Raw genomic sequence first — 113,011 nt, forward strand, 5'->3', positions numbered from 1 at the left:
TGACCCTGGGGGCGCGGCTGGCGGCCTCCGAGTACCGCGAGGGGGTCCGGCTGCGGCTGCGGGACCTCGCGGGCGCGGTCACCCTGCTCGAGACCGAGCACGTCATCGCGGCGACCGGCTACCGGGTGGACGTGGCCAGGATCGGGATCCTCCACGAGGACCTGCGGCGCGCGGTGGCGGCGCCCGGCCCGGCGCCGCGGCTCGGTCCCGCGTTCGAGACGTCCGTCGCGGGGCTGCACCTGGTCGGGCTCGCGGCGGCGGCGACGTTCGGACCGGCCATGCGGTTCGTGTGCGGCTGCGACTTCGCCGCCCGCCGCGTGACCAGGGGCCTGGTGGGCCGCCTGCGGGGAGCTCGGGCGTGAATCCGGGCAGAGCTGCTTCTGGGGGAGCGAGAATGGTTCTTCACGCGGTGCTGGCCTGCGTGGTCACGGTGTTCGCCGGCGTCCCGGGGGCCGTCGCCGAGGACGCGCCGTCGTCCTTCACCAACTCGCCGGCGACGGCCTCGGGGCGGACGCCGTCCGGCGTGACGGTGACCGTGCGCAAGACCATGATCGGGGAGACGCGCGTGGCCTCCGCCGAGGTGCTGACCGCGAGCACGTGGGTGCCCGACGACGAATTCCTCGTCCCGGCCAACGCCAAGATGACGGCGGGATTCATGGACCTCTACGAGGACTTCGCGGCCCGGCCCGGCGGCTGGAGCGGCGTGGCCATGCTGACGTTCACCTTCTCCCGGCCGGTACGCGACCCGCACCTGCACGTGTTCGGCACGGGCGGCGTGTCGCGCGACCCGAGGCGCGGCCGCGACGACTACTGGCCCGCCGTCGACCTGGTCGACGGGACCCCGGCCACGCCCGCCTTCTCCGCGGCGGCCGGCTTCCCCGGCTACCGGGTCACGGCGGACTCGATCGAGCCGGAAGCGGTCCGTCCCGTCAAGTCCACCACCTGCGGGGTCGTCTACACCTGCGGCACGGCCAAGGTGAACGGCACCGTCACCGCGTTCACGATCCGGCTGAGCGCCCGTGACGTGCGCTACGCGCTCGGGGGCCCGGGCCCGCAGCTGTGGGCCGCGTTCAAGATCACGCTGGCCGAGGACGACTCCGACGCGCCCGCCTCGTACGGAGCGGCCTCCCACGCGATCACCGACTCCTTCCTGGGGGCCTCCGCGACCGCCGACCATCTGGACAAGGTGAGCACGGCGGCCCGCGAGGTGAGCGCCGACGAGGACGACGCCGTGACCGGCTCCCCGGCGGAGATCACCGTCAAGGACCGGGTCGGCACGCTGACGGTGCCCGTACGGGCCGGGTCGCCCGCGTACCTCACCGGGTGGATCGACGCCGACCACGACGGCCGCTTCGGCACGGACGAGCGGGCCACCGCGCAGGTCGCCAAGGACGCCACCACCGCGGAGCTGCGCTGGAGCCTGCCGCAGACATTCCGTACCGGCCTCACCTGGATGCGGCTGCGCCTGGCCGCCCAGGCGACGGCCCTGCCCACGGGATGGGCCGACAGCGGCGAGGTCGAGGACCACCGGATCGAGCTCGTCCGCCCGGCGGACGACGCGCCGCCGGCGACGGGCTGAGGGGGGTCAGAGCGAGAGCGCGGGCTCCATGACCTCGGAGGGGCACAGCTGGCCGATCACCCTGCGCACCTGGGCGCGCAGGGCGGGATCCGTGAGATGGCCGTCCTTGTCGAAGTGCGGGCAGGCCGGGGAGATCACCAGCTCGGCCCCCATCACGACGGCGCCCGCCGCCTGAAGGTGCTTGTAGAGCTCCGCCTGGGCCCACATCGCGCCGCACGCCCGCGCGCTCGCGCTCATCACCGCCACGTGCTTGCCCGACAGCCCGTTGCGCGCCGACATCCAGTCCAGCGCGTACGTCAGCTCCTCGGGCAGCAGGCTGTGCTCGGGGGCGGTCAGCAGCACCGCGTCGGACGCGGCGACCAGCCCGATGAGCTCGCGCGCCATGACCGGCACCGGCCCGTCCGCGTACGGCGGGATCTCGCCCAGCCCCGGCCACACCGCGAAGTCGACGCCCACGGGCAGCTCGCCACCCGCCGCGTCCAGCAATTTGTTGATAAACGACCCCGCGTGGAGACTGGCGGCGATCCCGATGATTTTCACCCTCTGCTCCCGAGCGGTTCCGAAGTTTCCAGGAACCTGCCCGATGTCTCGGATGTCCAAGACCAGCGCCGGGTCAAGACACGACTGGGGCCCGTTCGCGTCCTATCGCCGCGCCGGGTGATCATCCGAGGCGCGCGGGCGGCGGAAGATCAGCGCCAGGACGCGCAGCACCAGGATGGCGGCGATCACCAGCAGGTTGTAGCCGATGAGCTGGAAGAGCGTGGTGTTCGCCAGCGCCGGCGGGCCGCCGGCCGTCCCGAGGAGGATGACCGCCATCACCCCGGCCGTGGCGCCGAGCACCGTCAGCAGCACCTGGTGGAGCAGGCCCGTCACGTAGCGGCGGTCGCGGTCGTCGGCCAGCAGCCGCACGTTCATGGAGAACCGGCCGTGCTCCGCGGCGCTCGCGATGCGCTCGACGCGGCGCGGCAGGCGGCGCAGCATCGGCAGCAGCGCGACCAGCTCCTGCATGGCGGACTCCTTGATCGTCTCCGGGGTGATCCGCTCGGCGAGATGGCGGCCGGCGAACGACCGGGCCTCGCCGATGAGGTCGAACCCGGGGGAGAGGCGCACGAGCGTGCCCTCCAGCGTGGCCAGCGCGCGGAAGACGGCGGCCACCTCGGGCGGGATCGACAGCCCGTACGCCGAGACGATCCTGAACAGGTCGGTGAACATCTGCGCGCTGTCCATGCCGGCCGTCACGTGCCTGGCCATGAACTGGCCGAGCGCCCGTTCGAGCGCGGCCTCGTCGATGTCCTCCGGCCTGGGCACGACCTCGAGCAGCGCGTCGGTGACGCCCAGCGGGTCCTGGCGGTTCATGGCGAGCAGGAAGCGCCGCAGCGCCGAGCGCACGGAGTCGTCGAGCCGCCCGACCGCGCCGAAGTCGAGCAGCCCCAGCGTGCCGTCGTCGAGCAGCATGAGGTTGCCGGGATGCGGGTCGGCGTGGAAGACGCCCTCGATCAGGATCTGCCTGAGCAGGCAGTCGAGCAGGTCGCGGGCCAGCTGCGGGCCCTGCTCGGGGGCGGCGGCGGTGACCGGCCGGCCGGACAGGCGCCGCATGACGAGCACGCGTTCGGTGCACATGGCGCTGATCGGGGCGGGGTACGTGACACCGCCGCCGGCGGTGACGGCCGCCATGTTGGCCGCCTCCACCCGGAAGTCGAGCTCCTCGCGGATCGCCGTCGCGAACCCGTCGGCCAGGTCGCGCAGCCCGAGCGAGCGGCCCCAGCGGGTCCTGGACTCCAGCGTGGCCGCCAGCCGCCGGACGATGTCGAGATCCTTCGAGACCACCGGCCAGATGCCCGGCCGCAGCACCTTGACCACGACGCTCTCGCCCGAGTGCAGGCGGGCGGCGTGGACCTGCCCGATGGAGGCGGCGGCCAGCGGTGTCCGGTCGAACTCGGCGAACGCCTCGTCCACCGGCCCGCCCAGCTCGGCGGCGAGCACCGGCTCGATCTCCGGCCACGGCGCCGGGGCGACCTGGTCCTGCAGCCGGCCCAGCTCCTCGACGAACTCGGCGGGCAGCAGGTCGCGCCGGGTGGACAGGACCTGGCCGAGCTTGACGAACGTGACGCCGCCCTCGTCGAGGGCCTCGCGCAGCGACCTGGCCAGCCGCACCTTCCCCGGGCGGTCGTCGAGCCGCTCGCCCCGGCCGCGCAGGTACGGGCCGAGGCCGTGCTTGATGGCGATCCTGGTGATCTGCGAGTAGCGCCTGGCCCGGGAGAGGCGGCCGCGTACGGACCTGACGAGCTCCAGCGGTCCCGGCACCGAGCCCGGCGGCACCAGTGCCTCGGCGATCACCAGGATCACCATGGGGATCAGCACCACGCTCATGACGATGAGCAGCAGGATCCCCAGCGCCGGCGCGGCGGGCGGGTTCTCGCGGCCGATGGGGCCGAGCGAGGCCAGGATCGGCTCCAGCATCGGCTGCGCCAGCCCGAAGGCGACCAGCGCGGCCAGGAACGTGCGCAGCCTGCCGAACCTGACGCCCAGCAGGCGCTGCGCCGCCGTGGCCAGGCCGATGATCATCAGGAGCGTGAAGACGCTGAGGAGCAGCTGGGTGGGGAGATCCATAGGGCAGGATCATTCCACGGCGGCGCTCCTCGCCGGATGGCAGCGACGTGCCTCGGGGGCCGGGCGAAGGCGTGTCAGCGGGCGGCGGCGCGCGCCCGGCGCTCCTCGCGGCGCTCGACGAACCTGGCGGCCGTGGTCTCGGTCTTGGCCAGGAACGCGGACAGCTGCTCGCGGGCCTGCTCGCCCTCGGCGTCCAGCCCGGTCTTGTCGAACACCGACCACTGCTTCAGCACCGGCATCAGCACGTCGTCCAGGTGCAGGCGCAGGTCGTAGATGCCCTCGTTCGCGATGATCATGGCCTTGCGGGTGAACCCCTCGATGCCCGAGCCCGGCATCTGGAACGTGGTGACGACGTCGGTCACCGCGCGCATGGTCTGGTTGGGGTCCAGCTCGAAGGCGGCCTTGAGCAGGTTGCGGTAGAAGAGCATGTGCAGGTTCTCGTCGGCGGCGATCCTGGCGAGCAGGCGCTCGCAGCCCTCGTCGCCGGAGGCCTTGCCGGTGTTGCGGTGCGCGATGCGGGTGGCCAGCTCCTGGAAGGAGACGTACGCGAGCTGCTGGAGCATGGTGCCGTACTCGGTGGTGAAGCCGTTCTCCATGTGGTGCATGCGGGCGCGCTCGAGCGCCACGGGATCGACGGCGCGGGTGACCGTGAGGTAGTCGCGGAGCGCGGTGCCGTGGCGGTCCTCCTCGGCCGTCCAGCGGTGCACCCAGGTGCCCCAGGCGCCGTCGCGGCCGAACGTGCTGGCGATCTCGTGGTGGTAGCTGGGGAGGTTGTCCTCGGTCAGGAGATTGACGATGAGCGAGATGCGAGCCGCCTCGGGGATCTTGGAGTCGCCTTCCTGCCACGCCTCGCCCCCGTAGATGCCGTCGAAGTCGCGGCCCTCGCTCCACGGGATGTACTCGTGCGGGAACCACTCCTTCGCCATCGTGTGATGGCGGTCGAGCTCCACGGCCACCACGGGCTCCAGCTCGTGCAGCAGCTCCGTCTGAGTCATCGCCATAAAAGATCTTCTCCTTCAGGTTACGGTACCGTAGGTTAGGCTACCGGAAGGACATACCGGTCAAATAGGGTGTCCCTATGCGACCCAGCGTCCGCGGTGTCCTGCTCGACCACGACGAGCGGCTGGTGATCTTCCGTCGTACGGTTCCGGGACGCGACGTCTATTGGAGCATCCCCGGAGGGCATGTCGAACCGGGGGACGACACGCTGGAGCACACCCTGCACCGGGAGCTGCTCGAGGAGCTGGGCGCGACCGTCTCGGCGGTGACGCCCCTGGTCACGCTGTCATACCCGTGGAAGGGCGAGCTCAAGACGCAGCACGTCTACGGCTGCCGCCTGGTGGCGATGGATCCGGGGCTGCGGCACGGGCCCGAGTTCGAGGACCCGTCGCGGGGGCTGTACGAGGTGGAGCGGGTACGGCTGAACCGTTCGGAGATCACGTCCCGGCACCTGGTCCCCGAGCCGGTGGCGGACTACCTGTCGACCACCATCACGGACCTGCCCCGCCTGATCGGCCAGGGCTCAGGGCCCGATCAGGGCTGAGGGCTCGGTCGGGGCTCACGGCCCCGCTAGGGTTCGCGGCGCAGGCGCTTCAGGTCGGAGCGCTGCTTCTTCGCGGCGATGCGGCGCTCGACGGCGCCGCGGCTGGGCTTGGTCGGGCGGCGGCGCTTCGGCGGCGGGGCGATGGCCTCGCGCAGGCGCTGGGCCAGGCGGTGCGCCGCGGCCTCCCGGTTGCGCAGCTGGGAGCGGTATTCGGAGGCGGCGATCGTGATCGTCGGGGACCCCAGCCGGTCGAGCGCCCTGGCCTTGAGCGCGGGCGGCAGCGCGGTGCTGGCGGCCACGTCGAAGACGAGCTCCACGCGGCTGTCGGTGGTGTTGACGCCCTGGCCACCTGGGCCCGACGAACGTGAGAAACGCCAGACGAGCTCGACGTCGGGAATGACGATCGAGTCGTTGACGATCAGCGGGCCGGGCATGGGCGGGACTCCTGTTCTCTTACCAGCATTAACAGTAAATGGGTGATATATGCCGCGCGCAACGGCATTTTGCCTATCCGCTCGATGGCGGACTGCAAGCGACGTGTGCCACCATCGCGCGTGGAGATCACGGGTGGGGAGGCGCTGTGACCGCGATCGTCGGCGTGCACGGGATCGGCAAGTACAACTACTACCTCGAGGCGGGACGGTCCGCGACCGGGGCGGCCGAGGCCATGCGGGTCAAGTGGGACCGCTACCTGCAGGTGGCGCTCGGGGGCGAGGCGCGGCCGTACTTCAGCGAGGTCGCCTACTTCTCGCACCACCTGCACAGCGGCAAGGGCGGCGAGGAGGAGGCGAGGGCCGCCGCGGCGGCGGAGGGCCAGATCCAGCAGGTGCTCGTCGCCTGGGCGAAGAACCTGGGCGTGGGCGAGCACGTGACGGGGGCGCTCAAGTCGTTCACCGGCTGGTTGCTCGACCGGCTGGACGGCAGGTCGGCGGCGTTCGCCAAGCTGTTCGCGCCGGAGGTGGCGGCGTACCTCACGGACGAGGGCAAGCGCGAGAGGTGCCGGCAGGCCGTGGCCGACGCGATCAGGCGCAACCGGCCCAAGGTGGTGATCGCCCACTCGCTCGGCAGCGTGGTCGCGTACGAGACGCTCTGGGGCGACCCCAGCCTCCGGATCGACCTCCTGATCACCCTGGGCAGCCCGCTCGGCATGCGCAACGTCGTCTTCGAGCGCCTCCTGCCCGCCCCCATCAACGGCCATGGCGAACGCCCCCCGGGCGTCAGGCGCTGGGTGAACATCGCCGACAAGGACGACATCGCCGCCATCCCGCCCAACCTGGCCGTCAGCTTCACCGGCATCGACGCCGAAGAGCTGGTCAACCTGGACTGGATCGACTTTCACACGGTCGAGAAGTACCTAGGTTGCCCGGCGCTCGACCCGCATCTGCGACCATTCCTGGCATGACGTGGATTGTGTTCGACTACGGCGGCGTCCTGTGCCTGCCCCAGCTCGAGTCCGACAACGAGGCCATGGCGCGGGCGGTGGGCGCGGACCCGGACGCGTTCCGGCACGGCTACTGGGAGCACCGCCTGGAGTTCGACCGGGGGAGCCTGGGCCCGCTGGACTACTGGTCGGCCGTGCTGGACCGGCCCGTCACCCGGTCCGAGCTCGCCCGCCTGGTCGCCATGGACGTCGCGAGCTGGGCGTACCCGAACGAGAGCACGGTCACCCTGCTCGGCGAGCTGATCGGGGCCGGCCGTGACGTGGCGCTGCTGTCCAACATGCCCGTCTGCGTCGGCGACGGCCTGGACGAGCTGCCCTGGATCGCCGAGGTCGGCCACCGCTTCTACAGCGGCAGGATGGGCCTGGTCAAACCCGACCGGGAGATCTACGACGCGATGGCCCGCGCGCTGGGCGCCGACCCGTCCGAGGTCGTCTTCATCGACGACCGCGAGGAGAACGTCGAGGGCGCCGAGCGCGCGGGCATGACCGGCGTGCACTTCACGGACGCGGCCACGCTCCGCGGAACGCTGTCTGGCGTTCACGGAGCCATCGGATGAACGCTCAGTGAGGTCATCGGCCGAGGCCGAACCTCGCGAACAGGACGACTGATGCTGTTCACCCGTGCTTGACTCGGCTGTCACGGCCGGGTCAGCGCGGGCGGACATACCTGTGAACGTGGACCGCAGAGCCTTCCTGACAGCGGCGACAGCCGGACTCCTCCTCCCCCAGACCGCCACACCGGCGGCAGCGGCCAGAACCCTCAGATCCGACCCGTTCACGCTGGGCGTGGCCTCCGGCGACCCGTCGGCCGACGGCTTCGTCCTGTGGACCAGGCTGGCGCTCGACCCGCTGGCCGGCGACGGCCGCGGCGGCATGCCCGCCCGTGACGTGGACGTGGACTGGCAGGTCTCGGCCGACGAGCGCTTCTCCAAGATCGCCAGGTCCGGTACGGCCACCGCCAGGTCGCGCGACGCCCACAGCGTCCACGTCGAGCTGGACGGGCTGGAGCCGGGGCGCGAGTACTTCTACCGCTTCAGAAGCGAGGGCAGGCTCTCCCCGGCGGCCCGCACCAGGACGACCCCCTCCGGGGAGACGCCGCTCAACTTCGCGGTGGCGGCGTGCGCGCACTACGAGCACGGCTACTACACGGCCTACCGCCGCCTGGCCGAGCAGGAGCCCGACCTGGTGGTGTTCCTCGGCGACTACATGTACGAGTACGGCCCCAGCGGCTACACGGCGCTGGCCGGCCGCGTACGCACCCACACGCCCGGCAAGTGCGAGACGCTCGCCGACTACCGGCTGCGGCACGCCCAGTACAAGAGCGACCACGACCTGCAGGCCGCGCACGCGGTGGCGCCGTGGCTGGTGGCGTTCGACGACCACGAGGTGGAGAACAACTGGGCCGGCCCCGTCTCCAGCACGAACGCGCCCGGCTTCACCACGCGCAGGACGCACGCGTTCCGGGCGTACTACGAGAACATGCCGCTGCGCCGCGCCAGCCTCCAGGGGGCGGTGCTCAGGGTGAACCGGCGGATCTCCTGGGGGACGCTGGCCCGCTTCCACCTGCTGGACACCCGGCAGTTCCGCGACGACCAGGCGTGCCTGGACGGCGTGCGGGCCGGGTGCGACGACCGGCTGGCGTCGGGGCGGACGCTGCTCGGGTCCGACCAGTGGCGCTGGCTGGAGAGCGGCCTGCGCGGCTCGACCACCCGCTGGAACCTGCTGGGGCAGCAGATCATGATGGCGCAGCGCGACTACAAGGTCGGGCCCGGGCGCGAGGTGAACCTGGACTCCTGGGACGGGTACGCCGCCGAGCGGACCCGGCTGCTGGGGTCGCTGGCGGGCACCGAGAACCCGGTGGTGCTGACGGGGGACGCGCACATGCACCACCTGGCCGAGCTCAAGACCGACTTCGACGACCCGGACTCGCCGGTGGTGGCCAAGGAGCTGATCGCCTCGTCGATCGCGAGCGACGGCGACGGGTACCGGGACCGGACGTGGATCGCGGAGGCGCTGCAGGAGAACCCGCACATCTCCTTCATCGACCAGCGGCGGGGGTACCTGATGGCGCGGCTGACCCGGGATGAGCTTTCCGTCGATTACCGGACATTGGACTACATCTCCCGGCGGGGCGCGCAGGCGAAGACCGCTCACCGGCTCACCATCCCCGCGACCACCGGTCCCGCGGCCGCCGGCCGGGCGGGCGCACCGCGCGTCGGCTGAACGTTTGCTGGGAGCAGCCTGAAAATCCGCTCAACCACGCGCACGCCCGGCGGGCCGGCCGCGCTCCCGGGCGCGTTTGCCGCGCCCACCGGAAGCGCCGGGTGGCGCCGCCGGTGGGCGCGCCGGGCCGGGGCGGCACGCGCCACGTGCGGCCCTGCCCGGGACCCGGCGGGAGAGGAGGTGCCGGGCCGGTCCAGGGGGGTCAGGCGCCGGACCAGGGGGTCAAGCGCCGGTCCAGGGGTTAGGCGCCGGGCCAGCTCGCGTCCGGGAACTCGCCGTTCGTCGCGCCCGACATGACCACTTCGTCGCTCTCCTGCAGCCCTGAGGTCACCTCCACGTACTGGTCGCCGCGGACGCCCGTCCGCACCACCTTCGCCGAGTCCCGTCCGCCCGCCCGAACCGTGACCACCTGGGCGCCGTCCGACCTGCTGCGGACCGCCGAGGCGGGCACGTAGATCGCGTCCGCGGCCGTGTCCGTGGTGACCGTCACCGAGGCGGTCTGCCCGAGCATGAGCCCGGTGGGCGGCTCGTCGAAGGCCAGGGTGACCGAGTAGCGGACGAGCTGGCCGCTCACCGTCGCGGTCGGCGCGATGGCCGTGATCGTCCCCTCGTACTGCCGGCCGTTCCGGGTGGCCAGGGTGATCCGGGCCTTCTGGCCGAGCTTGAGCCGGTTCACGTCCGACTCGGTGACCATGGCCTGGACCTGCAGCTCGTTGAGGTCGCCGAGGCTGACGAAGGTGCCGGTGCCTGCCTGGTCGCCGACCGCGCCCGCCAGCGACAGCACCGTGCCCGCCGCGGGGGCCACGATGCGGGTCGCCCGTACGGCGTCGGCGGCCTGTTCGAGGGCGGCCTGCGCGCGGTCCACGTTCGCGCCGGCCTGCTCCTCGCTGACGCCGCCCTGACCCTGAGCCTGGCCCTGGCTCTGGCTCTGGCTCTGGCCCGCGGAGCCCGTGCCGCGGTTGCAGGAGGACTGCGCGTTCGGCCGGGCGGCGCCGTCGGTCGGCCTGGTGCTCGCTCTCGCCGACGGCTTGCCGCTGCCCGTGGGGCGGCCGGTCGCCGACGGCTTCGCGCTGGTGGACGGCTTGCCGGAGCTCGTGGCGGACGGGGTGGCGTCCGAGGTGGGACGGCTCCCGGACTGGTCGGAGCCCCCGCCCGGGGTGCCGCCTTGGGGAGCGCCGCCGGTCGGGGCGGCGGTGACGGTCGTGGTGACGGTGGCCGTCACAGTGGCCGTCACGGTGACCGTGACCGTGGGCTGCGGCTCGGGCCCGGGGCCGGTGGGGCCGGGGTCCGTGGGCACGGAGGTCGGAGTGCTGGTGGGGCGGGGGGTGGAGCCGGTGGCCGGGCTCCCGTTGTTCAGGGACACGCCCTGGGTGGGCGGCGCCGTCGGCCCGAGCGCGCCGTTCGCCCCATTGCCGCTCGCCCCGTTGCCGCCGACCGCGCCACCGCTCGGCCTGCCCGCGGGCGTGGCCGTACCCGTGGCCGTACCCGTGGCCGCGCCCGTGGGGGTCGCGCCTCTGGTGGGTGTCGCCGAACCAGCAGGTGTCCCGCCGGCGGACGTGGCCGGCGTGGCGCCGTTCCCGGACGGCGTACAGGCCGCGGGGCCGGCGGCGGTGGTCGGGGACGCCGCCTTCTCCTGGGCGTCCTCCAGGGCTTCCTCGGCGGCGGCGAGATCGGCCTTGGCCGCCGTGTACGCCTCCCGCGCCGACCGCCCGTCGACTCTGGCCAGCACCTGCCCCTTCTTCACCTTGGTCCCGACTTTGACGTACACCTTGGTCAGCGTCCCCGAGGAGCCGAACGCCAGGTCCCTGCGCGAGCCGTCCACGGTGTTGCCCGCCGCGCTGACCGTGGCCGTGACCTGGCCGCGCTGCGCGGCGGCGAGCCGTACCTGGACGGTGGGCGGTGCGTCGTCGCGCAGCGCCAGCGCCAGGCCGGACCCGGCCACGAGCACGGCGAGGGCGAGGCCGCCCAGCGCGAAAGTCGGTCTCATGGCGGCCCATCCTGGCGAAGCCGGCTCGTGCCAGGCTGCGAGCAGCCTAAGAGTTACCTGTGTACCTGGAGGGACCCCCAGGTTGTCAGCGAACGTTCAGCTCGCTCGCGGCTCCGGCGCAGCCTGGTGTGCAAGGGTCACCGCCTGTGAAGGTGTCCACAAGGCGCAGAGCGCTGATGACCAACGGAGCGCTGGTGGTGCTCCTGCTGGGCGGTGCCGCGCTCGCGTACGCCCAGCTCGGCACGGGACAGGCGGCGGGCCAGACGGCCGTCAGGACCGTGACCGCGAGCCGCGGCTCCGTGGTGGCCTCGGTGTCCGCGTCGGGCGCGGTCGAGAGCTCCAAATCCAGGGCCCTCTCGTTCGGTACGACGGGGACGGTCGAGAAGGTCTACGTCAAGGCCGGCGACAAGGTGAGCAAGGGCGACCTCCTGGCCAGGATCGACGACGACGCCGCGCAGGAGAGCCTGTCGGCGGCCAAGGCCACGTACGACGAGGCCGTCGACGACGGGACCTCGACGGCCCAGCTCTACGCCGCCTACATCAAGGCCCGCAACGCCTACCGGGAGGCCCAGCGCACGGTCGCGGCCACCGTGCTGAAGGCGCCGTTCAAGGGCACGATCACGGCGGTGAACGGCACGGTCGGCGGCAGCAGCTCGGGATCGGGCTCCGGATCCGGCTCCGGGTCGGGTTCGAGCGCGGCCTCCGGCCAGGGCACGGGCCAGTCCTCGGGCTCCGGCGGCGCTCAGAGCTCCGGCGGCTTCGTCGAGCTGGCCGACACCGGCAAGCTGCAGCTCGTGGGCACCTTCACCGAGTCCGACGTCGGCAAGCTCAAGAACGGCCAGGAGGCCACGGTCACGTTCGACGCCCTGCCGGGGGTGACCGCCACGGGCAAGGTCACCCAGATCCAGCCGGTCGCCTCCACCAGCAACAATGTCGTGCAATATCCGGTCACGGTGACGTTCACAAAGGTCCCGGGCCAGGTGCGGCTGGGCCAGACGGCCACGGTCGAGGTCGTGGTCGGCCAGGCCGACAACGTCGTCACCGTACCCTCGACGGCGGTCTCCACCAGCGGCGGCCAGACCACGGTCACCCTGATCAGGAACGGCACGCAGACCAGGACCCCGGTGGAGGTCGGCGTGCAGGGCACGACGCTGACCGAGATCAAGTCGGGCGTCTCCGAGGGAGACCAGATCGTGCCTCCGGCGACCACGACGAGCACCACGGGCGGCAACCTGCGCTTCGGCGGTGGCGGCGGCTTCCCCGGCGGTGGCGGGGTGCCCGGCGGCGGCGGTCCGGGAGGCGGGCGATGACGGCCCCGGACGTTCCCCCTGTCCTGCGCGTGAAGGACCTGGTCAAGGAGTACGGCGAGGGCGACGCGAAGGTCCGCGCCCTGCGCGGCATCAGCGTGGACGTCGAGCGCGGCGACTACGTCGCCATCATGGGCGCCTCCGGCTCCGGCAAGTCGACCCTCATGAACATCCTCGGCTGCCTCGACATTCCCACCTCCGGCACGTACCTGATCGACGGCGCCGACGTGGGACAGCTGGACGAGCGCCAGCTCGCCATCCTGCGCAACCGCAGGGTCGGGTTCGTGTTCCAGTCGTTCAACCTGATCCCGCGCATGAGCGCGCTGGCCAACGTCGAGCTGCCGCTGGTGTACGGCGGCATCGGCCAGGCCGAGCGGCGCAGGCGGGCCCTGGCGGCGCTGGACCAGGTCGGGCTGACCGACCGCGTGCACCACGAGCCGAACCAGCTCTCCGGCGGCCAGCAGCAGCGCGTGGCCGTGGCCAGAGCCCTGGTCACCGCGCCCGCGCTGCTGCTGGCCGACGAGCCGACCGGAAACCTCGACACCGCCTCCACGCACGACGTCCTGGAGATCCTGGACCGGCTCAGCGAGTCGGGCCGCACGATCGTGCTCATCACCCACGAGAACGACGTGGCCGCGCACGCCAAGCGGGTGATCAGGCTGGTGGACGGCGAGATCGTGGAGGACCGCCGCCAGGGCCCGGTGGACGGCCCGCCGCCCCGGATGGCGGGAGCGGCCCGGTGAACCAGCTCGAGATCCTCCGCTTCGCGCTGCGCGGCCTGCTGGCCAACAAGATGCGCAGCTCGCTGACCACGCTCGGCATCCTCATCGGCGTCGCCGCGGTCATCATGCTGGTCGCCATCGGCGAGGGCTCCTCGCAGAGCATCCAGCGCAACATCCAGCGCCTCGGCGCCAACACCCTGACGATCTCCCCGCAGTTCTCGGGCGGTGGCGGTGGCGGTGGCGGCGGCGGCGGTGGTGGCGGCGTCGTGCGGGCGTCCGGCGGCGGCACGAACACCGGCCCGCGCACCCAGGCCAGGCAGCTCAGCCTGCCCGACGCCAAGGCGCTGACCGACAAGACCCTGGCGCCCTCCGTCAGAAGCGTCTCGCCGGTCGTGACCGCCTCCTCCTCGACGGCCACGTACGGGGCCGCCAGCCACGCGATCTCGCAGTTCGTCGGCACCTACCCCAGCTACTTCGAGGCCGTCAACAAGCCGGTCACGAAGGGCACGTACTTCTTCAACGACGACGTGCTGGCCGCCAGGAAGGTCGTGGTGCTCGGCCAGACCGTCGTGGAGGAGCTGTTCGGCACCGTCGATCCCATCGGCAAGCAGGTCAGCGTGTCCGGCGTGCCGTTCACGGTCGTCGGGGTGCTGAAGGAGGCCGGGTCCACCGGCATGCAGGACGCCGACGACGTGGCCATCGCGCCGTTGCCCGCCGTACAGCAGAGCCTGAGCGGGTTCGGCTCGCTCAACTCGATCGTCGTGCAGGCGTCCGGGGCGGAGACCACGACGGCGGCGCAGGCCGAGGTCACGGCCATCCTCAACCAGCGGCACGGCATCAAGAACGACAACGCCGACTACCGCATCCTCAACCAGGCCACCTTGCAGGAGACCGTCAGCGCGGCGACCGGCACCTTCACCGTGCTGCTGGGCGCCGTGGCGGCGATCTCGCTGCTGGTGGGCGGCATCGGCATCACCAACATCATGCTGGTGACCGTCACGGAGCGCACGCGCGAGATCGGCATCCGCAAGGCGATCGGCGCGCCCAGGAGCGCGATCCTGGGCCAGTTCCTGCTGGAGGCCACGCTGCTGAGCTTGGTCGGCGGGCTGTCCGGGGTGCTGGTGGCGTTCATCGGGACCAGGTTCACGGTGGCCGGCATCGAACCGGTCCTGGTGCCGTCGTCGGTGGCGCTCGCGCTGGGCGTGTCGGTGGGGATCGGGTTGTTCTTCGGCAGTTATCCCGCCAACCGGGCGGCCAAGCTGAGGCCGATCCAGGCCCTGCGCCACGAGTAAGGAGAATGACATGGCCCAGCTCGACGACTCCTCGCCGTACCCCGACGACCTGAAGGAGGAGCTCGCCGTCCAGCCGCGGAAGGGCGCCTCCAAGCTCACGCTGGCGTTGGCCGCCGGCGTCGTGCTGGTGGCCGGTATCCTCATCGGCATTCAGGCCGCCAACCTGTTCGGCTCGCCGGCCGCCTCCGCCGCCGGGGCGCAGCAGCGCCCCATGGGCGGCGGGTACGGCCAGCAGCAGGGCGGTTTCGGCCAGCAGCGTGGCGGATCCGGACAGCCGCCCGGTTACGGTGGAGGCCAGCGGATGGGCGGCGGCGGGGGAGGCACCATCGGCACCGTCGAGAAGGTCGAGGGCGGCAAGGTCTACGTGAAGACCATGGACGGCTCCACCGTCACGGTCGCCACCGACGACCAGACGACCGTCCAGATCTCCAAGCCCGGGAAGGTGACCGACCTCCAGACCGGCACCACGGTGGTCGTCCGCGGCCGGCAGGGCGGCGACGGTTCGGTGACCGCGACGTCGATCACGCAGGGGAACCTGGGAGGAGGCCCGCGATGACGCGCGAGCCCGAAGCCCGGCTGCTGGTGGTCGACGACGAGCCCAACATCAGGGAGCTGTTCTCGGCCAGCCTGCGCATGGCCGGCTTCGAGGTGCTGACCGCGGCCGACGGCATGGAGGCGCTGCGGGTGGCCGAGGAGAGCTCACCTGACCTGGTGATGCTCGACGTCATGCTGCCCGACCTGGACGGCCTGGCGGTCGCGGGCAGGCTGCGGTCCCGCGGCCGCCGGGTCCCGGTGCTGTTCGTGACGGCGAAGGACACCCCCGAGGACCGCATCGCGGGGCTGGGTCTGGGCGAGGACTACGTGACCAAGCCGTTCAGCCTGGAGGAGGTCATCGCCAGGATCCGCGCGGTGCTGCGCCGGACCCGGCGCGGCGTGCCGCCGCCCAACCGGATGCGGGTGGCCGACCTGGAGCTGGACGAGGAGAGCCACGAGGTGTGGCGCGACGGCATCCCGGTGAAGCTGTCGCCGACGGAGTTCAGGCTGCTGCGGTACTTCATGCTCAACGTGGGCCGGGTGCTGTCCAAGACGCAGATCCTCGACCACGTCTGGAACGGCGACTGGCGCACCGACGTCGGCCTCGTCGAGTCGTACGTCTCCTACCTGCGGCGGAAGGTGGACACGGGGGACCGCAAATACCTGCACACGCTGCGCGGGGTGGGCTACATCCTGCGCCCGCCCCGCATATGAGCGGCGCCGTCTCTCCCGCTCAACACCTCCGCGCGAAGGGCGCGGCGGTGCGCAAACACCTGGCCAGGTCCCCGCTGTGGCTGCGGCTGGTGTCGGCGACCCTCCTGCTGGTCACCCTCGCCATCACCGTGACCGGCCTGTTCGCCGTACGCCTGATGCGCGGCTACCTCGTCGAGCGCGTGGACCAGCAGCTGCTCGCGGCCAGCCGGCCGCTGCGCGAGCCGCCCCCGCCGCCCACCGACCAGCCCCGTCCCGGCACCCGCCCGCAGCGTTTCTTCGGCCTGTTCTACGCGGTGATCCTCGACTCCACCGGCGCTCCGATCAGGACGCTCAGCGAGTCCACCGAGGACCACACTCCCGCCCTGCCCAAGCTCGACCTCGCCACGGTCCTGGAGCTCCACGGCCACCCCTTCACCGTCGAGTCGCGCGCCGCCGGTGGCCCGAGCTGGCGCGTCACCGCCGTGCCGGTCCGGGACGGCGAGACCCGGGTGATCGCCGTCAACCTGAACGACGTGGACGCCACGGTCTCGCAGCTCGCCCTGATCGTGGGGGTCGCCGGCGGCGGCACGCTGGTGGTGCTCGGGTTCGCCTGCTACTGGCTGGTACGCCGCAGCCTGCGCCCGCTCCGCGAGATCGCGCGTACGGCCAAGGACATCGCGGGCGGCGACCTGTCCCGCCGCGTGCCCATGTGGGCGGCCACCACCGAGGTCGGCAAGCTCGGCCGCTCCCTCAACGGCATGCTCGCGCAGATCGAGTCGGCGGCGCGCGAGCGCGAGGCGGCCGCAGAGTCGGCCCGCCAGTCCGCCACGGCCGCGCGGCGCTCCGAGGAGCTGATGCGCAGGTTCATGGCCGACGCCTCCCACGAGCTGCGCACGCCGCTGACGTCGATCAGGGGGTTCGCCGAGCTGTACCGGCTGGGGGAGGAGAAGGACCTGGCGGAGGCCGTACGGCTGCTGAGCCGCATCGAGGGGCAGGCGGCCCGCATGGGGCTGCTGGTGGAGGACATGCTCCAGCTGGCCCGCCTCGACCAGCGGCGGGAGCTGGCCCGGCGGCCCGTGGACCTGCTCAGCCTGGCCGCCACCTCCGTCATCGACGCCCAGACGCTGGCGCCGGACCGCAGGATCGAGCTGGTGCGGCTGTTCGGGGGTGAGGGGGACGTGACCGTGACGGGGGACGAGTCGCGGCTCGGGCAGGTGATCAACAACCTCGTCACGAACGCCCTCACCCACACGCCGCCCGGCACGCCCTTCCAGGTGCGGGTCGGGCTGGACGGTGACCAGGCCGTGGTGGAGGTGGCCGACGAGGGGCCCGGCTTCCCGCCGGAGGTGGCCGAACGCGTCTTCGAGCGCTTCTACCGGGCGGATCCGGCGCGGAGCGCGGGCGGGTCGGGGCTGGGGTTGTCGATCGCGGCGACGCTGGTGGAGGCGCACGGGGGGATCGTGATGGCGGAAGGCTCACCCGGCAAGGGCGCCCTCTTCCGCATCATCCTCCCCACCACCGCCACCCCACCCCCCACCTGACCACCCGCCCCCGCCACGGCCGCCCCCGACACCGCCACCCCCGTCACGCTCGGCCCAAACCCCGCCCCTGGCGATCCCCACCCCACGCCGTCCCTCGGAACTCAGCACGTCGGCGGCCTGGGAGCGGCTCAGCCGAAGGTGTACCCGTACAGCCCCGTGCCCTTGCTGAGCCGGCGCACCTTGCCCAGCTTCAGCCCCGCCTTCCGGGACCCGGGAGCGTACATGACCAGCCCCTGGTCCGGCGCCGCCACCACGAGCCCGTACAGCGGCCGCCGCGCCCCCAGCGCCCGATAACGCTCGCTCAGCGGCAATGCGGCCAGGGCGGCCCCGAAGTCCCGCCCCTCGCCCTTGATCAGCAGGTTCCCCACCCGCGTCAGCCCGCCGGACGCCCGCCCGGCCAGCACCTGGACCGCCTTCTCCCCGGGCACGCCGATGGCCAGCTCGTCGTGCCCGTCCCCGTTGAAGTCCCCGGCGGCCAGCGACGCCCCGAACCGGTCGTAGTACCGGGGCACCCCCTTGAGCGTGTTCTGCGACCACGCCTCGCTCTTGCGGGTGGTCAGCCCGCCGCGCGACCCGTACAGGACGTCCACGGTGCCGTCGCCGTAGTCCATGGCCCGCTGGTTCGCGCTGAGCCCCTCACTCGGCACCCCGATGGCCAGGTCGGCCCGCCCGTCCCCGTTGAAGTCGCCCGTGGCCAGCGAGGCCCCGAACGCGTCCCACTTCTCGGAGGCCCCCTTGATGCCGGGGCTGCTCTGGGTGAGCAGCCGCGCCCGCTTCGCCCGTACGTCGGCGACGGTCACCGACCCCTGCCCGTCCAGCGTGACGCTGTCGGCGGGCGCGCCGACGACCAGCTCGTCCTTGCCGTCCCCGTCGAAGTCCCCGGTCGCCAGCGCGGCGCCCCACTGGTCGGTCACGTTCGCCGCCTGCCGCACCCACGACGTCTTCTGAGTGATCTGGTACGGCTTGCGCCCCTTCATCCAGTACACCGTCACCGCCCCGCCCGAGCGCTGGCTGGGCGCGCCGACGACCAGTTCGTCCTTGCCGTCCCCGTCGAGGTCACCGGCGGCCAGCGCCGCCCCGAACCGGTCGCTGGACGGCTTGGCCGGCGCCAGCTCCTTGCCCGGGACCAGCCCGCCGACCGAGCCGTTGAAGATCTGGACGACCCCGTTCCCGTCCCCGCCCGGCACCCGCGCCCCCACGAACTCCTCCGACACCCCGACCGCCAGGTCGGCGCACTTGTCCCCGTTGAAGTCGCCGACGGCCAGCGCCGATCCGAACGAGTCACCGGGTTCGGCGCCGTTCTGGGTGAGCTTCACCTTCTTCCCGGACCCGTACATCACGGTCACCGACCCGGCCCGGGAGTCGTCGTAGGGCGCGGCCACGGCGAGGTCGGGCCGTCCGTCGCCGTCGAAGTCGAGAGGGTGCCCGCCGCACGCCCGTGCCGCGGCGGGAGTCGTGCCGGAGGCGAGAGGGAGAACCAGGCAGGCGGCGAGGAGAAGGTTCATAACGGAAGTAATGTCCACACAGGTCGAACCGTGCCTGAACAGCGCGAGAACGGCCCAGGAGAGCCGGATGCACATCGCTTGGCGATCCACGGCGTGGTGGGAACGTGCCAGGATAGACGCGTGGACATCGATCTCGCGGATCTGGATTTCTGGCGTAAGCCGCCCAAGGAGCGTAACGAGGCGTTCGCCCGGCTCCGGCAGGTGGAGCATCCGGTGTTCTTCCCCGAGAAGAAGGTGCCGTTCCTGCGCTCGGGCAAGGGTTTCTACGCCCTCGTACGGCACACGGACGTGGTCGAGGCCAGCCGCAACGCCAAGATCTTCTCCAGCGAGCCCGCCGTCACCAACCCGGAGCCGCCCGGCTGGGTGAAGCAGGTGTTCGGGGAGTCGATGGTCAACATGGACGACCCGCGCCACGCCCGCCTGCGCCGGATCGTCACCCGTTCGTTCAGCCCGAAGATGCTGGCCGGCCTGCAGAGCGACATCGAGGCCGCCTGTGCCCGCATCGTCGACGACGTCGTCAGGGACGGGCCGCGCGACTTCGTCGCCCAGGTGGCCGCCCGGCTGCCCATCCATGTCATCTGCGACATGCTGGACATCCCGCAGGAGCTGCGCGAGAAGGTCCACCAGCACGTCGACATCTCCACCGCGTACACCGGTGTGCGCCCCAGCCTGGCCCGCAGCGTCCAGATGGCCGGCCAGAACATGCTGGCCCTGCTCGCCCTGCAGCGCATGGTCATCAAGCTCGGCCACGAGCGCGTCGCCGACCCCAAGGGCGACCTGGTGTCCCTGCTGGTCAACGCCAACCCCGACGGGGAGAAGCTGGCCGACAAGGAGCTCGGCTCGTTCTTCTCGCTGCTGCTGGTCGCGGGCAACGAGACGGCCCGCAACACGATGGCGCACGGCATCAAGCTCCTCACCGACAACCCGGCGCAGCGCGAGCTGCTGATGAGCGACTTCGACACGCACATCAACGGCGCGATCGAGGAGATGGTCCGGTACGTGTCGCCGATCATGCAGTTCCGGCGCACGGTCACCGAGGACTACTCGCTGCGCGGGCTGGAGCTGAAGAAGGGCGACAAGGTCGTCCTGTTCTACGGATCGGCCAACCGGGACGAGTCGGTCTTCCCTGACGCCGACACGTTCGACATCACCCGCGAGACCAAGCCGCACGTCGGCTTCGGCGGCCCCGGGCCGCACTTCTGCCTCGGCGCCAACCTGGCCAGGCAGGAAATGCGGACGATGTTCCGCGAGCTGCTGACCAGGCTGCCCGACATCCGCTCGGTCGGCGAGCCCGACCTGCTGCTGTCGAACTTCGACAACAGCGTCCGGGCCCAGCCGTTCACCTTCTGACGCTGTGACGGGGCTCAGTCGGGCTGGTCGTCGTCGACCGCCAGCACGTTCGTCCTGATCGTGAAGAACGTGATCAGCGCCGCCACCACCATCATCCCGGCGCTGACCAGCATCGCCATGTGGAACCCGGCGTTGAACACCGGCGGGTTCCTGAACGCGTCACCCACCAGCCCGACCAGCGGCGGCACGGCCGCCACGGCGAGGAGGCTCCCGGTGCGGGCCACGGCGTTGTTGACGCCGCTGGCGGTGCCGGCGTGCCGCTCCTCGGCGGTGGCCAGCACGGTCGAGGTCAACGGCGCGACCGCCGCCGAAAGCCCCAGCCCGAACAGGGTCGCCGCGGGCAGGACCTGCAGCGCGTAGGAGGCGCCCGGCCCGATCGTGCTCATCGCGAGGAATCCGCCGGCCGCGAGCAGGATCCCGCCCGTCATCGGCCAGCGTGGCCCGCGTCGCTTGGCGATCTCTCCGGCCCGGGGCGACAGGAGCAGCATCAGGATCGTCGTCGGCAGCATCGCCAGCCCCGCCGCGATGGGCCCGAACCCGGACACCACCTGGAGCTGGACCACGAGCAGGAAGAACACCACGCCCATGGCCGCGTACATGATCAGCGTCACCACGTTCACGGCGGTGAAGACCGGGTTACGGAAGATCTCCACCGGCACCAGCGCGTCGGGCGACCTGCGGATCTCGGTCACCACGAAGGCCGCGCCCAGCACCAGCCCCGCGATCAGCGGTATCGGCGCGCCCGTCTCGATCAGCCCGTACGTGATCCCGGCCAGCGCCAGCGCCGCCAGCACCGCCCCCAGCACGTCGAACCGCCCCGCCGCCTCCTCGTCCTTGCTCTCCGGCACGTGCCGCAGGGTCACGAGCACGATCAGCGCCGCGAACGGCAGGTTGATCAGGAACGCCCAGCGCCACCCCACGCTCTGCACCAGCCAGCCGCCCAGCAGCGGCCCGATCGCGCTGGCCACACCGCCCAGCCCGGACCACACCCCGACGGCCCGGGGCCGGTCGTGCCGCACGAACGACGCCTGAATGATCGCCAGTGAACCCGGCGTGAGCAACGCCCCGCCGATGCCCTGCAGGGCCCGGGCCGAGATCAGGAACTCGATGTTCGGCGACAGCCCGCACAGCGCCGAGGCCACGGCGAACCACACGGTGCCGATCAAGAAGATCTTCCGCCGCCCGTACCGGTCGCCCAGCGACCCGCCCAGCAGGATCAGCCCGGCGAGGGTGAGCGTGTACGCGTTGATCGTCCACTGCAGGCCGTCCATGCCCGCGTTGAGCTCTTTGCCCAGGAACGGGAGGGCGACGTTGACCACGGTGCTGTCGAGCAGCGCCAGCCCGGAGCCGAGCACGGTCGCCGCCAGGATCCAGCGGCCGCGGGCGGACCCGAGTTGGACATGGCCGTTCACGGGCGCCGTCCCCGGGCCGTCAGCCGTACCGCTCACGCGAGTCCGCCGATGGCCCGCAGCACGAACTCGGACACCAGCTCCCCGGCCCGGTCCACCGTCACGCTCCCGCTGATCAGCGGAACCCGCTCGGCGCCGACGACGGCGAGGATCATGCGAGCCGTGGCCTGCACGTCGAGCACCCGGAAATCGCCGGACTCGACCCCGCTCTCGAGGATCTCCACCAGAATGCGCTGCATGGGCGCGACATGCTCGGCCAGCTGCTGGTAGGCGTCGGGCCCGAGCGCGGCACTGAGATCAGCGGCACCCGGGTGCGGATGGGCGACCAGCCCGGTCAACTGCAGCCGCACGAACGCCCGCAGCCGATCAGCCGGTGAGGCGCCCCCCGGCAGCTCCTGCTCGTAGCTGTCGATGAAGTACTGGGTCACCCGCTCGGTGAACGCCAGCAACAGCGCCGCCTTGTCGGGGAAGTAGTTGTACAGGACGGTCCTGGTGATCCCGGCCTCGCCGGCCACGTCCGTCATCGAGATCGCGTCGATACCGTGCACCCTGGACAGCCGGGAGACGGCCTGCAGGATCCGGTCCCGCGTCTGCGTTCGATGCTCGCCGATCGTGGCGGCGGAGATCCGAGGCATAGGCCCATCGTAGGCCGGGATCGTCACAAGCCGACGCGCACTCCCCTCATTCACCCTCCCCTCCGAATCCCCCCACCGCCAACGGCCACCGGACCAGCGAGAACGGCCCGTCGGCGGTTGATGGCTTGCCTTGATGATGCGGTGGGGTGCCTGTCGGTGGTTGGTGGGCTGTCTTGATGATGAGGCGAGGTCTTCCATCGGCGGTTGGTGGTCGGTCCTGATGATGTGGTGGGGCGTCTGTCGGCGGTTGGTGGGCTGTCTTGATGATGAGGCGAGGTCTTCCATCGGCGGTTGGTGGTCGGTCCTGATGATGTGGTGGGGTGCCTGTCGGCGGTTGGTGGGCTGTCTTGATGACGTGGCGAGGTTTTCCACCGGTGGTTGGTGGTCGGTCTTGATGATGTGGTGAGATGCACGCCGGTGGTTAATGGGCTGTCCTGACGACGTGATGAGGGCGCCCGCCGGTGTTTGGATGGGCCGCTGTGACGGCGTGGCGGGGTCGGTCGTCGGATGTTGGGTGGCGTCCGTGGCGAGGGGTTGCTGGTGCGTGGATGGCGATTGCGGCGATGGGGGAGGTGCGGCTGCCGGGGGTCAGGTCCCGGTGCCGGCGGCGTGGTGAGGGCGCCCGCCGGTGTTTGGATGGCAGCCGCGGAGGTGTGGCGTCGTCGGTCGTCGGTCGTTAGGTGGCGGCCGTGACGAGGGGCTGCTGGGGGTGGATGGTGCTTGCGACGTCGGGGGAGGCCCGGCTGTCGGGGGTCAGGCCCCGGTTTCGGTGGCGTGGTGAGGGTGCCTGCTGGTGTTTGGACGCTAGCCGCGGAGGCGTGGCGGAGCGGGCCGTCGGTCGTCGGGTGGCGGCCGTGACGAAGGGCCGCTGGTGGCTGGGCGGCGCACGTAAGGGGGCGTCCGTGGCTAATTGGCTGGCAGTTGTGACCGCGTGGTGAGGTCGGCCGCTGGGTGGTGGGTCCTGATGACGGGTGGCTGGTTGCTGGGCAAGGGGCGCGGAGGCACGTTGGTAGGAGGCGACAGCCGTAACAGCGTGGTGAGGCCGGTCGCCGGGTGTTAGGCGGCAGCCGTGACGGCGAGGCCTGCTGGTTAAGCGGCAGTCCTGACAGCGGGTCGCGGCTGTTAGGCCGAGTCGTGACGGCGGGTCGCGGCTGTTAGGCGGCAGTCGTACGGCGTGGTGAGGCTGGTCGCCGGGCGTTGGGCGGTGGTCGCGACGGCGGGGCGCTGGTCGTTAGGCGGCGGTCGCGACCGTGACGGCGGGTCGCTGCTGTTTGGCGGCAGTCGTAACAGCGTGGTGAGGCCGGTCGCCGGGCGTTAGGCGGCAGCCGTGACGGCGAGGCCTGCTGGTTAAGCGGCGGTCCTGACAGCGGGTCGCGGCTGTTAGGCCGAGTCGTGACGGCGGGCCGCTGCTGTTTGGCGGCGGTCGTGACGGCGTGGTGAGGCCGGTTGTCGGGCGTTGGGCGGCGGTCGCGACGGCGGGGCGCTGGTCGTTAGGCGGCGGTCGCGACCGTGACGGCGGGTCGCTGCTGTTTGGCGGCAGTCGTGACGGCGTGGTGAGGCCGGTCGCCGGGCCGTTAGGCGGCAGTCGTGGCGGCGGGGTGCTGCTGGTTAGGCGGCGGTCTTGACGACGTGGAGGAGTTCGGCGAGTACCTCGGTGTTGAGCTGGTACGCCAGCTTCACCTCGCGGATCATGCGCTGACGCTCCCGGTCGTCCAGCTCGAGCTCGTCCAGCCGCGTACGGTACTCGTTCTTGAACCTCGGCAGGCTGCCCAGCCCGTCGAAGATGTAGAAGTCGACGCCCCCGCCAGTGCCGTACCCGTAGATCTTCTGCAGCTCCATGCGGATGAACTGACCACCGGACAGATCGCCCAGGTAGCGCGTGTAGTGGTGGGCGATGTAGCCGCTCGGCCAATCGGCCACCTGGTGGATCCGCGCGACCAGCGTGCGGGTGGCCTTGGACGGCACGATCCGGCTCCGCCAGCTCGGACCGTAGATCGTCGCGAGGTCCCGCTCCAGTGCCCGCTCTCGATACAGCTCAGGAAAGACGAACCGGCCCGCCATCGGATGGTCGGCGAGTTGGCGTGACACGCCGTCAAGCGCGATGTACGCGAAGTAGTGTTGAGCTACCATCTCGCCGTATTCGTGCTCGGTCAGCCGGCCGCCCATGAGCTCCGCGAGATAGCTCTCGCCTTCGGCGGACTCGTGGTCAGCCCAGGTGGCGTTCTTCAGGGTTTCGGAGAACGGGGTGGTCACGGCCTACCTCAACTCGCACGGAAGTTTCATGACAAAGTGTCACAAACATCGGCATCCGGCGTCAAGCTGATGACGACACCATGTCATCAAAATCCGGCTCTTCTGTCTCGTACCCAGGAAACACCACGTCAAGAGGTCACCTCGCCTTCGCGTCCGAGAGCGATGAGGGTCAGGTTACGCAGTGATGGGGTCCCGGGGGCGAAGTAGTCGCTGTGGCCGCCCGAGCCCACCGCGAAGACGCGAGCTCCGAACGAAGGACTCATAGGGTCGGCGCCGAAGCCCACGGGCCCGAGCTTGACCTTCGGCACGAACCTGACCCAGTCGTTGTCGCCCAGCCCCGCCCACACCCGCAGCGGCACCACCGCCGCACCTTTCGCGCCGCCCTGAGCACCCTTTACGCCTGCCGTGCTCCAGGAGTCGGGCAAGTCTGCCGCGTCCCCGGTATCGGGCGGGCTTGGCGTGCCTGTGGCGTCCGGCGAGTCCGCCTCCTGCGCGCCTTTGGGATCCTGTGCTCCGACCGAGCCTGTCGCCCTTCGGATGTCGTATGAGTCTGACGTGTCCTGGTCGTCCTGCGTGCCGGTCGTGCCGAGGGCGTCCTGCGGGTCTGTTGCACCTTGAGCGTCGTGTCCGCCTGTCATGCCATGAGTGGTGTCTGCGGTCGGCGCGCTGATGGCGGCTCGGGTGGTCTCTGCGGCGCGGACCGGAGGGGGCAGGGCGGCGGCTCGGGTGACTTCCGCGGTGTGGGCTGGTTGGGTCAGGGCGGTAGCTCGGGTGGTGTCTGCGGTGTGGGCTGGTTGGGTCAGGGCGGTGGCTCGGGTGGTCTCCGGGGGGCGGGCTGGCTGGGTCAGGGCGGTGGCGGAGGGTGTGTCGAGGCCGGGGCTGCCGAAGACCGCGAGGTCGGTCACGGGTAAGCCGGGGACGGCTTTGGCGCACAGGACCGAGCCGTAGCTGTGGCACAGCAATGCGATCGGAGCCGGGGTGCGCGCGTGGAGCTCCGTGATGGTGCGGCGCAGTGCGTGGGCACCTTTGACCGCCGCGTCGCTGGTGAGCACCCCCAGGCTCAGCGTAGGTGGGGAGTCGTAGCCCAGCCAGGCCACCACCGCCAGTCGCTCGTGCGGGGCGAGCCGCGCGGCCTCCGCCAGCAGGGCCCTCGCCGCGCCTCCGGGTCGCTTTGTGCCGTCGTCGAACGTGGCGACCGTCGTGTCGGCGCCGGGCACGATGACCGCCACCCGGTCGGCCGTGGCCAGGTCGCCGTAGACCCGCACCAGTCGCCCGCCCGGTTGGCCCGGCCACAGCACGAGCGCCCCCACCGTCACGAGCCCTGCGAGGAGAAGGTTTCTGAGCATGCTGGGAACGTTACGGAGAGTGGCCTGTCGTCCGCGTCACCGCAGGGTTTGACCTTTCCCGTAGTACCGGAGGGGGATACGGGACTACGGTGCGTGCCCGGCGGCCTGATGCCCGGCGATCGCCTTGAACGGGGCTCCGCCTCGGCGTACCCGTCCGGGGCCTTCTAACGGCGTGTGGAAGCGCGCGGCGTTCCGGCGGCGCTTCGGATCAGGCTTGGAGGACAGCTCGGCGAGCCGGCCACAGATCGCCGCTTCCTGCGCCGCCTCGCGTCGTCGGAGAACGCCGTGTGGAACGGGTGCCCGTACGCCGTCACCCCGCCCAGCTCAGCCCGCGATCCGACGGGTAATGCCGGGCTCCGTGTACGCGACGGCCTGCGTGCGGACTCGCGAGAAACCGTCCATCCACGACTACAACCTGGCCAGGGCCGAGCGGCGGGTTGTGGAGTTCCGCATCGCCCGCCCGGGTCAGCGGGTGTAACGGTGCTTGGCGCCTGGAGGGAAGTACTCGGGGTCGCCGGACTCCCGTAGCCGGATGAACGGCACCTGCTGCGGGACGGGCACATAGTTGGCGAACTCGCTGTTCAGCCGCCGCAGCTGGGCCAGGACCGACCCGCCCACCGCCTGGGCGATCTCGTCGGTCGGTTTCTCGCCGGGCATCAGCTCCACCGTGATCGTCAGGTGCCGGTCCCGGTCGGCGTCCTCCACCACCTCCACCACGAACTTCCCGGTGACCGAGCCGCTGACCTCCGGCTGCTCCAGGCCGACCGCGATGTTCTCCGGGTAGACGTTCGCGCCGTAGTAGGACATGGTGAAGTGGCTGCGGCCGAAGACGTACACGAACGGCCGCTCCGGCCCTCCGGCCGCCGGCTCGAAGCCGTGGCGCCGGACGAAGCCCAGCATGTCCTCGTACGGCACCACGCCGCCCTCGTCGGCGATGTGGTAGCGGATCAGCGGGATGCCGTTGTCGCCGGAGAAGAGCAGCGTGCCCTCGTGCTCCTCGAAGAAGCGGACCTGCGGGTCGTACTGGATGAGCGTCGGAAGCCTGGACTCGCCGAACAGTTCCCTGGCCGTGTCCGGGCGCGTGGACAGGAAGCGCCGGATCTCGACGGACAGCGGGGTCTCGTTGCCCAGGACGCCCGCGTCGGCGGTGCCGTACAGGGAGGCGATGCCCCGGACGGGGTCCGCGATCCCCGCCCGCCGCGCGACCAGCGTGCGCCATTCCTCGCTGAACACCTCGCCGGCCGTGACGAGTTTGATGTTCCAGTCGGCCCAGGGGAGGTCCTCGGTGTCGATGACGTTCTTGAGGAACGGCGGGTAGCCCAGGAGCACGACCTGGTCGAAGTGGGGCGCCAGCTCGGGGATGACCCGCAGGATCTCCCTCCGGTCGGTGCCGGGGGCGACCACGGTGATCGGGTAACCGCGTTCGGCCAGGTGGCGGCAGCAGTTGACGGTGAACAGGCCGCCGACCCAGGTGCCCAGGGCGAAGCAGACAACGGCGAGGGTACGGTGCTCGCGGGCGTCGAAGGAGTCCCTGAAGACCTCCTCAAAACGGGCAGCGATCACGCGCTCGTCCACCGCCGAGCGTGGCCAGAAGGACGGGACGCCGGTTGAGCCGGAGGACACGGCGATGATGTCCCCGATCGTGCCGTTCCTGCACAGGTCGGGGAGGGGGTGGCGGTGGGTGTAGTTCTCCTTGGACGTCATCGGCAGCCCGGCGAAATCCTGGGATGTCGAGATCTGCTCGGGGTTGATGTGGTTCTCCGCCAGAAAGGCCCTGTAGGCGGGAACGGTCGCCGCCACCTGATGGAAGAGCTCAACCGGGTCCATCAGCCGACTGTACGGCGGCGGCCCGTGCAGGGGAACGGGGGTTGTGTAAGGGAGGGGCGCCATCGGCAAGGCCGGCACGGAGGCGGGTCGGGTGAGGGGACGGGGCCGTGTAGGGGAGGGGCCACCGGGAAGGCCGGCACGGAGGCGGGTCGGGTGAAGGGACGGGGTCGTGTAAGGGAGGGGGCCACCGGGAAGGCCGGCATGGATGCTGGTCGGGAGAGGGGGAACGGGGCCGCAAGGGAGTGGGTGCCACTCCCAGGGTTACTCGCCGGGGCGGACCAGGCCGGTCTCGTAGGCGAAGACGATCGCCTGGGCGCGGTCGCGCAGGCCGAGCTTCATCAGCACCCGCCCGACATGCGTCTTGACCGTCTGCTCCGCCACGAACAGCTTCTCCGCGATCTCCTGGTTGGACAGCGCCTGCGCGACCAGCGTCAGCACCTCCGTCTCGCGCTCGGTCAGCTCGGCCGGCCGCTTGCCCGTCACCGGTCGCGGCGCGCCCAGCTTGGCGAACTCGTGGATGAGCCGCTTGGTGATCGCCGGGGCGATGAGCGCCTCCCCGGCCGCGACCACCCGCACCGCCTCCACGAGCTGGGCGGCGGAGGCGTCCTTGAGCAGGAACCCGCTGGCCCCGGCCCGCAACGCCTCGTAGACGTAGTCGTCGAGGTCGAACGTCGTCAGGATGAGCACCTTCGGCGCCCCGCCGCGCGACAGGAGCTCCCTGGTCGCCTCCAGGCCGTTCATGACCGGCATGCGCACGTCCATGAGCACCACGTCGGGCCGCAGCGCCGAGGCCCGCTCCACGGCCTCCCGCCCGTTGGCCGCCTCGCCCACGACCTCGATGTCCGGCTGCCCGCTCAGGAACACGGTGAACCCCGTGCGCACCATCCCCTGGTCATCGGCGATCAGAACCCGGATCAAGCCCTCTTCCTCTCCATGGTCATCCGACGTCGTCCCCTGTGGCGAGGTGCTCATGGGCCTCCTCATCGGCGTCGGTGACGGGCAGAGTGGCGCGTACCTCGAAGCCTCCACCCGCCACCGGACCGGCGTCGAGCGTGCCCCCGAGCAGCGTCGCCCGTTCGCGCATGCCCACCACCCCCTGACCCGCGCCGGGCCCCGCGCCGGGCGCGACGCTCGGGCCGTTGGCGACGCGCAGCCGCAGCTCACCGCGCCGGTGTGCGACGTCCAGCGCCACCGTCGAGCCGGGCGCGTGCCGCATCGCGTTGCTGAGCGACTCCTGCACGATCCGGTACGCCGACAGCCCCACGGCCGGAGGCAGCCGGTCGAGCGGGCCGGCGCGCTTGACGAGCACGGCCAGCCCGGCGGCGCGGGCGTTGGAGACCAGCTCGTCGAGCCGGTCGAGCCCGGGCTGAGGGGCGGTGTCGACGCGTCCGTCCTGATCGCGCAGCACGCCGAGAACCTGGCGCAGCTCGGCGATCGCCTCCAGCGACAGCCCCCGGATCTCCGCCAGCCCCGCCTCCAACTGGGCGGGATCGCCCCTGGCCTTGAGCGGCACCGCCTCCGCCTGGATCGCGATCACCGACATGTGGTGCGCGACCACGTCGTGCAGCTCCCTGGCGATGCGGGCCCGCTCCGCCAGCACCGCCTGCGCGCTCTCGGCCTGCCGGGTGCGCCGCTCCTCCGTCTTCAGCTTCGCCGTGGCGGAACGGCGGACCCGCACGTTGTAGCCGAACAGCACCGCCACCGACACGACGACCATGGCGACCGGCATCGAGTTGGGGTCGATGATCCAGGTGGCCAGGAACGTGACGACCCAGACGGCCACCGTGATCCGCCGGTCGCAGCGCACGGCCACGGAGTAGAGGACCAGCAGATAGGAGACGATCAGCCACGTCATGTACGGCATCTCGCCGTGAGGGAACCCGATCGTCCTGGTCACCCCGACGGCCACGGGCATCAGCGCGAACGACACCCGCCAGGCCGCCAGCGGCCACCGGTCGCGCAGGGCGATGGGCAGCGCGACCGCCACGGCGGTGAGGTAGACGAAGCCCTCCCAGATCGGCCCTTGTCGGTAAGGGCCGATCTGTGGGCCGAGGTTCCACGACCACACCGTGCTCTGCGTCTGCATGTAGAGCAGCAGCGCCAGTATCAGCTCCGCCACCTGGACGAGGCTGATCACGGTGACCGGGACGAGCAGCCTGAGCCACTGCGGCACCCCGAACGCCAGCCGCCGCACCTTCGGCGGCGGATCGGCGTCCCCCTGGAAGAAGGCGAGCCCGACCGCCCCCGAAACGGCCCACACGGCCCGTCCCGCCGACGCCCCGAGCCGCCCGAGGAACCCCCGTTCCGCCGACGCCCCGAGCCGCTCGAGGAACCCCCGTTCCGCCCACGCCCCGAGCCGCCCGAAGAGCCCCCGTTCGCCGTCGCTCCGTTCGCCGTCGCTCCGTTCGCCGCCGCTCCGTTCGCCGTCCGTGCTGGACGGTGACCGGCCGATCCGCTCGCCCGAACGCTCCCCGCCGCCACGCCGCCGGGCTGCCCCGTCATCGTCGCGCGGCTTGGCCGCCGCCTCGTCGCGACCCCCGCCTGGCACGCCTGCCCGCTCCTCGCCGCTCCCGCCTGGCGCGCCTGCCCGCTCCTCGGCGGCCGCGCCACGACGACGGCGGCGGCTGAGGAAGCGGCGGCGGGGGACGGAGATCACCTGGTCAAGGGTACGGGCGCGCGCCCCGCCAGGCGTCACACCAGGGTTTGATCCCGCACGTCCCCCTCAGGTATCGCTTACACAATTACGATCGCCGTGAGCGAACATCGGCAAGAGAGGGAACAACGAAGGGCTCCAATGAATTGAGTCGGTATAACTCAACCCTTTGGAGTTCGCATGAGTGAGAGCCTGATCCTTCCGGTCCTGCCACTGGACGACGAGGTCGTCCTGCCGGGCATGGTGGTTCCGCTGGACCTGTCCGACTCCGAGGTGCGGGCTGCCATCGACGCGGCTCGTGCATCCGGTGGCAACAAGCCGCGGGTCCTCCTCGTTCCCCGGATCGACGGCCGTTACGGCGCCATCGGCGTGCAGGCCGTTGTGGAGCAGGTCGGGAGGCTGCCCGGCGGCGAGCCCGCCGCCGTGGTCCGAGGCGTCAACCGCGTCCGCGTGGGCACCGGCACGACGGGCCCGGGTGCCGCGCTGTGGGTCGAGGCCGACACGATCGACACCGTCGCCGCCGGTGAGCGCGCTCAGGAGCTGGCCAAGGAGTACAAGGCGCTGGCCACCACGATCCTCCAGAAGCGCGGCGCCTGGCAGGTGGTCGACCAGGTCAACCAGATCGACGATCCCTCGGTGCTGGCCGACAGCTCCGGCTACACCCCCTGGCTGACCACGGCGCAGAAGGTCGAGCTGCTCGAAGCCGCCGACCCCGCCGAACGGCTGGCCAGCCTGATCGAGTGGTCCCGCGAGCACCTCGCCGAGCTCGACGTCGCCGAGACGATCCGCAAGGACGTCCAGGAGGGCATGGAGAAGCAGCAGCGTGAGTTCCTGCTGCGCCAGCAGCTCGCCGCCGTGCGCAAGGAGCTCAAGGAGCTCAACGGCGACACCGAGACCGAGGAAGAGGACTACCGCGCCCGCGTCGAGGCCGCCGACCTGCCGGAGAAGGTGCGCGAGGCCGCGCTCAAGGAGGTCGACAAGCTGGAGCGGACCTCCGACCAGTCGCCTGAGACCGGTTGGATCCGCACCTGGCTGGACACGGTGCTCGACATCCCCTGGAACGACCGTACCGAGGACAACTACGACATCACCGGCGCGCGGGCCGTGCTCGACACCGACCACACGGGCCTGTCCGACGTGAAGGACCGCATCATCGAGCACCTGGCCGTGCGCAAGCGCCGCCAGGACAAGGGCGTCGGCGTGGTGGGCGGCCGCCGCAGCGGCGCCGTGCTCGCCCTCGCCGGCCCTCCCGGAGTCGGCAAGACGTCTCTGGGCGAGTCCGTGGCCCGCGCGATGGGCCGCAAGTTCGTACGCGTCGCGCTCGGCGGCGTGCGCGACGAGGCCGAGATCCGCGGCCACCGGCGCACCTACGTCGGCGCGCTGCCCGGCCGCATCGTCCGCGCCATCCGCGAGGCCGGCTCGATGAACCCGGTCGTCCTGCTCGACGAGGTCGACAAGGTCGGCTCCGACTACCGCGGCGACCCGACGGCGGCCCTGCTGGAGGTGCTCGACCCGGCCCAGAACCACACGTTCCGCGACCACTACCTCGAGGTCGAGCTGGACCTGTCCGACGTGCTGTTCCTGGCTACGGCCAACGTGCTCGAGGCCATCCCCGGGCCGCTGCTCGACCGGATGGAGATCGTCACGCTCGACGGCTACACCGAGGACGAGAAGGTCGCGATCGCCCGCGACCACCTGCTGCCCAGGCAGCTGGAGCTGGCCGGGCTGAGCGCCGAGGAGGTCAAGGTCGAGGACGGCGCGCTGCGCAAGCTGGCCGCCGAGTACACCCGCGAGGCGGGCGTCCGGTCGCTGGAGCGCTCGGTCGCCAGGATCCTGCGCAAGGTGGCGGCCAAGGACGAGCTGCCCGTCACGGTCGGCGAGGGCGACCTCGTGGGCTACCTCGGGCGGCCGCGGTTCGTGCCGGAGTCGTCGCTGCCCGAGTCCACCCAGCGCACCTCGGTGCCGGGCGTGGCCACGGGCCTGGCGGTCACCGGAGCGGGCGGCGACGTCCTGTACGTCGAGGCGTCCATGGCCGACCCGGAGACCGGCGAGACCGGCCTCACGCTGACCGGCCAGCTGGGCGACGTGATGAAGGAGTCGGCCAGGATCGCGCTGTCCTACCTCCGCTCGCACGGGGCGGAGCTGGAGCTGCCGGTCACCGCGCTGAAGGACCGCTCGGTCCACGTCCACTTCCCGGCGGGCGCCGTGCCCAAGGACGGCCCCTCGGCCGGTGTGACGCTGACGACCGCGCTGGCCTCCCTCCTGTCGGGCCGTCTCGTACGCAGCGACGTGGCCATGACCGGCGAGATCTCCCTGACCGGGCGGGTCCTGCCGATCGGCGGCGTCAAGCAGAAGCTCCTGGCCGCGCACCGGGCGGGCATCACGACCGTCCTCATCCCGGCCCGCAACGAGCCGGACCTGGACGACGTGCCCGAGGAGGTTCGCAACGAGCTGACCATCCACGCGGTGAGCGACGTGCGCGAGGTTCTCGACATCGCGCTGACCCCGGCGCAGGTGGCCGCCACGGCAGCCGCCTAATCGGGGCATAAATGGGCGAATCATTCAGTCGTTTGACTGGATGATTCGCCCATGCTGTTATGTGGGCATGTTGTACGAGACCCCGCCGCTGGAGCCCGCGGACAAAGCAGTCCTCGAGGAGATCGAGGAGATGCGGCGCGACCTGAAGTACCGGCTCGCCGAGACCCATCGGTGGGACGGGCAGTTGCGCAGGCAGTTGCAGGCGCGGGCGATCCAGGGCTCCAACTCGATCGAGGGCTACCAGGCCAGCGTCGAGGACATCCAGTCGATCATGGCGGGGGAGGAGCCGCTGGAGACGTCGACGTCGGTGGCTCAGGAGATCGCGGGCTACCAGCAGGCCCTGACGTACATCCAGGTGCTGTCGCGGGCGCCGGTGTTCCGCTACGACGCCGGGATGCTCAACGCGCTCAACTTCATGGTCATCGGTCACCATCGCAACAAGGGGCCGGGCGTCATCCGGCCGGGAGGCATCTTCATCCGTGACTCCGACACGGGGGAGGTCGTCTACGAGGGCCCCGACGTCGAGCTGGTCCCCGGCGCGATGAACGAGCTGGTCACCTGGCTGAACGAGGGCGACCTCGACGTCCCCGGCCATGTCCGGGCCGCCATGGCCCACTTCAACCTCGTCAAGATCCACCCGTGGCGTGACGGCAACGGCCGGATGTCGCGGGCGCTGCAGACGCTCGTCCTCGGCCGGGAGCAGATCCTGCTGCCCGAGTTCTGCTCCATCGAGGAGTGGCTCGGCCAGCAGCGCGTCACCCTCGACTACTACGACGTGCTGGGCGAGGTCGGAGGGCGGCGATGGGGCCCCCACGGGGACACGCTGCCGTGGGTGCGGTTCTGCTTGAAGGCGCACCACATGCAGGCCCAGCGGGTCCGCCAGCGTCTGGCCGAAGCCGGAGAGATCTGGATGCTCCTGGAGGAGCAGGTCGACGCCGACGGGCTCAACAGCCGTACCGTCTCCGCGCTCTACGAGGTCTTCGTGAACAGGCGGCTGCGCAGGAGCCGCTACCAGTCCGACGAGGGCCTCAGCCAGGGGCAGGCCGCGCGTGACCTGCGCGACCTGGCCGCCAAGGGCTGGCTCCGGCCGTACGGCGAGACCAAGGGCCGCTTCTACGCGCCGGGGCCCCGCATGGAGCGGATCAAGGCCGACTTCGCCGAGCGCGTCACCCCGCTGCGCGACCCGTACCGCTAGCGGAGCTGTTCGAGCAGGTCGGCGGCCACCGCCAGGATGCGGCACTCGGCGGGGGTGAGCTTGCCGGCCATGGCCTCGGCCAGCCACAGATCCGTGGTGCCGACCTGCTGGGTGAGCGCCGCCGTGCCGTCCTCCGTGAGGACGATGTGGTGCCTGCGGCGGTCGGTCTCGCCGCGCGAGCGGCGGATCAGGCCCTGCTCCTCCAGCGAGGCGAGCACGCGGGTGACGGACTGGGGCTGGAGGTGCTCGGCGGCGGCAAGCTCTCCCGCCGTCATCGCGCCGCGCCGGTGCAGGTGGCCGAGCAGGGAGAGCGCCAGGCGGCCGAGGCCGTGCGCGGGGCGCTCGTCGCGCAGCCGCCGCGCCAGGCCGATGGTCGCCCGGCGGAGTGCCACGGCGGTGACCCGCAGTTCCTCGTCGTCCATGATTATTACGATAGCACTTACTAATACGACAGCATCAAGCCACGAAAGCGCGCTCACTTACTACGCAATGCTTAGGAAATTGGGGTAGGCTCCCGCGTCGGGAGGTGCCGCGTGCGGATGGAGCTGCGACACATGGTCGCCGCCGGGCTGGGGCTCGGCGGGCCGGTCGCGTGGGGAGTCGCCTCGGGGTGGCCCGCGCCCGGCGCCCTGGCCGCCATCGGGGCCCTCGCCGTGAGCGGCCTCTTCGGAAACGAGGCCCGGCCGGGCCTGGTCCATGGCGCCGCCGCGGTGGCGGGCACGGCTGTGGCCGGGTTCGCCGGGGTCGTGGTCGCGGGGCGCGGGTGGCTCACCGCCGTCGCCGTCGTGCTGATCGCGGGCCTGCTCGCGGTGGCCGGCGGCATCAGCCGCCCCATGGCCGAGCACAGCACTCGCTTCATCGTCTTCATGGTCATCAGCACCGGCGTGGCCAAGGGCGTCGAGCCGGTCGCCGCCGCCACGCTGTTCGCCGGAGGGGCGGCCTGGGGCCTGCTGGTCACCGCGCTCTGCCTCCACGCCCGGAAGGGGCCCGCCGAGCCGGGGGAGCCCCGGCCGGCTCCTCCTCCGGCGAGAGCGCTGCTGCGGCGCTGGTGGCGGACGCTGGGGAGCGCACCCGGGTGGCAGTACGCCATCCGCCTGACCACCTGCCTCGCCGCCGCCGAGGCCGTCGGGCTCCTGTGGCCGCAGCCGGCCGCGTCGTGGATCGCCGTCACCGTGGTGATCGTCGTCCGGCGCCGCCTGGACGGCGCGGCCAGGCGGTCGGTCGAGCGGGCCGCCGGCACCGCCGCCGGAGTCGTCGCCGGATCCGTTGTGTTGTTGTGGGTGCCGCCGTCGTGGCTGTTCGTGCTGCTCGTCGCCGCGCTGGCCGCGGTCAGGCCGATGCTCAAGGAGCGCAACTACACCCTGTACGCGACCGTCATGACCCCGCTCGTCCTGCTGCTCATGGAGAGCGGCGCACGTGTGCCACCCGCCACGATCGGGTACCGGCTGGCGGACACGGCCATCGGCTGCGTACTGGCCCTGGGGCTCGGGTATCTGCCCTGGGTGGTACGCCGGGAAAGGAGCGTTCGTGCCGTCGTGGACTGAACATGCGATCTGGTGGCACGTCTACCCGCTCGGCTTCACCGGAGCCCCCGCCACGGCAGAGCCTGCCGAGGGCACGCGGCACCGGCTGCGGCATCTCGAGTCATGGCTGGACTACGCGGTCGAGCTGGGCTGTTCGGGCCTGCAGCTCGGCCCGATCTTCGCCGCCGAGTCCCACGGCTATGACACCGTCGACCACCTCAGGATCGACCCGCGCCTCGGCGACGATCGCGACTTCGACTCCCTCGTCGCCAAGGCGCGCGACCGCGGGCTGCGGGTCATCCTCGACGGCGTGTTCAACCACGTGGGCCGCTCCTTCGCGGCCGGCGAACGATGGTTCAAGCGCGCCCCCGGCGGCTACGAGGTCTTCGAGGGCCACCACGGGCTCGTCACGCTCGACCACGCCCAACCCGCCGTGCAGCAGTACGTGGCCGGCGTGCTCGACCACTGGCTCCGCCGCGGCGCCTCGGGGTGGCGGCTCGACGCCGCGTACGCCGTGCCGGCGTGGTTCTGGCGGAAGGTCCTGCCGGAGGTACGCCAACGGCACCCCGAGGCGTGGTTCGGCGGCGAGGTGATCCACGGCGATTACGCCGGTTACGTCAGCGAGTCGGGGCTCGACTCGGTCACCCAGTACGAGCTGTGGAAGGCCATCTGGAGCTCGCTCAACGACCGCAACCTCTTCGAGCTCGCCTGGGCCCTCGACCGCCACGACAAGCTGCTCGACACGTTCGTGCCGCTCACGTTCGTCGGGAACCACGACGTCACGAGGCTCGCCACCCGGCTCGACGACCCCCGCCACCTGGGCCACGCGCTGGCCGTGCTGTTCACCGTCGCGGGCCTGCCCAGCGTCTATTACGGGGACGAGCAGGCGTTCCAGGGGCTGAAGGAGGAACGGGCGGGCGGCGACGACGCGATCAGACCGGCGTTCCCCGCGGAGTCGGGCGGCCTGCCGCCGTACGGGACCGAGGTCTACCGGCTCCACCAGCGGCTCATCGGCTTCCGCAGGCGCCACCCGTGGCTGCACCGAGCCCGGACCACCGCCGAACAGCTCACCAACACCACCGTCGCGCTCCGCAGCCGCGGGGGACCCGGCGAGGAGGTCGTGACGCTGCTGAACCTCGGCGACCAGCGGCACCGCTTCCTCATCGGCGACGCGCGGGCCGCCTTCCAGGACGATCGGGGGGATCCGGCCGTGGTCCCAGGCCACGGCTGGCGCATCGTGACTCAGATCACCAAAGAAGTAGGGAATAAGGGGAGTCAAGGGATCCGTTGAATCGGGCGTGAACGAGGCATACGCGTACGACACGAGCGCCCACCGGGACGGCTTGTGTTGTCGTATGGGGCGAATGCCGAGCTGAAGCAGAGATCCGCCCGTTCCTCCTCGAAGGTCACCATGATCGCACCTTGTTTCGTGCTGCGCAGGCTGAGCCACCTGCCCTTCCACCCCGGCACCCGCTGACGCCTGCCCCCTCTTCTTCCTTCATGTGATGTACGTTTCCGCGGCCCGCCGACGGGCCGCTCTCAGTCGTGGGGATATTCCGTGATCCAGGCTTCAGGCCTGCGCAAGCAGTACGGGGACACCGTGGCGCTGGACGGCGTCGACCTGCACGTGCGCGAAGGCGAGATCTACGGCGTGCTCGGCCAGAGCGGCGCCGGCAAGAGCACCCTCCTGCGCTGCGTCAACCTGCTCGAACGCCCCACCGCGGGCACCGTCACCGTCGCGGGGCAGGACCTGACCGCGCTGCGCAGCGCCGAGCTCAACCGCGCCCGCCAGCGCATCGGCATGATCCACCAGCACTTCGCGCTGCTGAACTCGCGCACGGTCGCGGGCAACGTCGCCTTCCCCCTGGAGATCATGGGCGTGCCCGGGGCCGAGCGCGACCGCCGCGTGGCCGAGCTGCTGGAGCTCGTCGGGCTCGCGGGCCGCGGCAAGGACCGCCCGAACCAGCTCTCCGGCGGCCAGAAGCAGCGGGTCGGCATCGCCAGGGCGCTCGCGGGCAACCCGTCCGTGCTGCTGTCGGACGAGGCCACCTCGGCGCTCGACCCGGCCACCACCCAGTCGATCCTCGCCCTGCTCAAGCGGCTCAACGCCGAGCTGGGCCTGACGATCCTGCTCATCACCCACGAGATGAACGTCGTCAAGAGCGTCTGCGACTCGGTCGCCATCATGGCGAACGGGCGCATCGAGGAGTCGGGCGCCATCGCCGACCTCATCCGCACCCCCGGATCCCGCTTGACCAGGGAGATCTTCCCGCTGCCCGAGCCCGCCCCGGCCGGCTCGGTGACGCTGACGTTCACCGGCGACCCGCGGCAGCCGGTGGTGTCGGAGGTGGTCAGGAAGTTCTCCGTGGACCTGAGCATCCTGGGCGGCTCGATCGAGGACCTCGCCGGCGGCTCGGTGGGCCGGCTGCGGGTCGCGCTCGACGGCGCCGAAACCGCCGCCGCGCTGGCGTACCTGCGTGACGCGGGCCTGATCGTGGAGGAAAGCGCATGAACTGGGACGAGATCCTGCCGCTGCTAGGTCCGGCGACGCTGGAGACGGCGCAGATGGTCGGCTGGTCGACGCTGTTCACGGCGCTGCTCGGGCTGCCGCTCGGCGTGGCGCTGGTGGTGTTCGACCGGAACGGGCTGCGGCCGGCGCCGGCGCTCAAGTCGGCCCTCGGGTTCGTGGTCAACATCGGGCGGTCCCTGCCGTTCATCGTGCTGATGATCGCGATCATCCCGTTCACCCGCCTCGTCGTCGGCACGACCATCGGGACGGCCGCGTTCGTGGTGCCGCTCACGGTCGGCGCGGTGCCGTTCTTCGCCCGCCTGGTCGAGACGGCGCTCAGGGAGGTCGGCCCGGACGTGGTGCAGGCCGCGCAGGCCATGGGCGCGAGCCGGGCCACCATCGTGCGCAAGGTCCTGCTGCCCGAGGCGCTGCCCGGGCTGGTCGCGGGCCTGACCGTGACCGTCGTCGCGCTCATCGGCTACAGCGCCATGGCCGGCACGCTCGGCGGCGGCGGGCTGGGCGACCTGGCGGTCCGGTACGGCTACCAGCGGTTCGAGACGCTGCTGATGATCGTGACGGTCGTCCTGCTCCTCATCATCGTGCAACTTCTGCAAAGCCTGGGCGACTGGGTCGCTCGGCGCCTATCTCACAAATAAGGAAAAATCATGAAATTTCGTTATATAGCGGGTGCTGTTGCGCTGGCCTTGTCGCTCGCCGCATGCGGAACGTCGCAGTCCGCGACGACGGCCACTGAGTCGGCCGCCGAGTCGGCCGACACCGTGCTGAAGGTGGGCGCCAGCCCGGTGCCGCACGCGGAGATCCTCAACTTCGTCAAGCAGAACCTGGCCCCGGCCGCCGGGCTCAAGCTCGAGGTCGTGGAGTTCACCGACTACGTGCAGCCGAACGTGCAGCTCGACGAGGGCCAGCTGAGCGCGAACTTCTTCCAGCACAAGCCGTACCTGGACGACTTCAACGCCTCCAAGGGCACCAAGCTGACCTTCGTCACGCCGGTGCACCTGGAGCCGCTGGGCCTCTACTCCAAGAAGATCACCTCCGTGTCCGCGCTGGCCGCCGGCGCGACCGTGGCCGTCCCGAACGACGCCACCAACCTGGGCCGCGCGCTCAAGCTGCTCGCCGACAACGGCCTGGTCAAGCTCAAGGACGGCGTCGGCACCGCCGCCACCGAGCGCGACGTGGTGGACAACCCGAAGAAGCTGCAGTTCAAGCCGCTCGAGGCCGCTCAGCTCCCGCGCTCGCTCGAGGACGTGGACGCCGCCGTCATCAACGGCAACTACGCCATCGAGGCGGGGCTCAAGCCGGCTTCGCAGGCGCTGGTGCTGGAGAAGACCGAGGGCAACCCGTACGTGAACGGCCTCGTCGTCAAGGCCGGCCACGAGAAGGACGCCAACATCGTCACGCTCGGGAAGCTGCTGCAGGACCAGAAGGTCAAGGACTTCATCAAGCAGAAGTACGAGGGCTCCGTCATCCCCGCCGAGTGACCCCACCCGCGCGAAGCCGCGTCGCCCGTCCCGCCGACACGCAAAGGGGATGGGCGGGCGCGCGGCCTGGCGTGGGCGCGGGGCACCGAATAGTGTTCGGTCATGTATCCGGGAGCCATCGCAGCAGTCACCCCAGACAAGCCCGCTGTGATCATGGCGGGCTCCGGACGGATCATCACCTACCGCGAGCTGGACGAGGAGTCGAACCGGCTGGCCCACCTGCTCCGCGCCGCCGGGCTGCGGCCCGGTGATCACATCGCGTTCATGCTCGCCAACCACCCGCTCTTCCTGGCCGTCGCCTGGGCGGCACAGCGCTCGGGGCTGTACTACACGCCGATCAGCTCCCGCCTGCAGACCGACGAGCTGGCCTACATCATCGGCAACTGCGGCGCCCGGGCGTTCATCTCCAGCGCCGACCTGGCCGCCGTCGCCACCTCGGTCACCGACGCCACGCCCGGGGTCGAGCTGCGGCTCATGCTGGACGGCACGGCCGAGGGCTTCGCGTCGTACGAGGAGGCGGTCGCCAAGCAGCCGGCCACCCCGATCGACGACGAGTGCATGGGCGTGGACATGCTCTACTCCTCGGGCACCACGGGACGGCCGAAGGGCGTCAAGATCCCCTCGGCGCACGGCCCGCTCACCGAGCCCGGCATGCTGCTCCAGCTCGTCCAGGCGCTGTTCGCGCCGTCGGCGGACAGCGTCTACCTCTCGCCGGCCCCGCTCTACCACGCCGCCCCGCTGCGCTACAGCCTGACGTTCCAGCGGCTCGGGGCCACGGTGGTGGTGATGGAGCGCTTCGACCCCGAGCAGTTCCTGGCGCTGGTGGAGCGGTACGGGGTGACGCACGCGCAGCTCGTGCCCACGATGTTCATCAAGATGCTCAAACTGCCCGAGGAAACCCGGACAAAGTACGATATTTCCTCGCTCGCGTACGCGATCCACGCCGCCGCCCCCTGCCCCGTCCCCGTCAAGGAGCAGATGATCGACTGGTGGGGCCCGATCATCCACGAGTACTACGCGGGCACCGAGGGCAACGGCTTCCTCTACGTCAACTCCCAGGACTGGCTCCTGCACAAGGGCACGGTCGGCCGTTCCCTGCTCGGCATCGTGCACATCTGCGACGAGGACGGCAACGACCTGCCCCCGGGCGAGCACGGCACGATCTACTTCGAGAAGGGCGGCCGGTTCGAGTACCACGACGACCCGGGCAAGACCCGCTCCGCGGAAGACCCTCAAGGCAGGGGCTGGACCACGCTCGGCGACATCGGCCGCCTGGACGCCGACGGCTTCCTCTACCTCACCGACCGCCGCTCGTACATGATCATCTCCGGCGGCGTGAACATCTACCCGCAGGAGGCCGAGAACGTCCTGTCGGTGCATCCGAAGGTGGCCGACGTGGCGGTGTTCGGGGTGCCGGACGAGGAGATGGGCGAGCAGGTCAAGGCCGTGGTCGAGCCGGTCTCCATGGCCGAGGCCGGCCCGGGGCTGGAGGCGGAGCTGATCGCGTACTGCCGCGAGCGCCTGGCCCACTACAAGTGCCCGAAGTCGGTGGACTTCCGCGAGCAGCTGCCCCGCCACCCGACGGGCAAGCTCTACAAGCGCCTGCTCAGGGACGAGTACTGGCCGGCTTCCGGGTAAATTTTCCGCATTTTCTCCGGACCGTCGCCGGTGGTTTCACCTTGGCGGATAAGGCGGCCGTTCAGACTTCTCATAAAGCTCTGATCAGCGGCTTAACGTGCGCTTACGCGTCTCTTGGCACCCTGGAGTCATCGGTACTCGAGGGAGATGACAGATGAACGCGAACGAGCCTCGCGAGCAGGGGACCGGCGGGTGGAGCCAGTTCGGCAGCAACCCGCCGGCCGCCGGGGGCTTTCCCCGGCGGGACACGCAGATCATGGACCAGCCGGCCCCGCCTTCCTCGCCACCGAAGAAGCTCGGCTTCGCCGCGGGTCGCAAGACCGTCGCCGGGCTCGCCCTGGCGGCCACGGCCATCGGGGGCGGTGTCGTGGGGGCCGTCGTCGCCAACGCGTTCCAGCCGACGCAGCTGGCCAGCAGCGCAACGCCGAGTCCCGTCTTCAAGTCGGCCTCCAACCAGCTCACCATCGCGCAGGTGGCCGCCAAGGTGCAGCCGACCGTCGTGATGATCCAGGGTCAGACCGGTGAGGGCTCCGGCGTCGTGCTGTCGGAGGACGGGCTCATCCTCACCAACAACCACGTGGTCGTGGGCGCCGGCCAGGGCGGCGGGCAGATGACCGTCAAGTTCAACGACGGCAAGACCGCCAAGGCCAGCGTCGTCGGCACCGACCCGGCCACCGACCTGGCCGTCATCAGGGCGGAAGGCGTGTCGGGGCTGAGCAAGGCCACGCTCGGCGACAGCGACATCGTCAAGGTCGGCGACCCCGTACTGGCCATCGGAAGCCCGCTCGGCCTCGACGGATCCGTCACCGCGGGCATCGTCAGCGCGCTCGACCGCACGCTCACCGTCGGCGGCGAGCAGCGGCAGCAGATCCCGCCCGGCTGGGGCTGGGGCCAGCAGCAGGACCAGGGGAGCGGGACCACCACGATCGCCGGCGCCATCCAGACCGACGCCTCGATCAACCCCGGCAACTCCGGCGGCGCGCTGGTGAACGCCGCGGGCGAGCTGATCGGCATCAACACCGCGATCGCCTCGGACGCCGCGGGCGGCGGCGTCGGCTTCGCCATCCCGGTCAACACCGCCAAGCAGGTCTCCGAGCAGCTCATCGGCAGCGGCAAGGTCAGCCACGCGTTCCTCGGCGTGAGCGTCACCGACGCGACCGGCGACGTGCCGGGAGCACTCGTCAGGCAGGTCACCGACGGGAGCCCGGCGGCCAAGGCGGGACTGCGGCAGGGAGATCTGATCACCAAGATCGGTGACAAGGCGGTTGACGGGGGAGATACTGTAGTTGGGCAGGTCAGAGGTTTTAAACCCGGCCAACAGGTCAAGATCACATACATGAGGGACGGCAAGACGGCCGACGTCACCGTGACCCTCGAAGAGAAGAAGTAACAAGGACCCCCTCCCGGACGGGTGTGCCGTTGAGATCGCTGCGGACTCGGCGGCACACCCCCCTTTCAGGAGAAGCGTCTGCCCTCGTCGCGGCGGTAGGCCCAGCCCGCGGCGAGGGCGAGGACGACCGTCCAGACGGCCAGCATGACGACGGCGACCACGTTCGGGGCGCGGTCCGCGGTCACCGCCCAGAGCAGCTCCGCCGCACCCCGGGTCGGCACGTACGGGGAGACGGCCTCGATGAAGCCGGGCAGGACCTGGGGCGGCAGCAGCAGCCCGCCCAGCACCGCCAGCGGGAAGAACAGGATCTGCGACACGGCGATCGCCGCCTTCGAGCTCAGCCGGAAGCCGATGAACAGGGCCAGCAGCATGAACGGGATCCCGCTGACGACCAGCACGGCCAGCCCGAGCAGCAGCTTCACCGGCGTGATGGTGGCCTCCGTGAGGAACGCCGCCACCAGCAGCACGGGGATCACCGAGATCAGCATGACGGCCACCGTCGTCAGGATCCGCCCGGCGAAGCGGGGGAACGGGCCCGCCGGGAGCGTGCGCAGGTACGGGTTCCAGGGCTGCTCGCGGTCCTGGGCGACGGTGATGCTGAGCCCGATCAACGCCCCCGACATGGCCCCGAAGAACATCAGCGACGCCGTCGCCATCGTGGCCTGCTGCGGATCCTGCCCCGCGAACGGCACCACGAAGGCCAGCATCGACACGGCCGGGAAGAACGCGCTGGCCAGGAGGCTGATGGGCACCCGCAGCTGCTCCAGCATGAGGTAGCGGGTGTGCGCGAGGACCAGGCTAGGCATGGGCCGTCTCCTTCGAGGTGATGGTGAGGAAGGCCTCTTCCAAGGTGGTCGGCCTGATCTCGAGGCCGGAGAACGGGGTGCCGCTGCGCACCAGCTCGACGACCAGCCGGTCGGGGTCGGTGGTCACCAGGTGGGTCCGGCCGTCCTCGTGTTCGGTGCCGATCACGCCGGGCAGCTCGGGCAGGTTCTCGGCGACGAGCGAGACGCGCCGCACGCCCACCATGTCGCGCACGGCCCGCACCGTGTCGTCGGCCAGCACGCGGCCGTGGCCCACCACCACGACCCGCTCGGCCAGGGCCTCGATCTCCTCCAGGTAGTGGCTGGTCAGCAGGACCGTGCCGCCGCCCTCGTGGAAGGATCTGACGCCTTCCCACAGCGAGCGCCTGGCCTCGACGTCCAGGCCGGTCGTGGGCTCGTCCAGGAAGACCAGCCGCGGGTCGCCCGCGAAGGCCAGCGCCACGGCCAGCCGCCGCTTCTGGCCGCCGGACAGGCCGCCGACCTGCCGTTTGGCCAGGTCGTCGAGGCCGAAGCGGGCCAGCAGCTCCCCTTTATCCGCCTTTTTGGGGAAATGTGAGGAGACGAAGTCGACGATCTCGCCGACGCGTAACGACTCGGGCAGCCCGGTCTCCTGCGGGGTCACGCCGATCCCGCGCCGCATGACCGGGTCCTGCGGGGAGCCGCCGAGCAGCTCGACCGTGCCGGACGTGGGGCGGCGCAGCCCCACGAACAGGTTGATCAGGGTGGACTTGCCCGCGCCGTTCGGGCCGAGCAGCCCGACGAGCTCGCCCGCCCGGATGTCGAGCGAGACGCCGTCGAGCGCGAGCACGTCGCCGTAGCGACGGGTGACCTCGATCGCCCTGGCGAGCATGGTCATGAGATTCCTCCAGCATTGTCGAGCAAGGCGCGGATCGCCTTGGTGTAGTCCTCGAAGGCAAGCCGTCCGCGCTTGGTGAGTGCCACGAACGTGACGGGGGTGCGTCCCTTGTGCGTCTTGACGATCTGGACGTATCCGGCGTCCTCCAGCTTGGTGAGGTGCACCGACAGGTTTCCCGCCGTCATGCCGAGCAGGTCCTTCAGCGAGGGGAAGGCCATCTCGTTCCCCTCGCCGAGCACGTTGAGCGCGGCGACCACCCGGAGCCTGGCCTGCGCGTGGATCACCGGGTCGAGCTCCGGCGGTGCGTTGTCCGTGCTCACCGGCAGCGCCTGAGCCACAGGCCCGCGACGATGAAGCCGCCTCCCAGCAGCACCGCCGTCAGCAGCGCGTGCCAGCCGGCGCCGAGGAGCACGCCCACGGCGTCGACGCCCGCCACCCACGCCCCGATGAAGAACATCGGCCAGTTGAGCCAGATCGCGCCCCCGGCCATGTGCATGACCGCGACGACCATGAGCGACGCGCCTCCCCAGACGAGGCCGCTCTCGGCGGGTGGCAGGAGGTCGCTCACCCTGGTGGCGATGACGACCACGAGCATCATCCCGGCGAACCACGCGTAGCCGTACATCGTGCCCCTGGCCGTGTGGTCGCCGCGGACGCCCTTGCTCATCCGCACGATCCCGAACGCGGCCACCGCCCCGGCCACGATCTGCGCGCCCATCAGCACCGCCAGCGCCTGCATCTGGGAGATCGGCGCGTACGGGCGGCCGTCGAGGCCGTAGTGGAGGAAGAACGCGGTGAACCCGAGCAGCCAGGCGACGCCCCAGGGGGCGTAGAGCAGGAGCGGGTCGCCGTGCAGCCACCTCCTGGTGGCGGCCCGCTGCTCCTCGATGAGGCGCAGCATCTCCTCAGGGCTGGTCACCTGGTCGTCGTCGCTCGTCATCGCAAACCCCTCGGTCCCTCAAACTGGTTTGTATTTTAAACCAGATTGCCGCGCCAACTCAATCCCTCGTTCGTCAGGGGGTTCAGCGCCTGGTCAGGACCTCGGACTCCCACAGATCGCGGTAGTAGCCGGGCGCCGAGACGAGCTCGTCATGCCGTCCGCGCTGGATGACCCGGCCCTCTTCGAGCACCACGACCTCGTCCACGCTCTCCAGCCCCTTGAGCCGGTGCGTCACGAGGAGCGTGGTGCGGTCGCGGGTGACGTCGAGCAGGTCGCCCATCAGCCGGTCGGCCGTCTCCTCGTCGAGCGCCTCGGCGGGCTCGTCGAGCAGCAGCACCGGCGGGTCGTACAGCAAGGCTCTGGCCAGGGCCAGGCGCTGCAGCTGGCCGCCGGACACGGTCCTGCCGTCCTCGCCCAGCTCGGCGTCCCACCCGGTCCGCTCGACCCAGCCGTCGAGCCTGGCGTCGCGTACGGCCCGCTCCAGCTCCTCCTCGCCGGCCTCCGGGCCCGCGAGGCGCAGGTTGTCCTTCAGGCTGGCGCGGAAGATGTACGGGTCCTGGGTGAGGCCGGCCATGAGCGTCCGCACGTCGTCGCCCGCGAGGTCGCGGACGTCCACGCCGTTGACGCGGATGCTGCCCGACTCCGGCTCGACCAGGCGCATCAGGGCGGCCAGCAGCGTGCTCTTGCCCGCCCCGCTGGGGCCCACGATCGCCACCCGCCTGCCGGGCGTGAGCGTCAGCGACACGCCGTCCAGAGCGGCCCGCGCGGACCCGTGGCGGACCACCAGGTCGTCGATCTCGACGGTCAGCGGGGCCTCGGGCCGGGGCGCGGGGCTGGCGGGCTCCGCGACGGCCGGGGTGGCGGCGCGGACCTCGCGCAGGCGGCGCAGCGCCGCCGTGATCCCGGCCAGGCGCTCGCCCGCCGCCGCAAGCGGCAGCACCGGCTCGAACGCCACCAGGGAGGTCAGCGCGAGCACGGCCGTCGCGACCGAGCCGGCGCCCGCGCCCTGCGCGAGCAGGACGACGGCCGCCACCGTCAGGCCCTGCACGAGAGTGCCCCCGGCCAGGGCGGCGGCGTGGACGCGGGCCTGGCGGCGTTCGAGCGCGGCCAGGGACTCGTCGGCGGCCAGCGCCTTGGCCAGCGCCTCCTCGTCTGCGCCGTAGGCGGCCAGGTCGGCGGAGCCGTGCACCAGGTCGGCCACCCGGCCCGCCAGCGCCGCCCTGGCCGGGGCGATCCTGGCCGACCAGCGCCGGGCCGCGGCGGCCGTACCGGCGGGCAGCGCCACCCCCGCCAGCACGAGACCGGCCACCAGCACGAGCGCCGTCACCGGCAGGACGGCCAGCCCGATGACGACGGCCGCCAGCCCCGCCAGCGCCGCCGCCGCGGCGGGGAGCAGGCAGCGCACGAGCAGGTCCTGCACGGCCTCGGTGTCGTCGACCATGCGACTGAGCAGGTCCGCGCCGCCGTGCCGGGGCTGCTGGGGCGGGATGAGGGCCCGGTAGAGCTGCTCGCGGGTGCCCGCCTGGGCGCGGAGCGCGACGTCGTGTCCGGTGAGGCGTTCGGCGTAGCGGAAGACGCCCTTGCTCGTGGCGAACGCCCTGGTCGCCACGATGGCCACGCTCAGGGCGGCCAGGCCCGGCTGCTGCGCGGCCCTGGTGATCAGCCAGGCGGCGGCGGCGATGAGCCCGAGCCCCGCCAGGTCCGCCGCCGCGCCCGCCAGCACGGCCCAGAGGAGCCGCGTGCCCATGCGCCGGTTCACCGGCCGCTCCCTTCGCCCCGCCGCGCCGCGGGCTCGGCTTTTCGGTGCGCGCGAGTGGTGTCGGAGACGACGCGGCCCTCGTGCACCCGGATGACGCGGTCGGCCAGGTCGATCATGGCCGGGCGGTGCGCGACGATGACGGCCGTACGGCCCTGGGCCAGGTCCGAGGTGGCCGCCACCACGGCGGCCTCGCTGCGCCCGTCCAGGCGGGCCGTGGGCTCGTCGAGCAGCAGCACCGAGGCCGCGGGCCGGCAGAAGGCCCGCGCCAGCGCGATCCGCTGCCGCTGACCGGCGGACAGGTTGGCGCCGCGCTCGCCCACCACCGTGTCGAACCCCTGCGGCAGCGCGTCCACGAAGTCGGCGTGCGCGGCGGTCGCGGCGCTGCGGACCTCCTCCAGGGAGGCCGCGGGAGCCCCGAGCCGGATGTTGCCGGCCACGGAGGTGGCGAACAGGTGGGGCCGCTGCGCCACGAACGCCAGCCGCGCCCGCCAGCTCCCCAGGTCGAGCTCGCGAAGGTCGGTGCCGTCGACGAGCACCCGGCCCTCCGACGGCCGGACGAACCCGAGGACGAGATGGAGCAGGGTGCTCTTGCCGCCGCCGCTCTCGCCGACCAGCGCCACGCGTTCCCCCGGGCCGATCGTGAGCGTGACGTCCTCCAGGGCCGCGACGTCACGGCCGGGGTAGCGCACGGTCACGTTCTCCAGGCGGATCTCCGGCGCCCCCTGCCCGGCCGGATAAACCCGCCCATATGCGGGCTCGGGCTCGTCCGCGCCGTCCAGCACGGCGAAGGCCGCGTCGGCCGCCGCCACCCCCTCCATCGAGGCGTGGAAGCGCGTCCCCATCGCCCGCAGCGGCAGGTACGCCTCCGGCGCCAGCAGCAGCACCAGCAGCGCCGTCGTCAGATCCAGCGACCCCCCGAGCAGCCGCAGCCCGATCGGCACCGCCACCAGCGCCAGCGACAGCGATGCGCACAGCTCCAGCACCAGCGACGACAGGAACGCCACCCGCAACGTCCGCATCGTCGCGTTCCGGTGCGCGTCCGCGACCTGCTGGATGACGCCCGCCTGGTAGCGGGCCCGGCCGAAGGCCCGCAGGGTGGGCAGCCCGCGCACCACGTCGAGGAAGTGGCCGCCGAGCCGCGACAGAGCCAGGAACTGGCGCTCGGTGACGGCCTTGGTGGTCATGCCGACCAGGGCGCCGAAGACGGGGATCAGGGGCAGCGTGATCAGGACGATGAGCGCGCTCGCCAGGTCGGCGGCGAACAGCCGTACCAGCACTGCGAGCGGCACCACCCCGGCCACCGCGATCGACGGCAGGTAGCCGGTCAGGTACGCGTCGAGCCCGTCCAGGCCGCGCCCCGTGAGCGTGACCAGCTCGCCCGAGCGGTGCTGCGTGAGCCGCCCGGGGCCCAGGTCGCGCAGCCGGGCCAGCAGCCGGTGGCGCAGCGCCGACTTCACGCCGGTGGCGGTGCGCCCGGCGAAGACGCCCTGCGTCCAGGCCAGCAGCGCCCGCACGCCCACCACCGCCGCCAGCCCCGCCAGGGCGACGGCGGTGAACCTGCCGGACAGCACCCCGGCCAGCAACTCGGCCTGCACCAGCACGAGCAGCCCGGCCAGCACCGCCGCGACCATGGTCACGGCCAGGTGGCGGCGGACCGACCGCTCGGCCCGCATGAGCCGTAGGAGATCCTTGTGCACGAGCCCTCAGAAGCCCTCAGAAGAACGACGGAAGCGGGACGGCGTCCTTCCCTGGGCGGAAAGTGCGCCACACCCATACTTGCGCGCCCAGGACGATGGGTGCGAACGGCAGCACCATGACACTGAGCACATTCAACGTGGCCGCCGGCGCGCTGTTCGCCAGCAGGTACGGCATCGCGCCCACGAGCACGCCCACCGCCGGGACCGCCGCCACGATCCCCGACACCACCAGGGCCCGCCCCGACCTGGACGCCCCGAAGACCCCGGGCGCCCGCCACGCCAGGAACGTCCACCCGTGGAAGGCGAACAGCAGCGTCACGACCGCCCCCAGCATCACCCCCACCGGGTGCACCACCGGGCCAGCGAACCCCGTGGCCGCCGCGTGGATCGTCATGCCCCACCCGAACGACAGCCCCAGAGACCCGAACGCGATCATCGCGTCCCAGAACCCCCGCCACCTGAACCCGTCCAGCCTGCGCCGGAACCACAGCCCCGCGTCCCGCAGGATCCAGCTCAGCAGCATGGCCACCACCAGCGGGTACAGCTTGAACAGCACCTCGCCCTCGAGCAGCGGATAGACGCCGAACAGCGTCCCGGCGACGGCCACCAGCCACACTTCGTTGGCCAGCACGTACGGCGCCATCGCGGCCACCATGCGGTCGCGGCCCTCGCGGGTCCTGCCCAGCAGCGGCAGCAGCAGCCCCACCCCCAGGTCGAACCCCTCAAGGGCGAAATATCCGGCCAGCAGCACGGCGAAGAGAACGAACCAGATCACTTCCATGTCGGCACCTCACTCAGTAACTCAGCGCGGGGGAGCGGGTCTCACCGGCGGGGACGGCGCCCAGGGCCACGTCGCGCGGCCCGCGCCGGACGATCCTGGCGATGAGCACGTAGTCGACGACCGCCAGCAGCCCCAGCACGCCCGCGAACCCGACGAGCGAGGCCGTGACCATGCCCGAGGTCAGCCCGGGGGACATGGCGTCGGCCACGGTGAGCTTCTCCCAGATCATCCACGGCTGCCGGCCGACCTCCCTGGCCAGCCAGCCCATGATCGCCAGCACGAACGGCAGCGGCGTCATCAGCATGAGCAGCGGATGCGTCCACCGCCAGCGCGGCAGCACGGCGATCATCGGCAGCATCACGAACAGCACGACCAGCGCGAGCAACTGCCCGAACTCGATCATCAACCCGAGCGGGAGCGCCGCGCCCACGTTGTCGCTGAACTTCCCCTCCTGGACCCCGGCGAACTGCGCGTACCCGAACCCGGTCGTCACGAAGATCCCGAGCGCCGCCGCGACCACGCCGGTCCGCAGCGACCTGGTGAAGAACTCCACGTGCTCGGTACGGCGGCGCAACTGGTACGCGCTCGCCCCCACCAGCACCATGGCCCCCGTGAACAGCCCCGCCCCGATGACGTGCGGGAAGGAGAAGATCAGGCTCTTGTTCGTGAGCAGGGCGCCGAAGTCGACCAGCTCCAGGCGGTCGCCGCGGGCGACGGAGCCGACCGGGTTCTGCAGGAACGAGTTGGCGAGCATGATGTAGAAGGCGCTCGCGTACGCGGTCAGCGTCACGAGCCAGATGCAGGCCAGATGCGCCCATTTCGGCAGCCGTCCCCAGCCGAAGATCCACAGGCCCAGGAACGTGGACTCCAGGAAGAAGGCCACCAGGGTCTCCATGGCCAGCGGCGCGCCGAACACGTCACCGGCGTAGTGGGACAGGCCGCTCCAGGAGAGGCCGAACTGGAACTCCATCACCAGCCCGGTCACGATGCCCAGCGCGTAGTTGACGACGTAGATCTGACCCCAGAAGCGGGTCATGGCCTCGTGGAGCGGTTTGCCCGAGATCGCCCAGCGCATGTTCATGATCGCCACCAGTGGCGCCAGGCCCAGGGTGAGCACGACGAACAGGAAGTGGAGGCTTCCCGTCACGGCGAACTGTGTCCGGGCCAGTTCGAGTACATCCATCGCGAACTCCGTTGTTGTGTCTGCCTACATATAGAGAGCCTACATGTAGACTGCCTACATGAGCGCACACGTCCGCACTTCGGCTGATGTCCCCCGGACGGAGGGGCGGGGCGCGGAGCATGCCGGGTCGCCCGTGCGGTGTCTAGGATCGGAATCATGAATCCGGACGCGCTGCGCGGGCACATGGACGCGCTCCTGCTCTCCGTGCTGGAGCGGGAGCCGCTGCACGGCTACGCCATCATCGAGGCGCTGCTGGAGCGCAGCGGCGGCGCGCTGAACGTGCCGACGGGCACCGTCTACCCGGCCCTGCGCAGGCTGGAGCGCATCGGCTACCTGTCCAGCGAGTGGGCCACGGTGGGCGGGCGCAAGCGCCGTACCTACCGGCTGACGGATTCGGGCAGGAAGCAGCTCGAAGGGGAGCGCTCGGCGTGGCAGGAGTTCGCCAGCGTGATCGGCGGCGTGCTCCGCGCGGACGCCGTGGAGGCCGGGGAGGTCAGCGGCGCGCGAAGGGCGGCCGGCTGATGCGCAGGCAGCGCGTCGCGCCGTAGATCTGCAGGCCCCAGCAGGCGGACGTCACCGCGTTGGCCAGCATGGAGGGCAGGACGTCCAGATGGCTCGCCCCGTTCGAGCCCAGGGTCAGCAGCATGCCCAGCGCCACGGTGACGGGCAGCATGCCCCAGACGAGCACGCCCAGCGACCTGGTCACCAGCCGCGGCCGGCGGATCCACCGGGCGCCCCGGCTCAGCGCGAACAGCGCGAGCCCGCCGTAGAGCCCGACGCAGAGCTGCAGGACGTCGAGCAGGCGCGAGACGGGCCGGTACCAGGCGGGCGCGAGGCGCCAGGCCTGGTCGTCGCCGGGATAGATGCGCCAGATCACCGACCACATCAGCGCGGTGATCGGCACGCTGATGAACAGCAGGAAGCCCAGCCGGCGCCCCGCCACGGCGGTCAGCTCGGACTGGTAGCCGGGGGCGACCTCCGCGACCTCCCCGAACTCCGCCACCGCGACCCGCTCGGCCTCCGCCCGTGCGAGCCCCTCGGCCTCCAGCGCGTCGGCGGTGTCGGTCAGGCTGTCGCGCGCCTCGACGACCAGATCGCGCTTCGCCCCCTGCGGGCCGGCCAGGGCGCTGTCGAGCTCCGCCACGTAGTCGTCGATACGCATGGCCCCCAGTCTACGGAGGACGATCTCGGTCTCCCATCGGGGAATTCCCCGATATTTCCGGGGCCGGGTTGATGTGTAGGAAAATTCCTACGTATAGTGTCCCACATGCCGATATCTCAGATCCTCACCATCACCGTGCCCGTCGCCGACCAGGAGCGGGCGCTGGCCTTCTACACCGGCGTCCTCGACTTCGAGGTGCGCACCGACAACCCGTTCCCGATGGGCCGCTGGCTCACCGTCGCCCCCAAGGGGTCCGGGACCGCGCTGCTGCTGGCCTCCTGGTTCCCCGGCATGGCCCCGATCGGCGGCCTGGTGGTGGCCGCGCCCGACCTCGACGTCCTGGCCGCGCGGCTGCGCGAGCACGGCGTCTCGTTCGAGGGGCCGAGCGACGAGCCGTGGGGGCGTCAGCTGCTGTTCCAGGACCCGTTCGGCAACGGGTTCGTGGTCAGCCAGGCATGACGGCCGACCACGTGTTCACCGCCCTGGCCAGCCCGGCCAGGCGGGAGCTGCTGCGCCTGCTGCTCGACGAGGGAGCCCAGCCCGCCGGCCGGCTGGCCGAGCGGTTCGACATGAGCAGGCCCAGTGTGTCGGAGCACCTCAAGGTGCTCAGGGACGCCGGGCTGGTGGCCGAGAGCCGCAAGGGGCGGGAGCGGCACTACCGGCTGGAGGCGGCACCGCTCATGGAGATCCGCGACTGGCTCACCCCGTACGAACGGTTCTGGCGGGAGAAGCTGGCCGACCTCACGACCCTGCTGGACGAGATGGAGGACGACGACCATGCCCCGTGACACGGCGGCCGAGGACCTGCGCGCGATCAGGATCGACCAGTTCATCGCGCATCCCCCGAGGAAGGTGTGGCGGGCGCTCACCGAGCCCGAGCTGGTCGCCCGCTGGCTCATGCCCAACGACTTCAGGCCCGAGGTGGGGCACCGGTTCACGTTCACCACGGAGCCCAAGCCGCAGGTGGGCTTCGACGGGATCGTCTACTGCGAGGTGCTGGAGCTGGAGCCGGAGAAGCTGCTCAAGATCAGCTGGAGCGACCACAAGCGGGCCGACTGGACGGTCACCTGGCGGCTGGAGCCCGAGGGCAAGGGCACCCGGCTGTTCCTCGACCATGAGGGCTTCGACCCGGGCGACGAGTTGCAGCAGCTCTCCCGCCGCATCATGGGCGGCGGCTGGCGCTCGCGCCACTTCCGCGCGATCGCCGCCGTCGTGGAGGAGCTGGACGCCTAAGGGTTCAGGGCCGGGCTCGGCGGCTCCGCCCGGCGTTCGGCGTGCGAGGTGGACGTCCACATGACGGCGGCCGTGGTGATCGCCAGCAGCAGCGCGAACCAGCCCGCCGCCCGCCCCATGCGCATGCCGTACCCGCACAGGAGCCAGGAGACGGACAGCCACCAGCGATGACCGGCCTGGCGCCGCATCTCCATGGCCGCGAACGCGAAGTCGGCCGAGGTGGCGCGGTCGCTGGGCTGCAGCCCGGCGTAGAGGTCGGCCAGCCGGTCGGGTGTGGCGCCGGGGTCGCCCGCCGCCTCCCAGCCGCGCATGGTGTGCTCGTCGGCCAGCGCGCGCCGGCGGGAGAACCAGCGCAGCATCGGCCAGCGCAGGCTCACCCGCAGGCCGCGCGGCGTCAGCGCGAACGTGCAGTCCTTGACCCGCACCGCCGACGGATGGGCCAGCCCGGCGAACCTGCACGCCGACAGGTCCAGCCCGTACAGTGCCAGGTCGCTCGCGTTCACCTGCCGCAGCGAGGTCAGCACGGACCTGCCCCGGCCGGTCACGGTGGCGGGGCCGCGCAGCACCGCGCCCTCCAGGTCGGCCTGGGAGTCGGTCAGCCGCAGCGTCGTCGCGCCCGCCACCTCGACGCCGCGCAGGTCGACGCCGCACCGGGACACCGCCACGTCCAGGAGCCCGTCGGCGCGGGCCCTGGCCGCCGACAGCCTGCCGGTGGCCGAGAGGTACGCGTCGGCGGCGAAGTGCGCGGCCTCGAACCCGGCGTGCCCGCTGACCTTGCGGAAGGACAGGGTACGGCCGAAGCGCGCCCCTCTGAAGGCGGCCCCGTCGCCCAGCCTGGCCCCGTCGAAGGTGGCGTACCCGTCGAACCTGGCCCGCTCGCACGACAGCCCGTGGCCGAAGACGGCCTGGCTGAACAGCGCGTCGCGGGACATCACGGCCCGGTCGAGGGAGACGTGCCCGCGCACGGTGACGCCGTGGAAGGACAGCTCGCGGGTGAACCTGGCGCCGGCCAGCGACACGTTGCCCTCGAAGCGGGCGCCGAAGAACGAGGCCAGCCGCTCGAACCTGGCGCCGTCGAGCGACACGTCGCCCGTGAACGTCACGCCGGACAGCCTTACGTCGCCGGTGAACCTGACCCGGTCGAGCCGGGCCCTGCCGGGCCTGCCGCCGGCGGCTTCGAGCACCCGGGACAGCAGTTCGGCGCTGACGGTGGTGCCGCGCAGGTCGAGCAGGCGGCCGGGGGAGATCTCGTCGAGGGCCTGGGGGAGTTCGTCGGGTGCGAGGTGTGCGAGGCAGAAGCCGGTCGTCCGGCTGGCGATTCCGGTGCAGGCAGCGGAATGCGCGCAGGTGACCCAGTCCATGAAGAGGTCATACCCGCCGGAGACGGTGTCAAGGTTCGATGTTTTAATGTTCTATCCGCTTTTAGGTGGAAATATGCGTTCTAAATAGGCTCTAAAGTGCCGGGCATGCGCGCTTTATCCAGAGCCTCCCTTGTTGCCCTGATTGTGGTGGCTCTCTCCCGCCTCGCCCGCCGTGGCGGCTCCCGCATCCCCTTGTGACACCCCTGCCACCCACCGGATCGCGCAGGTGCCGGGCAGCGGGGAGGCGACCCCGCTGCCCGGCCAGACCGTGCAGGTCGAGGGCGTCGTCACCGGCGACTTCCAGCGGACCGACCAGCTCAGCGGCTTCTTCCCGCAGGACCCGCGGCCGGCTCATCGACGACGGCTCCACCAGGGAGAACCCGGCCACCCTCTCCGACGAGCCGCGCATCCGCGACTACAACACGGAGTACAACCCGCCAGGCCTCTACCGGCCGGACGCGTTCCGCTCCTCCGACCACGACCCGCTGGTCATCGGCCTGACCCTGCCGGGGTGATGAATGTCACAACGCCCGCCCGCCCAGGTCTCGCGCGGGGCAGCGTAAATAGGATGGATCTTCCGAACCCCCTGGGAGAGGGTGAGCGTGCATTGGCGCACGTTGGTCGACCCCGGACGCGCGCCGCGCGTCGGGACCTACGACGGTGGCGATCACTCGGGCACGCGCGAGGTGGTGCGGCTGATCAGGGAGCCGGCCCCGCGGGAGGTCGTCTTCGACGGCACCCGATGCATGACGTCAGGCGCGCGGTCCTGCCCCGACCCCGGCCTTCTGCGGCCGTCCGCATGGACACTGGAATGCCGGTGAGAGGGTAGGGGTTCATAACCATGGACAGTTTTCAGCGAGGGACGAGGAGCCACTTGTGGCGACCATCGAAGTAACAGAGCAGAACTTCAACGACATCGCCGACAAGGGGATCGTGCTGCTCGACTTCTGGGCGGAGTGGTGCCCGCCGTGCAAGAAGTTCGGTCCGATCTTCGAGCAGGCCTCGGGCCTGCACGAGGACATCACGTTCGGCAAGATCGACACCGACGCCGAGCAGGGGCTCGCCCAGGGCTTCGACATCACCTCGATCCCGACGCTCATGGCCATCCGCGACGGCATCGTGGTCTTCGCCCAGGCCGGCGCCATCCCGGCGCCCGCACTGGAGGACCTGATCAGGCAGGTGCGGGCGCTCGACATGGACGCCATCAGGGCCGAGCTCGCCGAGGAGATGAAGCAGAACTGACCCTTCCCAGGGGTCTCAGGGCTTGCGGGCGACCCCGACGTACCCGAATGTGATCCCGTTGCCGGGCGCGTCCGGGTCGTCGGGCCTCCAGCCGTTCGGGTACGTCAGCCCGGGTTCCTCCAGCTCGTACCCCTCGAAGAAGCGCATGATCTCCTCACTCGTCCGCAGGCTCAGCGCGGCCGTGGCCCGCCGGTAGATCTCGATGGCCTGCGGGGTGGTGTCCGGCGTGGTGTCGATGGCATGGCTGATCACCAGCCGGCTCCCGGGCGCGCTCGCCGCCCGCAGCTTGGCCACCATGTCGTACGCGACGTAGTCCGGGATGAAGTGCAGGATCGCCAGCATCAGGAACGCCACCGGCCGATCGAAGTCGATCACGTCGCCCAGCTTGTGCAGCAGCGTGTCGGTCTCGCGTACGTCCGCCTGCAGGAAGTGCACGTCCTCTGTCCTGGCCAGCAGTGCCCTGCCGTGCACGCAGACCACGGGGTCGTTGTCCACGTAGATGACCCGCGCCTCGGGGGCGATCTCGTGCGTGTTCCCCTGGGTCGGCAGGCCCGCGCCGAGGTCGACGATCTGCCGCACCCCCGAATCGACCAGGTGCCGCACGGCGCGGCGCAGGAACGCCCTGTTCGCGCGGGCGCCCTCCTTGGTGTTGGGGAACGTCTGCAGGATCTGCTCGGCGGCTGCCCGGTCGGCCGCGAAGTTGTCCTTGCCGTCGAGGAAGTAGTCGTACATCCGCGCGACGTTGGGGACGTTAGGGTCCACCCCCTCCGGGGCACTGTCCACGATTTCTCCTGAAATATCGCCCTATTTGCGGGCGATCATAGCGGCGGTTTACCCGGTTTCCCCGGAATTTGGTTCTACTCGCGGTACCAGTGAGACGTACATCACGTATCACCATCACCCCCCGCCCCACACCCCTCGCACCCCGTGACACAGCCCTCCGGCGGGCCCCCTGAGACCCACCCGACACCGCACCCCCGACCGCGCCGCCGCGGGTGAGCCGCCGCCATCGGACGGGCGTCGTCGCGGGAGAGGCCCCCGCATTTCACCCGACCGCCGCCGCGCTGCCGGCCGTGCGCTGGACCCTCTGGCGCCGCGGCCGCTCGCGCAGGGGCGGCACGTCGAAGTGAGGCGGGCGGCAAAGGCGGGCGTCGAAGTGGGGCGGGCGCAAAAGGCGGGCGTCGAAGTGGGGCGGGCAGCAGAAAGGGGACGCGGGCCTGGAAGGCGGGCGCGTCCCCTTGAATGCGCGGTGAGGTCAGCCGCGGTAGAGCTCGGCGACGCGGAAGGCGAGGTCGAGGGACTGGCTGCGGTTGAGCCGCGGGTCGCAGGCCGTCTCGTAGCGGGTCGCGAGGTCGTCCTCGGCGATCTCGTGCCCGCCGCCCACGCACTCCGTCACGTCGTCACCGGTGAACTCGATGTGGATCCCGCCGGGATGCGTGCCCAGCGACCGGTGCACCTCGAAGAAGCCCGCCACCTCGTCCAGCACGTCGTCGAGCCGGCGGGTCTTGTGCCCGCTGGGCGCCTCGAAGGTGTTGCCGTGCATCGGGTCGCAGATCCACGCGACCCGCGCCCCCGTGGCCGTGACCTCCTTGACCAGGGCCGGCAGATGCTCGCGGATCTTGGAGGCGCCCATGCGGGTGATGAACGTGAGCCGCCCCGCCTCGTTGCCCGGGTTGAGCTTCTCGATGAGGCCCAGGGCCTCGTCGGGCGACGTGGTGGGCCCGAGCTTGACGCCGATCGGGTTGCGGATGCGGGCGAAGAAGTCGACGTGCGCCCCGTCGAGCTGGCGGGTGCGCTCGCCGATCCAGACCATGTGCGCCGACACGTCGTACGGCAGCCCCGTACGCGAGTCGATGCGCGTGAGCGCGCGGTCGTAGTCGAGGATGAGCGCCTCGTGCGAGGAGTAGAACTCCACGGTGTGGAACTCCTCGGGATCGGCCCCGCAGGCACGCATGAACGCGAGCGCCTGGTCGATCTCCCTGGCCAGCTGCTCGTAGCGGCGCCCGGCGGGCGACTCGGCCACGAAGTCCTGGTTCCACGCGTGCACCTGGCGCAGGTCGGCGTAGCCGCCCTTGGTGAACGCGCGGGCGAGGTTGAGGGTCACGGCCGAGGAGTGGTACGCCTTGAGCAGCCGCCACGGATCGGGCCGGCGAGACTCGGCGGTGAAGTCGAACCCGTTGACCATGTCGCCCCGGTAGGCGGGCAGCTCGATCCCGTCACGGGTCTCGCTGCCCTTGGAACGCGGCTTGGCGAACTGGCCCGCGACCCGGCCGATCTTCACGACCGGCACCTTGCCCGCGTACGTCAGCACGATCGCCATCTGCAGCAGCGTCTTGAGCTTGTTGCGCACGTTGTCGGCGGTCGCGCCGGAGAAGGTCTCCGCGCAGTCGCCGCCCTGCAGGACGAAGGCCTCGCCCCGGGCGACTGCGGCCAGCTGCTCCTTGAGCTGGTCGCACTCGCCGGCGAAGACCAGTGGGGGCAGGCCGCCGAGCTCGGCGACGACCTTGTCGAGCTCGCCGCGGTCGGGCCAGTCAGGTTGCTGCGCCGCGGAGAGGGCTCGCCAGGAATCGAGATCCACGAGATTGCTGCTCACGAGATACGAGGGTAATCCACTGGCCACGGGCCCACGGACCTCGTTGTCCACGTTGTGAGAATGCAGTTATACCCCTGGGGACTCTGAGGCGGTCAAACTTCCTTTACGGACACGTGCTCGGGCCGCACCCCCAGCCCGATGAAACGCCGGGCCACCCGCCTGAGCAGGGGGATCCGCGTGAGGTCGCGGGGCATCCTGGACGGGTCGAGCCTGTTGCTGAGGGCCCGCTTGATCACCAGATTCTGGACCACCCGCTGGGCCGCCTGCGTGACGCGCGTGGGCGGCATCCGCCGCTTCTGCACCAGGCGCAGGGTGGATTCGGGGATCGGCGCGCCGGACCTGAGCGAGCCGGCCAGCAGGTTGGCGGTGGCGACCGCGTCCTGGACGGCCAGATTGATCCCCACCCCGAACACCGGCGACATGGCGTGCGCGGCGTCCCCGATGCACAGGAATCCGGGCCGGTGCCAGCGGTGCAGCCGGTTGAGCGCGACGGTGAGCACGCTGACGTCGTCGTAGCTCCCGATCTGCCCGATCCGGTCGGCCAGCCACGGCAGCAGCTCCGCGACCGGCTCGCGGAGCGCGTCGATCCCGGCGCGCACCAGCTCGTCGAACCCGCCCTTGGGGATCGCGTACGCGAGTTGCCAATAACTTTGCCGGTTGATGGACACCATCATGCGTCCGCCGGAGATCCGCAGGAACGAGTCGTCACGGTCGGACGGGTGCCGGGGCAGCCGGAACCACACCACGTCCATCGGCGCGCCGAGCTCCTCCGGCACGAGCCCGGCGCGCTCGCGCAGGGTCGAGTGCCGCCCGTCGGCGGCGACGGTGAGGTCGGCCCTGATCTCGTGCTCGCCCGACTCGTCCCGATAGCGCAGGCCGCGCACGGTCTGGCCGTCGCGGATCAGGTCGTACGCCTCCGCGTTCATCAGCAGCCGGAAACTCGGATACCGGGTGGCGGCCGACGTGATGAGGTTGAGGAAATCCCATTGCGGTACGAACGCGATGTAGTCGTACTTGCCGGGCAGCCCGCGCAGGCTCGCCAGCCTGGCGTCGCCGCGGTCGGTCACCATGCTGATCCCGTACGCCTTGCGATGGGGGATCTTCAGGAACTCCTCGGCCAGCCCCAGCTCGTCGAGGACCTGCAGCGTGGACGGATGGATCGTGTCGCCCCGGAAGTCACGCAGGAAGTCGCCGTGCTTCTCCAGCAGCGTGACCTCGACTCCTGCCCTGGCCAGGAGCAGCGCCAGCATCGCGCCGGCCGGTCCGCCCCCTGCTACTACACAGCTCATAATTCATCACCCGATGAGATTGTCTCACGCCATGGGAAAAGAGCAAGCCCTCGCAGCCATCCGACATGCCCGAGCCGCCGAAGTACATGCGTGAGCCGCCTCTCACAAAGGGAGTGGATGATGACGGACGAACTCCACACCCTCTCGGGCGCCTACGCCGTGCACGCACTGCCGTACGCCGAGTGGGTGCTGTACGAGGAGCACCTGCTGGCGTGCTCGGCCTGCTGGATGGAGGTCCGGCGGCTGCGGGAGACGGCGGCCAGGCTCGCCGAGGCGGTGGCCGAGCCGCCGCCCGCCACGCTCCGGCAGCGCCTGCTCGATGCCGCCCACGAGCTGCGGCGGCCCGAGGAACGGCCGGAGCGGGGGTCAGGAGCGGTGCCCGACGACAGCCCGACCATCTGGCGGCCCCCGGCGTCACGCACGCCCGCAGCCCCGCCTGTGGCCCCGCACGTACCCTCATCCGCGCCCCCGTCCGCGTCCCCTTCCGAGCCGGAGGACTCGCCGACGCTCAGGATCCCGCCCGAGCCCGAGCAGCACCCCCCGTTCAGGACCGCGCCGGAGCTCCCGGCGGCTCGCGAGGGCGGCCGCGTCGTGCTCCTCAGGCGCCGCCGGGCCAGGGTGACGGCGGGTCTGGCGGCCGTGGCCGCGGCGGCCGCGGTCGCGCTCGGCGCCGTCGCCGTGGACGCCCGCCGCGACCTGAGCGACCTGACCGCCAGGAACGACGAGGTGATCGCCGTGCTGGCCGCGCCCGACGCCGAGACGGTACGTCAGCCCGCCACCTCCGGCGGCACCGGCACGGTCGTGATCTCCCGCGCCAGGGGACGCATGGTGTTCGCCTCGTCCGGCCTGGCCGAACTGCCCCGCTCCAAGGGATACGAATTGTGGCTGATGGGCCCGGACGGCCCCCGCCCCGCCGGGATGCTCGACCGGGCCGAGGGCGGCCTGACCGCACCGCTGCTGATCACGCCGGAGCGGGGGGACGACCGCGTGGCGCTCACGGTCGAGCCGGCGGCCGGTTCCGGCAGGCCCACGACCCAGCCGATCCTGCTGGCCGAGCTCCCTGAGGCCTGACACGCAGTTAGGGACTTGGTCACGCGCGTTTGATCGTAGATAGTGCAGGGCATGCGTATCTTCGCGGCCCTGGCGCTGGCCGCCGCACTGTTACCCGTGTTACCCGTGCCCGCGGCGGCCGCCGAGGCGGGCGCGGCCACCGTGGTGCCCGTCCAGGTCACGGGCTCCCCGGCCAGGCGATTCAACCTGATCATCATGGGGGACGGCTACACCGAGCCGGAACAGGCCAAATTCCGGGCCGACGTGGACCGGCACCTCAACGTGATGTGGTCGATCGAGCCGTTCAAGACGTATCGCAACTACATCAACGTCTACCGCGTGGACATCGTCTCCGGCGAGTCGGGCATCAGCTGCGACCCCGGACTGGACTCGCCGAAGAAGGTCACCCCGCTCGGCATGGGCTTCTGGGGCCGCTGCAACCCCGGCAGCGTCCAGCGCCTGATCACCATGGACAACACCGCCGCCACCCGCTACGCCGACCTGGTCACCGGCACCTCCTCCGGCAACCGGCAGATCCTCGCGCTCGGCAACAGCGGCACGTACGGCGGCGCCGGCGGCTCGTACGCCACCGCCTCGGGCAGCAACAGCATGTCCGCCCTGATCAGCCCGCACGAGCTGGGCCACTCCCTGGGCGGCCTCCAGGACGAGTACGACTACTACCAGCGCGGCGTCCCCGGCGGCGCCTACCCGGGAGCCGAGCCGTCCAGCCCCCACCACACCCTGCTGACCGAGCAGCAGATGAAGGACCAGCAGAAGAAGTGGTGGCGCTGGCTGGGCGAGCCCAGCGAGTCGGGCGGCCCCATCGGCCGCTACGAGGGCGGCCTGTACTACACGACCGGCGTCTGGCGGCCCAGCCGGCACTCGATGATGAAGACCCTCGGCTACGCCTACGACCAGGTCAGCCGCGAGGTCATGGTCCAGCGCATCACCGCCAAGACCATGGTCATCCAGGACGCCACGCCCAACCAGCAGCCCGTCGGCGCCGACCGGGTGCTGTGGGTCGAGCCGATGCGCCCCGTCGGCCACTCGCTGACGACCGCCTGGAACGTGGACGGCAAGGACCTCGCGAGCCACGAGGACGCCCTCGACCTGCGCACCCTCGGCCTGACTCCGGGCACGCACACCGTCACGGCCACCGTCTCGGACCCGACCGAGTTCGTCAGGGACCCGGCGATCAGGGCGGCCATCACCAAGTCCCGCACCTGGACGGTGGACACGTCGCTGACCACCCCGCCGGACGGCGCCGAGCCCGCGTTCGTCTCCTCCACCCCCACCGACCGGCCGCTGGGCCGCGCCGACGTCGTGTACGTGGAGACCACCCATCCGGCCGCGACCGTACCCGAGGTGACGTGGACCGTGGACGGCCGCCCGGCGGGCACCGGCACCGACCTCGACCTGGGCAGGCTGAACCTGCAACCGGGCACGCACGCCCTCACCGCCGCCCTCGGCGGCCAGACCCTCAACTGGCAGATCGACGCGAGCCTGCCCGCCACCCGCTACGAGCTGTCCGAGCCGCTCGCCGCGGTCGGCGACGCCTACGTCTACAACGGCCCCTTCTCCATGCGGCTGGCGGGCGAGGACGACCGCGGCGGCTACGTGGTCTCGGAGTCCCGGGTGGACGGGGACGGCTGGTTCAACTACTTCGGCTGGCCCACCTCCTCGGAGCTGCCGTGGACGTTCAGCGAGGAGGGCACGGTCATCGACTCCCTCGTGTACGGGAAGCTGCCGCGCGGCCGGCACACGATCGAGTACCGCTCGATCGACGCCGCGGGCAACCAGGGCACGCCGAAGAGCTTCACCGTCACCACGATCGCCCCGCCGCCCGCCTGCACCCGCACGGTCACCGGCGTCTACCAGGGCGCCCTCGTCGCCGCCGACGGCGTCACCTGCCTGGACGGCGCCCAGATCAGCGGGCCCATCACGGTGAAGCCCGGAGCCTCGCTCGTGGTCAAGGGCGGCCGGATCGCCGGCACGCTGACCGCGGCGCAGCCCGCCGCCGTGCACCTGCTCAAGGCCTCCCTCACCGGCGCGCTCAACGTCAGCGGCGCCAAGGCGCTGACCATCGTGGGCGCCGACCTGCGCGGCGCCGTCCTGCTGACCGGCAACACCGCGCCGATCCTGTCGGGCAGCACGATCAGCGGCGCGCTGCTGTGCACAGGTGACAAACCCGTCGACCTCGGCGTGCCCAACAAGGGCGCGAGAGCGTGCATCCGGCTAGCCGCGGCCGCCAGGGGAGGCGCCTACGAGGCGGTCGAGCACCGCGGTAAGTGAGCCGAACGAGGCCTCGCGGAGCCTGGCGTACTCCTCCTCCGGATACTGCCGGGGTCCGTTCTCCACCAGCAGGATCAGGTAGAGATAGGCGCGGTAGAGGTCGATGCGGGTGCGCGCCGCCGGGGTGAGCTCCAGCGGCGTCACCTCGCGGTAGCCCGCCAGCAGCGGGTCGTCCTCCGCCAGCTCGCCGAAGATCGTCGGCGTGACGAACTCGGCGAGCGGGTCGCCCCAGAAGGCCCGTTCGTGGTCGATGATGGCCTGGATCCGGGGCGGGCCGCTGACGTCGAGGAAGACGTTGCCCGGCCAGACGTCGAAGTGCACCAGCCGCGGCGTCGTCACCTCGTCCAGCACCGGCGACGCCGCCTCGATCAGCGCCATGATCTCCCCGGGGGAGCGCGGCAGCGGCGTCGGATAGCGCTCGGTGTCGCCGACCAGCGCCCCCACCATCGCCAGGAACGCCTGCCGCCACGTGGCGCCGACGATCCCGGCGTGCGGGTAGCCGAAGACCTCGCCGCTCACCGCGTTGAACCTGGCCAGGTGGCGGCCCAGCTCCCGGCGCAGCGCCTCCTCGCCTTCCGGCTTGACGTCGTTCCACGAGACCCCGTCGAGCGCGTCGAGCAGCAGGTAGTCGCCGCCCAGCACCGGGTCGTCGAACTCGGCGCGCAGCAGCGTCGCCACCGGCACGCCCGCCTGCGCCGCCAGCTCGTACGCGGCGGCCTCCATGCGCAGCAGGTTGCGCTCGTAGCTGAGCTGGTCGAGGTCGGGCGGCGGGGACAGCTTGAGCACCACCTCGCGTCCGTCGTCCAGCTTGAGCCGCCAGACGGCGTTGGCGTAGCCGTCGGTGAGCTCGGTGACGGCGACGACGCCCGTGCCCAGCGCGCGGCGGAGCAGGGCGTCGAGCTCGGCGTCGGATAAGCGGCGCTTGGTTCTACTGTCCACGGGAGCCTTTCACGCTGACTGCCGGCGTACCAGGTGGGTGTCGAGGATCACGACCGGCTGGCGCAGCTCCTCGCCGTTGATCCGGGCCACCAGCAGCTGCGCCATCTGCCGGCCCATCTGCTCGGTCGGCTGGTGGACGGTGGTCAGCGGCGGGTCGGCGTGCAGCGCGGCCTTGGAGTCGTCGAACCCGATCACCGCCACGTCCTCCGGGATCGCCCGCCCCGCCGCCTTGAGCACGCGCATCGCGCCCAGGGCCATCGGGTCGGACGCGGCGAAGACCGCGTCGAGATCGGGATGGCTCGCCAGCAGCTGGGTCATCGCCGCCGAGCCGCTCTCCTCCGAGAAGTCGCCGTACACCACCAGCTCCGGCAGCCCGGCGGGCAACAGCGCGTCGCGATAGCCGGCCAGACGGTCGACGCCCACGCCCATGTCCTGATGACCGGCGATGGTGGCGATGCGCGTGCGGCCGAGGCCCAGCAGGTGTTTGACCGCCTGCCGGGCCCCCGCCCGGTTGTCCATGTCGACGTAGCTGTAGGGGTCGAGCCCGACGGGCCGGCCGCCGAGCACGGTCGGCACGCCCATCTCCTCGAGCCGCCCCGGCAGCGGGTCGGCGCCGTGCAGCGACAGGAGCAGCACGCCGTCGACGTGCTGCCCGGTCAGGTAGTGCTCCAGCCGGTCGTACTCCTCGGTGGTGCGGGCCATCGCCAGGATGAGCTGCAGCCCGGTCTCCGACAGCGCCGAGCCGATGCCGCGGATGGTGCCCGCGAAGAACGGGTCGTCGAACACCCGCAGCTGCGACTCGGACACCACCAGGGCCACCGCGTCGGTGCGGCGCGTCACCAGGGCGCGCGCCGCACGGTTGGGCACGTAGCCCAGCTCGCGGATGGCCAGCTCCACGGCCTCGCGGGCCTTGGCGCTGACGTTCGGCGAGCCGTTGATGACTCTAGACACCGTGCCCCGGCCCACCCCGGCCCGAGCCGCGACTGCCTCAAGAGTCGGTCGGTTCATGGCGCCTATTCTGCCGGATGATCTCCGAGTACCAGAGCGCGCTGTCCTTGATCAGCCGTTCCTGCGTCTCGAAGTCCACGCGCACCAGGCCGAACCGCTTGCCGTAGCCCCAGGCCCACTCGAAGTTGTCCATCAGTGACCAGGCGAAATAGCCCTCCAGGGGCACGCCGGCCTCGATGGCCGCCTTGCAGGCGCCGAGGTGCGCCTCCACGTACGCCTGCCGCTCCCGGTCGTGGATCCGGCCGTCCTCGATCACGTCCTCGAAGGCGGCGCCGTTCTCGGAGACCACCATGGGGATCGGCGGGTACTCCCTCGCGATCCTCGTGAGCACCTCCACCAGGCCGCTCTCGTCGATCTCCCAGCCCATCGCGGTGACCGGGTAGCCGGCGCTGACGAACGACACGTGCTCGCTGCCCACCCACGGCGAGGCCGAGTCCGTGGGGGCCGCCGCCGCCGACTGCCTGCCGCCTGGTGCTCCCGAGACCGTGAAGCGGCTGTAGTAGTTGACGAGCAGCAGGTCGATGGGTGCGTTGATGGTCTTCATGTCGCCGGGTTCGATGAAGTCGATCTCGAGCGGCAGGTCGGCCAGCACGTCCTCCGGATAGCGGCCGGTGAGCAGCGCGTCCAGGAAGAACCTGTTCTGCAGTCCGTCGATGCGCCGGGCGGCCTCCAGGTCCTCCGCGCTGTCGGTCGCGGGGGTGACCGCGTACAGGTTCACGCAGCCGCCGACGCGCCGGGCGTCCATCGCCTGGACGGCCAGCCCGTGCGCCAGGTTGAGGTGGTGCGCGCCCCTGATCGCGTTCTGCGGCTCACGCCTGCCGGGGGCGTGCTCCCCCGAGGCGTAGCCGAGGAACGCGGCGCACCATGGCTCGTTGACGGTGCTGAAGGTGTGGATGTGGTCCTTCAGCGCCTCGTGCACGGCCGCGGCGTAGTCGGCGAAGCGGTAGGCCGTGTCGCGGTTGGGCCAGCCGCCCTTGTCCTCCAGCTCCTGGGGCAGGTCCCAGTGGTAGAGGGTGAGCCAGGGGTCGATGGAGTGCCGGCGGAGCTCGTCGGCGAGCCGCTTGTAGAAGTCCAGACCCTTCTGGTTGGTCCGGCCGGAGCCGGTGGGCTGGATGCGGGGCCAGGAGACCGAGAAGCGGTAGGCCGACAGGCCCAGCTCCGCCATGATCCGGACGTCTTCCCGGTACCGGTGGTAGTGGTCGATGGCCACGTCCGCGTTGTGGCCGTTGAGAATCCGGCCCGGCGTCTTGGTGAAGGTGTCCCAGATGGAGACGCCGCGCCCGTCCTCGTCGACCGCGCCCTCGATCTGGTACGCCGAGGTCGCCGCACCCCACGTGAAGCCCGCAGGGAAGCGCAGCCCGGCACGCGTCTGTTCCTCTTGTGTCGTCACGCCTTGACCGCACCTTCCATGAGGCCGCCGACGATCTGGCGGCCGAATGCGACGAATACTGCGATGAGCGGAATGATGGACAACGCCGTTCCCGCGAAGATCAACGTGTAGTTCGTGGAGAACCTGGCGTTGAGCGAGGTGATCGCGATCTGCACGGTCGGGTTGTCCGGGGTCAGCACGATCAGCGGCCACATGAAGTCGTTCCACATGAGCATGAACGTGTTGATGCCGAGCACCGCCATGCCCGGACGTACGGCGGGCAGGACGACGTTCCACCAGATCCGCAGCGTGGCGGCGCCGTCCACCCGGGCGGCCTCGACCAGCTCCATCGGCACGGCCTGGCGAGTGTACTGCGTCATCAGGAACACGCCGAACCCGTTGAGCAGGTACGGGAGGATGACCGCCTTGAGCGTGCCGGTCCACTCCAGGCTCACCATGAGCCGGTAGAGGGGCACCACGCCCATCTGCTGCAACGGCACCGCCATTGTCAGCAGCACGAGCACCAGCAGCAGGTTCCTGCCCTTGAAGCTCAGGTTCGCGAAGGCGAAGCCGGCCAGCGTGGAGATGATCACCACGGAGACGGTGACGATGCTCGACACGATGAACGAGTTCGTCAGGCCCAGCAGGAACTTGGCGTCCTCGTTGTTGAGCACCGCGACGATGTTCTCGCCCAGGTTCCCGCCCGGCAGGAACGGCGGCGGCATCGCGACGGCGTCGGCGTTCGTACGGGAGGCGATGACGAGCATCCAGTACAGAGGGAACGCCGACAGCAGGACGGCCAGGGCCAGCATGAGCCGGGTGGCGAGGGTCGGGGAGAAGTTGTTCATCGGGTGCCCCCGATCCTGCGCACGAACAGGAAGTTGATCGCCGCTCCTATGAGGATGAGCAGGAACAGCAGCCAGGCGGCCGCCGCGGCGTAGCCGTAGTCGAACTCGCGGAAGCCCTGCTTGACGATGAACATGGCCACCGTCTGGAACTGTCCCTGCGAGCCGCCGTCGACGTTGCCGTTGTAGAACGTGGTCGGCTCGGAGAACAGCGTCAGGCCGCCGATCGTGGAGTTGAGCACCACGAAGATCATCGTCGGGCGCAGCATCGGCAGCGTGATCTGCCAGAACTGCCTGCGCCGCGACGCGCCGTCGATCGCGGCGGCCTCGTACAGGTCGCGGGGGATCGTCTGCATGCCGGCCAGGAAGATGATCGCGTTGTAGCCGGTCCAGCGCCAGTCGACCATGGTGGCGATGGCGATCCACGACGGGATGCGCTCGGCCCGCCAGTTCGTCTTGTCCACGCCGAACCCGCTCAGGATCCAGTTGACCAGGCCCCAGTCGCGGGCGTACAGCTGCGTGAACACCACCGCGACCGCGACCACCGACGTGACCAGCGGCAGCAGCACGCTCATGCGGATGGCCAGGCGGAGCTTCAGGCGCTTGTTCAGCGCGTTGGCCAGGAGCAGCGCGAGGATCATCTGGGGGACGGTGGCGAGGATGAACATGCCCACCGTGTTGACCACGGCGTTCCAGAAGTCCTCGTCCCCGAGCAGGGCGGTGTAGTTGCCCAGCCCGGTCCACTCCACGGTCCCGGCCAGGTCGTAGTCGTAGAGCGAGTAGTACAGGGTGAAGGCCAACGGGAAGAGCCCGAAGGCGGCGAACAGCAGGAAATAAGGGGACACCAGGGCGTACGGCATCGCTTTGACGTCGAATCGTGAACGCCAGCGGTGGCCGGGCGGACGGGCGCGGCGATGGTTGTTCCGCGCCGCCCGCGGAAGGGTGTCGAGGCTCATAACGGAACCTTTCGGCAGCTTGTCGTCGGCAACACGCCCGGCCCGCTGCTCGCGGGCCGGGCGGGGAGACTAGCCCGCGGCCTTCACCGCGTCGTCGACCAGCTGCTGCCAGGCCTTGTCGTACGGGACGGAGCCGTCGTCCATGCCCTGGATGACGGACTCGATGGCGTTCTTGACCTGGGCGTGCTTCACGCCGAGGAAGACCGGCTGCAGGCTCGACGCGGACTTGGCGAAGATCTCACCGATGGGGGCGTCGTTGAAGAACTCGTTCTTCGCCCCCTGCACGGCCGGGTCCTGCTGGGCCTTCGTGTTGCTCGGCATGTTGCCGAAGTCCGTGAAGATGCTCGCCTCGGTCTGCGCGTTGGTCAGGAAGTCGGCGACCATCGCGGCTTCCTTCGGGTGCTTCGACTGCTTGGGCACGGCCAGCCAGGAGCCGCCCCAGTTGCCGCCGCCGCCCGGCACGCTGGCCACGTCCCACTTGCCCTTGCCGCCGTCGCCGGCGTTGCCGCTGACCACGCCGAGCATCCAGGACGGGCAGCCGACCGTGGCGAACGCGCCCTTCTGGGTGCCCGCCGCCCACTCGTCGGTGAAGTTGCGCAGCTTGGCGGTCAGGCCCTGCTGGCTCATCTTCGTGGCGAAGTCGAAGCCCGCCTTCACCGCCGGGTTCTTGTCGACGATGAGGTTGTTGTCCTTGTCGAAGTACGTCACGTTGCCGTTCTTGGCCGCCTCCTGGTAGAGGACGACCTGGTAGAGCGTGTTCGTGCCGTCGGCGAACTTGGTGCCCTTGACCTTCGACTGGAACGTCTTGGCGACGTTCATGAACTCGTCCCAGGTCGGCCAGAGCGCGCTGACCTTGTCACGCTCGGTCGGCAGCCCGGCCTTCTTGAACAGGTCCGTGCGGTAGCAGAGGCTCATGCCGCCGATGTCGGTGCCCAGGCCGAACAGCTTGCCGTCGGCCGTGACGCCGTTCTCCCACTTCCACGCCGGGAAGTCCGCCTTGCGGGACTCCAGGCCGTACTCCTTGAGGTCGGCCCACCATTCGGGGTGCGCCTTGGCCAGGCCCATGCCGCCCTCGTCGATGCCGACCACGTCGCCGGCGCCGTTGCCGGCCTGCAACCACTGGATCATCTGCGGCCAGTACTGCTGCTCGAACTGGTCGGTCAGGTGCTCTTCCTTGATCTGGATGTCCTTGTGCTCGGCGTTCCACTTCGTGATGGCGTTCTTGTAGCCGAAGTTGGTGCCGCCGCCAAAGGTCTGAACGCGGATGGTGACCGGCTCAGCCGCCGCGGAGGAGGCGGGAGCGCTGCTGGACCCCGTCGCGGTGCCGCCGCCGGAGCTGCAGGACGCGACGGTCAGCGCCGCCACGGCCAGGGCAGAGGCCGCGGCTAGACCGCCGCGACGCTTGCTGATCATCATGGGTGGACCCCTTCTCGGGTGAATGTTGGGGGAGTGCACCGCGGCTCGCGCTCCGCCGCGGTGGGAGTCTTTGGGAGCGCTCCCACAAAGGGTGCACTTACGTGGTCTGCACGTCAATCCACCGAAACGCAACCGTTACCAATGAGGCGGTTTGTCACTCTAGAACCGGATTTTCCGCGTTATACCTCGCAAAGGGCGGCTTGGGAGCGCTCCCACCTCAAGAGGCATCTTTTGTGTCGCATCAAGGGCATGTCACCCGCACCCACCACGCTTTCTCCCGGTCACCCCACCAGTGAGAACCCCAGCCGGAAGCCCGGGGCCGCACCCGTGGTTCGGGGCGAACAGCACGGCCTTCCGCAATGAGGGCGCTGCGCGCGACGGAGCTCCAGACAGCGCCTCCCAGGGGGGCTCACGCCCCCCTTCGACCCCCCAACCCCGCTCGCTACGCTCGCCGACCCCGCCCGTCGAACAGGTCCTGGAGGGTGTGGGCGGGTTACCGCGCGGGTGGCCCAGGAACCGGGACCCACCCGTACGGAGTAGTGTGGCCCTCCGTGGTGCAGCGCCAAGCCTGAACGCGGAGGCGCCACCCTGTGGGTCGCCCGTCCTATGTGCGGCAGGCGGTGGCGCGTTCCTGGAGGAGGGTGCGTTCGCGGGCGTTGCGGGTCATGTCCGCCGCTCTCTCGAACTCGGTGCGGGCCTCCTCCTTCCGGCCCAGCTTGAACAGCAGGTCTCCTCGTACGCTCGGCAGCAGGTGATAGCCCTTGAGAGACGGCTCGTCGGCGATCTGGTCGAGGAGTTGGAGGCCGACCGCCGGGCCGTAGGCCATGGAGAGGGCGACGGCCCGGTTGAGCTCGACGATGGGGGAGCGGGACAGCTTGGCCAGCGCCTCGTACAGGCTCGCGATGCGTACCCAGTCGGTGTCCTCCGGGTTGAGAGCGCGCGCGTGACAGGCGGCGATGGCGGCCTGGAGGGTGTACGGGCCGAGCGTGCCGTCCCCCAGCTTCTCGGCCTGGTCCAGGGCGGTGAGGCCGCGGTGGATGAGGAGCCGGTCCCAGCGGGCGCGGTTCTGGTCGAGGAGGAGGATGGGCTCGCCGGACGGGCTCACCCGGGCCGCCGATCTGGACGCCTGGATCTCCATGAGGGCGACCAGGCCGTGCACCTCCGGCTCCTTGGGCATCAGGCCGGCCAGGACCCGGCCCAGCCGGAGCGCGTCCTCGCACAGGGCGGGACGCATCCAGTCGTCGCCGGCCGTCGCCGAATAGCCCTCGTTGAAGATCAGGTAGATGACCTCCAGGACCGATTCCAGGCGCGCCGACAGCTCGGTGGCTTGGGGGACCTCGAAGGGGATCTCCTTGTCGGCCAGGGTCCGTTTGGCGCGGACGATCCGCTGCGCCACCGTGGACTCCGGGACCAGGAACGCCCGGGCGATCTCGTCGGTGGTCAGGCCGCCGAGTACGCGGAGCGTGAGGGCCACCCGGGCCTCCACGGAGAGCGCCGGGTGGCACGCCGTGAACACCAGCCGCAGGAGGTCGTCCTCGATCTCGTCCACCTCGGGCAGGTCCTCGTCCGTGTCGAGCCGGTGGCCGAGCTCGATCAGGTTACGTTCGAGGCGTTCGTTCCTGCGGATCAGGTCGATGGCGCGGCGCTTCGACACCGTCATCAGCCAGGCGCCGGGGTTGCGGGGCACGCCGGACTCCGGCCACTGCTCCAGGGCGGCGACCAGCGCGTCCTGGGCCAGTTCCTCGGCCAGGCCGACGTCGCGCACCAGCCCGGCGAGCCCGGCGATGAGCCGGGCCGCCTCGATCCGCCACACCGCCTCGATGGCCCGATGGGTCTCCGTCCCGCGGCGGGAGGTGGCTTGGGCCAGGTCGTCGGTGTCGGAAGCCATCACCGGCCCATGAGAGCAGCACGAAGGCGCCGATGGCAACCCGCGTCCCGTCCCCTGAGTGCGTGCCTGACAGTGCCGGGGCGGGCGCGTGCGGGTGGGTCAGGGGTTGGGCGTGTCGGCGCCGAGGCGGTCGCGTAGTGCTCGTTCGCGTTCCCGCTCGCTCGCGGGCAGCGAATCGTCCGGTACGTCCGAAGCGTCGAACACCCGCCACACGTCCAGCCCGATCCCGTCGTACCCCGGCGGCACCGGCACGCGCATCGCCCATTCGATCGCCTCTTCCCGGGACTTGACCTGGATCAGCCAGAAGCCGGCGATGAGCTCCTTGGCCTCGGCGAAGGGGCCGTCGATCACGGTCGCCTTGCCGCCGCTGTACGCGATCTGGGCCCCCTGCGAGCTCGGGTAGAGCCCTTCGGCCGCCAGCAGCACGCCCGCCTTGGTCAGCGCCTCGTTGTAGGCGTGCATGTTGTCCACGACCTCCTGGCTGGGCAGCGCCCCGGCCTCGGTCTCCGCGTTGGCCTTGCCGACGATCATGAATTTCATGGGCGTCTCTCTTTCGTCTGGTTCGAGCTCCCGTCGAACGCGTCGAACGGCGACAGGCGGGATCGACACGTACGCGAGAGATTCATCGCGCGAACAGCCGGGCCGCGATGCCGTCCAGAACGTACTCGAGCCCGGTCTCGAACTGCCAGCCCGGCCGGTCCTTGTGCCTGCCCTCGTAGATGTACTGCCGGAAGCCGGGGTGGCGGCCGGTGTCGAGGAGGTACGTGAGCTGCGGGGCCATGCTGAGGTAGACCTGCTGCTCGCTGGACCAGCCCTGACCCGCCATGAGCCGGCGCATCGCGATCTCGGCGCCGGTGACTCCCTGCGTGTAGGAGCCGACGGTGTTGACGACGGTCATCTTGGTGTCGGCGTCCAGGTCAAGGCCGTCGACGGCGCGCAGCGCGCGTTCCGCCACCGCCAGGCGGTTGGGGGTGACGGCGAGCATCGCGCTCGGCGGGAGCTGGGCGAGCCAGAGGTGCTTCAGCATCAGCTCGCGCGTCCTGACGGCGATCTCCCGCAGCGTCTCCCGCCATCCCGCCGTCTCGCCGGGCAGCTCCAGCTCGCCGTAGGCGTGGTCGGCCATCAGCTCCAGCAGCTCATCCTTGCCCGACACGTACCGGTACGCGGCCATCGGGGCGACGCCCAGCTCGGTGGCCAGCCGCCGCATGGTGATGGCGTCGAGGCCCTCCGCGTCCGCGACGCCCACGGCGGCGGTGGCGATGCGGTCCGGGGACAGGGTCCGGCGGGGAGCGGGCGCCGGGCGCTCGAGGCGGACCCACAGCGGGGGCCTGTCATCGGGCTTGCGCGGGGCAGCCATGGATCGCCCTCCTCGCGACGAGTTGGTGTACAACGTATCAGAAGTAGACGACGTACACGCTGATCTACAATGTAAAGGAGCCGAGCTGGTCGAGAAAGGCGCGTGTGGTCGGGGGGCAGTCGTCCGCCGACGGAACGGCCAGAGCCAGCGAACGGGTCATCTTCGGCTCCAGGGGCCGGGTGGCGACGGTGCCCAGGTCGGCGGGGAGGCCGAGGGTCGGGACGATGCTGACGCCCAGCCCCGCGGCCACCATCTCCAGGATGGCGGCGGGCCCGCTGGCCTCGAAGGCGACGTCGAGCCGTACCTGGGCCGTCAGCGCCGCACCCATGATGAGGGGACGGCAGCCGGCGGTGGTCAGGATGAACGGCCTGCCCTCCAGATCGGCGAGAGTGACGGCCGGGCGGGCGGCCAGGGGGTGGTCGGCGGGCAGCACGGCGACCATGTCATGGGTGCTCAGGTGGACGGTGTGCAGGCCGGGCGCGGGGAGGGTGACGACGCCGACCTCGGCGGCGCCGCGGTGCAGCCATTCGCGGATGTCGTCGTCCATGCCCTCGAAGAGGCGTACGCGGACCTGCGGGTAGCGGTCGGTGAACGCGCGCAGCAGCTTGGCGACGAGCGTGCCGGTGGCGCTGGGGAGACTGGCCAGGCGGAGTTCGCCGGTGATCTGGCCGCTGGCGGCGGCCACGTCGGCGCGGATGCGGTCGAAGTGGCGCAGGGTCTCGCGGGCGCGGGCGAGGGCTCGCCGGCCGGCCTCGGTGAGGGCGATGCCGTCGCGGTGGCGGACGAACAGGGCGGCGCCGAGCTCGCGTTCGAGGGCGGCGATGGCGCGGCTGGCCGCGGGCTGGGACATGCCGGTGTGCTCGGCGGCGGCGGTGAAGCCGCCGTGTTCGGCGACCGCGACCAGGACCCTAAGCTGCGCCAATGTCATACCGACATACCTTAATTGGTATTTGACCGGGACGCTTCCAGAACATGATGGTTATGTCCATGTTCGAGCGAATGACGATCGAAGTCGACGGCCGCGTGGCCAGCTATCTGACGGCGGGCGAGCGGGGCCCGGTGGTGTTGCTGTTGCACGGCACGTACTGGAGCCGGGTCTGGGCGCCGGTGATCGACGGGCTGGCGGCGGCGGGGCTGCGTCCTGTGGCGGTGGATCTGCCGGGGCTGGGGCGTTCCGGCGGGGAGCTGACGGCGGAGACGGCGGCGGTTCCGGCGCTGGCGGCGTGGGTGGCCCGGTTCGCGGCCGCGGTCGGCGCGGGGGAGCGGCTCTCGGTGGCGGGGCACGACATCGGCGGTGCGGTCGCCCAGCACCTGCTGGTGGAGGGGAAGCCAGAGGTGCGGCGGCTGGCGCTGGTCAACTCGGTCACATACGACTCCTGGCCGGTGCCCGGCGTGGCCCGTTACCGGGATCCGGCCGTGGTGGCGGCCACGACCGTGGAGGAACTGCTGGCCGCCCGCCGCAAGGCGGTCAGCACCGCGCTCGCCCGGCCGGCCACCGAGGCGGAGCTGGCCGATTACCTTGATCCGTGGAACGACCCGCGGGTGGGCCGGTCGTGGATGGCGCTGGCGGGCGCGGCCGACAGCCGTTACACGCTGGACCTGGTGCCCGCACTCAGGGCCGATGGGACGCCGAAGCTGCTGGTGTGGGGGGAGGACGACACGTTCCAGGAGGTCCGGTACGCCGAGCGCTTCGCCGCCGAGGTGCCGAACACGACGCTGGTGCGCGTTCCCGGGGCGGGGCACATCCCGATGGAGAACGATCCGGCCGGGGTCACCCGGGCGCTGGCGGAGTTCCTTCTCGGCTGAGACCACTGCGGGCGACGAGGGCGACGGTGGTGAGCAGGGCCAGGGCGGCCGCCAGGGCGGGTGCGGGGCCGGTCGTGAGGTGGAGGAGGGCGCCGGTCAGGGCGCCGAGGAACATCGCGGCAATGGAGGCGGATCGACGCAGGGCGGCCCGGCCCGGCGTGTCGGCGGCCAGGCTCGTGAGGGTCGTGGTGAGGACGTTGGTGACCAGGTCGGGTACGCCGAGCGCGCGTACGGACGCGTTCTGCAGGCCCATGCCGCAGGCGAGCAGCACGATGAGGGCCGCCTGGGACCAGGTCGTGCGGTGTCCGGCCGTGAGGGCGATCGCGAGGGTGGCGGCGACGAGGAGCGCGTGTACGGCGGTGGCGGCGGCGAACGCTCGTCGCGGGTTCGCGGTCCGCCTGATCACCCGGCCGGCGCTCCAGGCGCCGGCTCCGAAGGAGACGAGGGCCGCCGGGGAGGCCCATCTGGACATCTGGGCCTCCCCGGCCAGGGCGAAGCTGAGGAAGACGATGTTGCCGGTCATGTTGGCGACGAAGACGCGGCCCAGGCCGAGGAAGCTGACGGCGTCGACGAGGCCGGTGACGAAGGCCAGGAGGATCAGCAGGGCGGGCAGGACGCCGTGCGGGTTGGCGCCGCGCGGGAAGAGCCCGTCGGCGACCCGTCGCAGTCCATTCCGGACCAGCCTTCCGGGGCGTCTGCGCGCGGCTGGCATGGTGGGCGGCTCCTTGGCGAGGTCGCGGGCGGTTCGCCTCGGGTCTTCCCCGGTGACGGGCCGCCGCACTCGCGGGGGTGAAACGCGACGGCCGAACGGCACCGGTCGCCGGGTTCCGCTCGGCACGCCGCCGCACTCGCCGGGGGTGAAACGCGACGAGCGCGCGTCCCGTTGCGGGACGCGCGCTCGTTCGGCGCTGGGGGAAGGCCGGCCAGGAGGTGCCTGGGGGAGTCCGGTCAGTAGGCGCCTGGGGGAAGTCCAGCCTGGAGGGGGACAGTCCGGTCAGGAACGGTACTGGGGGTAGCCGTAGCCGACGACCTGGGACTTGGGACGGACGCGCTCCTCGACCTTGCCGTTGCCGGTGTTGCCCTCGACGGTCGAGATGGTGCCGTCGCCGTTGTCCTTCTCGACGAACCCGACGTGCTTGATGTCGTTGAGGTCCTTGCTGCCGCTCCACGAGAAGTACACGATGGCGCCGGGCTTGGCCTCGGTGCCGAAGCGGTGGTTGGCCTGGAACCACTTGGCGTGGGCGACGGTCCAGGCGTCCCAGCCGATCTGCGAGCGGGCGCCGGTCTGGTCGCCCACCCAGGAGACGAACATCGCGCACCAGGCTGCGTTCAGGTAGTCGGCGCGGCTGCCGCCGTCACGGGCGATGGTCTCCGCGGCGCGCTGCGAGTTGGCGTACCAGCGCTGGAACTTGGTGCCGCCGCCGGCCGCGTTCTCGGTGATGCCGACCTGGGACTTGGCGAGGGCCAAGACCTCGCCGGCGGTGACGCCGGCCTTGGCCTCGCGCGAGCGCTCGGCGTGGTCGGCGACGGTGGCGGTGCCGGCGACGGTGTCGATCGGCTGCTTGTCCGCTGCGGTGGCGCTGGTCATGTGGGCGCCGAACGCGGTCCCGAGGATGGTGGCGCCGAGAAGGGCGCGGGCGATGTTGGTCTTCGCAGCGGAGGTAAAGCGGATGTTGGCCATCGAGGGGGTTTACTCCTTGCTTCCATGCCGCTTACCGGGTTAGCTGACGGGTTCGGACGTGGAAGCTGCCCTACGGCACCGAAGTGCCGATTCACCCCAAAGGACGTGGGTCCCCGGTTCCGCCCGAGGGCGGATTCAGCGGTCACAGGACGTTCCTGTGATGTGTCTTGCGATGGTCGGACAAGTCCGGACAAACCGGACGTATGTCTCAAGAATGCCTCAAACGTAATGCATAAGGCAAGAGCGTTACAAATCGATAAAGGCCCAGCTAGGCGACCTGCCTGCGAGCCTCGGCCAGAAGCCCCATCATGGCAAGGGATTCGTCGAGCGGCATGATCGAACTTTCGGTCCTGCCTTCGGCCGTCGCGGCCCGGACCTCGCGGAGCTCCCCGGCGTACCCGTTGTCCGCCGGATCGAGGATGTACTCCTCCGGCTCCATGGAGGGCCCGGAGAGCAGAATCCGCGGCGTGGCCCAGAACGGTGCCTGGAGGTCCGCCCGCATCTGAGTTCCTACAACACTGGCATGGTTCGGGTAATTCCCGAGCAACGAAGTCTCCACGAGAGCCTTCCTGCCACCGGGGTAGAGCAGCACGCCGCCGGCCTCCGCGTCGACGCCGTTGGGCGCCAGAGTGCCGGTGATCCGCAGGTCGGAGGGCATGCCGAGGATCAGCTGGGCCAGCCCGAACGGGTAGATCCCCAGGTCCAGGAGCGCCCCGCCGCCGAGCTCCGGCGCCCACAGCCGGTGCTCCGGGTCGTAGGACTTGGCGAAGCCGAACGAGGCGTGCACCGAGCGGAGGTCGCCGAAGCGCTCGTCGGCCGCGATCTTCTGGACGAGCGGGTTGAACCGCATCCACATCGCTTCCATCAGGAACACGCCCGCCTCGCGCGCCAGGCGTACCATCTTCTCCGCGTCGTCCACGGTGGCGGCCAGCGGCTTCTCGCACAGCACGGCCTTGCCCGCGGCGATGGCGACCTCGGCCACCTCCAGGTGCTGGGCGTGCGGCGTCGCCACGTAGATCGCGTCCACGGCCGGGTCGGCGCAGAGCCGCTCATAGGAGTCGTACGCGGACTCCGCCCCCAGCGTGGCGGCCAGCGCCTGCGCCCGCCCCAGGTTCCTCGATCCGACGGCGGCCACCCGCATGCCCGGTTCGGCCGCGATGGCCGCCCCGACGGTCCGCGCAATATTCCCTGTCGCCGCTATGCCCCACGCAAAATCCCGCACGCGGGAGATCGTAGACGAGTCAGGTCATGTTGAACGTGTCGGGGTCGGGTCCGATCCGCTGTCCCCTGTTCATCGCGCCGATGGCGGCCATGTCCTCGGCGTCGAGGATGAAGTCGAAGACGCCGATGTTCTCGGCGATGCGCGCCGGGGTGACCGACTTGGGGATCGCGACGTGGCCGAGCTGCAGGTGCCAGCGGAGCACGATCTGCGCGGGCGTCTTGCCGCACTTGTCCGACAGCTTGGCCAGCGCGGGGTCGTTCAGCAGGCCCTGGCCCTGGCCGAGCGGGCTCCACGCCTCGGTGAGGATGCCGTTGGCCTCGTGGAAGGCGCGCAGCTCGCGCTGCTGGAGGTACGGGTGCAGCTCGATCTGGTTGATGGAGGGCACGAGGTCGGTCTCGTTCATGAGGCGGGTGAGGTGGGCGATGCCGAAGTTGGAGGTGCCGATGGCCTTGGCGCGCCCGTCATGGTAGATCTTCTCGATCGCCTTCCACGCCTGCACGTACTTGTCCTGCTGCGGCACCGGCCAGTGGATGAGGAAAAGGTCGATGTAGTCGAGGCCGAGCCGGGCCAGGGACTCGTCGAAGGCCGCCTCCGCGCGGCCGTGGTCGGCGTTCCACAGCTTGGTGGTCACGAACAGCTTCCGGCGCGGCAGCTCACTTTCGCGTACGGCCTGCCCCACGCCTTCTTCGTTGCCGTACGCGGCGGCGGTGTCCACGTGCCGGTAACCGGCCTTGAGCGCGGTCGCGACGGCCTTCGCGGCCTCGTCGGCGGGGACCTGCCAGACGCCGTAGCCGAGCTGCGGGATCTGCACGCCGTCGGTGTTGAGCATGAGCGAGTTCATACTCTCCATTGTTCACGTCGCGTTTCTGGTGGCTTAAGGCGGCGGGGCTAGCTTGAAGCGGTCGTGAACGGGCCATCACCCGGCTGGGAGGACAGGAGTGGTCGAACAGGCGTCGGCCTGGGTGGAGTCACCGCTCCAGATGCTGTGCGCCGTCGAGGCCCATTACGCGGGCGTGCTCGGCCCCGAGACGGTGGTCGTGCCGCGTGCCGGTCTGAGGCCGTTGAAGGCCACGCGTCGGGAGCTGAGGTCTCTGGGGCTGCCCGACGGCCTGGAGCTGGCGGAGCCGCGTGAGCGCATGCCCAGGCGCGTGCAGGCCGTCGGTGACGCCTTCTCCGGCAGGGTGCAGGTGCGCTGGCTCACCTCGCGTCCCGGACGCATCGTCATCGTGGACGACGGGCTGGCCACGCTCCGGCTGCTGGAGCTGCTGGCCGCGGGGCCGTACCGGCCGTTGCTGCGGGCCAGGGCCCAGCCGACCAAGCTGCGCTCCGTGCTGGGCCTGGCGGCCGCGCTGCGGCTGCGCCTGAGCGACGTGTCGGTCTTCACCGCCCTGCCCGTGGACGAGGCCCTGGCGGACGGCGTACGGCAGGCCGGGATCAACCTGGTACGCCACCAGTTCGACTGGCTGCGTGCCCAGCCGCCCAGCGCGGAGGGGCCCGCGGAGCGCACGGTCGTCCTCGGCACCTCGCTCGTCCGCAACGGGCTCGTGCACCGCGACCACTACCTGCGCTGGCTGACGGACCTGGCGGCCCAGGAGCCGCTCGCGTACTACCCGCACCGCCGCGAGGACCCCGTGGACGTGGCCCTCATCAGGGAGCGCCCCGGCATCACCGTGCACGACGTGGGCGCGCCGGCCGAGCTGACGCTGCGCGGCCTGGACGCGGGCCAGCGCGTGCTCAGCCTGCCCTCGACCGCGATCACCTCGCTGCGGGTGCTGCTCAGCCCGCGCGGTGTCGCCGTGGAGCCCGTGGACGTTCCTGACGACTGGTGGACCAGCAGGGCGGCCCCCGCCCTTCGCTCGCATCTGACAGGAGTGTCCGGTTGAAAGTGTTGGCGGTCGCCGACTCCGACTCGTATCTGAAGTGGGCGGCCTGCCTGCTCGGCGACCTTCCCCCCGGTGGCACGGCGGAGCTCGTGGTGGTGCGCACGCCGATCGCGCCCTCGCCGGAGCAGATCGCCGCCGCCGTGGGCGGTCTGGAGCCGCCGCCGGTGGTCTCGGCGCGGTCCGTGCGGCGGCTGGCCGAGCGCATGCGCCCGGACGTGGTGCTGGTGGCCTGCACGGGCCCGGTGGTGGACGTGCTGGTGGCCGACGTGCTCGGTGACCTGCGGCCGCGGCCGGTGTTCGTGAGCGGGCTGCCGGGCATCTCGGTGCCGGCGACGGAGAAGGCGTGGTTGTTCCGCAGCGGGTGCGACCTGTTCGTGGTGCACAGCGAGCGTGAGGTGGCCGAGTTCTCGGAGATCGCCGGCCGGCTCGGCGGGGGAGGGGCGGTGGGGCTGGCCAGGCTGCCGTTCCTGCGCTCCGACGTGGTCGCCGGGGGCGGGAACCGGGTGGTGTTCGCCACCCAGGCCAAGGTGCCGCGGGAGCGCCCGGACCGCGAGCGGATCCTGCTGGCGCTGGCCGAGCTGGCCCGGCTGCGGCCCGAGCTGGACGTGGTGGTCAAGCTGCGGGCCCTTGAGGACGAGCGGCAGACGCACAACGAGCGCCACCACTACCAGCGGCTGTGGCGGGAGATGGGCGAGCCGGGACGGGTGGAGTTCGCGGCGGGGTCGATGCACGACCAGCTCGAACGGGCGGCCGGGTTCGTCACGGTGAGCTCGACGGCGGCGCTGGAGGCGATCGCGCTGGGCGTGCCGTCGCTGGTGCTGGAGGACTTCGGCGTCAGCGCCGAGATGATCAACCTGGTGTTCGAGGGCAGCGGGCTGCTGGGCACGCTCGACGACCTGGCGAAGGGCGGCTTCCGGGCGGCCTCTGCCGAGTGGTGCGAGGCCAACTACTTCCACCCGCCGGCGCACAACGACTGGGCCGGGCGGCTGGCCGGGCTGGTGGCGGGCGGGTCGCGCGTACCGGCTCGATCGCTGCTGGACGGGCCGGAGCACGCGGCGGCGCGGCGGCGGGCCAGGCTGCGGGTGGAGGTGCATCCCTCGATGCTGCGGGCCGGGTACCGGGCCAAGCGCCGCATGCGCCGCTACCTCAAGGCCCTCGGCTGACCGCCGCCCTCCCGACCCGGCGAGCCCACCGCCCCACCTGAGCGGCACGCCCGTCCCTCCGAGGGACCGCTTGAGGTGCGGCTCACACGCGCCCGTTTCCCCGAAGGACCGCCTGAGGCGCGGCCATTCGCGCTCCTTTCCCCCGAAAGGACCGCAACCCCGGACGGCGGGAGAGGGTCCCTCCCGTCGCCCGGGGTTGCGGTCCCCTGGGAAGCGCGGCGGCGAGCCCGGCCGTGGTGCGGTGGCGGGATCGGCCGGCCTTTCGGGGGAGAGCTGTCAGATCGCCGAGCGGATCTTTCGGCGCAGCCGGGTGAGCGCCGTGGGGCGGGCCACCAGGCCGAGGGTCTCCAGGCGCTTGCGCTTGAAGTAGCGGGCGTCGAACTCGATGCTCGCCGGCCGCAGCTCCGGGTACGTCTCGGCCTGCATGCAGTAGCCCACCGCCCGGACGAGCCCGCGCAGGTCCACCGCCGTCGGGTGCTCGATGCCGCCGTCCGGCGACAGCCGGGGCAGCAGCGCGTCCACGATCGTGACGGGGATCCGGTTGCTGTTCTCGTACGGCGCCAGCCGGTCGAGCACCAGCTCCGTGCCGTACGCGGCCACCTGCAGCCCGAAGTAGCGCTGCGCGGTCAGCAGCCCGGTCGAGAAGCAGCCCACGACCAGTTCGGGCCGCAGCGCCGCGAAGCACACCTCGGCGGGCACGCTCTCGGCGGCCACCGACAGCCGCACGCCCAGGGGTTCGGCCGCGGCCCGCAGGAGCTGGGCGTGCCGCCGCCCGGCGGCCGGGTGCGGTTTGAAGACGATGTCGGTGTAGCCGCGCGCGGCCAGGGCCTTGAGCATCGTCTCGTGCAGCGCCGCCTCCTCCTCCGGGGTGACGATCTCCAGGGCCGACAGGTACTGGCCGAGGATCATCGCCTGCCCGGGCAGCATGTCGGGGGCGGTGGCGGTGACCTCGTGCACGACCGACATGAACCGCTCGTCCGGCAGGATCGAGGGTGCGACGTCGTACTCGCTGAGCAGCAGCGGGGTCAGGCCCGGCACGAGGTCCAGGTGGAACAGGCGGCCGATGCGGCGGTAGATCTCCGCCGGCAGCGGGTCGCGGGTGGGGCCGTAGCTCATCAGGCCGTCGGAGTAGACGGTGATCGGGCAGTCGCGCACCAGCCCGGCGATGGTCCGGGCCGGGGGCACCGCGATGGACTCCAGCACCAGCTCCTCGACCCCGTCCAGGCCCCAGACGGAGCGGATGAGGCGCTCCATCATCGGCACCTCGATGACGCGGGCGCGCCAGTCGGAGGGGTGCAGCGGCGCGATGAGGTCGTTCCACGAGTGCACCGCGTCGAAGCGCGAGCGCAGCACGGCGAAGCCGGGCGACCTGTCGAGCGGCGCCGTCACCTCGGGGATGGCCGCGTTGTTCGACACGATCAGGACGCGGCGCCCGTCGCCGAAGCGGCCGTCGTCGATGGCGGCGGCCAGCGACATCGCGCCGAACAGCGTCGAGGCGTAGAAGACCTTCACTATGTCTCCTCCCGGTCGCGGCGGACCCGGACGTGCGGGCTGGGCGGCAGGTCGGGCACCAGGGCCCGCAGCGTGGTCTCGCGTTCGACGGACATGCGCGCCACCGACTCCGACACCAGCTCGGCGGGCAGGGCGCGCACCATGTGGGCGCCGCGCTCCTCGAAGCGGGAGCGCAGCGCCGGGGTGAACCGGTCGGCGATCTCCAGGTGGTGGGCGAGCAGCGCGCAGAAGTTCCGCACCGCCTTGGGCAGGAACTCCGGCTCGAGATCCTTGAACACCAGGTCGAACGCGTCGAAGAAGTGCAGCTGGCGCTCGTCGCCGACCTGGGTCAGCGACCCGGACACCAGGCGGCGGTAGAACACCCCGGCCAGCGACACCACCGCGAACGTGGCGGCCTCCCGGTGCAGGCGCCAGATCCACGGCCGGTCCTCGGCGGTGTGCAGGGAGCCGGGGAAGTGCAGCAGGTCGCGAAGGGAGCGCCGGTAGATCCCGGCCCACGCGTACGGGTAGTCGACCATGGTCCGCACGCCGGCGGGCAGGATCGCCTCCCGTGGGTCGAGCACCACGCCCCTCCGCGCCATGGGGGCGCGGTGCACGACCCGTTTGCGGCCCTCGACCTGCACGTGGTCGGCGCGTACGAAGTCGCAGCCGAGCCCGTCGATCGCCTCGACGAGCCGTGCCAGGTAGCCCGGGGCGAGCCAGTCGTCGGCGTCCATGAACGTGACATACCGGCCGGAGGCGGCCGACAGGCCCGTGTTGCGGGCGTCGGCCAGCCCGACGGGGGCCGCGTTGCGCAGCATGGTCAGCCCGGGCAGGTCGCGGGTGAAGTCGTCGACGATGTCCGCGGTGGCGTCCGTGGACCCGTCGTTGACGACGATGAACTCGAAGTCGTGCCGGGCGTTGCGGCAGAGCGACGACAGTGTGTCGGCGATGTACTTCTCGCCGTTCAGCACCGGCACGACGACCGAGAGAGTGATCAAGAGTGGTTTCTCCAGAGTGCGGACGAGGTCAGACGGTCACCCGGCGCAGGCGGGCCTTGGGAGCCTCCTCGCCGGGGAAGACGCGCTTGACGCCGTCGCCCATGGCCTGCTCGATGATGCGGATGTCACGGACGAGGTGCTCGAGGCCGGCCGGCTCCAGCGAGGCGGCGTGGTCGGAGCCCCACATGGTGCGGTCGAGCGTGATGTGCCGCTCCACGGTGACCGCGCCGAGCGTGACCGCGGCCAGGGAGATCTGCAGGCCGCGCTCGTGGCCGGAGTAGCCGACGGGCACGCCGTAGCGCTCCTTGAGCGTGGTGATCGTGCGCAGGTTCGCCTCTTCCGGCGGCAGCGGGTACGTGGACGTCGCGTGCATCATGATCAGCTTGTCGGTGCCGAGGATCTCGACGGCCGCGTCGATCTCCGACAGCGTGGACATGCCGGTGGACAGGATGATCGGCTTGCCGGTGGCGGCCAGGACCCGCAGCAGCTCGTGGTCGGCGACGCTGGCCGAGGCCACCTTGTGGACGAGGACGTCCATCTCCTCCAGGAACTCCACGGAGGGAACGTCCCACGGCGAGGCGAACCAGTGCAGGCCGCGCTCGTCGCAGTATTTCGCGATCTGCCGGTACTCGTCGTAGCCGAACTCGGTCCGCTCCTTGTACTCCAGGTACGTCATCTCGCCCCACGGCGTCTGCCTGATCTGGCCCTTCTGCTCCTCGGGCACGCAGATCGCGGGGGTGCGCTTCTGGAACTTGACCGCCTGGCAACCGGCCTCGGCCGCCACGTCGATGAGGCGGCGGGCGATGTCGATGTCGCCGTTGTGGTTGATGCCGATCTCGCCGATCACGTACACGGGCTCGCCGTCGCCGACCAGGACGTCGCCGATCGCGACGGGGCCGAGCCTGGGCCGCGTGCGGACCTCGACCGCGGGCGGTTCGGGCCGGGCGGCCACGACGCGGTCGCACAGCTCGCGCACGGCGCCGGACCCGCCGGCCCTGGTCAGCACGACCCTGGCGGCGGCGCGCACGCGCGGGTGGGCGTCGGGGGTGGCGATGGCCCAGCCGACCTCGGCCATCGGGCCCAGGTCGTTGACGTCGTTGCCGACGTAGGCGACGCGGACCGGGTCGAGGCCCTCGATGGTCAGCCAGTCGCGCAGCACGGTCCGCTTCTCGGCCAGGCCCTGCAGCACGGGGACGCCGAGCTTGCGGGCGCGGGCGGCCACCACCGGGTTGTGCTCGGTGGACATGACCAGCACCTTCACCCCGGACCGCTTCAGCAGCGCGATGCCCATCCCGTCGGAGCGGCTGACGAGAACCATCTCGCGGCCGTCGGAGTCGACGTAGGCGCGGTCGTCGGTGTGCACGCCGTCGAAGTCGGTGATGACGGCGTCCACGTCGATCGGCTCGGGCTCGTCGATGAACGGGGCGAGCGCGCGCACCAGCTCCAGGTCATCCGGGTTGTCGATCTCGACCGCGTGCTTGGGCGACACCGGCTGGACGGCGACCTGGCCGAAGAAGCGGTGGCCGTGCTCGCGCAGGCCGGAGGTGCGCATGACGTAGAAGGCGCCGTTCTCGCGGAACTCGGGGTCGCGGTCCTGGCGGCGCTGCCGGACGGCGGGGTCGTGGTTGATACCGCCTCCGGCGGCGGTCCACAGGAACTCGTGCGTCGGCAGCCCCGACACGACCGAGTCGGCCTCCCCGTCCAGCACCTTGCGCACGGCCTCGGACAGGTTCTCCGGGTCGATGAACGCGCTGGTGCACTGCACCAGCACGACGACCTCGGGGTCCTCGCCGAGGGCGTCGAGCGCGTGCAGCACCGCCGACTCGCTGGAGGCGGTCGCGCCGCTCAGCTCCTCGGGCCGCTCCACGACGATCGCCCCCGCCTCACGGGCGGTCTCGGCGATGCCCGCGTGGTCGGTGCTGACCACGACCTGGTCCACGAGCTCGGCCCGCCGGGCGGCCCGTACCGCTCGGGTGACCAGCGGGACGCCGCCGACCAGGGCGAGGTTCTTCAGGGGTACGCCCGCCGAACCTCCGCGGGCGGGAACTACGGCCAGGACTCGCAAGATCTGTCTCCTCAGTGCATCGGACTGCACCAGAAGCTAGAGGCCCGGATTGAACGGCCAGCGTCACCATCATTAACTTTCCATGGGGATCCGGTAGAGGAGTTCTGGCCGGCCGACTCCTCCGTATTGCGGGATGCGGGCGGCCACCCCCCGCTCGACCAGGTATTCCAGGTAGCGGCGGGCCGTCACGCGGGACACCCCGATCGCGTCGGCCACGGCTTGGGCGGCCATGCCCTCGGGGTTGTCGCGCAGCTTCGCGGCGACCGTGTCGAGGGTGTCGCGCGCCATGCCCTTCGGCAGCTCTGAGCTGCCCCGAAGGGTGCCGAGGACCCGGTCCACGTCCCCTTGCCCGACGGCCAGGCCCGCCTCGTCCTTGAACCGGGCGTAACGCGTCAGCTTTTCGGAGAGTGTCGCGTAGGTGAACGGTTTGAGCAGGTACTGGGAGATGCCGAGGGAGACCGCGGAGCGCACCATGGCCAGGTCGCGGGCCGAGGTGACGGCGATCACGTCGCACATGAGCCCGCCCGCGCGGATCGCCCGGCACACCTCCAGCCCGTGCATGTCCGGCAGGTACAGGTCGAGCAGGACGAGGTCCACGGGCTTGCCGCGCAGGAACCGCAGGGCCGCGTTGCCGGTCCTGACCACGCCGGCCACCTCGAAGCCCGGGGTCCGCTCGATGTAGATGCGGTTGGCCTCGGCCGTGATCTCCTCGTCCTCCACGACGAGCACGGATATCTTCGCGCCCGATCCCGGCGCCGAGATGGTCATCGCACCCGCTCCTGCACCGGCAGCCGCACGGTGAACACCGAGCCCTTCACGTCGATGGTGCCGCCCAGCCGCCGCACCGCCTGCCCCACCAGCGCCAGCCCCAGCCCGCGCCCGTCGCCCTTGGTGGTCCAGCCCTTCGCGAACGCCTGCGGGTCGGCCAGCCCGGGGCCGTTGTCGGCGACCCTGATGAGGACCGCACCGCCGCCCGCGCTGAGGTGGACCTCCACCCGGGAGGCCGCCTCGATGGCGTTGTCGATCAGGTTGCCCACGATCGTGACGAGCTCGCGCGGGTCGAGGCCCAGGTCGTCGAGCTCGCTGTCCTGGCTGATCACGAGCTCGGCGCCGCGTTCGGCGGCCTCGGCGCTCTTGCCGAGCAGCAGCGCGGCGAGCACCGGCTCGCGCACCGCGCCGACAACCCGGTCGGTCAGCTCCTGCGCGGCGCGCAGCTCCGCCGTGCCGAGCGCCACGGCCTGTTCGGTACGGCCCAGCTCCACCAGCGTGATGACGGTGTGCAGCCGGTTGGCGGCCTCGTGGGCGGCCGAGCGCAGCGAGTCGGCGAAGTCCCGCTCGGCGTTGAGCTGCCCGGTCAGCGCCTGGAGTTCGGTGTGGTCGCGCACGGTCACGACGGTGCCGAGCCGGCTGGCGGCGCTGTTGACCGCGAGGACGCGGTCGCCGACCAGGTGGACGCGCTCGTCGTCGTCGGCCAGCACCTCCGAGAGGCCGAGTTCGTCCACGTGCCGCCCTTCGGCGTCGGCGGGCAGGCCGAGCAGCATCCTGGCGGCGTCGTTGCAGAGCGTCAGCGTGCCGTCCTTGCCCACCAGCAGCAGGCCCTCCCGGACGGCGTGCAGGACGGCGTCGTGGTGCTCGTGGATGCGGCCCAGCTCCACCGGGCCGAGGCCGTGCGTCTGGCGGCGCAGCCGCGCGGTGACCAGCCAGGTGCCGGCGGCGCCCAGCGAGAGCGCGAGCGCGACGATGAGGCCGCCCCAGGCGAGCTGGTCGCGGACCCTGGCGCTGATCTTGTTGATCGTGATACCCGCGCTGACCAGCGCCCGGACCCGGCCGTCCGACATGACGGGGGTCACCACCCGCCTGGACTCGCCGAGTGTGCCGGTGTAGGTCTCGGTGAACGTCTCGCCCGCCAGCGCCCGCTCGGTGTGGCCGAGGTAGTGCTTGCCGATCTCGGCGGGGTTCGGGTGGGTGTAGCGGGTGCCGTCGGGTTTCATGATGGTGATGAAGTCGACGCCCGTCTGGTGGCGTACCTGCTCGGCGTACGGCTGCAGCCGTACGGACGGGTTCGGGTCGTCGAGGGCGGCCAGCACGCTGGGCGAGGCGGCCACGCTCACCGCGACGGCCCTGGCCTTGCTGCTCGCCTCGTCGGTGAGCAGCTCGTGCGCCTGCACGAGCGCGAGCACCGCGAGGCCCGCCACCGTGACGGCGACCACGAGCAGCTGCAGGACCAGCATCTGGCCCGCCAGGCTCCAGCGCCGCATCTGACATCTCCCCTGTGAACGAAACTTACTCAATGGTGACCTATGTCACTGTGAGGGGCATACTCGGGCGTCTAGAAGGTCATTCCATCACCGCTGGAGAGCCCCCCATGCGTGATCGCACTCGCTACCTCTATCTGGCCGTCATCGGGGCGGTCCTACTCGGCATCCTGGTCGGATTCGTCTGGCCGGATGTGGGCAAGGAGCTCAAACCGCTCGGCACCGGCTTCGTCGCGCTCATCCAGATGGTGATCGGGCCGATCATCTTCTGCACGATCGTGCTGGGCATCGGCTCGGTACGCCAGGCGGCCAAGGTCGGCAAGGTCGGCGGCCTCGCGCTCGGCTACTTCATCGTCATGTCCACGGTAGCCCTGCTCATCGGCCTGCTGGTCGGCAACGTCATCGACCCGGGCTCGGGGCTGCACCTCAGCGACGCCGCCAAGCAGGCCGCGGAGGCGCAGGCGGCCAAGGGCGGCGAGTCCACCACGGTCGACTTCCTGCTCGGCATCATCCCGAAGACGCTGGTGTCCTCGCTCACCGGCGGCTCGGTGCTGCAGGCGCTGCTCGTGGCGCTGCTGGCCGGGTTCGCGATCCAGGCCATGGGCGCCAAGGGCGAGCCGATCCTGCGCACCATCGAGCACTTCCAGCGGCTGACGTTCCGCATCCTCGCCATGATCATGTGGGCCGCGCCCGTCGGGGCGTTCGGCGCGATCGCCGCGGTCGTCGGGGAGACCGGGCTGGAGGCGCTCAAGAGCCTGGCGATCATCATGGTCGCCTTCTACATCACGTGCCTGCTGTTCGTCGGCGTCGTGCTCGGCTCGATCCTGTGGCTGGTCGCCCGGATCAACCTGTGGTCGCTGCTGAAGTACCTGGGCCGCGAGTTCCTGCTCATCCTGTCCACCTCCTCGTCGGAGACGGCCCTGCCCAGGCTCATCGCCAAGATGGAGCACCTGGGCGTGAGCAAGACCGTGGCCGGCATCACCGTGCCGACCGGCTACTCCTTCAACCTCGACGGCACCGCGATCTACCTGACCATGGCCACGCTGTTCATCGCCGAGGCCACCGGGGCGCCGCTGCAGTTCGGCGAGCAGATCGCGCTGCTGCTGTTCATGATGATCGCCTCCAAGGGCGCCGCGGGCGTGACCGGGGCCGGGCTGGCCACGCTGGCCGGCGGGCTGCAGGCGCACCGTCCCGCGCTGGTCGACGGCGTCGGCCTCATCGTGGGCATCGACCGCTTCATGTCCGAGGCCAGGGCGCTGACGAACTTCGCCGGCAACTCCGTCGCCACCGTGCTGGTCGCCGTCTGGACCGGAGACTTCGACCGGGAGCGCGCGAATGAGGTGCTCGCCGGGAACGCGCCGTTCGACGAGGCCACGCTGCTGGACGAGGACGACGACGACAACCGCCCCGGTCCCGACGAGTCGGGCGACCGGGAGCTGTCGAAGGTCTAGGGCTTGCGGGCGATGCCCGCGTAGCCCAGCCGCGACATGTCCGCGTCGAGGAAGATCGGGATGTCGCGATCGATGTACGGCCACCCGAGCTCCGGCCCGATGCCGTTGGCGAGGTGGCCGGGCGGGATGAACTCGAAGTCACCGAAGAAGGCCGCGATCTCCTTGCCGGGTCGCGGCCTGAACGGCATGTTGGCCCGCTGGTAGAACTCGACCACCCGGTCCGTCAGCGCCGAGTGGGAGTCGCTGCCCACGTGCGAGATGGCCAGATAGCTGCCCGGCGCCATCGCCTCGCGGTAGCCGGCCACGAACGTGCTCGGGTCGTCCTCGTCGGGGATCAGATGCAGGATGAACATCATCAGCACGGCCACCGGCCGCTCGAAGTCCAGGAGCGCGCGCACTTCGGGGTTGGCCAGGATCTCCTTCGGCCGGCGCACGTCGCCCAGCACCATGGCCACCCGCTCCGGGTCGGCCAGCAGGGCCCTGCCGTGCGTGGCCACCACCGGGTCGTTGTCCACGTAGACCACGCGGGCATCGGGGGTGTGGCGGAGCGCGACCTCGTGCACGTTCTCCTGCGCCGGCAGGCCGGAGCCGAGGTCAAGGAACTGCGTGATGCCCTGTTCGCACAGGTAACGCACGAACCGGCCAATGAGCGCCCGGTTCTCCCTGGTGCCTTCACGGGTTTCGGGAACCGCGCTCAGGACCAGCTCGGCCAGATCCCTGTCGGCCTGGAAATTGTCCTTGCCACCCAGGAAGTAGTCGTACATGCGCGCCGCGTTAGGGATGTGAGGGTCGACGCCCTGCGGCGCTTGTTCCGTCATGACACCATGATCTATGACTTGAGCACCGGAAATCTACGAAAAGCGGTCAAACGGCCGGAAGTCTCAACACAAATCGCGCCCCGCCCACACGGTCCTCAACGGTGATCTGGCCCCCATGAGCCACCACGACGTCACGCGCGATGGCCAGGCCCAGGCCCGTTCCGCCGGCGTCGCGGCTGCGGGCGGCGTCCAGGCGAGTGAAGCGCTGGAAGATGCGCTCGCGATCCTCCTCGGCGATCTCCACGCCGTCGTTCTCGACCGCCAGCAGCGCCGTGTGCTCGCCCTCCCTGCGGACCTCGACCTGGACCGTGTGCTCGGCGTGGCGCTGGGCGTTGTCCAGCAGGTTCGTCAGCACCCTGGCGAGCTGGAGCCGTACGCCCTCGACCACCACCCCCTCGGTCAGTTCCACGTGCACGGGCACCTTGTCGCAGCGCACGGTCAGCTCCTGGCGCACCAACTCGGCGAGGTCCACCCGCTCCTTGGCCACGTCCACCCGGGAGCCGATCCTGGCCAGCAGCAGCAGGTCGGTGATGATGGCCTCCAGGCGGTCGGTGTCGCGCAGCGCGCTGTCCACCAGCGCCTCGACGTCGGTGTCGTCGGGATAGAGCTGGGCGCTCTCCAGCTGGGCGCGCAGGCCCGCGATGGGGGTGCGCAGCTCGTGCGAGGCGTCGGAGGCGAACTGGCGCTGCTGCTGGGCCGAGCGTTCCAGCCGGGCCAGCGTGCCGTTGACGGACCTGGCGAGCTGGGACACCTCGTCCTGGCCCGGCGGCTGTGTGACGCGCCGGCTCAGGTCGCCCGCGTGTACGGCGTCCAGCTCGGCCCGCAGGGTCGCCACCGGCCTCAGCGCGCGCCCCGTGACCAGCCACGTGGCCCACGACGCCAGCCCGATCAGCACCCCGACCTCGATGAACACCACCACTTCCAGGCCGCGGTTGGCCAGCAGGTCGGGCGTGCTGCGGCCCGCGTAGACCACGGGGGAGTCGGCGAACAGGCTCACCCGGACGGCCGTGACGTGGATGCACTCGGTCGGCAGGCAGTTCATCACGCTGACCACCCGGTTCTCGGGCGTGGGGCGGATGTCGCTGAGCGGCGGCAGGTTCCTGGCCGCGTCGCTGCTGGCCAGGATCTGCCCGTTGGGGCCGACGACCTGGATCAGGTCCACCGGCGGGTTGGGCACCGGGATGGCGGCGCCCATGGGCAGCGCGCCGCCGCGCATCTCGTACGCGATCCGCTCGGCCGTGTCCCGGGTGTCGCGGAAGACGCTGGCCGTCATCAGCGATCTGGCGGTGATCACCCCGGCGACGGCCACGGGGATGAGCACGAGGGCGGCTACAGCCGTCGCGATGAGGGTGACGCGTCCGCGCAGGGATCTGGCCCACCAGGGTGGCACCCTGTGAGGTTACCGAGCGTGATTACCGACATTTGCCGCGTTAAGGGAAAGATTCCCCCAACCCCGGGGCCGGATCCGGTCAGCGCTGGATCCAGACCGCGGTGTCCGGCGGGATGGCCCCGTCCTCGGCCAGCGGGCCGCTGGACAGCAGCACCTCGCCGCCCAGGTCGAGCCGCACCGGCTCCTCGCCCGTGTTGAGCACCACGACCAGCCCCGGGTCGCGCTCGATGGCCAGCACGTCCTTGGGGGAGTCGAGCCACGTCACGGTGCCGCCGCCGAGCGCCGGGTGCTCCCTGCGGAGCTTCAGCGCGGCGCGGTAGAGGTTCAGGGTGGAGGCGGGGTCGTGCTCCTGGGCCTCGGCCGACAGCGGCCCCCACGAGGCGGGGATCGGCAGCCAGGGGTCGCGCCAGCCGAAGTCGCCGGAGGCGGTCCACGGGATCGGCACCCGGCAGCCGTCGCGGCTCTCGCCGGTGCGCCGGAAGGCCGGGTCCTGGCGCAGCTCGTCCGGCAGGTCGAGCACCTCGGGCAGGCCCAGCTCCTCGCCGTTGTAGAGGTAGGCCGAGCCGGGCAGGGCCAGCATGAGCACCGTGGCCGCCCGGGCGCGGGCCAGGCCGCCGTGGCGGGTGACGTGGCGGGGCTTGTCGTGGTTCGACAGCACCCACGTGGTGGGCGCGCCGACCAGCTCCGACTCCTTCAGCGCCTTCTCGATGACGGTACGGAACGACTTGGCGTGGAAGTCGGCCATCATGAACTCGAACGAGAACGCCTGGTGCAGCTCGTCGGGCCCGACATAGCGGGCCAGCCGCTCGGGGGAGGACACCCACGCCTCGGCCACCGCCATCCGGCCGCCGGGGTAGGAGTCGAGGATCGGCCGCCACTCGCGGTAGATCTCGTGCACGCCGTCCTGGTCGAAGTACGGGAGCTGCTCGTCGCCGAGCATCTCGGCCTGGCGGCCCTCCTTCGGCCCCACGTCGGGCAGCCCGGCGGCCTTGATCATGCCGTGCGCCACGTCGACCCTGAAGCCGTCCACGCCCCGGTCGAGCCAGAAGCGCAGGATGTCGCGGAACTCGGCGCGCACGTCCGGGTTCTCCCAGTTGAGGTCCGGCTGCTCGGGGGCGAACAGGTGCAGGTACCACTGCCCGTCCGCCACCTGCGTCCAGGCGGGGCCGCCGAAGATCGACTCCCAGTCGTTGGGCTCGTCGCGGAAGATGTAGCGGTCGCGCAGCCCGGCCTGGAACCAGGGGTGCCGGTCGGAGGAGTGGTTCGGCACCAGGTCCACGATGACCCTGATGCCCTTGTCGTGGGCGTCGGCGATGAGAGCGTCGAAGTCGGCGAGCGTGCCGAACATGGGGTCCACGTCCCGGTAGTCGGCCACGTCGTAGCCGCCGTCGGCCATGGGGGAGGTGTAGAAGGGGCTCAGCCAGATGGCGTCCACGCCCAGGTCGGCGAGGTAGCCGAGGCGGTCGCGCACGCCGGCGAGGTCGCCCATGCCATCGCCGTCCGCGTCGGCGAAGCTGCGCGGGTAGACCTGGTACACGACGGCGTCACGCCACCAGTCGTCGTTGCCGAGCATGGCTGTCCTTCCCTGGATGCCCGAGATGTCCCGTGAGGTTGTGGTGAAGGATGTCGCGGTCGTTCGGCCGGGGTCAAGCGCAACTTGCGGAAAGTTGCATACGTCACCCTGACCCGCCCGTACTCCTGCCTGAGGCCGCTTGCGGGAGGCGCTTTCGCGGGGTTCGGTGAGGATCACGTAACGCTCTTTCGCAAGTTCTTCCAATTCTTGCAAAGAGCCGCTAACGTCCCGGAAACGTTAGAGCTTTCTTCCGGCGGCGCTCGCGTGGCACCGCCGTTCCTGCGTGACCTCAGGAGGTCCCATGCGCATGCGGGCTCTGGGTGTGGCCGCTCTCGCGACCCTCGCTTTCGCCGCCACGGCGTGCGGCGAATCCCAGCCGGCTTCCCCGTCGGCGTCCCCGGCGGCACCCGGTGCGTCCGCCTCCGCCCCGGCGGCCAAGAGCGGCGGCACACTCGTGATCTGGGCCGACCCCAGCCGCGTCAAGCCGCTCAAGCCGTTCGCCGACCAGTTCGGCACCGAGAACGGCGTGACCGTCGAGGTGAAGGAGATCAGCAAGGACAACCAGACGACCTTCCTCACCGCCTCCCAGCAGGGCAGCGGCCCCGACATCATGATCGGCGCGCACGACTGGATCGGCAACCTCGTGCAGAACGGCGCCATCGACCCCGTCACCCTGACCGACGAGCAGAAGGCCGCCTTCTCGGCCAAGGCGATGCAGGCCGTGACGTTCAACGGGCAGGTCTACGGCGCCCCGTACGCGGTGGAGAACATCGCCCTGATCCGCAACACCAAGCTCGCCCCCGACGCGCCCGCCTCGATCGAGGACATGATCGCCAAGGGCAAGGAGCTCAAGGCGGCCGGCAAGGTCAAGGAGGTGCTCTGCATCCCCGTCGGCCAGAAGGGCGACGCCTTCCACGTCTACCCGATCTTCGCCTCCGCGGGCGGCGCGCTGTTCGGCGCCACCTCCACCGGCGACCCCGACCCCAAGCAGGTGCTGGTCGGCTCGCCCGACTCGGTCAAGGCGTTCGGCAAGCTCAAGGACCTGGGCGAGAAGGGTGACGGCGCGCTGCGCACGTCGATCACGAACGAGAACTACATCGTGAACTTCGCCGGCGGCAAGTGCGCCTACCTGATCTCCGGCCCGTGGGCGATGAGCGAGGTCAAGAAGGGCGGCATCACGTACGACATCACGGCCGTCCCGTCGTTCAAGGGCGGCAAGCCCGCCACCCCGTTCGTCGGCGTGCAGACGTTCTTCGTGGCCTCCAAGGGCAAGAACAAGGCCCTGGCCCAGGAGTTCGTCGCCAACTACGTGACCAACAAGGACGTCGCGAAGGCGCTCTACGAGGCCGACCCGCGGCCCCCGGCGCTGACCGCCGCCCTCCAGGAGGTCCAGGCGAGCGACCCGGACGCCGTCAAGTTCATGGAGGCGGGCAAGGACGGCCTGCCGATGCCGGCCATCCCCGAGATGGCGGCCATCTGGGAGCCGTTCGGCATCGCCGAGAACGCCGTCGTCAAGGGCGGCGACGCGGCCAAGGCCGCCGCGGCCGCGCAGAAGGCCATCGACGGCTCGCTCAAGCACTGATCATGACCCTCGACGTGCGCGAGGCCCCAAGAAAAGGCGGGGAGCCCAAGGCGGCTCCACGGCCCCGCCGGGAGATCACCACGGCGTTCGTGGTGAGCAGGATCGCGGTGCTGGCCGTGGCCGCCGCGATCCTGCTCTACGCCGCGCCGCCGCTGGTCGCCGCCGAATCATGGGTCTCGCTGGGGCTGCTGGGCGCCGTCAGCGCGGCCATCGCCTGCCTCTACCTGACCCGCCGCTTCATCCCGGCCAAGTATCTGGTCCCCGGCACCGTCTTCCTGATCGCGTTCCAGGTGTTCCCCGTGGCCTACACGGTCACCACCGCGTTCACGAACTTCGGCGACGGGCACCGCGGCGACAAGGCCGCCGCCGTCACCGCCATCGAGACCGGCTCGGTGCGCCAGACCCCCGGCTCGCCCGAGTACGCCATGACGGCCGCCCTGCGCGGTGACGAGCTGGTGTTCCTGCTGGTCGACCCCAAGACCAAGCAGGTGCGGCTGGGCGACGCCAAGGGGCTGTCGCCGCTGGCGGGCGCCCAGGTCGGGGTCACCGGCAAGGTGCTGGCGGCCCCCGGGCTGACCGTGCTCAAGACGCCCGAGGCCGCAGCCCGCGGGCAGGAGATCTCCGCGCTGGCCGTGCCGACCGGCGACGGCGTGATCAAGGCGAACGGGCTCAGCCGGGCCGTCGAGGGCAAGGCGGCGCTCGTGTACGACGCCGGCTGCGACTGCGTGCGCGGCAACGGCGACACCTGGATGGCCGACGAGAGCCAGGGCTTCTTCGTCAACGCCAAGGGCGAGCACCTGGCGCAGGGCTGGCAGGTCGGCGTCGGCCTCGACAACTTCGCTCGGGTGCTGACAAATCCGACTATTTCGGGATATTTCGCGGGGGTGTTCGGCTGGAACCTGGTCTTCGCGCTGGCCTCCGTGCTCGGCACGTTCGCGCTCGGCATGTCGGTCGCGCTGGCGCTGCACCACCCGCGGATGCGCGGCACCCGCTTCTACCGGATCGCGCTGATCCTGCCGTACGCGATGCCCGCCTTCGCCATGCTGCTGGTCTGGCGTGACATGTTCAACCGCGACTTCGGCCTGATCAACCAGCTTCTCGGCGCCAACGTCGACTGGCTGGGCGAGACCGGGACCGCCCGGTTCGGGGTGATCCTGGTCAACCTCTGGCTCGGCTTCCCGTACATGTTCCTCGTCACCACCGGCGCGCTGCAGGCCATCCCGCGCGAGCTGACCGAGGCGGCGGCCATCGACGGGGCCACGCCGTGGAAGGCCTTCCGGCGGGTGACGCTGCCGCTGCTGCTGGTGGCGCTCACGCCGCTGCTGATCTCGTCGTTCGCCTACAACTTCAACAACTTCAACGCGATCGCGCTCACCACCGAGGGCGGGCCGTTCCCGGCCGACAACCCGCAGGTGGGCGGCACGGACCTGCTGATCACCTACACCTTCAGGCTGGCGTTCGGGGCGGGCGGGGCGCAGTTCGGCTTCGCCGCGGCGGTCTCGGTGTTCATCTTCACGATCGTGGCCGTCATCTCGGCCGTGGCGTTCCGCCGTACCCGCAAGCAGGAGGAGGTCTACGCGTGAAGCTCGCCCTCAGGCACGTCTTCGTGCTGATCGTGTGCGCGTTCGCGCTCTTCCCGATCCTGTTCGTGGTCTCGGCCGCGATCAACCCCATGGGCACGCTGGCCTCCACCGACCTGCTGCCGACCGGGGCCAGCCTGGCCAACTTCGCCCACCTGCTGACCTCCGACAGCTACCCGTTCGGCCGGTGGTTCTTCAACTCGGTGTTCATCGCGCTGGTGGCGTCGTTCGCGAGCCTGCTGCTGTCGATGCTCGCCGCGTACGCCTTCAGCCGCATGCGCTTCGCGGGCCGCCGGGTCGGGCTGCTGGCGCTGCTGCTCATCCAGATGTTCCCGCAGTTCCTGGCCATCGTGACGATCTTCATGATCTTCACCAGGGTGACCGAGCTGTATCCGGCCTTCGGGTTCAACACCGTGTGGGGGCTGATGCTGCTCTACCTCGGCGGCGCGCTCGGCGTGAACACCTGGCTGATGAAGGGCTTCCTCGACACCGTGCCGAAGGAGCTGGACGAGGCCGCCACCGTGGACGGGGCCACGCACGCGCAGATCTTCTGGCGGGTCATCATGCCGCTGGTCACGCCGATCCTCGCGGTCACGGCGCTGCTGGCGTTCATCGGCACGATGAGCGAGTTCCTCATGGCGAACGTGTTCCTGCGCGACCCCGAGAGCAAGACCCTCGCCGTCGGCATGTACGGGATGATCGCCGGCGACCACCGCAACGCGAACTTCGGCATGTTCGCCGCGGCGACGCTGCTTACCGCGATTCCGACGGTGAGTGTGTTCCTCTGGTTGCAGAAGTACATCGTCTCCGGGCTCACCGCCGGGGCTGTCAAGGGATAGGTGCATTTGCGCTTCATCGGGGAGCCGCATCACGACGGCTCAGCTCTCTACGTCTCCGAGCAGGAGCCCGCACTCGGCTCGCGGGTGACGCTGTGGCTGCGGGCGCCGCTGGCCGCCGGGATCACGGGCGTGCACGTGCGTACCGTGCACGACGGCGAGCCGCGCTACGCCGAGGCGGCGCCGGACCCGTCGCGGCGGGAGACCGGCGGGTACGGCGGCACGGACGTCTGGTGGCGGGCCGAGATCACCGCGGTCAACCCGGTGACCCCGTACCGGTTCCTGCTCGCCACGCGGGGCGGCCAGGCGTGGCTGACCGCGGCCGGGCTCGTCACCCACGACGTGACCGACGCGGGCGACTTCCGCCTCGTGTGCCATCAGCCGCCGCCCTCCTGGATGTCGGACGCGATCGTCTACCAGATCTTCCCCGACCGCTTCGACCGCTCCCGGCCCATGCGCGACCTGCCCGACTGGGCGCTGCCGCGCGACTGGGACCACGACCCGGTCATCCCCGCCGGCCCCGGCACCTCAGGGCAGTTCTACGGCGGCGACCTCGACGGCGTCGCCCAGCGGCTCGACCACGTCCAGAGCCTCGGCGTGAGCACCGTCTACCTGACGCCGATCTTCCCCGCCCGCTCCAACCACCGCTACAACGCCTCCACGTTCGAGCACGTCGATCCGCTGCTCGGCGGCGACGAGGCGCTGCACCGCCTGTCCGGCGCCCTGCACGCCCGCGGCATGCGGCTGCTCGGCGACATCACCACCAACCACTGCGGCGACACCCACGAATGGTTCACCGCGGCCGTCTCCGACGTGAACGCGGTCGAGCGCGAGATGTTCTACTTCGACCCCGACTCCGGCGACTACGAGTCCTGGTGGGGCGTCAAGACGCTGCCCAAGCTCAACTGGGGCAGCGAGCTCGTCCGCGCCCGCATGCGGGCCGTGCTGAAGAAGTGGCTCGGGCCGCTGGACGGCTGGCGCGTGGACGTGGCCAACATGACCGGCAGGCGGGCCGCCGACGACCACAACCACGAGGTCGCCGCCATGCTGCGGGCCGAGCTGGGCCCCGAGGCCGCGTTCATCGCCGAGCACAACCACGACGCCTCCTCCGACCTCGACCGCGACGGCTGGCACGGCACCATGAACTACGGCGGCTTCACCCGCCCCGTCTGGACCTGGCTGCGCGGGCCCGAACTGGACCTCGACCACTTCCTCGGCGTGCCGGGCGGCGTCCCGGCGCGCGACGGGACGGCCGCGCTGGCCACGTTCCGGTCGTTCGCGTCCCACATGTCGTGGCGCTCGCTCGTCCACTCCTGGCAACTGCTCGACTCGCACGACTCGCCCCGCATCCGCACCGTCACCGGCTCGCGCGAGCGCCACCTGCTCGCGCTCGGCCTGCAGGCCACGCTGCCGGGCACGCCGATGGTGTTCGCGGGCAGCGAGTTCGGCCTGACCGGGGTGAACGGCGAGCACTCCCGCACCCCGATGCCCTGGAACCGGCCCGCGGACCAGGACCTCCCAACGCTGGCGGCCTACCGGGAGCTGTTCGGGCTGCGCCGCGCCGAGCCCGCGCTGCGCCACGGCGGCCTGCGCTGGCTGCACGCCGACGCCGACTGCCTGATCTTCGCGCGGGAGACGTACGAGGAGTCGATCCTGGTGTGCGTGCGGCGGGCGCCCGGCGCGCCGCTGCGCCTCGGCGTCCACGCGCACGGCCTCTACAACGCCGAGGACGGGGACGTGCTTCCGGGCGACGGACCTTCGGTGCGTCTCTGGCGTCTCGCGCGCTGATCACGCTACCTTGGGCTACCCCCCCATCCGCTCCAACTCGATAGTGGTGTGCTCGAATGAGGTTGCTGCCCGTAGCCGTCATGGCGGCTGTCCTGCCTGCTTTCTCGCCTGCGGCCTCGGCCCACGCGCTGGCGGGCACCACGTACTACGTGGACTCGAAGTCGGGTAACGACGACGCGGCGGGCACCAGCGCCACCGCGCCGTGGAAGTCCCTCGACAAGGTCAACTCCGCCGACCTCAAGCCGGGCGACGCGGTCAGCTTCAAGCGTGGCAGCTCCTTCACCGGCCCGCTCAAGCTGGAGGCCAACGGCACCGCGGCCAGGCCCATCGTCATCCAGGCGTACGGCACCGGCCCGCTGGCCAGGATCAGCGGCATGGACGACGACTGCGTCGTGCTCAGCGGCGACCACTGGCGCGTCGGCGGCCTGCGGGCCTCCCGCTGCCGCTGGGCCGGCTTCGAGGTCGCCGGCGACAGCAACGAGCTGGCCGGCGTGCAGGCCGACGGCAACATCGCGGGCGTCTACGTCACCCCGTCCGGCTCGCGCAACGTCATCCGCGACAGCGTCCTGACCGACAACAACCGGATGAGCGTCAACGACGAGGGCGGCGACAACGACTCCGGCGCCTTCGGCGTGCTGCTCAACGGCGACGACAACCTCGTGACCGGCAACACCATCACCGGCAGCTACGCCAAGAGCGCCGACTACGGCACCGACGGGGCCGCCGTCGAGATCTTCGACGGCGACCGCAACCGCGTCACCCACAACATCTCCAGGAACAACGAGACGTTCACCGAGCTCGGCGCCCAGAAGGGCAAGACCGCCACCGGCAACGTGTTCGCCTTCAACGTCGTGACCTCCTCCCGCAGCCGCGGCTCGTTCCTCATCACCCGTGGCCCGCGCCACATCGTCGGGCCCGTGAAGGGCACGATCGCCGTCCAGAACTCGGTCTACCTGCCGGCCCGGGACACCATCGGCTGGTCCTGCCACGACGGCTGCGCCCCGTCGATCCTGAAGCTGCGCAACAACGTGATCGTGGTGGGCGGCGAGGCCGGCTGGGAGGACGGCAAGGGGGCCGACGAGGGCGGCAGCGTCTACCAGGGCCGGGTGAACAAGTTCAAGCTGGGGCCGAAGTCGATCGTGGCCGACCCGAAGTTCGTCTCCCGTACCGACCTGCGGCTGCGGCCCGGCTCGCCGGCGCTCGGCCGCGGCCTGACCCTCAGCCCCGCGTGGTACGGCGGCAAGGCGCTCGGCAAGGACATGGTCGGCAGGCCCCTGGCCGGCGCGCCCGACGCAGGCGCCTACCAGCGCTGACGCGCCCCTCCTGGCCCTTCCCGCATCGGCGTCGCCCCCTGCGCCGGTGCGGGGACTCCTGGGCCACGTGGCACCGCCATACCCATGGACGCCAGGGGCGCGGTCTGCCGCGCTCCCCATTCCCCCCAAAGGACCGCAACCCCGGACGGTGGGAAAGGCTCCTCCGCCTGGCGAGTGTAAAGATGCAGTGAGTGTAAGCTTGCATGCCATGGAGGAGTCCCGGCGCGAGCGCAAGAAGCGGCAGACCAGGCAGTTGCTCGTCGGCACGGCGCTCAGGCTGTTCGCCGAGCAGGGATACGAGCAGACGACCGTCGCGCAGATCGCCGCCGCGGCCGACGTTGCCACCAAGACGTTCTTCAACTACTTCCCGACCAAGGAAGACGTGCTGTTCGCCGAGGTCCTGGAGTACATGGAGCAGATGGCCGGCGTGGTCGCCGAGCGCGAGCCGTCGGACCGCGTCGCCGACGTGCTGCTCAAGACCTACGACCGGGTCATCGCCCACTACCTGACCAAGGGCCCGCTGGCGGGCGACCGCGAGCTGACGAAGGTCTACGACCACCTGGTCGCGACCGTGCCCTCCATCCAGGCCAAGGCCCTGCACATGATGTTCGGGGTGCAGCGCGAGGTGGCCCGGCACCTGCTGGAGGCCTTCCCCGACGAGCTCGACCCGATCAGCGCCGCGGCGGTGGCGGGGGCGTTCGTGGGCGCGGTCCAGGGGGCGGGCGGCGCCGCCCGCGAGGCCGGCCAGTCCGATGAGGAGATCGTGGCCTCGATGGCCCGCGCCGCCGAGATCGCCATCGGCGGGCTGCGCCCGTTCTAGAGTGGACGGGTGCTTCCAGATCTTCGCCAGCCGCTGGTGCGGCAGCTCGCCGAGTCCGACGTCCCCCGGCGCTACTGGCACCTGGGCGACGAGGACGGGCGGGCCTGGCTGTTCGAGAGCGTCGAGGGCGACGGCCTCGAACAGTGGGCGATCAGGCAGGTGCTGGTGGGCGCCGACCGGACCGCCCGCCGCTACTGGTGGCGCCACCTGCAGGACGAGTACGGCTTCCTCACCGACCAGCCGCTGGAGGTCTGGGAGCTGGCCGAGATCACGGAGCAGGCGTTCGAGGCCGTCTGGGAGGCGAGCGACTGAGGCGTCAGCTGCCGGCGGCCAGCACCGGGTAGAGGCGCTCCAGCTCGCCCGAGAGCCCGGCCTTCGACTGCCGGCTGATGGCGTCGGCCAGCACCTCGTAGGCCCCGGTCTCCAGGGCGTCGAGGGCCTGCGCGACGACCTCCTCGGGGGTGATCTTGGGTCCGGTGACGTGGGCGGCCATGTCGGTGTCGATGTAGCCCGCGTGCACCCCCAGGACGTGGGTGCCCTGCTCCTTCAGCTCCAGCCGCAGGGCGTTGGTCAGGGACCACGCCGCCGCCTTCGACGCGGCGTACCCGCTCGCCTGGGGAAACGTGATGAACGACAGCACCGACAGGACGTTCACCAGCGCCCCGCCGCCGTTGCGGGCCAGGACGGGGGCGAAGGCGCGGCTCATGGACAGCGTGCCGAAGTAGTTGGTGTCCATCTCGGCGCGCGCCGAGTCCAGGTCCGAGCTGCCGGAACGCGAGATGCCGGCGTTGTTGACGAGCAGGTCCACGTCGCCGCAGCGCTCGGCCGCGGCCGCGACGGCGGCCGGGTCGGTGACGTCGAGCTCGATCGGGGTGAGGTTCGTGCCGGTGATCGTGGCGGGGTTCCTGGCGGCCGCGTAGACCGTGCGGGCTCCCCGGTCCAGGAGGGCCTGGGCGAAGGCGGCGCCCAGGCCGCGGTTGGCGCCGGTGACGAGTGCGACGCTGCCGGAGATCTTCATGACGACTGCTCCAAAGGTGTTGTCAGGGACGTTCGAGGATGAGGGCGTTGGCGAGGCCGCCCGCCTCGCACATGGTCTGCAGCGCGTAGCGGGCGCCGCGCTCGGCCATGGCGTGGACCAGGGTCGTGGCGATGCGGGCGCCGCTGGCGCCCAGCGGGTGGCCGAGGGCGATGGCGCCGCCCTTGACGTTGACCTTGGCCGGGTCGGCGCCGGTCTCCTGGAGCCAGGCCAGCACGACGCTCGCGAACGCCTCGTTGACCTCGAACAGGTCGATGTCGGCGAGGCTCAGCCCCGCGCGGCGCAGGACCTTCTCGGTGGCCGGGATGACGCCGGTGAGCATGAGGATCGGGTCCGAGCCGACGACGGCGAAGCTGTGCAGGCGGGCCAGGGGCCGCAGGCCCAGGCGGGCCGCCGTCTCCGAGGTGGTGACCAGTACGGCCGCCGCCCCGTCGTTGATCGGGCTGCTGTTGCCCGCGGTCACCGACCAGTCGATCTGCGGGAACCGCTCGGCGTAACCGGGGTCGGTGAAGGCGGGCCTGAGCCCGGCCAGGATCTCCGGCGTCGTGCTCGGGCGTACCGACTCGTCCCGGTCGAGGCCGCCGACGGGCGCGAGCTCGCCGGCGAAGGAGGAGGCGGCGGCCTTGCGGTGCGAGCCGGCGGAGAACTCGTCGAGTTGCTCGCGGCTGAGCGACCACTTGGCCGCGATCAGCTCCGCGCTGATGCCCTGCGGCACCAGGCCGCCGGGGAAGCGCGCGGCCAGCGCCGGGCCGAACGGGTCGGCGCCCGCGGGCACGTTCGACCACATCGGCATCCGGCTCATCGACTCCACGCCGCACGCCACCACCAGGTCGTACGCGCCGGACATCACCCCTTGGGCGGCGAAATGCACCGCCTGCTGTGACGAACCGCACTGCCGGTCCACCGTGACCGCGGGCACCGACTCCGGGAGGCCGGCCGCCAGCCAGGCGTTGCGGGTGGTGTTCATGGCCTGCTCGCCCACCTGGTCGACGCAGCCGCCGATCACGTCGTCCACCAGGGACGGGTCCACCCCGCTGCGCTCGATCAGGGTGCGCAGCGTGTGCGCGAGCAGGTCCACCGGGTGGATCGCGGACAGGCCGCCGCCCGGTTTGCCCTTGCCGATCGGAGTACGTACGGCTTGCACGATGACGGCATCACGCACAGCGCCCTCCTCATCAGTTGGAAAACTGAACCCACTCTAGACTCGGTGGGTTTGATTTTCCAACGGACCACCTTGATCAGGAGGTGGAGCGCGCGAGGCCGTCGATGATCAGCTGGATGGCCGCGTCGAAGGTGCGGCCGATCTCCTCGGGATCGTCCGACATGTGTCCCTCGGTCTCGGCCAGGATGAAACCCGAGACGAACGCGTGCAGGATGTCGCTCGTCCGCCGCAGCTCCGACTCCGGCACCCCCGCCAGTCGCAGGATGCGGTAGAGCGTCTGCCAGACGGGCAACCGCCGGTCGGCGACGAGCCTCGGATGGGTGTGGACATATCTCCATATGGCGGGGTGTTCTTTCGCGTGCCGGTGATAGTCCAGCGCCAGCGCCATGAGCTGCTCCTCCCACGGGGCGCCGTCGTCCGGCGGGACGTGCATGCGCTCGGCCGTCGTGGCGCAGACCAGCGCCAGCAGCGCGTCCTTGCTCTCCACGTGGTGGTAGAGCGACATCGGGTTGACGTTCAGCTCGGCCGCCAGCTTGCGCATGGACAGCCCGTCCACCCCGCTCTCGTCCATCAGGCGCACCGCCGTGGTGCCGATCTCGTCGAGGGTCAGGGGTGCGCCCCTGCGTGCGCTCACTGCCATACACCGTATGGTAGCGTCAGCCATACGGTGTATGGCTACTCGAAGGGAGCAATCATGGCGGAGATCCCCGCCCCGCAGGGCCTGCCCATCCTCGGCAACACGCTGCAGATTCCCTCTCACTCGCCGATGGAGCACTTCGCCCAGGTCGCCACCCGTTACGACGAGGGCATCTACCGGCTGGAGATCGTCGGCCGCACGGTCGTGGTGGTGTACGACCCCGACCTGGTCGCCGAGGTGTGCGACGAGAGCCGGTTCGTCAAGCGGATCAAGCCGCCGCTGACGATCGTGCGCGACTTCGCCGGTGACGGGCTGTTCACTGCCGACCCGGACGAGCCGGTGTGGGGGCACGCGCACCGCATCCTGATGCCGGCCTTCAGCCAGCGGGCCATGAAGGCCTACTACGGGCAGATGCTCGAGATCGCCGAGCAGCTCGTCGAGTCGTGGGCCGTCCGCCAGGGGGAGGACCTGCCCGTCGCCGACGACATGACCAGGCTGACCCTGGACACGATCTCGCTCACCGGGTTCGGCTACCGGTTCAACTCCTTCGACTCTCCCGAGCTGCACCCGTTCCTGCAGGCCATGGGCGGCGCGCTCACCGAGGCCATGCTGCGCAACCAGCAGCTGCCGTTCGTCACCAAGCTCAAGCGCGGGCGCGAGGAGGCGTACCGGCGCGACATCGCCACCATGCAGTCGCTGGTGGACGACGTGATCACGCAGCGCCGCGCCGAGGGCGTCACCGGCTCCAAGGACCTGCTCGGCCTCATGCTGGAGGCGTCCGACCCGCAGAGCGGCGCCCGCCTGTCCGACGAGAACATCCGCAACCAGGTCCTCACCTTCCTCATCGCCGGCCACGAGACCACCAGCGGCCTGCTCTCCTTCGCCCTCTACAACCTGCTGCGTGAGCCGCACACCCTGGCCCGCGCCTATGAGGAGGTGGACCGGCTGCTGCCGGGCGACGAGCCGCCCACGTACGAGACGATCATGAAGCTCGACGTCATCGCGCGCGTCCTGGAGGAGACCCTGCGGCACTGGTCGCCGATCCCGGGGTTCAGCGTCAGCGCGGTCGAGGACACCACGATCGGCGGCTACCCCATCGCCAGGGACCAGGGCGTCATCGTGCTGCTGCCGGTGCTGCACCGCAGCCCCAAGGCGTGGGAGCGGCCGGACGAGTTCGACATCGACCGCTGGCTGCCGGAGAACAAGCAGAGCCATCACCCCGGGGCGTACAAGCCGTTCGGCAACGGCGAGCGGGCCTGCATCGGCCGCCAGTTCGCGCTGACCGAGGCCAGGCTGGCGCTGGCGATGATCCTGCGGCGGTTCGCGATCTCCGACCCGAGCGTCTACCGCATGAAGATCAAGCAGACCCTCACCCTCAAGCCCGACGGGTTCACGCTCAGGGTCCGCGAGCGGCGGGCGCACGAGCGGACCGTCGTCGTGGCCCAGGAGGTCGAGGAGAGCGCGCAGCAGGAGATCGCCGTCACCGGCGTGCCGCTCACCGTCGCCTACGGCTCCAACCTCGGCACCAGCTCCGACATCGCCGAACGCCTGGCCGAGCGGGCCGGCCGCGCGGGCTTCGCCACGACGCTGACCTCCCTCGACGACATGACGCCGCCGAGCGAGGGCCTGCTGATCGTGGTCGCCTCCTCCTACAACGGCAAGGCCCCCGACAACGCCCAGCGCTTCGACGCGCTGGAGGCGCTGCCCGATCTGTCCGGGGTCCGGCTGGCCGTGCTGGGCTGCGGGAACACGCAGTGGCCCACGTACCAGGAGTTCCCGAAGCGCGCGTACGAGAAGCTGACGGCCGCCGGAGCGGTGCCGCTGATCGAGCGCGGCGAGGCCGACGCGGACGGCGACTTCGACGGCGACGTGACCGCCTGGACGGCCGGGCTGTGGGCGGCGCTGGCCGAGGAGTACTCGGCCTCCACCGAGAGCGCCGGGCCGCGTTACGAGATGGAGGTGCTCAGCGAGGCCGAGGTCAGGCCCTCGGTCGTCTCCTCGCGCGCGTTCCCGCTGACCGTCGTCTCCAACGAGGAGCTGACCTCCGACCCGACCGGCCTCTGGGACTTCTCGACCGAGGCGCCGCGTCCCGGCGTGCGCTCCATCGTGGCCCGGCTGCCCGAAGGCGTCACCTACTCGGCGGGCGACCACGTGGCCGTCTTCGCCAAGAACGACCCCGAGCTGGTGGAGTGGGCGCTGCGCTGCCTGCGCGTCCCCCGCGACCAGGTGGTACGGCTGCGCGCCGCCGGATCCACCCACCTGCCCGTGGACACGGCGGTCACGGCGGGTCTGCTGCTGACCGAGTTCGCCGAGCTGCAGGAGGTGGCCACCAGGTCGGACCTGGAGGCGCTGGCCGCGCACACCGCCTGCCCCTGGACCAAGGGTCAGCTCGCCGAGCTGACCGCGAACTACGCCGACGAGATCCTCGCCAAGCGCGTCTCCCCGCTCACCCTGCTCGACCGCTTCCCCGCGATCGAGCTGCCGCTGCCGGTGTTCCTGGAGATGGCCGGGCCGATCAAGCCGCGCTACTACTCCGTCTCCTCCTCGCCGCTGGCCGACCCCTCGCTCGTGCGCCTCACCGTCGGCCTCGTCGAGGGCCCGGCCTGGTCCGGCTCGGGCACCTACCAGGGGATGTGCTCGGCCTACCTCGCCGCCCTCAAGGAGGGCGAGGTGTTCTACGGCTACATCCGCGTGCCCGCGCCGCCGTTCCGGCTGCCGGACGACCCGGCCACGCCGGTGATCCTCATCGGCCCCGGCACCGGCTTCGCGCCGCTGCGGGGCTTCATCGAGGAGCGCCTGCTGGCCGGGGCTCCCGGCCGCGCCGCCGTCTTCACCGGCTCCCGCCATCCCCGGCACGACGAGCTGTACGCGGACGACCTGGCCCGCTGGGGCGTGCCCGCGCACGCCGCGTACTCCGCCGTGCCCGGCCATCCGTACCGGTTCGTCCAGGACGCCGTCGCGGCGCACGCCGACGAGGTGTGGGAGCTGCTCTCCCAGGGGGCGTACGTGTACGTCTGCGGTGATGGGCTGCGGATGGCTCCCGCGGTGCGGCAGACGCTGCTGGACATCTACCGGTCACGGACGGGGGAGGACGGGGCGGGGTGGCTGGCCGAGCTGGAGTCCTCCGGCCGCTACCAACAGGACGTCTTCGCCTGAACCCCGCCCCCGCCCGCCCCGCCGCCCCTGCCCGCTCCGCGCTCCGGCGGTTCCGCCACCGCCCGCTCCGCGCTCCCGGCCGGTCGGCCCGCCCCGGCGAGCGCGCTGCGGCGCCACGTCCACCGTGCGGAGATCACGGCGGCTGGTCACGGCGGGTGGCCTCCGCCGCGCCGCGTCGGCGGGACGTGGCGCGGCGGGGCTCGGTGCTCTTGTACGGCGGGTGGCGAGGGCGTATTCAAGGGGGTGAGATCGCGTGTCGTGGGGTTGTGATGGATGGCCGGTGCAGGGCGTGAGACCTCGGTCCGGTGGGCGGTTCGGGGTGGTCGGAGGGGCGGGGGAGGGGCGTACCATGACCTGCGGAAACCTGCGACAGCCCTTTATCGACATTCCGGACTTAACGCTGCATGCTGGGATATAACCGCAGCATGCGCGACATATCCGTGGAACATGCTCGAAACTTTTCCACGGCACTGTGAGAGCCTCTGAAAGGGGGCGGCAATGCTGCTGCGACTGAGGGTGTCGCTGCCGGACCGGCCGGGCGGCCTTGGCCAGGTCGCCAAGTCTCTTGGAGCGCTGGGCGCGGACATCCTGCAGGTCACCGTGCTCGAACGCGAGGCCGGACGGGCCGTGGACGATTTCACTGTTTCCTGGCCTGGGCCGGTGACCGCCTCAGAGGCTCGCGATCGATTGTCGGCCATGCCGGGCGTACGGGTGGAGGGCGTCTGGGCGACCAAGGAGGTGCCGGGCTCGGCGCTGGACTATGACCTTCTCATGCACGTCGTGTCCCAGCCCGCCCGGGGATTCGCCGCGCTGGTGGACGCGCTGCCGGGGCTGTGCGGCGCGGAGTGGTCGGTGGCCCTGGCCGACGGTGCCGTACGGCACGCCTCGCTGGCCGCCCCCGAGAAATTCGAGCTGAACCTGCCGGAACCCCCGCCGCGGGCCGCCACCCTGGACGCCAATGAACTGCGCCTGATGCTGCTGCCGGTGGTGGCGCAGGGGTTGCACCTGGTGGTCGCCAGGGCGGACGGGCCGGTGTTCCACCGCGCCGAGCTGGAGCGCGCCGCCCGCATCGTGGACGTGGTCGCCAAGCTGGCCGCCCGCGCCCGGCCCGGGGCGGCAACCGGCTAGGCGTGGCGGGGCAGGCCGGACACCTCGTGGCCGGCGTGGAACAGGGCCTCCGCTATGAGAGCCCGTACGTGGGAGTCGCGTGCGCTGTAGAGCACGCGACGCCCGTCCCTGCGGGTGTCCACCAGTCCCGCCAGCCGGAGCTTGGCGAGGTGCTGCGACACGGACGGGCGGGGCACGCCGATAGCCTCGGCAAGCGAGTTCACATCCTTCTCGCCCGATGACAGCAACCACATCAGCCTCAGCCGGGTGCCGTCGCTGAGCATGCGGAAGGCGTCCACCGCCGCGTTCACCTGAGCGGGAGTGGGTTGCTCTTGCGACTGGTCGGCACCTGAGACGTTTTCGCGTGCGTACATGACTACATATCCTGGTCAAAAGGGTCGAATTGCGCAAGCGAGGAATGCCATGACTGACCACAGAGGCCATACGCCACACGGACATGGACACGGGCATCTCGGAGAGAGCCGCGGGTGGGTCGCCCGGGTAGGGCACGCTGTCGCGGCGCACAATCCGCTCAGCGCCCACACCCACGACAGCGCCGACAAGACCGATGCCGCCCTGGAGACCAGCAGCCGCGGCATGCGCGTGCTGGCCGTCTCGTTCGGCGTCCTGATGGTCACCGCCGCCGTTCAGGCGGTGATCGTCGTGGCCTCCGGGTCGGTGGCGCTGCTCGGCGACACCCTGCACAACGTGGCCGACGCGCTCACCGCCGTCCCGCTGGCGATCGCGTTCTCGCTCGGCCGCCGCGCCGCCACCCGGCGCTTCACCTACGGGTACGGCAGGGCCGAGGACCTCGCGGGCATCGTCATCGTCCTGCTGATCGCCGCCTCGGCGGCCCTGGCCGGATACGAGGCCGTCACCCGGCTGCTGAACCCCCAGGACCTCCGGGCCGTCGGATGGGTGGCCGGGGCGGCGGTGGTCGGGTTCGCGGGGAACGAGTGGGTGGCCCGCTACCGGATCAGGGTGGGCCGGGAGATCGGCTCGGCCGCCCTGGTGGCCGACGGGCTGCACGCCAGGACCGACGGCTTCACCTCGCTGGCCGTCCTCCTGGGCGCGGGCGGCGCCGCGCTCGGCTTCCCTCTGGCGGACCCGATCGTGGGCCTGCTGATCACGTTCGCCATCTGCTTCGTGCTGCGGGACGCCGCCCGCGAGATCTACCACCGGCTCATGGACGCCGTGGACCCCGCCCTCGTGGACCGCGCCGAGAGCATCCTGGGCGCGGTGGACGGGGTGCACCGCGTCGGCTCCGTACGCCTGCGCTGGATCGGCCACGCCCTGCACGCCGAGGTGGAGATCCTGGTAGATCATGACATGTCGGTGGTGGACGCCCACGCGGTGGCGGTGGAGGCCGAGCACCGGCTCATCCACGAACTCCCGCGCCTGAGAGCCGCCACCGTCCACACCGACCCGCACGGTCCCGCGGGCGCCGACCACCACGCCAGCCTGTCCACCCACCGGCCGGGCTGAGCCCGCCGCCGCGCGTCGGGCGACGGGCCCCGGCCACGGAACCCTCCCTTGACCGCACGCCGACCGTGAGGAACGCTGAAGCGGGAGACGATGCCGGGGGCATTACGCGTGAGGCGTCCATTCATCACCTTGCTGTCCGCCAACGCTCTGTCCGTCACCGGAAACGTGCTCTCCATGCTCGCCGTCCCCTGGTTCGTCCTGGAGACCACGGGAAGCGCCGGGCTCACGGGGCTGGCCGCCTTCGCCACCACGTTCCCCATCGTCATCTCCGCCGCGTTCGGCGCCACGCTGGTGGACTGGCTGGGGTTCCGCGGGGCGAGCGTGGTGTCCGACCTGGTGAGCGGGGTGGTCGTCCTCGCCGTTCCGGCGCTGTTCCTGACGACCGGGCTGTCCTATCCGCTCCTGCTGCTCCTGCTGTTCGTACGGTGGCTGGCCGCCACGCCGGGAGAGACCGCGCGCAAGGCCATGCTGCCCGACCTGTCGGCCCTCGGCCGCGTCCGCATCGAGCACGCTACGGCGGCGTACGACGGCGCCAGCCGCGGCGCGACCATGGTGGGCGCCCCGCTCGCCGGCATCCTGATCCTCTGGGCGGGACCGAGCACGCTCCTCATCGTCGACGGCGTCACCTTCCTCCTGTCGGCGGCGCTCATCGCCGGCGGAGTCCCGCGCATCGAGAACGGCGAACGCGAATCCGGCGGCTACATCCGCGACCTGCGCGACGGCCTGGCCTTCCTCTGGCGCGACCGCCTGCAGATGAGCGCCACCAGCATGATCGTGGTCGTCAACATGCTCGACACGGGCGTGACCCAGGTGCTGCTGGCCCTGTACGCCCGCGACGTGGCAGGCGACCCCCGCGCGTTCGGCCTGCTCACCGGCGCACTCGGGGCGGGCGCCGTGGCGGGGACCATCGTGTACGGGGCCGCCGGCGAACGATTACCCATGAGGCTGACCTACGGAGTGTGCTTCCTCATCGCCGGCGTCCCGCGCGTACTGGTCCTGGCGCTCGGCGCGCCGTTCCCCGTGGCGCTCGCCACGGCCGCGCTGTCCGGGTTCGCGGCCGGCGCGATCAACCCGATCCTCGGCATCCTGCAGTTCGGCCGCATCCCCGCCCCCATGAGAGCGCGGGCGCTCGGCACCATGACGGCCGCCGCGTACGCGGCCATGCCGGCCGGCGGGCTGCTGGCCGGCTCCCTCACCGAGCTGACCAGCTTGCGGACCACGCTCTACGCGTTCACCAGCCTCTACCTGATCACGTCCATCCCGCCGTTCGTCTGCCGGGCCTGGCGGGAGCTGGATCAGTCGTCTACCGCGAAAACGTAGCCAGCAGCGCGGACTTCGTGATCGGGGACTCGTGCGTGCCGGCGACCGTGCACGCGTGCGCCCCGGCTGCCGCGCCCAGCCGTACGCACTCCTCCAGCGACCGGCCGCGCAAGGTGCCGTACAGGAAGCCGGAGACGAACGCGTCGCCCGCGCCGTTGCTGTCGGCCACCGGCCCGGGCAGCGGCGCGGCCGGGAAGGCGCGCACGCCGGAGTCGCGCGTCAGGACGAGGCAGCCGTCGGCCCCGCGCGTGCAGACGACGGTGTGGGCGCGGCCTCGCTCGAGGATGTCGCGCATCGTGGCGGCCGGGTCGGCCAGCGCGGTGGCCGACAGGAACACCAGGTCGGACCGGTAGGCGAAGTCCTTGTGATAGTCGTTGGCGCCGTCCCAGTCGTGCAGGTCGGTGGAGATCGGCGTGCCGTCGAGGTCGGGGTAGACGTGGCGGCAGAAGTCCATGATCGACAGGTGGACGTGCCGGGCGCGCGTGTTCGCGTACAGCTCGCGCGGCAGCCGCTCGTCCGGCGTGGCCTTCGGGTCGTGGAGCGAGGTGCGGCGGCCGTCCGGACCCACGAGCAGGACGCTGCGCCGGGTGCCCGCCGCGGCGGGCCCGAAGGAGCAGTCGACCTCGCGCAGCGCCTGACGGACCAGGGCGCCCTGCGGGTCGTCGCCGATCAGGTCGGCGAAGGCGACGGCGAGCCCGAGCGCGTGGCAGCCCAGCGCCACGCCCGCGCCGGTGTTGCCGATCCGGTCGACGACCGGGGGCACGTGGTAGGTGTCCCGGTACGGCAGCGGCAGCTCCGGCACGTACACCGTCGAATCGACCCCGGCACCGCCGAGAACCAAGATGTCGTGGGTCACCGGTTGACCAGCGGGCCGGAGCCGGTGGAGCCGCGGACGACGAGCTCCGGCTGGAAGATCAGCTCGACGTGCTTGGCGGGGGCGCCGTTCACCTCTTCGAGCAGCGTCTGCACAGCCGCCGACGCCATCGCGCCGATCGGCTTGCGTACGGTGGTCAGCGGCGGGTCGGTGAACGCGATCAGCGGCGAGTCGTCGAACCCCACCACGGACACCTCTCCCGGCACCGACAGCCCCCGCTCCCGGCAGGCGCGGATCGCGCCCAGCGCCATCAGGTCGCTCGCGCACACGATGCCGGTGCAGCCGCGGGTCAGCAGCTGCGCGGCGGCCGCCTGCCCGCCCTCGACGGAGAACAGCGAGTGGGCGATCAGCTCGTCGACGTCGGTCGCGCCGAGCAGCTGCGCCATGGCCTGCTTGTAGCCCTCGATCTTCCTGATCACCGGCACGAACCTGCGCGGCCCCAGCGCGATCCCGATCCGCTCGTGGCCGAGGTCGACCAGGTGCTGCACGGACAGCCGGGCGGCCATGCGGTCGTCGGGCGAGATGAAGGGCGCGTCGATGTGCTCGCTGTAGCCGTCGACCAGCACGATCGGCAGCCCGCGGTCGGTCAGGCGGGTGTAGCGGTCCATGCGGGCGGTGCTGTCGGCATGGAGCCCGGAGATGAACACGATGCCGCTCACCCCGCGGTCGACCAGCAGCTCGGTGAACTCGTCCTCCGGCGCGCCGCCGGGCAGCTGGGTGCACAGGACCGGCGTGTAGCCGTGCTGGGTCAGCGCCTTCTCGATGGCCTGCGCGAACGCGGGGAAGATCGGGTTGTCCAGCTCCGGCGTCACCAGGCCGACCAGCCCGTTGCTGCGCTGGCGCAGCCGCGGCGGGCGCTCGTAGCCCATGAGGTCGAGCGCGGTCATCACCGCCTGGCGGGTGGCGGCCGAGACGCCGGGTTTGCCGTTGAGCACCCTGCTGACCGTGGCCTCACTCACCCCGGCCTGGGCGGCGATGTCGGCTAGGCGAGCGTGACCGTTCATGCCACTCACTTTACTTTCCACCAGGCCGCCGAATCCCCTGCTCCAGGGACATCCGACGCGATCAGGAGCTCCCCGTCGATCCCGAAGTCCACCGGCGTCGCGGTGAGGTTGACGGCACAGACGTACGGCCCCCTGGAGAACACGAGCGTGCCCTCGGGCGACTCGTGCCAGACGAGGTCCCCGCTGAGCCCGCGCCGCAGCCCCAGCGCCTCCCGGTACAGCTCCAGCGTCGAGCCGGGCGTCCCTTCCTGCGCCTCCACGCTCAGCTCGGCCCACTCGGACGGGATCGGCAGCCACGGGTCCTGCCAGCCGGACTCGCGCGTCCACGGCAGCGGGACGCGGCAGCCGTCCCGGCCGCTGTCGGGGTCGCGCAGCCGCTGCGGGTCCTGGCACACCTCCTCCGGCAGGTCGAGCACCTCGGGCAGGCCCAGCTCCTCGCCCTGGTAGACGTAGACCGAGCCGGGCAGCGCGAGCGTCAGCAGCGCGGCCGCGCGGGCCCTGGCCAGGCCGCCGTAGCGGGTGACGTGCCGCTTGACGTCGTGGTTCGACAGCACCCAGGTGGTCGGGGCGCCCACGGAGCCGGCCGTGGCGAGCGAGGAGTCGATCACCGCCCTGAGCTCGGCGGCGTCCCACGGGGTGAACAGGTAGTGGAAGTTGAACGCCTGGTGCAGCTCGTCCGGGCGGACGTACATCGCCAGCCGCTCGGCCGTCGGCGCCCACGCCTCGGCCA

At 71.1% G+C, this 113,011-nt stretch carries 102 protein-coding genes and 1 riboswitch (2 of these 103 only partly in view); of the genes, 46 read left to right on the plus strand and 56 right to left on the minus strand.

Translation table 11 applies throughout. The features are described 5' to 3' along the window. Both AB0J87_RS10820 and AB0J87_RS10825 read left to right on the plus strand, forming a co-directional pair. Positions 1-362, plus strand: partial view of an NAD(P)-binding domain-containing protein gene (locus AB0J87_RS10820; RefSeq protein WP_363964142.1) — the final stretch only. Its footprint begins 832 nt before the window's first position; the window shows 362 of its 1,194 coding nt (coding positions 833-1,194); its start codon lies off the left edge, out of view; its stop codon occupies positions 360-362. 32 nt (positions 363-394) lie between these two features. After that, entirely contained in the window at positions 395-1,579 is a 1,185-nt protein-coding gene (locus tag AB0J87_RS10825) for a GEVED domain-containing protein (RefSeq protein WP_363964144.1), read from the plus strand. Positions 1,580-1,585: 6 nt separating this feature from the next. Here the strand turns inward: AB0J87_RS10825 and AB0J87_RS10830 are convergent, their stop codons facing one another. The 3 genes from AB0J87_RS10830 to AB0J87_RS10840 all read right to left on the minus strand — a co-directional run bounded on the left by AB0J87_RS10830 (position 1,586) and on the right by AB0J87_RS10840 (position 5,190). After that, positions 1,586-2,119 (minus strand): NAD(P)H-dependent oxidoreductase, encoded by a 534-nt coding sequence (locus AB0J87_RS10830; protein ID WP_363964146.1) that lies wholly within the window; start codon positions 2,117-2,119, stop codon positions 1,586-1,588. 102 nt (positions 2,120-2,221) lie between these two features. Continuing rightward, positions 2,222-4,189: an AarF/UbiB family protein gene (locus AB0J87_RS10835; RefSeq protein ID WP_363964148.1), complete on the minus strand. Its 1,968-nt coding sequence runs from the start codon at positions 4,187-4,189 to the stop codon at positions 2,222-2,224. Positions 4,190-4,263: 74 nt separating this feature from the next. Continuing rightward, entirely contained in the window at positions 4,264-5,190 is a 927-nt protein-coding gene (locus AB0J87_RS10840) for an acyl-ACP desaturase (protein ID WP_350726712.1), read from the minus strand. Between the two features lie 77 nt (positions 5,191-5,267). On the opposite strand from AB0J87_RS10840, the gene AB0J87_RS10845 reads away from it, so the two are divergent. Beyond that, on the plus strand, positions 5,268-5,732 hold the full coding sequence (locus AB0J87_RS10845) for an NUDIX hydrolase (RefSeq protein ID WP_363964150.1): 465 nt from the start codon (positions 5,268-5,270) through the stop codon (positions 5,730-5,732). 26 nt (positions 5,733-5,758) lie between these two features. Here the strand turns inward: AB0J87_RS10845 and arfB are convergent, their stop codons facing one another. Next, positions 5,759-6,166, minus strand: coding sequence for an alternative ribosome rescue aminoacyl-tRNA hydrolase ArfB (gene arfB, locus AB0J87_RS10850; protein ID WP_185073280.1), 408 nt, complete (start codon positions 6,164-6,166; stop codon positions 5,759-5,761). Between the two features lie 146 nt (positions 6,167-6,312). On the opposite strand from arfB, the gene AB0J87_RS10855 reads away from it, so the two are divergent. The 3 genes from AB0J87_RS10855 (at position 6,313) to AB0J87_RS10865 (ending at position 9,396) form a co-directional block, all read left to right on the plus strand. Continuing rightward, positions 6,313-7,134 carry a hypothetical protein gene (locus AB0J87_RS10855; RefSeq protein WP_363964153.1) on the plus strand — a complete coding sequence of 274 codons (822 nt, stop codon included), beginning with the start codon at positions 6,313-6,315 and terminating at the stop codon, positions 7,132-7,134. After that, positions 7,131-7,730 carry an HAD family phosphatase gene (locus tag AB0J87_RS10860; protein ID WP_363964155.1) on the plus strand — a complete coding sequence of 200 codons (600 nt, stop codon included), beginning with the start codon at positions 7,131-7,133 and terminating at the stop codon, positions 7,728-7,730. Before AB0J87_RS10855 ends, AB0J87_RS10860 begins: the two co-directional genes overlap by 4 nt. Positions 7,731-7,848: 118 nt before the next feature. Then, on the plus strand, positions 7,849-9,396 hold the full coding sequence (locus AB0J87_RS10865; protein WP_363964156.1) for an alkaline phosphatase D family protein: 1,548 nt from the start codon (positions 7,849-7,851) through the stop codon (positions 9,394-9,396). Positions 9,397-9,637: 241 nt separating this feature from the next. On the opposite strand, the gene AB0J87_RS10870 is transcribed toward AB0J87_RS10865, so the two are convergent. Continuing rightward, on the minus strand, positions 9,638-11,383 hold the full coding sequence (locus AB0J87_RS10870) for an efflux RND transporter periplasmic adaptor subunit (protein ID WP_363964158.1): 1,746 nt from the start codon (positions 11,381-11,383) through the stop codon (positions 9,638-9,640). Between the two features lie 176 nt (positions 11,384-11,559). Between AB0J87_RS10870 and AB0J87_RS10875 the strand changes: the two genes are divergently transcribed. From AB0J87_RS10875 to AB0J87_RS10900, 6 genes are read left to right on the plus strand one after another with little or no spacing between them, the layout of a single operon-like run. Then, positions 11,560-12,693 (plus strand): biotin/lipoyl-binding protein, encoded by a 1,134-nt coding sequence (locus AB0J87_RS10875; protein ID WP_363964160.1) that lies wholly within the window; start codon positions 11,560-11,562, stop codon positions 12,691-12,693. Then, the gene (locus AB0J87_RS10880; RefSeq protein WP_350726726.1) at positions 12,690-13,433 is read left to right on the plus strand and encodes an ABC transporter ATP-binding protein; all 744 of its coding nucleotides are present in this window, start codon (positions 12,690-12,692) and stop codon (positions 13,431-13,433) included. Before AB0J87_RS10875 ends, AB0J87_RS10880 begins: the two co-directional genes overlap by 4 nt. Continuing rightward, positions 13,430-14,704 (plus strand): ABC transporter permease, encoded by a 1,275-nt coding sequence (locus tag AB0J87_RS10885; RefSeq protein ID WP_363964162.1) that lies wholly within the window; start codon positions 13,430-13,432, stop codon positions 14,702-14,704. Before AB0J87_RS10880 ends, AB0J87_RS10885 begins: the two co-directional genes overlap by 4 nt. 10 nt (positions 14,705-14,714) lie before the next feature. Next, positions 14,715-15,260 carry a hypothetical protein gene (locus AB0J87_RS10890; protein ID WP_363964164.1) on the plus strand — a complete coding sequence of 182 codons (546 nt, stop codon included), beginning with the start codon at positions 14,715-14,717 and terminating at the stop codon, positions 15,258-15,260. Then, positions 15,257-15,952, plus strand: coding sequence for a response regulator transcription factor (locus tag AB0J87_RS10895; protein ID WP_350726732.1), 696 nt, complete (start codon positions 15,257-15,259; stop codon positions 15,950-15,952). Before AB0J87_RS10890 ends, AB0J87_RS10895 begins: the two co-directional genes overlap by 4 nt. Positions 15,953-15,999: 47 nt before the next feature. Continuing rightward, positions 16,000-17,472 (plus strand): HAMP domain-containing sensor histidine kinase, encoded by a 1,473-nt coding sequence (locus AB0J87_RS10900; RefSeq protein ID WP_363964166.1) that lies wholly within the window; start codon positions 16,000-16,002, stop codon positions 17,470-17,472. A 128-nt stretch (positions 17,473-17,600) separates the two neighbouring features. On the opposite strand, the gene AB0J87_RS10905 is transcribed toward AB0J87_RS10900, so the two are convergent. Then, positions 17,601-18,977 carry an FG-GAP and VCBS repeat-containing protein gene (locus tag AB0J87_RS10905; RefSeq protein WP_363964168.1) on the minus strand — a complete coding sequence of 459 codons (1,377 nt, stop codon included), beginning with the start codon at positions 18,975-18,977 and terminating at the stop codon, positions 17,601-17,603. Positions 18,978-19,097: 120 nt separating this feature from the next. On the opposite strand from AB0J87_RS10905, the gene AB0J87_RS10910 reads away from it, so the two are divergent. Next, a complete protein-coding gene (locus tag AB0J87_RS10910) occupies positions 19,098-20,327 on the plus strand; it encodes a cytochrome P450 (protein WP_363964170.1) in 1,230 nt (409 codons plus the stop codon). A 14-nt stretch (positions 20,328-20,341) separates the two neighbouring features. Here the strand turns inward: AB0J87_RS10910 and AB0J87_RS10915 are convergent, their stop codons facing one another. The 4 genes from AB0J87_RS10915 to AB0J87_RS10930 all read right to left on the minus strand — a co-directional run bounded on the left by AB0J87_RS10915 (position 20,342) and on the right by AB0J87_RS10930 (position 25,970). Further along, complete coding sequence (locus AB0J87_RS10915) at positions 20,342-21,739, minus strand: MFS transporter (protein WP_350726740.1); 1,398 nt, start codon at positions 21,737-21,739, stop codon at positions 20,342-20,344. Positions 21,740-21,771: 32 nt separating this feature from the next. Next, positions 21,772-22,371, minus strand: coding sequence for a TetR/AcrR family transcriptional regulator (locus AB0J87_RS10920; protein ID WP_350726742.1), 600 nt, complete (start codon positions 22,369-22,371; stop codon positions 21,772-21,774). Between the two features lie 1,608 nt (positions 22,372-23,979). Next, a complete protein-coding gene (locus tag AB0J87_RS10925; protein ID WP_363964172.1) occupies positions 23,980-24,624 on the minus strand; it encodes a biliverdin-producing heme oxygenase in 645 nt (214 codons plus the stop codon). A gap of 128 nt (positions 24,625-24,752) precedes the next feature. Further along, positions 24,753-25,970: an alpha/beta hydrolase gene (locus tag AB0J87_RS10930; protein ID WP_363964174.1), complete on the minus strand. Its 1,218-nt coding sequence runs from the start codon at positions 25,968-25,970 to the stop codon at positions 24,753-24,755. A gap of 346 nt (positions 25,971-26,316) precedes the next feature. Between AB0J87_RS10930 and AB0J87_RS10935 the strand changes: the two genes are divergently transcribed. Then, positions 26,317-26,448 (plus strand): hypothetical protein, encoded by a 132-nt coding sequence (locus AB0J87_RS10935; RefSeq protein ID WP_363964176.1) that lies wholly within the window; start codon positions 26,317-26,319, stop codon positions 26,446-26,448. On the opposite strand, the gene AB0J87_RS10940 is transcribed toward AB0J87_RS10935, so the two are convergent. The 3 genes from AB0J87_RS10940 to AB0J87_RS10950 all read right to left on the minus strand — a co-directional run bounded on the left by AB0J87_RS10940 (position 26,436) and on the right by AB0J87_RS10950 (position 30,453). Then, complete coding sequence (locus tag AB0J87_RS10940) at positions 26,436-27,797, minus strand: phenylacetate--CoA ligase family protein (protein WP_363964178.1); 1,362 nt, start codon at positions 27,795-27,797, stop codon at positions 26,436-26,438. The two genes, AB0J87_RS10935 and AB0J87_RS10940, sit on opposite strands and share 13 nt — an antisense overlap. 261 nt (positions 27,798-28,058) lie before the next feature. Next, positions 28,059-28,715, minus strand: a complete 657-nt coding sequence (locus tag AB0J87_RS10945) for a response regulator transcription factor (RefSeq protein ID WP_350726749.1) — start codon at positions 28,713-28,715, stop codon at positions 28,059-28,061. A gap of 19 nt (positions 28,716-28,734) precedes the next feature. Then, positions 28,735-30,453 carry a histidine kinase gene (locus tag AB0J87_RS10950; protein WP_363964180.1) on the minus strand — a complete coding sequence of 573 codons (1,719 nt, stop codon included), beginning with the start codon at positions 30,451-30,453 and terminating at the stop codon, positions 28,735-28,737. 177 nt (positions 30,454-30,630) lie between these two features. Between AB0J87_RS10950 and lon the strand changes: the two genes are divergently transcribed. Both lon and AB0J87_RS10960 read left to right on the plus strand, forming a co-directional pair. Then, entirely contained in the window at positions 30,631-32,988 is a 2,358-nt protein-coding gene (lon, locus tag AB0J87_RS10955) for an endopeptidase La (protein WP_363964182.1), read from the plus strand. A 67-nt stretch (positions 32,989-33,055) separates the two neighbouring features. Continuing rightward, positions 33,056-34,183, plus strand: a complete 1,128-nt coding sequence (locus tag AB0J87_RS10960; protein WP_363964184.1) for a Fic family protein — start codon at positions 33,056-33,058, stop codon at positions 34,181-34,183. Here AB0J87_RS10960 and AB0J87_RS10965 read toward each other — a convergent pair. Next, on the minus strand, positions 34,180-34,605 hold the full coding sequence (locus AB0J87_RS10965; protein WP_363964185.1) for a MarR family transcriptional regulator: 426 nt from the start codon (positions 34,603-34,605) through the stop codon (positions 34,180-34,182). The genes AB0J87_RS10960 and AB0J87_RS10965 overlap by 4 nt on opposite strands. Before the next feature lie 117 nt (positions 34,606-34,722). Here AB0J87_RS10965 and AB0J87_RS10970 point away from each other — a divergent pair, with 117 nt between their 5' ends. The 7 genes from AB0J87_RS10970 to AB0J87_RS11000 all read left to right on the plus strand — a co-directional run bounded on the left by AB0J87_RS10970 (position 34,723) and on the right by AB0J87_RS11000 (position 42,742). Continuing rightward, a complete protein-coding gene (locus AB0J87_RS10970) occupies positions 34,723-35,727 on the plus strand; it encodes an FUSC family protein (RefSeq protein ID WP_363964187.1) in 1,005 nt (334 codons plus the stop codon). Continuing rightward, positions 35,711-36,997: an alpha-amylase family protein gene (locus tag AB0J87_RS10975; protein WP_363964189.1), complete on the plus strand. Its 1,287-nt coding sequence runs from the start codon at positions 35,711-35,713 to the stop codon at positions 36,995-36,997. The genes AB0J87_RS10970 and AB0J87_RS10975 overlap by 17 nt, the downstream gene beginning before the upstream one ends. Positions 36,998-37,264: 267 nt before the next feature. Further along, positions 37,265-38,218, plus strand: a complete 954-nt coding sequence (locus AB0J87_RS10980) for an ATP-binding cassette domain-containing protein (RefSeq protein ID WP_363964191.1) — start codon at positions 37,265-37,267, stop codon at positions 38,216-38,218. Continuing rightward, positions 38,215-38,871 carry a methionine ABC transporter permease gene (locus AB0J87_RS10985; RefSeq protein ID WP_363964193.1) on the plus strand — a complete coding sequence of 219 codons (657 nt, stop codon included), beginning with the start codon at positions 38,215-38,217 and terminating at the stop codon, positions 38,869-38,871. Before AB0J87_RS10980 ends, AB0J87_RS10985 begins: the two co-directional genes overlap by 4 nt. A gap of 9 nt (positions 38,872-38,880) precedes the next feature. Beyond that, the gene (locus AB0J87_RS10990) at positions 38,881-39,714 is read left to right on the plus strand and encodes a MetQ/NlpA family ABC transporter substrate-binding protein (RefSeq protein ID WP_363964195.1); all 834 of its coding nucleotides are present in this window, start codon (positions 38,881-38,883) and stop codon (positions 39,712-39,714) included. 102 nt (positions 39,715-39,816) lie between these two features. Continuing rightward, complete coding sequence (locus AB0J87_RS10995; RefSeq protein WP_363964196.1) at positions 39,817-41,352, plus strand: AMP-binding protein; 1,536 nt, start codon at positions 39,817-39,819, stop codon at positions 41,350-41,352. Between the two features lie 154 nt (positions 41,353-41,506). Further along, complete coding sequence (locus tag AB0J87_RS11000) at positions 41,507-42,742, plus strand: trypsin-like peptidase domain-containing protein (RefSeq protein ID WP_363964198.1); 1,236 nt, start codon at positions 41,507-41,509, stop codon at positions 42,740-42,742. 65 nt (positions 42,743-42,807) lie between these two features. On the opposite strand, the gene AB0J87_RS11005 is transcribed toward AB0J87_RS11000, so the two are convergent. The 8 genes from AB0J87_RS11005 to AB0J87_RS11040 all read right to left on the minus strand — a co-directional run bounded on the left by AB0J87_RS11005 (position 42,808) and on the right by AB0J87_RS11040 (position 50,782). Beyond that, complete coding sequence (locus tag AB0J87_RS11005; protein ID WP_363964200.1) at positions 42,808-43,548, minus strand: ABC transporter permease; 741 nt, start codon at positions 43,546-43,548, stop codon at positions 42,808-42,810. Next, entirely contained in the window at positions 43,541-44,422 is an 882-nt protein-coding gene (locus AB0J87_RS11010) for an ABC transporter ATP-binding protein (RefSeq protein ID WP_363964202.1), read from the minus strand. The genes AB0J87_RS11005 and AB0J87_RS11010 overlap by 8 nt, the downstream gene beginning before the upstream one ends. Then, a complete protein-coding gene (locus AB0J87_RS11015; RefSeq protein ID WP_350726774.1) occupies positions 44,419-44,742 on the minus strand; it encodes a transcriptional regulator in 324 nt (107 codons plus the stop codon). Before AB0J87_RS11015 ends, AB0J87_RS11010 begins: the two co-directional genes overlap by 4 nt. Then, a complete protein-coding gene (locus tag AB0J87_RS11020) occupies positions 44,739-45,362 on the minus strand; it encodes a hypothetical protein (protein WP_363964203.1) in 624 nt (207 codons plus the stop codon). Before AB0J87_RS11020 ends, AB0J87_RS11015 begins: the two co-directional genes overlap by 4 nt. Before the next feature lie 82 nt (positions 45,363-45,444). Further along, positions 45,445-47,121, minus strand: a complete 1,677-nt coding sequence (cydC, locus tag AB0J87_RS11025; RefSeq protein WP_363964204.1) for a thiol reductant ABC exporter subunit CydC — start codon at positions 47,119-47,121, stop codon at positions 45,445-45,447. Next, positions 47,118-48,818 (minus strand): thiol reductant ABC exporter subunit CydD, encoded by a 1,701-nt coding sequence (gene cydD, locus AB0J87_RS11030; RefSeq protein ID WP_363964205.1) that lies wholly within the window; start codon positions 48,816-48,818, stop codon positions 47,118-47,120. The genes cydC and cydD overlap by 4 nt, the downstream gene beginning before the upstream one ends. 16 nt (positions 48,819-48,834) lie before the next feature. Further along, positions 48,835-49,599, minus strand: coding sequence for a cytochrome d ubiquinol oxidase subunit II (locus AB0J87_RS11035; protein WP_363964207.1), 765 nt, complete (start codon positions 49,597-49,599; stop codon positions 48,835-48,837). Between the two features lie 13 nt (positions 49,600-49,612). After that, positions 49,613-50,782 carry a cytochrome ubiquinol oxidase subunit I gene (locus AB0J87_RS11040; protein WP_363964209.1) on the minus strand — a complete coding sequence of 390 codons (1,170 nt, stop codon included), beginning with the start codon at positions 50,780-50,782 and terminating at the stop codon, positions 49,613-49,615. 156 nt (positions 50,783-50,938) lie between these two features. Here AB0J87_RS11040 and AB0J87_RS11045 point away from each other — a divergent pair, with 156 nt between their 5' ends. After that, positions 50,939-51,304, plus strand: coding sequence for a helix-turn-helix transcriptional regulator (locus tag AB0J87_RS11045; RefSeq protein ID WP_350726786.1), 366 nt, complete (start codon positions 50,939-50,941; stop codon positions 51,302-51,304). On the opposite strand, the gene AB0J87_RS11050 is transcribed toward AB0J87_RS11045, so the two are convergent. Continuing rightward, a complete protein-coding gene (locus tag AB0J87_RS11050) occupies positions 51,276-51,944 on the minus strand; it encodes a permease prefix domain 1-containing protein (protein ID WP_350726788.1) in 669 nt (222 codons plus the stop codon). The two genes, AB0J87_RS11045 and AB0J87_RS11050, sit on opposite strands and share 29 nt — an antisense overlap. 105 nt (positions 51,945-52,049) lie before the next feature. Here AB0J87_RS11050 and AB0J87_RS11055 point away from each other — a divergent pair, with 105 nt between their 5' ends. Genes AB0J87_RS11055 through AB0J87_RS11065 form a run of 3 tightly spaced genes read left to right on the plus strand, consistent with a single transcriptional unit; the run spans position 52,050 to position 53,177 of the window. Continuing rightward, positions 52,050-52,403 carry a VOC family protein gene (locus AB0J87_RS11055; protein ID WP_363964212.1) on the plus strand — a complete coding sequence of 118 codons (354 nt, stop codon included), beginning with the start codon at positions 52,050-52,052 and terminating at the stop codon, positions 52,401-52,403. Continuing rightward, positions 52,400-52,732, plus strand: coding sequence for a metalloregulator ArsR/SmtB family transcription factor (locus tag AB0J87_RS11060; protein WP_350726792.1), 333 nt, complete (start codon positions 52,400-52,402; stop codon positions 52,730-52,732). Before AB0J87_RS11055 ends, AB0J87_RS11060 begins: the two co-directional genes overlap by 4 nt. Further along, complete coding sequence (locus tag AB0J87_RS11065) at positions 52,722-53,177, plus strand: SRPBCC domain-containing protein (protein ID WP_363964214.1); 456 nt, start codon at positions 52,722-52,724, stop codon at positions 53,175-53,177. The genes AB0J87_RS11060 and AB0J87_RS11065 overlap by 11 nt, the downstream gene beginning before the upstream one ends. On the opposite strand, the gene AB0J87_RS11070 is transcribed toward AB0J87_RS11065, so the two are convergent. Next, a complete protein-coding gene (locus tag AB0J87_RS11070; RefSeq protein WP_363964216.1) occupies positions 53,174-54,538 on the minus strand; it encodes a pentapeptide repeat-containing protein in 1,365 nt (454 codons plus the stop codon). The genes AB0J87_RS11065 and AB0J87_RS11070 overlap by 4 nt on opposite strands. A 194-nt stretch (positions 54,539-54,732) precedes the next feature. Between AB0J87_RS11070 and AB0J87_RS11075 the strand changes: the two genes are divergently transcribed. Then, entirely contained in the window at positions 54,733-55,053 is a 321-nt protein-coding gene (locus tag AB0J87_RS11075; protein ID WP_363964218.1) for a hypothetical protein, read from the plus strand. A gap of 361 nt (positions 55,054-55,414) precedes the next feature. After that, positions 55,415-55,780: a thioredoxin family protein gene (locus tag AB0J87_RS11080; RefSeq protein WP_192792540.1), complete on the plus strand. Its 366-nt coding sequence runs from the start codon at positions 55,415-55,417 to the stop codon at positions 55,778-55,780. A gap of 15 nt (positions 55,781-55,795) precedes the next feature. On the opposite strand, the gene AB0J87_RS11085 is transcribed toward AB0J87_RS11080, so the two are convergent. From AB0J87_RS11085 to AB0J87_RS11095, 3 genes are all read right to left on the minus strand, one after another. Next, on the minus strand, positions 55,796-56,563 hold the full coding sequence (locus AB0J87_RS11085; RefSeq protein ID WP_363964220.1) for an SAM-dependent methyltransferase: 768 nt from the start codon (positions 56,561-56,563) through the stop codon (positions 55,796-55,798). Positions 56,564-57,035: 472 nt separating this feature from the next. After that, positions 57,036-58,373 carry a class II 3-deoxy-7-phosphoheptulonate synthase gene (locus AB0J87_RS11090; protein ID WP_363964222.1) on the minus strand — a complete coding sequence of 446 codons (1,338 nt, stop codon included), beginning with the start codon at positions 58,371-58,373 and terminating at the stop codon, positions 57,036-57,038. A 92-nt stretch (positions 58,374-58,465) separates the two neighbouring features. Beyond that, on the minus strand, positions 58,466-59,662 hold the full coding sequence (locus tag AB0J87_RS11095; RefSeq protein WP_363964224.1) for an FAD-dependent oxidoreductase: 1,197 nt from the start codon (positions 59,660-59,662) through the stop codon (positions 58,466-58,468). A gap of 120 nt (positions 59,663-59,782) precedes the next feature. Here AB0J87_RS11095 and AB0J87_RS11100 point away from each other — a divergent pair, with 120 nt between their 5' ends. Next, positions 59,783-60,733 (plus strand): anti-sigma factor, encoded by a 951-nt coding sequence (locus AB0J87_RS11100; protein ID WP_363964226.1) that lies wholly within the window; start codon positions 59,783-59,785, stop codon positions 60,731-60,733. Between the two features lie 51 nt (positions 60,734-60,784). Beyond that, the gene (locus AB0J87_RS11105) at positions 60,785-63,004 is read left to right on the plus strand and encodes a M64 family metallopeptidase (RefSeq protein WP_363964227.1); all 2,220 of its coding nucleotides are present in this window, start codon (positions 60,785-60,787) and stop codon (positions 63,002-63,004) included. On the opposite strand, the gene AB0J87_RS11110 is transcribed toward AB0J87_RS11105, so the two are convergent. From AB0J87_RS11110 to AB0J87_RS11155, 10 genes are all read right to left on the minus strand, one after another. Beyond that, a complete protein-coding gene (locus tag AB0J87_RS11110) occupies positions 62,948-63,943 on the minus strand; it encodes an aminoglycoside phosphotransferase family protein (RefSeq protein ID WP_350726808.1) in 996 nt (331 codons plus the stop codon). The genes AB0J87_RS11105 and AB0J87_RS11110 overlap by 57 nt on opposite strands. A 9-nt stretch (positions 63,944-63,952) precedes the next feature. Continuing rightward, positions 63,953-64,951, minus strand: coding sequence for a LacI family DNA-binding transcriptional regulator (locus tag AB0J87_RS11115; RefSeq protein ID WP_363964229.1), 999 nt, complete (start codon positions 64,949-64,951; stop codon positions 63,953-63,955). Continuing rightward, the gene (locus tag AB0J87_RS11120; RefSeq protein ID WP_363964231.1) at positions 64,932-66,341 is read right to left on the minus strand and encodes a GH1 family beta-glucosidase; all 1,410 of its coding nucleotides are present in this window, start codon (positions 66,339-66,341) and stop codon (positions 64,932-64,934) included. Before AB0J87_RS11120 ends, AB0J87_RS11115 begins: the two co-directional genes overlap by 20 nt. Beyond that, positions 66,338-67,168 carry a carbohydrate ABC transporter permease gene (locus AB0J87_RS11125; RefSeq protein WP_350726814.1) on the minus strand — a complete coding sequence of 277 codons (831 nt, stop codon included), beginning with the start codon at positions 67,166-67,168 and terminating at the stop codon, positions 66,338-66,340. The genes AB0J87_RS11120 and AB0J87_RS11125 overlap by 4 nt, the downstream gene beginning before the upstream one ends. Further along, positions 67,165-68,121 carry a sugar ABC transporter permease gene (locus tag AB0J87_RS11130; protein ID WP_363964233.1) on the minus strand — a complete coding sequence of 319 codons (957 nt, stop codon included), beginning with the start codon at positions 68,119-68,121 and terminating at the stop codon, positions 67,165-67,167. Before AB0J87_RS11130 ends, AB0J87_RS11125 begins: the two co-directional genes overlap by 4 nt. A 69-nt stretch (positions 68,122-68,190) precedes the next feature. Then, positions 68,191-69,537: an extracellular solute-binding protein gene (locus tag AB0J87_RS11135; RefSeq protein WP_350726817.1), complete on the minus strand. Its 1,347-nt coding sequence runs from the start codon at positions 69,535-69,537 to the stop codon at positions 68,191-68,193. A 604-nt stretch (positions 69,538-70,141) separates the two neighbouring features. After that, on the minus strand, positions 70,142-71,425 hold the full coding sequence (locus AB0J87_RS11140; RefSeq protein WP_363965045.1) for an RNA polymerase sigma factor: 1,284 nt from the start codon (positions 71,423-71,425) through the stop codon (positions 70,142-70,144). Between the two features lie 99 nt (positions 71,426-71,524). After that, positions 71,525-71,965 carry a YciI family protein gene (locus AB0J87_RS11145; RefSeq protein WP_363964235.1) on the minus strand — a complete coding sequence of 147 codons (441 nt, stop codon included), beginning with the start codon at positions 71,963-71,965 and terminating at the stop codon, positions 71,525-71,527. An 82-nt stretch (positions 71,966-72,047) separates the two neighbouring features. Continuing rightward, positions 72,048-72,782 (minus strand): TetR/AcrR family transcriptional regulator, encoded by a 735-nt coding sequence (locus AB0J87_RS11150; RefSeq protein ID WP_363964237.1) that lies wholly within the window; start codon positions 72,780-72,782, stop codon positions 72,048-72,050. Positions 72,783-72,846: 64 nt separating this feature from the next. Beyond that, the gene (locus AB0J87_RS11155) at positions 72,847-73,710 is read right to left on the minus strand and encodes a LysR family transcriptional regulator (protein ID WP_363964239.1); all 864 of its coding nucleotides are present in this window, start codon (positions 73,708-73,710) and stop codon (positions 72,847-72,849) included. A 71-nt stretch (positions 73,711-73,781) separates the two neighbouring features. Here AB0J87_RS11155 and AB0J87_RS11160 point away from each other — a divergent pair, with 71 nt between their 5' ends. Beyond that, positions 73,782-74,588, plus strand: a complete 807-nt coding sequence (locus AB0J87_RS11160) for an alpha/beta hydrolase (protein ID WP_363964241.1) — start codon at positions 73,782-73,784, stop codon at positions 74,586-74,588. Here AB0J87_RS11160 and AB0J87_RS11165 read toward each other — a convergent pair. The 4 genes from AB0J87_RS11165 to AB0J87_RS11180 form a co-directional block, all read right to left on the minus strand. Beyond that, positions 74,554-75,300 carry a YoaK family protein gene (locus tag AB0J87_RS11165; RefSeq protein ID WP_363964243.1) on the minus strand — a complete coding sequence of 249 codons (747 nt, stop codon included), beginning with the start codon at positions 75,298-75,300 and terminating at the stop codon, positions 74,554-74,556. The two genes, AB0J87_RS11160 and AB0J87_RS11165, sit on opposite strands and share 35 nt — an antisense overlap. Positions 75,301-75,582: 282 nt before the next feature. After that, a complete protein-coding gene (locus AB0J87_RS11170) occupies positions 75,583-76,269 on the minus strand; it encodes a CHAP domain-containing protein (protein ID WP_363964245.1) in 687 nt (228 codons plus the stop codon). A gap of 13 nt (positions 76,270-76,282) precedes the next feature. After that, positions 76,283-76,420, minus strand: a riboswitch (cyclic di-AMP (ydaO/yuaA leader). Between the two features lie 117 nt (positions 76,421-76,537). After that, entirely contained in the window at positions 76,538-77,491 is a 954-nt protein-coding gene (locus AB0J87_RS11175; protein WP_363964247.1) for a Gfo/Idh/MocA family oxidoreductase, read from the minus strand. Positions 77,492-77,510: 19 nt separating this feature from the next. Then, a complete protein-coding gene (locus tag AB0J87_RS11180; RefSeq protein WP_363964249.1) occupies positions 77,511-78,332 on the minus strand; it encodes an aldo/keto reductase in 822 nt (273 codons plus the stop codon). Positions 78,333-78,429: 97 nt separating this feature from the next. On the opposite strand from AB0J87_RS11180, the gene AB0J87_RS11185 reads away from it, so the two are divergent. Then, positions 78,430-79,374 carry a hypothetical protein gene (locus tag AB0J87_RS11185; RefSeq protein ID WP_350726835.1) on the plus strand — a complete coding sequence of 315 codons (945 nt, stop codon included), beginning with the start codon at positions 78,430-78,432 and terminating at the stop codon, positions 79,372-79,374. Between the two features lie 2 nt (positions 79,375-79,376). Continuing rightward, positions 79,377-80,537: a DUF6716 putative glycosyltransferase gene (locus tag AB0J87_RS11190; RefSeq protein WP_363965047.1), complete on the plus strand. Its 1,161-nt coding sequence runs from the start codon at positions 79,377-79,379 to the stop codon at positions 80,535-80,537. A 276-nt stretch (positions 80,538-80,813) separates the two neighbouring features. Here AB0J87_RS11190 and AB0J87_RS11195 read toward each other — a convergent pair whose 3' ends face one another. The 5 genes from AB0J87_RS11195 to AB0J87_RS11215 form a co-directional block, all read right to left on the minus strand. Beyond that, the gene (locus tag AB0J87_RS11195) at positions 80,814-82,049 is read right to left on the minus strand and encodes a polysialyltransferase family glycosyltransferase (protein ID WP_350726837.1); all 1,236 of its coding nucleotides are present in this window, start codon (positions 82,047-82,049) and stop codon (positions 80,814-80,816) included. Continuing rightward, positions 82,049-83,029, minus strand: a complete 981-nt coding sequence (locus tag AB0J87_RS11200) for a glycosyltransferase family 2 protein (protein WP_363964252.1) — start codon at positions 83,027-83,029, stop codon at positions 82,049-82,051. The genes AB0J87_RS11195 and AB0J87_RS11200 overlap by 1 nt, the downstream gene beginning before the upstream one ends. A 28-nt stretch (positions 83,030-83,057) precedes the next feature. Beyond that, complete coding sequence (locus AB0J87_RS11205; RefSeq protein WP_363964254.1) at positions 83,058-85,094, minus strand: N-acetylneuraminate synthase family protein; 2,037 nt, start codon at positions 85,092-85,094, stop codon at positions 83,058-83,060. A 72-nt stretch (positions 85,095-85,166) separates the two neighbouring features. Beyond that, positions 85,167-85,862 (minus strand): response regulator, encoded by a 696-nt coding sequence (locus AB0J87_RS11210; RefSeq protein ID WP_363964256.1) that lies wholly within the window; start codon positions 85,860-85,862, stop codon positions 85,167-85,169. Further along, positions 85,859-87,352, minus strand: a complete 1,494-nt coding sequence (locus AB0J87_RS11215) for a sensor histidine kinase (protein WP_363964258.1) — start codon at positions 87,350-87,352, stop codon at positions 85,859-85,861. The genes AB0J87_RS11210 and AB0J87_RS11215 overlap by 4 nt, the downstream gene beginning before the upstream one ends. A gap of 107 nt (positions 87,353-87,459) precedes the next feature. Here AB0J87_RS11215 and AB0J87_RS11220 point away from each other — a divergent pair, with 107 nt between their 5' ends. Then, positions 87,460-88,800 (plus strand): cation:dicarboxylase symporter family transporter, encoded by a 1,341-nt coding sequence (locus AB0J87_RS11220; RefSeq protein ID WP_363964260.1) that lies wholly within the window; start codon positions 87,460-87,462, stop codon positions 88,798-88,800. Here AB0J87_RS11220 and AB0J87_RS11225 read toward each other — a convergent pair. The 3 genes from AB0J87_RS11225 to AB0J87_RS11235 form a co-directional block, all read right to left on the minus strand. Continuing rightward, entirely contained in the window at positions 88,797-89,618 is an 822-nt protein-coding gene (locus AB0J87_RS11225) for an SAM-dependent methyltransferase (RefSeq protein WP_363964262.1), read from the minus strand. The two genes, AB0J87_RS11220 and AB0J87_RS11225, sit on opposite strands and share 4 nt — an antisense overlap. Positions 89,619-89,664: 46 nt before the next feature. After that, a complete protein-coding gene (locus AB0J87_RS11230; protein ID WP_363964264.1) occupies positions 89,665-91,008 on the minus strand; it encodes an ATP-binding protein in 1,344 nt (447 codons plus the stop codon). A 79-nt stretch (positions 91,009-91,087) separates the two neighbouring features. Next, a complete protein-coding gene (locus AB0J87_RS11235) occupies positions 91,088-92,581 on the minus strand; it encodes a glycoside hydrolase family 13 protein (protein ID WP_363964266.1) in 1,494 nt (497 codons plus the stop codon). Positions 92,582-92,882: 301 nt separating this feature from the next. On the opposite strand from AB0J87_RS11235, the gene AB0J87_RS11240 reads away from it, so the two are divergent. The 7 genes from AB0J87_RS11240 to AB0J87_RS11270 all read left to right on the plus strand — a co-directional run bounded on the left by AB0J87_RS11240 (position 92,883) and on the right by AB0J87_RS11270 (position 100,812). After that, positions 92,883-94,163, plus strand: coding sequence for a maltose ABC transporter substrate-binding protein (locus AB0J87_RS11240; protein ID WP_363964268.1), 1,281 nt, complete (start codon positions 92,883-92,885; stop codon positions 94,161-94,163). A gap of 2 nt (positions 94,164-94,165) precedes the next feature. Then, entirely contained in the window at positions 94,166-95,746 is a 1,581-nt protein-coding gene (locus AB0J87_RS11245; protein WP_363964270.1) for an ABC transporter permease subunit, read from the plus strand. Beyond that, entirely contained in the window at positions 95,743-96,582 is an 840-nt protein-coding gene (locus AB0J87_RS11250) for a sugar ABC transporter permease (protein ID WP_319714304.1), read from the plus strand. The genes AB0J87_RS11245 and AB0J87_RS11250 overlap by 4 nt, the downstream gene beginning before the upstream one ends. Continuing rightward, positions 96,583-98,367 carry a glycoside hydrolase family 13 protein gene (locus AB0J87_RS11255; RefSeq protein WP_363964272.1) on the plus strand — a complete coding sequence of 595 codons (1,785 nt, stop codon included), beginning with the start codon at positions 96,583-96,585 and terminating at the stop codon, positions 98,365-98,367. 56 nt (positions 98,368-98,423) lie between these two features. Continuing rightward, complete coding sequence (locus AB0J87_RS11260) at positions 98,424-99,680, plus strand: right-handed parallel beta-helix repeat-containing protein (protein WP_363964274.1); 1,257 nt, start codon at positions 98,424-98,426, stop codon at positions 99,678-99,680. Between the two features lie 208 nt (positions 99,681-99,888). Next, on the plus strand, positions 99,889-100,500 hold the full coding sequence (locus tag AB0J87_RS11265) for a TetR family transcriptional regulator (RefSeq protein ID WP_363964276.1): 612 nt from the start codon (positions 99,889-99,891) through the stop codon (positions 100,498-100,500). A gap of 9 nt (positions 100,501-100,509) precedes the next feature. Next, positions 100,510-100,812 (plus strand): hypothetical protein, encoded by a 303-nt coding sequence (locus tag AB0J87_RS11270; protein WP_350726862.1) that lies wholly within the window; start codon positions 100,510-100,512, stop codon positions 100,810-100,812. 4 nt (positions 100,813-100,816) lie between these two features. On the opposite strand, the gene AB0J87_RS11275 is transcribed toward AB0J87_RS11270, so the two are convergent. The 3 genes from AB0J87_RS11275 to AB0J87_RS11285 form a co-directional block, all read right to left on the minus strand. Then, a complete protein-coding gene (locus AB0J87_RS11275; protein WP_363964278.1) occupies positions 100,817-101,518 on the minus strand; it encodes an SDR family oxidoreductase in 702 nt (233 codons plus the stop codon). A gap of 22 nt (positions 101,519-101,540) precedes the next feature. Next, on the minus strand, positions 101,541-102,698 hold the full coding sequence (locus tag AB0J87_RS11280) for a thiolase family protein (protein WP_363964280.1): 1,158 nt from the start codon (positions 102,696-102,698) through the stop codon (positions 101,541-101,543). Between the two features lie 76 nt (positions 102,699-102,774). Next, positions 102,775-103,338, minus strand: a complete 564-nt coding sequence (locus tag AB0J87_RS11285; RefSeq protein ID WP_350726865.1) for a TetR/AcrR family transcriptional regulator — start codon at positions 103,336-103,338, stop codon at positions 102,775-102,777. A gap of 54 nt (positions 103,339-103,392) precedes the next feature. On the opposite strand from AB0J87_RS11285, the gene AB0J87_RS11290 reads away from it, so the two are divergent. Together AB0J87_RS11290 and AB0J87_RS11295 are read left to right on the plus strand one after the other, a co-directional pair. Continuing rightward, positions 103,393-106,491: a cytochrome P450 gene (locus tag AB0J87_RS11290; protein WP_363964281.1), complete on the plus strand. Its 3,099-nt coding sequence runs from the start codon at positions 103,393-103,395 to the stop codon at positions 106,489-106,491. A 498-nt stretch (positions 106,492-106,989) separates the two neighbouring features. Beyond that, a complete protein-coding gene (locus AB0J87_RS11295) occupies positions 106,990-107,619 on the plus strand; it encodes an amino acid-binding protein (RefSeq protein ID WP_350726867.1) in 630 nt (209 codons plus the stop codon). On the opposite strand, the gene AB0J87_RS11300 is transcribed toward AB0J87_RS11295, so the two are convergent. Next, positions 107,616-107,972 (minus strand): metalloregulator ArsR/SmtB family transcription factor, encoded by a 357-nt coding sequence (locus AB0J87_RS11300; protein ID WP_363964283.1) that lies wholly within the window; start codon positions 107,970-107,972, stop codon positions 107,616-107,618. The genes AB0J87_RS11295 and AB0J87_RS11300 overlap by 4 nt on opposite strands. 49 nt (positions 107,973-108,021) lie before the next feature. Between AB0J87_RS11300 and AB0J87_RS11305 the strand changes: the two genes are divergently transcribed. Together AB0J87_RS11305 and AB0J87_RS11310 are read left to right on the plus strand one after the other, a co-directional pair. Then, positions 108,022-109,083 (plus strand): cation diffusion facilitator family transporter, encoded by a 1,062-nt coding sequence (locus tag AB0J87_RS11305; RefSeq protein ID WP_363964285.1) that lies wholly within the window; start codon positions 108,022-108,024, stop codon positions 109,081-109,083. A 108-nt stretch (positions 109,084-109,191) separates the two neighbouring features. After that, entirely contained in the window at positions 109,192-110,403 is a 1,212-nt protein-coding gene (locus tag AB0J87_RS11310) for an MFS transporter (protein ID WP_363964287.1), read from the plus strand. Here the strand turns inward: AB0J87_RS11310 and AB0J87_RS11315 are convergent. The 3 genes in view from AB0J87_RS11315 to AB0J87_RS11325 are tightly spaced (at most 5 nt apart) and all read right to left on the minus strand, a layout consistent with a single transcriptional unit that may run on beyond the window. After that, positions 110,387-111,259 (minus strand): PfkB family carbohydrate kinase, encoded by an 873-nt coding sequence (locus AB0J87_RS11315; RefSeq protein ID WP_363964289.1) that lies wholly within the window; start codon positions 111,257-111,259, stop codon positions 110,387-110,389. The two genes, AB0J87_RS11310 and AB0J87_RS11315, sit on opposite strands and share 17 nt — an antisense overlap. Further along, positions 111,256-112,281 carry a LacI family DNA-binding transcriptional regulator gene (locus tag AB0J87_RS11320; RefSeq protein WP_363964291.1) on the minus strand — a complete coding sequence of 342 codons (1,026 nt, stop codon included), beginning with the start codon at positions 112,279-112,281 and terminating at the stop codon, positions 111,256-111,258. The genes AB0J87_RS11315 and AB0J87_RS11320 overlap by 4 nt, the downstream gene beginning before the upstream one ends. Positions 112,282-112,286: 5 nt before the next feature. Beyond that, positions 112,287-113,011, minus strand: partial view of a glycoside hydrolase family 13 protein gene (locus AB0J87_RS11325; protein ID WP_363964293.1) — the 3' portion only. 736 nt of this gene lie beyond the right edge of the window; 725 of the gene's 1,461 nt are visible here — the last part of the coding sequence; its start codon lies beyond the right edge, outside the window; it ends in the stop codon at positions 112,287-112,289.

The organism is Nonomuraea sp. NPDC049625, from assembly GCF_040675285.1.
In the GTDB taxonomy this organism is placed as follows: domain Bacteria; phylum Actinomycetota; class Actinomycetes; order Streptosporangiales; family Streptosporangiaceae; genus Nonomuraea; species Nonomuraea angiospora_A.

Bases quoted from the DNA above. Each gene is read 5' to 3' on its own strand.
- AB0J87_RS11290 (WP_363964281.1), top strand. From the start codon at position 103,393: ATGGCGGAGATCCCCGCCCCGCAGGGCCTGCCCATCCTCGGCAACACG.
- AB0J87_RS10875 (WP_363964160.1), top strand. From the start codon at position 11,560: ATGACCAACGGAGCGCTGGTGGTGCTCCTGCTGGGCGGTGCCGCGCTC.
- AB0J87_RS11020 (WP_363964203.1), bottom strand. From the start codon at position 45,362: ATGACGAGCGACGACGACCAGGTGACCAGCCCTGAGGAGATGCTGCGC.
- AB0J87_RS11145 (WP_363964235.1), bottom strand. From the start codon at position 71,965: ATGAAATTCATGATCGTCGGCAAGGCCAACGCGGAGACCGAGGCCGGG.
- AB0J87_RS11320 (WP_363964291.1), bottom strand. From the start codon at position 112,281: ATGAACGGTCACGCTCGCCTAGCCGACATCGCCGCCCAGGCCGGGGTG.
- AB0J87_RS11225 (WP_363964262.1), bottom strand. From the start codon at position 89,618: ATGACGGAACAAGCGCCGCAGGGCGTCGACCCTCACATCCCTAACGCG.
- AB0J87_RS11215 (WP_363964258.1), bottom strand. From the start codon at position 87,352: ATGCGGCGCTGGAGCCTGGCGGGCCAGATGCTGGTCCTGCAGCTGCTC.
- AB0J87_RS11235 (WP_363964266.1), bottom strand. From the start codon at position 92,581: ATGCTCGGCAACGACGACTGGTGGCGTGACGCCGTCGTGTACCAGGTC.
- AB0J87_RS10870 (WP_363964158.1), bottom strand. From the start codon at position 11,383: ATGAGACCGACTTTCGCGCTGGGCGGCCTCGCCCTCGCCGTGCTCGTG.
- AB0J87_RS10965 (WP_363964185.1), bottom strand. From the start codon at position 34,605: ATGGACGACGAGGAACTGCGGGTCACCGCCGTGGCACTCCGCCGGGCG.
- AB0J87_RS10920 (WP_350726742.1), bottom strand. From the start codon at position 22,371: ATGCCTCGGATCTCCGCCGCCACGATCGGCGAGCATCGAACGCAGACG.
- AB0J87_RS11155 (WP_363964239.1), bottom strand. From the start codon at position 73,710: ATGACATTGGCGCAGCTTAGGGTCCTGGTCGCGGTCGCCGAACACGGC.
- AB0J87_RS10825 (WP_363964144.1), top strand. From the start codon at position 395: ATGGTTCTTCACGCGGTGCTGGCCTGCGTGGTCACGGTGTTCGCCGGC.
- AB0J87_RS11160 (WP_363964241.1), top strand. From the start codon at position 73,782: ATGACGATCGAAGTCGACGGCCGCGTGGCCAGCTATCTGACGGCGGGC.
- AB0J87_RS11125 (WP_350726814.1), bottom strand. From the start codon at position 67,168: ATGAACAACTTCTCCCCGACCCTCGCCACCCGGCTCATGCTGGCCCTG.
- AB0J87_RS11065 (WP_363964214.1), top strand. From the start codon at position 52,722: ATGCCCCGTGACACGGCGGCCGAGGACCTGCGCGCGATCAGGATCGAC.
- AB0J87_RS11100 (WP_363964226.1), top strand. From the start codon at position 59,783: ATGACGGACGAACTCCACACCCTCTCGGGCGCCTACGCCGTGCACGCA.
- AB0J87_RS11045 (WP_350726786.1), top strand. From the start codon at position 50,939: ATGAATCCGGACGCGCTGCGCGGGCACATGGACGCGCTCCTGCTCTCC.
- AB0J87_RS11285 (WP_350726865.1), bottom strand. From the start codon at position 103,338: ATGGCAGTGAGCGCACGCAGGGGCGCACCCCTGACCCTCGACGAGATC.
- AB0J87_RS11050 (WP_350726788.1), bottom strand. From the start codon at position 51,944: ATGCGTATCGACGACTACGTGGCGGAGCTCGACAGCGCCCTGGCCGGC.
- AB0J87_RS10890 (WP_363964164.1), top strand. From the start codon at position 14,715: ATGGCCCAGCTCGACGACTCCTCGCCGTACCCCGACGACCTGAAGGAG.
- AB0J87_RS11000 (WP_363964198.1), top strand. From the start codon at position 41,507: ATGAACGCGAACGAGCCTCGCGAGCAGGGGACCGGCGGGTGGAGCCAG.
- AB0J87_RS11140 (WP_363965045.1), bottom strand. From the start codon at position 71,425: ATGGCTTCCGACACCGACGACCTGGCCCAAGCCACCTCCCGCCGCGGG.
- AB0J87_RS11035 (WP_363964207.1), bottom strand. From the start codon at position 49,599: ATGGAAGTGATCTGGTTCGTTCTCTTCGCCGTGCTGCTGGCCGGATAT.
- AB0J87_RS11055 (WP_363964212.1), top strand. From the start codon at position 52,050: ATGCCGATATCTCAGATCCTCACCATCACCGTGCCCGTCGCCGACCAG.
- AB0J87_RS11060 (WP_350726792.1), top strand. From the start codon at position 52,400: ATGACGGCCGACCACGTGTTCACCGCCCTGGCCAGCCCGGCCAGGCGG.
- AB0J87_RS11170 (WP_363964245.1), bottom strand. From the start codon at position 76,269: ATGGCCAACATCCGCTTTACCTCCGCTGCGAAGACCAACATCGCCCGC.
- AB0J87_RS10845 (WP_363964150.1), top strand. From the start codon at position 5,268: ATGCGACCCAGCGTCCGCGGTGTCCTGCTCGACCACGACGAGCGGCTG.
- AB0J87_RS11240 (WP_363964268.1), top strand. From the start codon at position 92,883: ATGCGCATGCGGGCTCTGGGTGTGGCCGCTCTCGCGACCCTCGCTTTC.
- AB0J87_RS11010 (WP_363964202.1), bottom strand. From the start codon at position 44,422: ATGACCATGCTCGCCAGGGCGATCGAGGTCACCCGTCGCTACGGCGAC.
- AB0J87_RS10835 (WP_363964148.1), bottom strand. From the start codon at position 4,189: ATGGATCTCCCCACCCAGCTGCTCCTCAGCGTCTTCACGCTCCTGATG.
- AB0J87_RS11095 (WP_363964224.1), bottom strand. From the start codon at position 59,662: ATGAGCTGTGTAGTAGCAGGGGGCGGACCGGCCGGCGCGATGCTGGCG.
- AB0J87_RS10960 (WP_363964184.1), top strand. From the start codon at position 33,056: ATGTTGTACGAGACCCCGCCGCTGGAGCCCGCGGACAAAGCAGTCCTC.
- AB0J87_RS10930 (WP_363964174.1), bottom strand. From the start codon at position 25,970: ATGCTCAGAAACCTTCTCCTCGCAGGGCTCGTGACGGTGGGGGCGCTC.
- AB0J87_RS11265 (WP_363964276.1), top strand. From the start codon at position 99,889: ATGGAGGAGTCCCGGCGCGAGCGCAAGAAGCGGCAGACCAGGCAGTTG.
- AB0J87_RS11295 (WP_350726867.1), top strand. From the start codon at position 106,990: ATGCTGCTGCGACTGAGGGTGTCGCTGCCGGACCGGCCGGGCGGCCTT.
- AB0J87_RS11070 (WP_363964216.1), bottom strand. From the start codon at position 54,538: ATGGACTGGGTCACCTGCGCGCATTCCGCTGCCTGCACCGGAATCGCC.
- AB0J87_RS10990 (WP_363964195.1), top strand. From the start codon at position 38,881: ATGAAATTTCGTTATATAGCGGGTGCTGTTGCGCTGGCCTTGTCGCTC.
- AB0J87_RS10970 (WP_363964187.1), top strand. From the start codon at position 34,723: ATGGAGCTGCGACACATGGTCGCCGCCGGGCTGGGGCTCGGCGGGCCG.
- arfB (WP_185073280.1), bottom strand. From the start codon at position 6,166: ATGCCCGGCCCGCTGATCGTCAACGACTCGATCGTCATTCCCGACGTC.
- AB0J87_RS11040 (WP_363964209.1), bottom strand. From the start codon at position 50,782: ATGGATGTACTCGAACTGGCCCGGACACAGTTCGCCGTGACGGGAAGC.
- AB0J87_RS11005 (WP_363964200.1), bottom strand. From the start codon at position 43,548: ATGCCTAGCCTGGTCCTCGCGCACACCCGCTACCTCATGCTGGAGCAG.
- lon (WP_363964182.1), top strand. From the start codon at position 30,631: ATGAGTGAGAGCCTGATCCTTCCGGTCCTGCCACTGGACGACGAGGTC.
- AB0J87_RS10935 (WP_363964176.1), top strand. From the start codon at position 26,317: ATGCCGGGCTCCGTGTACGCGACGGCCTGCGTGCGGACTCGCGAGAAA.
- AB0J87_RS10985 (WP_363964193.1), top strand. From the start codon at position 38,215: ATGAACTGGGACGAGATCCTGCCGCTGCTAGGTCCGGCGACGCTGGAG.
- AB0J87_RS11260 (WP_363964274.1), top strand. From the start codon at position 98,424: ATGAGGTTGCTGCCCGTAGCCGTCATGGCGGCTGTCCTGCCTGCTTTC.
- AB0J87_RS11220 (WP_363964260.1), top strand. From the start codon at position 87,460: ATGCGTGATCGCACTCGCTACCTCTATCTGGCCGTCATCGGGGCGGTC.
- AB0J87_RS10895 (WP_350726732.1), top strand. From the start codon at position 15,257: ATGACGCGCGAGCCCGAAGCCCGGCTGCTGGTGGTCGACGACGAGCCC.
- AB0J87_RS11300 (WP_363964283.1), bottom strand. From the start codon at position 107,972: ATGTACGCACGCGAAAACGTCTCAGGTGCCGACCAGTCGCAAGAGCAA.
- AB0J87_RS11165 (WP_363964243.1), bottom strand. From the start codon at position 75,300: ATGCCAGCCGCGCGCAGACGCCCCGGAAGGCTGGTCCGGAATGGACTG.
- AB0J87_RS11150 (WP_363964237.1), bottom strand. From the start codon at position 72,782: ATGGCTGCCCCGCGCAAGCCCGATGACAGGCCCCCGCTGTGGGTCCGC.
- AB0J87_RS10940 (WP_363964178.1), bottom strand. From the start codon at position 27,797: ATGGACCCGGTTGAGCTCTTCCATCAGGTGGCGGCGACCGTTCCCGCC.
- AB0J87_RS11105 (WP_363964227.1), top strand. From the start codon at position 60,785: ATGCGTATCTTCGCGGCCCTGGCGCTGGCCGCCGCACTGTTACCCGTG.
- AB0J87_RS11275 (WP_363964278.1), bottom strand. From the start codon at position 101,518: ATGAAGATCTCCGGCAGCGTCGCACTCGTCACCGGCGCCAACCGCGGC.
- AB0J87_RS11115 (WP_363964229.1), bottom strand. From the start codon at position 64,951: ATGAACCGACCGACTCTTGAGGCAGTCGCGGCTCGGGCCGGGGTGGGC.
- AB0J87_RS11130 (WP_363964233.1), bottom strand. From the start codon at position 68,121: ATGAGCCTCGACACCCTTCCGCGGGCGGCGCGGAACAACCATCGCCGC.
- AB0J87_RS10880 (WP_350726726.1), top strand. From the start codon at position 12,690: ATGACGGCCCCGGACGTTCCCCCTGTCCTGCGCGTGAAGGACCTGGTC.
- AB0J87_RS11210 (WP_363964256.1), bottom strand. From the start codon at position 85,862: ATGACCATCTCGGCGCCGGGATCGGGCGCGAAGATATCCGTGCTCGTC.
- AB0J87_RS10860 (WP_363964155.1), top strand. From the start codon at position 7,131: ATGACGTGGATTGTGTTCGACTACGGCGGCGTCCTGTGCCTGCCCCAG.
- AB0J87_RS10840 (WP_350726712.1), bottom strand. From the start codon at position 5,190: ATGGCGATGACTCAGACGGAGCTGCTGCACGAGCTGGAGCCCGTGGTG.
- AB0J87_RS11180 (WP_363964249.1), bottom strand. From the start codon at position 78,332: ATGAACTCGCTCATGCTCAACACCGACGGCGTGCAGATCCCGCAGCTC.
- AB0J87_RS10995 (WP_363964196.1), top strand. From the start codon at position 39,817: ATGTATCCGGGAGCCATCGCAGCAGTCACCCCAGACAAGCCCGCTGTG.
- AB0J87_RS11135 (WP_350726817.1), bottom strand. From the start codon at position 69,537: ATGATGATCAGCAAGCGTCGCGGCGGTCTAGCCGCGGCCTCTGCCCTG.
- AB0J87_RS11305 (WP_363964285.1), top strand. From the start codon at position 108,022: ATGACTGACCACAGAGGCCATACGCCACACGGACATGGACACGGGCAT.
- AB0J87_RS10905 (WP_363964168.1), bottom strand. From the start codon at position 18,977: ATGAACCTTCTCCTCGCCGCCTGCCTGGTTCTCCCTCTCGCCTCCGGC.
- AB0J87_RS11245 (WP_363964270.1), top strand. From the start codon at position 94,166: ATGACCCTCGACGTGCGCGAGGCCCCAAGAAAAGGCGGGGAGCCCAAG.